The 113911-nt window shown below is 67.1% G+C and carries 98 protein-coding genes and 1 pseudogene (2 of these 99 only partly in view); 49 read left to right on the top strand and 50 right to left on the bottom strand.

Features of this window, described 5'->3' with window-relative positions:
- From FFI97_RS01435 to FFI97_RS01395, 9 genes are all read left to right on the top strand, one after another.
- Positions 1-456, top strand: the 3' portion of a protein-coding gene (locus FFI97_RS01435) for a hypothetical protein (protein WP_139702286.1). Its footprint begins 135 nt before the window's first position; 456 of the gene's 591 nt are visible here — the last part of the coding sequence; its start codon lies off the left edge, out of view; the stop codon is at positions 454-456.
- On the top strand, positions 453-1037 hold the full coding sequence (locus FFI97_RS01430; protein WP_139702287.1) for a hypothetical protein: 585 nt from the start codon (positions 453-455) through the stop codon (positions 1035-1037). The genes FFI97_RS01435 and FFI97_RS01430 overlap by 4 nt, the downstream gene beginning before the upstream one ends.
- Positions 1010-1429 (top strand): DUF6950 family protein, encoded by a 420-nt coding sequence (locus FFI97_RS01425; protein WP_144004334.1) that lies wholly within the window; start codon positions 1010-1012, stop codon positions 1427-1429. The genes FFI97_RS01430 and FFI97_RS01425 overlap by 28 nt, the downstream gene beginning before the upstream one ends.
- Positions 1429-5232, top strand: a complete 3804-nt coding sequence (locus FFI97_RS01420) for a phage tail protein (RefSeq protein WP_139702289.1) — start codon at positions 1429-1431, stop codon at positions 5230-5232. The genes FFI97_RS01425 and FFI97_RS01420 overlap by 1 nt, the downstream gene beginning before the upstream one ends.
- 67 nt (positions 5233-5299) lie before the next feature.
- Positions 5300-6208, top strand: a complete 909-nt coding sequence (locus FFI97_RS01415; RefSeq protein WP_139702290.1) for a hypothetical protein — start codon at positions 5300-5302, stop codon at positions 6206-6208.
- Positions 6209-6212: 4 nt separating this feature from the next.
- Positions 6213-6557, top strand: a complete 345-nt coding sequence (locus tag FFI97_RS01410) for a hypothetical protein (RefSeq protein WP_139702291.1) — start codon at positions 6213-6215, stop codon at positions 6555-6557.
- Positions 6557-6859 (top strand): hypothetical protein, encoded by a 303-nt coding sequence (locus tag FFI97_RS01405; RefSeq protein ID WP_144004333.1) that lies wholly within the window; start codon positions 6557-6559, stop codon positions 6857-6859. Before FFI97_RS01410 ends, FFI97_RS01405 begins: the two co-directional genes overlap by 1 nt.
- Positions 6859-7392, top strand: coding sequence for a glycoside hydrolase family 19 protein (locus tag FFI97_RS01400; RefSeq protein WP_221937656.1), 534 nt, complete (start codon positions 6859-6861; stop codon positions 7390-7392). The genes FFI97_RS01405 and FFI97_RS01400 overlap by 1 nt, the downstream gene beginning before the upstream one ends.
- Positions 7389-7943 (top strand): hypothetical protein, encoded by a 555-nt coding sequence (locus FFI97_RS01395; RefSeq protein ID WP_139702294.1) that lies wholly within the window; start codon positions 7389-7391, stop codon positions 7941-7943. Before FFI97_RS01400 ends, FFI97_RS01395 begins: the two co-directional genes overlap by 4 nt.
- A gap of 416 nt (positions 7944-8359) precedes the next feature.
- Here FFI97_RS01395 and FFI97_RS01390 read toward each other — a convergent pair whose 3' ends face one another.
- Together FFI97_RS01390 and FFI97_RS01385 are read right to left on the bottom strand one after the other, a co-directional pair.
- Positions 8360-9334 carry a hypothetical protein gene (locus FFI97_RS01390; protein WP_139702295.1) on the bottom strand — a complete coding sequence of 325 codons (975 nt, stop codon included), beginning with the start codon at positions 9332-9334 and terminating at the stop codon, positions 8360-8362.
- Between the two features lie 600 nt (positions 9335-9934).
- Positions 9935-10972: a PQQ-binding-like beta-propeller repeat protein gene (locus FFI97_RS01385; RefSeq protein WP_139702296.1), complete on the bottom strand. Its 1038-nt coding sequence runs from the start codon at positions 10970-10972 to the stop codon at positions 9935-9937.
- A gap of 235 nt (positions 10973-11207) precedes the next feature.
- Between FFI97_RS01385 and FFI97_RS01380 the strand changes: the two genes are divergently transcribed.
- Entirely contained in the window at positions 11208-11477 is a 270-nt protein-coding gene (locus FFI97_RS01380; protein WP_139702297.1) for a hypothetical protein, read from the top strand.
- A gap of 759 nt (positions 11478-12236) precedes the next feature.
- Here FFI97_RS01380 and FFI97_RS01370 read toward each other — a convergent pair.
- The 5 genes from FFI97_RS01370 to FFI97_RS01350 all read right to left on the bottom strand — a co-directional run bounded on the left by FFI97_RS01370 (position 12237) and on the right by FFI97_RS01350 (position 17477).
- A complete protein-coding gene (locus tag FFI97_RS01370; protein ID WP_139702298.1) occupies positions 12237-13703 on the bottom strand; it encodes an amidohydrolase family protein in 1467 nt (488 codons plus the stop codon).
- Positions 13704-13755: 52 nt separating this feature from the next.
- Entirely contained in the window at positions 13756-14514 is a 759-nt protein-coding gene (locus FFI97_RS01365; RefSeq protein WP_185993627.1) for a sulfite exporter TauE/SafE family protein, read from the bottom strand.
- 2 nt (positions 14515-14516) lie between these two features.
- Positions 14517-15770 (bottom strand): MFS transporter, encoded by a 1254-nt coding sequence (locus tag FFI97_RS01360; RefSeq protein WP_139702300.1) that lies wholly within the window; start codon positions 15768-15770, stop codon positions 14517-14519.
- Positions 15771-15853: 83 nt separating this feature from the next.
- A complete protein-coding gene (locus tag FFI97_RS01355) occupies positions 15854-16732 on the bottom strand; it encodes a polysaccharide deacetylase family protein (RefSeq protein WP_139702301.1) in 879 nt (292 codons plus the stop codon).
- Positions 16733-16757: 25 nt separating this feature from the next.
- Positions 16758-17477 carry a fumarylacetoacetate hydrolase family protein gene (locus FFI97_RS01350; protein WP_139702302.1) on the bottom strand — a complete coding sequence of 240 codons (720 nt, stop codon included), beginning with the start codon at positions 17475-17477 and terminating at the stop codon, positions 16758-16760.
- A 122-nt stretch (positions 17478-17599) separates the two neighbouring features.
- Here FFI97_RS01350 and FFI97_RS01345 point away from each other — a divergent pair, with 122 nt between their 5' ends.
- A complete protein-coding gene (locus FFI97_RS01345) occupies positions 17600-18577 on the top strand; it encodes an AraC family transcriptional regulator (RefSeq protein WP_260684879.1) in 978 nt (325 codons plus the stop codon).
- 194 nt (positions 18578-18771) lie between these two features.
- Here FFI97_RS01345 and FFI97_RS01340 read toward each other — a convergent pair.
- A pseudogene (locus FFI97_RS01340) lies at positions 18772-18942 on the bottom strand (integrase); the annotation flags it as partial.
- A 134-nt stretch (positions 18943-19076) separates the two neighbouring features.
- Between FFI97_RS01340 and FFI97_RS01335 the strand changes: the two are divergent.
- A complete protein-coding gene (locus FFI97_RS01335; RefSeq protein ID WP_139702303.1) occupies positions 19077-20312 on the top strand; it encodes an iron-containing alcohol dehydrogenase in 1236 nt (411 codons plus the stop codon).
- 3 nt (positions 20313-20315) lie between these two features.
- On the opposite strand, the gene gcvA is transcribed toward FFI97_RS01335, so the two are convergent.
- Positions 20316-21212, bottom strand: a complete 897-nt coding sequence (gcvA, locus tag FFI97_RS01330) for a transcriptional regulator GcvA (protein WP_139702304.1) — start codon at positions 21210-21212, stop codon at positions 20316-20318.
- A 104-nt stretch (positions 21213-21316) separates the two neighbouring features.
- Here gcvA and FFI97_RS01325 point away from each other — a divergent pair, with 104 nt between their 5' ends.
- The 7 genes from FFI97_RS01325 to FFI97_RS01295 are packed head-to-tail and all read left to right on the top strand — an operon-like array spanning position 21317 to position 27723.
- On the top strand, positions 21317-21694 hold the full coding sequence (locus FFI97_RS01325) for a Zn-ribbon domain-containing OB-fold protein (protein WP_139702305.1): 378 nt from the start codon (positions 21317-21319) through the stop codon (positions 21692-21694).
- On the top strand, positions 21691-22827 hold the full coding sequence (locus FFI97_RS01320; protein ID WP_139702306.1) for a thiolase family protein: 1137 nt from the start codon (positions 21691-21693) through the stop codon (positions 22825-22827). Before FFI97_RS01325 ends, FFI97_RS01320 begins: the two co-directional genes overlap by 4 nt.
- Before the next feature lie 14 nt (positions 22828-22841).
- A complete protein-coding gene (locus FFI97_RS01315) occupies positions 22842-23615 on the top strand; it encodes an SDR family NAD(P)-dependent oxidoreductase (RefSeq protein WP_139702307.1) in 774 nt (257 codons plus the stop codon).
- A 28-nt stretch (positions 23616-23643) separates the two neighbouring features.
- On the top strand, positions 23644-24615 hold the full coding sequence (locus FFI97_RS01310; RefSeq protein WP_139702308.1) for a Bug family tripartite tricarboxylate transporter substrate binding protein: 972 nt from the start codon (positions 23644-23646) through the stop codon (positions 24613-24615).
- Between the two features lie 18 nt (positions 24616-24633).
- On the top strand, positions 24634-25821 hold the full coding sequence (locus tag FFI97_RS01305) for a CaiB/BaiF CoA transferase family protein (protein ID WP_139702309.1): 1188 nt from the start codon (positions 24634-24636) through the stop codon (positions 25819-25821).
- Positions 25812-26588, top strand: a complete 777-nt coding sequence (locus FFI97_RS01300; RefSeq protein ID WP_139702310.1) for an enoyl-CoA hydratase/isomerase family protein — start codon at positions 25812-25814, stop codon at positions 26586-26588. The genes FFI97_RS01305 and FFI97_RS01300 overlap by 10 nt, the downstream gene beginning before the upstream one ends.
- Positions 26589-26640: 52 nt before the next feature.
- Positions 26641-27723 carry a phosphotransferase gene (locus tag FFI97_RS01295; protein ID WP_139702311.1) on the top strand — a complete coding sequence of 361 codons (1083 nt, stop codon included), beginning with the start codon at positions 26641-26643 and terminating at the stop codon, positions 27721-27723.
- Positions 27724-27762: 39 nt separating this feature from the next.
- Here the strand turns inward: FFI97_RS01295 and FFI97_RS01290 are convergent, their stop codons facing one another.
- The 3 genes from FFI97_RS01290 to FFI97_RS01280 are packed head-to-tail and all read right to left on the bottom strand — an operon-like array spanning position 27763 to position 29446.
- Positions 27763-28242, bottom strand: coding sequence for a hypothetical protein (locus FFI97_RS01290; protein ID WP_139702312.1), 480 nt, complete (start codon positions 28240-28242; stop codon positions 27763-27765).
- Between the two features lie 36 nt (positions 28243-28278).
- Positions 28279-28677: a GlcG/HbpS family heme-binding protein gene (locus tag FFI97_RS01285; protein ID WP_139702313.1), complete on the bottom strand. Its 399-nt coding sequence runs from the start codon at positions 28675-28677 to the stop codon at positions 28279-28281.
- The gene (locus FFI97_RS01280) at positions 28670-29446 is read right to left on the bottom strand and encodes an SDR family oxidoreductase (protein WP_062482489.1); all 777 of its coding nucleotides are present in this window, start codon (positions 29444-29446) and stop codon (positions 28670-28672) included. The genes FFI97_RS01285 and FFI97_RS01280 overlap by 8 nt, the downstream gene beginning before the upstream one ends.
- A gap of 83 nt (positions 29447-29529) precedes the next feature.
- On the opposite strand from FFI97_RS01280, the gene FFI97_RS01275 reads away from it, so the two are divergent.
- The 8 genes from FFI97_RS01275 (at position 29530) to FFI97_RS01240 (ending at position 38639) form a co-directional block, all read left to right on the top strand.
- Positions 29530-30465 carry a LysR family transcriptional regulator gene (locus FFI97_RS01275; RefSeq protein WP_062482492.1) on the top strand — a complete coding sequence of 312 codons (936 nt, stop codon included), beginning with the start codon at positions 29530-29532 and terminating at the stop codon, positions 30463-30465.
- Between the two features lie 385 nt (positions 30466-30850).
- A complete protein-coding gene (locus tag FFI97_RS01270) occupies positions 30851-31657 on the top strand; it encodes an ABC transporter ATP-binding protein (RefSeq protein WP_139702365.1) in 807 nt (268 codons plus the stop codon).
- Positions 31654-32367 (top strand): ABC transporter ATP-binding protein, encoded by a 714-nt coding sequence (locus FFI97_RS01265; RefSeq protein ID WP_139702314.1) that lies wholly within the window; start codon positions 31654-31656, stop codon positions 32365-32367. The genes FFI97_RS01270 and FFI97_RS01265 overlap by 4 nt, the downstream gene beginning before the upstream one ends.
- 2 nt (positions 32368-32369) lie before the next feature.
- Complete coding sequence (locus FFI97_RS01260; protein WP_062471874.1) at positions 32370-33248, top strand: branched-chain amino acid ABC transporter permease; 879 nt, start codon at positions 32370-32372, stop codon at positions 33246-33248.
- Complete coding sequence (locus tag FFI97_RS01255) at positions 33245-34264, top strand: branched-chain amino acid ABC transporter permease (RefSeq protein WP_082817999.1); 1020 nt, start codon at positions 33245-33247, stop codon at positions 34262-34264. Before FFI97_RS01260 ends, FFI97_RS01255 begins: the two co-directional genes overlap by 4 nt.
- Entirely contained in the window at positions 34261-35490 is a 1230-nt protein-coding gene (locus tag FFI97_RS01250) for an ABC transporter substrate-binding protein (protein WP_221937655.1), read from the top strand. The genes FFI97_RS01255 and FFI97_RS01250 overlap by 4 nt, the downstream gene beginning before the upstream one ends.
- A gap of 23 nt (positions 35491-35513) precedes the next feature.
- A complete protein-coding gene (locus FFI97_RS01245; protein ID WP_139702315.1) occupies positions 35514-36986 on the top strand; it encodes an aldehyde dehydrogenase in 1473 nt (490 codons plus the stop codon).
- Between the two features lie 39 nt (positions 36987-37025).
- Positions 37026-38639: a GMC family oxidoreductase gene (locus FFI97_RS01240; RefSeq protein ID WP_139702316.1), complete on the top strand. Its 1614-nt coding sequence runs from the start codon at positions 37026-37028 to the stop codon at positions 38637-38639.
- A gap of 263 nt (positions 38640-38902) precedes the next feature.
- Here the strand turns inward: FFI97_RS01240 and ggt are convergent, their stop codons facing one another.
- Positions 38903-40534, bottom strand: coding sequence for a gamma-glutamyltransferase (gene ggt / locus FFI97_RS01235; RefSeq protein WP_139702317.1), 1632 nt, complete (start codon positions 40532-40534; stop codon positions 38903-38905).
- A gap of 91 nt (positions 40535-40625) precedes the next feature.
- A complete protein-coding gene (locus tag FFI97_RS01230) occupies positions 40626-41612 on the bottom strand; it encodes a Bug family tripartite tricarboxylate transporter substrate binding protein (protein WP_139702318.1) in 987 nt (328 codons plus the stop codon).
- 103 nt (positions 41613-41715) lie between these two features.
- On the opposite strand from FFI97_RS01230, the gene FFI97_RS01225 reads away from it, so the two are divergent.
- The gene (locus FFI97_RS01225; RefSeq protein WP_139702319.1) at positions 41716-42684 is read left to right on the top strand and encodes a LysR family transcriptional regulator; all 969 of its coding nucleotides are present in this window, start codon (positions 41716-41718) and stop codon (positions 42682-42684) included.
- A 21-nt stretch (positions 42685-42705) separates the two neighbouring features.
- Here FFI97_RS01225 and FFI97_RS01220 read toward each other — a convergent pair whose 3' ends face one another.
- From FFI97_RS01220 to FFI97_RS01210, 3 genes are read right to left on the bottom strand one after another with little or no spacing between them, the layout of a single operon-like run.
- Complete coding sequence (locus tag FFI97_RS01220) at positions 42706-43650, bottom strand: ornithine cyclodeaminase family protein (RefSeq protein ID WP_139702320.1); 945 nt, start codon at positions 43648-43650, stop codon at positions 42706-42708.
- A 40-nt stretch (positions 43651-43690) separates the two neighbouring features.
- Complete coding sequence (locus tag FFI97_RS01215) at positions 43691-47158, bottom strand: molybdopterin-dependent oxidoreductase (RefSeq protein WP_139702321.1); 3468 nt, start codon at positions 47156-47158, stop codon at positions 43691-43693.
- Between the two features lie 16 nt (positions 47159-47174).
- Positions 47175-48653, bottom strand: a complete 1479-nt coding sequence (locus tag FFI97_RS01210) for a short-chain fatty acid transporter (protein WP_260684878.1) — start codon at positions 48651-48653, stop codon at positions 47175-47177.
- A 136-nt stretch (positions 48654-48789) separates the two neighbouring features.
- On the opposite strand from FFI97_RS01210, the gene FFI97_RS01205 reads away from it, so the two are divergent.
- Positions 48790-49731, top strand: a complete 942-nt coding sequence (locus FFI97_RS01205; protein WP_062471895.1) for a LysR family transcriptional regulator — start codon at positions 48790-48792, stop codon at positions 49729-49731.
- A 278-nt stretch (positions 49732-50009) separates the two neighbouring features.
- Here the strand turns inward: FFI97_RS01205 and FFI97_RS01200 are convergent, their stop codons facing one another.
- From FFI97_RS01200 to FFI97_RS01190, 3 genes are read right to left on the bottom strand one after another with little or no spacing between them, the layout of a single operon-like run.
- The gene (locus FFI97_RS01200) at positions 50010-51236 is read right to left on the bottom strand and encodes an SAM-dependent methyltransferase (RefSeq protein WP_139702322.1); all 1227 of its coding nucleotides are present in this window, start codon (positions 51234-51236) and stop codon (positions 50010-50012) included.
- Positions 51233-52021 (bottom strand): DUF1365 domain-containing protein, encoded by a 789-nt coding sequence (locus tag FFI97_RS01195; RefSeq protein ID WP_139702323.1) that lies wholly within the window; start codon positions 52019-52021, stop codon positions 51233-51235. Before FFI97_RS01195 ends, FFI97_RS01200 begins: the two co-directional genes overlap by 4 nt.
- Positions 52018-53403, bottom strand: a complete 1386-nt coding sequence (locus FFI97_RS01190) for an NAD(P)/FAD-dependent oxidoreductase (protein WP_260684877.1) — start codon at positions 53401-53403, stop codon at positions 52018-52020. Before FFI97_RS01190 ends, FFI97_RS01195 begins: the two co-directional genes overlap by 4 nt.
- A 216-nt stretch (positions 53404-53619) precedes the next feature.
- On the opposite strand from FFI97_RS01190, the gene FFI97_RS01185 reads away from it, so the two are divergent.
- Complete coding sequence (locus FFI97_RS01185) at positions 53620-54168, top strand: sigma-70 family RNA polymerase sigma factor (RefSeq protein WP_260684876.1); 549 nt, start codon at positions 53620-53622, stop codon at positions 54166-54168.
- 2 nt (positions 54169-54170) lie between these two features.
- The gene (locus FFI97_RS01180; protein ID WP_139702325.1) at positions 54171-54827 is read left to right on the top strand and encodes a ChrR family anti-sigma-E factor; all 657 of its coding nucleotides are present in this window, start codon (positions 54171-54173) and stop codon (positions 54825-54827) included.
- Here the strand turns inward: FFI97_RS01180 and FFI97_RS01175 are convergent.
- The 6 genes from FFI97_RS01175 to FFI97_RS01150 all read right to left on the bottom strand — a co-directional run bounded on the left by FFI97_RS01175 (position 54790) and on the right by FFI97_RS01150 (position 59914).
- On the bottom strand, positions 54790-55221 hold the full coding sequence (locus tag FFI97_RS01175; protein WP_139702326.1) for a DUF2177 family protein: 432 nt from the start codon (positions 55219-55221) through the stop codon (positions 54790-54792). The genes FFI97_RS01180 and FFI97_RS01175 overlap by 38 nt on opposite strands.
- Complete coding sequence (locus FFI97_RS01170) at positions 55218-55838, bottom strand: DUF6134 family protein (protein WP_185993534.1); 621 nt, start codon at positions 55836-55838, stop codon at positions 55218-55220. Before FFI97_RS01170 ends, FFI97_RS01175 begins: the two co-directional genes overlap by 4 nt.
- Positions 55835-56626 (bottom strand): DUF1295 domain-containing protein, encoded by a 792-nt coding sequence (locus tag FFI97_RS01165; RefSeq protein ID WP_139702327.1) that lies wholly within the window; start codon positions 56624-56626, stop codon positions 55835-55837. Before FFI97_RS01165 ends, FFI97_RS01170 begins: the two co-directional genes overlap by 4 nt.
- Positions 56626-57675 (bottom strand): SAM-dependent methyltransferase, encoded by a 1050-nt coding sequence (locus tag FFI97_RS01160; protein WP_139702328.1) that lies wholly within the window; start codon positions 57673-57675, stop codon positions 56626-56628. Before FFI97_RS01160 ends, FFI97_RS01165 begins: the two co-directional genes overlap by 1 nt.
- A 324-nt stretch (positions 57676-57999) precedes the next feature.
- On the bottom strand, positions 58000-59415 hold the full coding sequence (locus tag FFI97_RS01155; RefSeq protein WP_139701439.1) for an IS1182 family transposase: 1416 nt from the start codon (positions 59413-59415) through the stop codon (positions 58000-58002).
- 208 nt (positions 59416-59623) lie between these two features.
- Positions 59624-59914, bottom strand: a complete 291-nt coding sequence (locus FFI97_RS01150; RefSeq protein WP_139702329.1) for a hypothetical protein — start codon at positions 59912-59914, stop codon at positions 59624-59626.
- 311 nt (positions 59915-60225) lie between these two features.
- Here FFI97_RS01150 and FFI97_RS01145 point away from each other — a divergent pair, with 311 nt between their 5' ends.
- Complete coding sequence (locus tag FFI97_RS01145) at positions 60226-60486, top strand: DUF1488 family protein (protein ID WP_139702369.1); 261 nt, start codon at positions 60226-60228, stop codon at positions 60484-60486.
- Between the two features lie 19 nt (positions 60487-60505).
- Here the strand turns inward: FFI97_RS01145 and FFI97_RS01140 are convergent, their stop codons facing one another.
- Positions 60506-61213: a Crp/Fnr family transcriptional regulator gene (locus tag FFI97_RS01140; protein WP_139702330.1), complete on the bottom strand. Its 708-nt coding sequence runs from the start codon at positions 61211-61213 to the stop codon at positions 60506-60508.
- Positions 61214-61327: 114 nt separating this feature from the next.
- Entirely contained in the window at positions 61328-62068 is a 741-nt protein-coding gene (locus FFI97_RS01135) for a Crp/Fnr family transcriptional regulator (RefSeq protein ID WP_185993533.1), read from the bottom strand.
- A 510-nt stretch (positions 62069-62578) separates the two neighbouring features.
- Between FFI97_RS01135 and FFI97_RS01130 the strand changes: the two genes are divergently transcribed.
- Positions 62579-62791 carry a hypothetical protein gene (locus FFI97_RS01130; protein WP_062472154.1) on the top strand — a complete coding sequence of 71 codons (213 nt, stop codon included), beginning with the start codon at positions 62579-62581 and terminating at the stop codon, positions 62789-62791.
- A gap of 391 nt (positions 62792-63182) precedes the next feature.
- On the opposite strand, the gene FFI97_RS01125 is transcribed toward FFI97_RS01130, so the two are convergent.
- Both FFI97_RS01125 and FFI97_RS01120 read right to left on the bottom strand, forming a co-directional pair.
- Complete coding sequence (locus tag FFI97_RS01125; RefSeq protein WP_139702331.1) at positions 63183-64145, bottom strand: homocysteine S-methyltransferase family protein; 963 nt, start codon at positions 64143-64145, stop codon at positions 63183-63185.
- A 295-nt stretch (positions 64146-64440) separates the two neighbouring features.
- Positions 64441-65037 (bottom strand): TetR/AcrR family transcriptional regulator, encoded by a 597-nt coding sequence (locus tag FFI97_RS01120; RefSeq protein WP_139702332.1) that lies wholly within the window; start codon positions 65035-65037, stop codon positions 64441-64443.
- 136 nt (positions 65038-65173) lie between these two features.
- Here FFI97_RS01120 and FFI97_RS01115 point away from each other — a divergent pair, with 136 nt between their 5' ends.
- On the top strand, positions 65174-66115 hold the full coding sequence (locus FFI97_RS01115; protein WP_139702333.1) for a DMT family transporter: 942 nt from the start codon (positions 65174-65176) through the stop codon (positions 66113-66115).
- Positions 66116-66184: 69 nt separating this feature from the next.
- Here the strand turns inward: FFI97_RS01115 and FFI97_RS01110 are convergent, their stop codons facing one another.
- The 4 genes from FFI97_RS01110 to FFI97_RS01095 are packed head-to-tail and all read right to left on the bottom strand — an operon-like array spanning position 66185 to position 70104.
- The gene (locus tag FFI97_RS01110; protein ID WP_139702334.1) at positions 66185-67318 is read right to left on the bottom strand and encodes a glycosyltransferase family 1 protein; all 1134 of its coding nucleotides are present in this window, start codon (positions 67316-67318) and stop codon (positions 66185-66187) included.
- Positions 67319-67326: 8 nt separating this feature from the next.
- On the bottom strand, positions 67327-68088 hold the full coding sequence (locus FFI97_RS01105) for a hypothetical protein (RefSeq protein WP_139702335.1): 762 nt from the start codon (positions 68086-68088) through the stop codon (positions 67327-67329).
- Positions 68078-69076: a hypothetical protein gene (locus tag FFI97_RS01100; RefSeq protein WP_139702336.1), complete on the bottom strand. Its 999-nt coding sequence runs from the start codon at positions 69074-69076 to the stop codon at positions 68078-68080. Before FFI97_RS01100 ends, FFI97_RS01105 begins: the two co-directional genes overlap by 11 nt.
- Positions 69073-70104, bottom strand: coding sequence for a glycosyltransferase (locus tag FFI97_RS01095; protein ID WP_139702337.1), 1032 nt, complete (start codon positions 70102-70104; stop codon positions 69073-69075). Before FFI97_RS01095 ends, FFI97_RS01100 begins: the two co-directional genes overlap by 4 nt.
- Before the next feature lie 96 nt (positions 70105-70200).
- Here FFI97_RS01095 and FFI97_RS01090 point away from each other — a divergent pair, with 96 nt between their 5' ends.
- Both FFI97_RS01090 and FFI97_RS01085 read left to right on the top strand, forming a co-directional pair.
- Positions 70201-71541, top strand: coding sequence for a UDP-glucose dehydrogenase family protein (locus FFI97_RS01090; protein WP_139702338.1), 1341 nt, complete (start codon positions 70201-70203; stop codon positions 71539-71541).
- Positions 71542-71603: 62 nt separating this feature from the next.
- The gene (locus FFI97_RS01085) at positions 71604-72626 is read left to right on the top strand and encodes a hypothetical protein (protein ID WP_139702339.1); all 1023 of its coding nucleotides are present in this window, start codon (positions 71604-71606) and stop codon (positions 72624-72626) included.
- Between the two features lie 134 nt (positions 72627-72760).
- Here the strand turns inward: FFI97_RS01085 and FFI97_RS01080 are convergent, their stop codons facing one another.
- Positions 72761-73360 (bottom strand): TetR/AcrR family transcriptional regulator, encoded by a 600-nt coding sequence (locus tag FFI97_RS01080; RefSeq protein WP_185993532.1) that lies wholly within the window; start codon positions 73358-73360, stop codon positions 72761-72763.
- A 257-nt stretch (positions 73361-73617) separates the two neighbouring features.
- Between FFI97_RS01080 and FFI97_RS01075 the strand changes: the two genes are divergently transcribed.
- From FFI97_RS01075 to FFI97_RS01045, 7 genes are all read left to right on the top strand, one after another.
- On the top strand, positions 73618-75411 hold the full coding sequence (locus tag FFI97_RS01075; RefSeq protein WP_139702341.1) for an acyl-CoA dehydrogenase: 1794 nt from the start codon (positions 73618-73620) through the stop codon (positions 75409-75411).
- Between the two features lie 98 nt (positions 75412-75509).
- Complete coding sequence (locus tag FFI97_RS01070; protein ID WP_139702342.1) at positions 75510-77075, top strand: class I adenylate-forming enzyme family protein; 1566 nt, start codon at positions 75510-75512, stop codon at positions 77073-77075.
- A complete protein-coding gene (locus tag FFI97_RS01065) occupies positions 77072-77833 on the top strand; it encodes an SDR family NAD(P)-dependent oxidoreductase (protein WP_062471949.1) in 762 nt (253 codons plus the stop codon). The genes FFI97_RS01070 and FFI97_RS01065 overlap by 4 nt, the downstream gene beginning before the upstream one ends.
- A 67-nt stretch (positions 77834-77900) precedes the next feature.
- A complete protein-coding gene (locus FFI97_RS01060; RefSeq protein WP_139702371.1) occupies positions 77901-79109 on the top strand; it encodes a branched-chain amino acid ABC transporter substrate-binding protein in 1209 nt (402 codons plus the stop codon).
- Between the two features lie 34 nt (positions 79110-79143).
- Positions 79144-80259 (top strand): DUF3800 domain-containing protein, encoded by a 1116-nt coding sequence (locus tag FFI97_RS01055; RefSeq protein WP_139702343.1) that lies wholly within the window; start codon positions 79144-79146, stop codon positions 80257-80259.
- 96 nt (positions 80260-80355) lie between these two features.
- Positions 80356-82332, top strand: coding sequence for a penicillin-binding protein 2 (gene mrdA / locus FFI97_RS01050; RefSeq protein WP_139702344.1), 1977 nt, complete (start codon positions 80356-80358; stop codon positions 82330-82332).
- Positions 82333-82459: 127 nt separating this feature from the next.
- The gene (locus FFI97_RS01045; RefSeq protein WP_139702345.1) at positions 82460-84847 is read left to right on the top strand and encodes a DNA polymerase II; all 2388 of its coding nucleotides are present in this window, start codon (positions 82460-82462) and stop codon (positions 84845-84847) included.
- A gap of 13 nt (positions 84848-84860) precedes the next feature.
- Here FFI97_RS01045 and FFI97_RS01040 read toward each other — a convergent pair whose 3' ends face one another.
- The 6 genes from FFI97_RS01040 to FFI97_RS01015 all read right to left on the bottom strand — a co-directional run bounded on the left by FFI97_RS01040 (position 84861) and on the right by FFI97_RS01015 (position 91769).
- Positions 84861-85424, bottom strand: coding sequence for a hypothetical protein (locus FFI97_RS01040; RefSeq protein ID WP_260684874.1), 564 nt, complete (start codon positions 85422-85424; stop codon positions 84861-84863).
- Positions 85425-85497: 73 nt separating this feature from the next.
- Positions 85498-87558 (bottom strand): elongation factor G, encoded by a 2061-nt coding sequence (gene fusA, locus FFI97_RS01035; protein ID WP_139702347.1) that lies wholly within the window; start codon positions 87556-87558, stop codon positions 85498-85500.
- A gap of 134 nt (positions 87559-87692) precedes the next feature.
- A complete protein-coding gene (locus tag FFI97_RS01030; protein ID WP_062471967.1) occupies positions 87693-88157 on the bottom strand; it encodes a hypothetical protein in 465 nt (154 codons plus the stop codon).
- Positions 88158-88450: 293 nt separating this feature from the next.
- Complete coding sequence (locus FFI97_RS01025; RefSeq protein ID WP_139702348.1) at positions 88451-88660, bottom strand: hypothetical protein; 210 nt, start codon at positions 88658-88660, stop codon at positions 88451-88453.
- 168 nt (positions 88661-88828) lie between these two features.
- Positions 88829-90034 carry a porin gene (locus tag FFI97_RS01020; protein WP_139702349.1) on the bottom strand — a complete coding sequence of 402 codons (1206 nt, stop codon included), beginning with the start codon at positions 90032-90034 and terminating at the stop codon, positions 88829-88831.
- A gap of 157 nt (positions 90035-90191) precedes the next feature.
- Positions 90192-91769 (bottom strand): amidohydrolase family protein, encoded by a 1578-nt coding sequence (locus FFI97_RS01015; protein WP_260684873.1) that lies wholly within the window; start codon positions 91767-91769, stop codon positions 90192-90194.
- 100 nt (positions 91770-91869) lie between these two features.
- On the opposite strand from FFI97_RS01015, the gene FFI97_RS01010 reads away from it, so the two are divergent.
- From FFI97_RS01010 to FFI97_RS01000, 3 genes are all read left to right on the top strand, one after another.
- Positions 91870-92802, top strand: coding sequence for a LysR family transcriptional regulator (locus FFI97_RS01010; RefSeq protein WP_139702350.1), 933 nt, complete (start codon positions 91870-91872; stop codon positions 92800-92802).
- Between the two features lie 100 nt (positions 92803-92902).
- Positions 92903-94321: an amidohydrolase family protein gene (locus tag FFI97_RS01005; protein ID WP_139702351.1), complete on the top strand. Its 1419-nt coding sequence runs from the start codon at positions 92903-92905 to the stop codon at positions 94319-94321.
- A gap of 35 nt (positions 94322-94356) precedes the next feature.
- Positions 94357-95334, top strand: a complete 978-nt coding sequence (locus FFI97_RS01000) for a Bug family tripartite tricarboxylate transporter substrate binding protein (RefSeq protein ID WP_139702352.1) — start codon at positions 94357-94359, stop codon at positions 95332-95334.
- A 34-nt stretch (positions 95335-95368) separates the two neighbouring features.
- Here the strand turns inward: FFI97_RS01000 and FFI97_RS00995 are convergent, their stop codons facing one another.
- From FFI97_RS00995 to FFI97_RS00965, 7 genes are all read right to left on the bottom strand, one after another.
- A complete protein-coding gene (locus tag FFI97_RS00995) occupies positions 95369-97144 on the bottom strand; it encodes an amidohydrolase (protein WP_139702353.1) in 1776 nt (591 codons plus the stop codon).
- Positions 97145-97153: 9 nt separating this feature from the next.
- Positions 97154-98176 carry a porin gene (locus FFI97_RS00990; protein WP_139702354.1) on the bottom strand — a complete coding sequence of 341 codons (1023 nt, stop codon included), beginning with the start codon at positions 98174-98176 and terminating at the stop codon, positions 97154-97156.
- Between the two features lie 34 nt (positions 98177-98210).
- Entirely contained in the window at positions 98211-99197 is a 987-nt protein-coding gene (locus tag FFI97_RS00985) for a Bug family tripartite tricarboxylate transporter substrate binding protein (RefSeq protein ID WP_260684872.1), read from the bottom strand.
- 69 nt (positions 99198-99266) lie between these two features.
- On the bottom strand, positions 99267-100256 hold the full coding sequence (locus FFI97_RS00980; RefSeq protein ID WP_139702355.1) for a zinc-binding alcohol dehydrogenase family protein: 990 nt from the start codon (positions 100254-100256) through the stop codon (positions 99267-99269).
- A gap of 55 nt (positions 100257-100311) precedes the next feature.
- Positions 100312-101232 (bottom strand): dioxygenase, encoded by a 921-nt coding sequence (locus FFI97_RS00975; protein ID WP_139702356.1) that lies wholly within the window; start codon positions 101230-101232, stop codon positions 100312-100314.
- A gap of 92 nt (positions 101233-101324) precedes the next feature.
- The gene (locus FFI97_RS00970; protein WP_139702357.1) at positions 101325-102359 is read right to left on the bottom strand and encodes a tripartite tricarboxylate transporter substrate binding protein; all 1035 of its coding nucleotides are present in this window, start codon (positions 102357-102359) and stop codon (positions 101325-101327) included.
- Positions 102360-102419: 60 nt separating this feature from the next.
- A complete protein-coding gene (locus FFI97_RS00965; RefSeq protein ID WP_070061211.1) occupies positions 102420-102956 on the bottom strand; it encodes a cupin in 537 nt (178 codons plus the stop codon).
- Positions 102957-103142: 186 nt separating this feature from the next.
- On the opposite strand from FFI97_RS00965, the gene FFI97_RS00960 reads away from it, so the two are divergent.
- Positions 103143-104072: a LysR family transcriptional regulator gene (locus tag FFI97_RS00960; RefSeq protein WP_062472012.1), complete on the top strand. Its 930-nt coding sequence runs from the start codon at positions 103143-103145 to the stop codon at positions 104070-104072.
- Between the two features lie 38 nt (positions 104073-104110).
- The gene (locus FFI97_RS00955; RefSeq protein ID WP_139702358.1) at positions 104111-104515 is read left to right on the top strand and encodes an OsmC family protein; all 405 of its coding nucleotides are present in this window, start codon (positions 104111-104113) and stop codon (positions 104513-104515) included.
- Between the two features lie 24 nt (positions 104516-104539).
- Here FFI97_RS00955 and FFI97_RS00950 read toward each other — a convergent pair whose 3' ends face one another.
- Both FFI97_RS00950 and FFI97_RS00945 read right to left on the bottom strand, forming a co-directional pair.
- Positions 104540-105220 (bottom strand): GNAT family N-acetyltransferase, encoded by a 681-nt coding sequence (locus FFI97_RS00950; protein ID WP_139702359.1) that lies wholly within the window; start codon positions 105218-105220, stop codon positions 104540-104542.
- A gap of 138 nt (positions 105221-105358) precedes the next feature.
- Complete coding sequence (locus FFI97_RS00945; RefSeq protein WP_139702360.1) at positions 105359-105757, bottom strand: hypothetical protein; 399 nt, start codon at positions 105755-105757, stop codon at positions 105359-105361.
- Positions 105758-106839: 1082 nt separating this feature from the next.
- Here FFI97_RS00945 and FFI97_RS00940 point away from each other — a divergent pair.
- A protein-coding gene (locus tag FFI97_RS00940; protein ID WP_144004331.1) for a VCBS domain-containing protein crosses the window boundary here: on the top strand, positions 106840-113911 show its 5' portion. The gene runs 5180 nt beyond the window's last position; only the first 7072 of its 12252 coding nucleotides appear in the window; it begins with the start codon at positions 106840-106842; the stop codon falls past the right edge of the window.

The raw sequence follows: 113911 nt of genomic DNA, 5'->3' as shown, positions 1-113911 counted from the left end.
GCGAATGCGGTTCTACCGCGGGGCTCGCAGGGCGACGTGGCGGCCCGGGAGGCGTTCGCCGGCGCAATGCGCGGCATGGCGAACACCTGCCTGCTCTGGCACATGGCACGCAGCCAGCCGCGCGGCACGATGCGGGGTGCTCCCACGGCACAGGCCGCCGCGGCCGGCGCCGGGTCTCTGACCGTCAACACCGTGGCCGGCGCAACGCTGCTTGCGGGCGACATGATCGGTGTGAGCGGATTGCTTCTGCAGGTCGCGACGGATGTCACGGCGAATGGCTCGGGCGTCATCGTCGTGCCTTTGGTGAATCGGCTGCGCCGGGCCGTCACGGCCGGCACGGCTGTTTCCTGGAACAAGCCTTCCGTCGAGTTTCGCCTGGTGTCTTCCCCGTCATTCCAGTTCTTCTATGGGTACGGCGAGGGCGCCTCTCTCGACTTCGTGGAAGCCGTTCCATGAGGACGCTAACGCCTGCCGCCGTCGCCGCGTTGAGCGCTCCCGAGCTGCGCATTGCGCGACTCGTGCTCATGGAGTTCCCCGGCTTTGCTGTCGCGCTGAATTCGTCGAATCAGAACATGGTCTACGCAGGGGTGACATACCTCGGCGCCGCGGGCCTGGGCACCATCAGCCAGATCGATGACTCGCCCGGCGAGATCAAGGGGCTGCAGCTCGAAATGTCGGGCGTACCGACCGACTATCTGTCGCTCGCTCTCGCCGACGCAACCGTGGTTCAGGGAACGCCGCTGACGACGCGGCTCGCGATCCTTGATGAGGATTGGCAAGTGATCGAGGCTCCGATCGATTGGGTCGGGACTCTCGACACGATGCCCATTCAGGAAGACGGTGAAACCTGCACCATCGCGGCCACTGCGGAGAGCGCGGCCGTCGATCTTCTGCGCGGCACGCCCATGACGTACAGCAACGTCGACCAAAAAGCGCTCTACCCCGACGACCGGGCGTTCGAGTACCTGAATTCTCTGATCGGGAAGCCCATCATCTGGGCTGGCAAGCAATGGCTGATCGCACTGAACGGCAAATGAGGCGCGCGGACTGGCAAGAGCGGTTTGCCGCCTACGTTCGGGCCCGCTTGGGCATGCCCTTTTGCTGGGGCTCGAACGACTGCTGCACCTTCGCCGCCGGCGCGGTGGCGGTGATCACCGATAGCGATCCGATGGCAGATGTGCTGGCCTACGACACGGCGCTGGCTGCAGGCCGCCTGATCGAAGAGGGCGGCGGGCTTCACGCGCTTGCGACCTCGCTGCTCGGTCAGCCGGTTCCGCCATTGATGGCGGCTGTGGGCGACGTGGTGCTGCTTGCCAATGACGGCCGAGACCTGCTCGGCATCTGCAACGGCGTCAATGCCATCGCGCCCGGGCCCGATGGCCTAGTGGCGCTTGAAATGACTGCGGTCTTTGCCGCCTGGAAGATCTGATGCCGCAAGTCCTTGTTCCAGTCATTCAGGCCATCGGCAGTGCTGTTGTCGCCGGCGGCATCACCGTCGCTACTGCACAGGCTATTGCGACCGGGATCACGCTGCTCGGGGGGCTGGCGCTCAGCAGCTCGCAGCAGCGAAAAGCCGAACGCGCTGCGCGGTCCCAGTACGAAGCATCTGTGGTCGACCGCATGGTGAACGCGCAGAACGCTCTTGCGCCTCGCGAACTGGTACTCGGGCGGACCCGAAAGGGTGGGGCTGCGTTCTTCCAGACGAGCATAGCGCCGCACAACTCCGTGTTCATCTCCGTGCTGGCGCTTGCCGGCCATGAGATCGACGGCGTCGAGCAGATCTACTTCAACGAAACGCCGATCAGCCTCGATGTGGACGGCAATGTCACGACTGCGCCGTGGGGTCGAACGACCACCGAAAGCGCGTCAGAGACGACCGTCTACCCCGTCACCAATCTCGCTCATACGCCGGTCGCAAATACGCTCACCGTGACGGCGCGGCGCCAGGTGAACAACTCCGAGGGCGGCGAGTACGAGATGAAGTCGGTGGACTTTTCCCTGAGCGGAAACGTCCTGACCATCAACTCGATTGACCCCGCTTACACCTACTACGTCAACTACCAGTGGGTGCAGTTCATCTCCTCGGCGCGGGTGTTCATTCATCTGGGGTCGCCAGACCAACCGGCAGACGCTCGCATGCAGCTGCTGTTGCCCGGCACATGGACGGCAAACCATCGTGCCCGGGGCGTCGCCTACATCGAGTGCGAGTTCGTCTACAACGAGACCGCCTTTCCGACGGGCCTGCCGAACGTCACCGCGCAGATCCGCGGGGCCAGGTGCTACGACGCCCGGAGCGGTGCAACCGTCTTCACCGAAAACCCGGCGCTGCACATGCGGCATGTCCTGATGCATCCGCAGTTCGGCAAGCGCAAGAGCCTCACCCTGGCCGAAGAGCTGCGTATCATCGCTGCAGCCAACAATTGCGAGCTGATGATCAGCTACACCGGGGCCGACTGGGTGCAGATGTACCGCTCGGCCCTCGTGACTCTGTTTGGGGCACCGGCGCGTGATGTGCTTGATGACCTGTCGCAGGCGATGGGGGGCGAGTGGGCTTTTGCGGCCGGCGAGTTCTACTGTCGCGCCGGGGTGTACCAGGCGCCGGTGATGAACTTGACGGATGCCGATCTGGCCGTGGTGCAGCGCTCAGGCGACAGCGGCGCGTCGCAGAGCCCGATTGGCATCAGCCCCCACAAGCCACGCGCGGAGAAGATCAATACGGTGGCCGCCCGGATCTGGGACCAGGCGGCGAACTACCTGGAAACCCCGCTGACGCCGTACCGGTCCGAAGCACTGGTGGAGGTCGACGGTGCGGAGCTGTCGCAGGAGGTCAAGATGCCTGCCGTCTTCTACGGCGGCCAGGCGTTCCACATCAGCGGGATCATGTTGCGCGACGGCCGCGATCCTCTGACGGTGACGCTGCCCTTCAAGATGCGCGCCTATCCGCTCGAGCTCTTCGACGGCGTGACCTTGACCCTGTCGCGCTACGGCTGGGCCAACAAGGAATTCCGAATCCTGAGCCGCACATTCATGCCGGACGGCTATGTGATGCTCACGCTCAAGGAGACGACGGCGGCGATCTTCCAGTACGGCGCAGCATTTCAGCCCGAGGGGTTGGCGCCAAACACGGGCCTGCCGAAGCCGTGGGAAATCTATCCGCCTGTGCTTGCCGAGATTTCGAGCGGCGAGGGCGAACTGATCGTGCAGACCGACGGCACGGTCGTGAACAGCATCCGCGTGACCTGGGCGCCGGTCCTGGAGGCGTCGGTCGCATCCAGTGGCACCGTGGAGATTCAGTTCCTCGTCCTGCCTGACGGTGATTGGCGCAGCGTGGTTGTCCCGGGAGATGCAACCGAGGCGCGGCTGACGGGCGTGGCAGATCTCGCCTTCGTGATCATCCGTGCGCGCACGCGCAGCACACTCGCCGCCAGCGATTGGAGTCCGCAGGTTATCCACCAGGTGGTGGGCAAGACCGAGCCACCGCCGAACCTCGAGAACCTGTCGATCTCGGGGAGCGTGTTGTCGTGGAGCCTGCCGCGGCGCGTGCCTGACCTGGCCGGCTTCATCTTTCGCTTTCACTACGGGAACAACCTCGATTGGGGGAGTGCAGCGCCGCTGCACACGGGGCTCATCACCGAGAGCCCCTACGACCTGGTGGCCCGCCCCGGCGGCGTCGTCACGATCATGGGCAAGGCCATCGACACCACGGGGAATCTGTCCTTGGCGACTGGAAACATCGTGATGGACCTGGGCGACTCGCCTATCGCCAACATCGTTGAACAGTGGGACTTCAGAGCGTTGGGCTGGCCGACTTCGCCGGATGGGGGCCTGTTGGCGGCAGGCCGCTATGCGCAATACACCATCGCCAACATCTTCTCTTCAGAGCGTGCAACCACCGCCACCTACGTGGCGGGCGGCGTGTTTCAGACAGCCGCGGTCGATGAGCCGCGCTTCGAGAACGGGCAGCTGCTCATTGAAGGTCAAGCGACGAACCTGCTTCGCTACTCCCAAGACCTCACGGGTGCAGGCTGGATCGGAGCCTGCGCGGTCAACGCCGCAGCCGAGTCATATCGGGGCGTTGCATTCGCCGAGGTCGCCAAGACGACGACCGGGAGTTCCGAGGTTAGAGGGCAAAACTTCGGTGCTGTCACGGCGGGCCAGACGTGTGTCGCGACTGTGGCGGTACTGGCCGGGACCAAGAACAGCGCAATGATCGGCCTCTACTCGACGGCCGAAACCTGGGGCGCGGCGGGTAGTGGCTCGGCGGAAATTCTTGAAGGGCCAGGCGCTATTTCTCTGTTTGCGGGAGGCTCGGCCTTCAACTTCACGGGGCTTTCTACGACGGTCCCGACGTTGATCCGCATCACCCGAACGTATGTCAGCGCGAGCACTGGTGCGCTGTACATCTATCCTGGGAGCGCCAACGCGGCGCCAGTCGGCGACTCCATGAAGGTCGCATATACGCAGGTTGAAGTGGGAGCGACGCCTACCAGCTACATCCCGACGACGACAACCCCAGTGACGCGGGCCGCCGACAACGTCTATGTCAGCGAGAGCCAATACGGGTACACGAAGTCGGGCGGCGACCTGGCGGCCAATGCACTCGATTCGCTCTATGGCACCGACGATCAGAGCTTCTTCGGCGCGGATCTCGATCCGTTCTACGAGGCGGGCTCCTACGGTCAGATGGTCTACGTGACCAATGAAGTCCCTGTGTCCAAGGCATTGGCGGGCTCGATCATGACGCTGGCCACCGTCATGCAAGGAGTCGACCTGCACATCGACTACCGGCTTTCTGGGCCGGGCTCGTTGTACGGGACCGGCAACGATCCGTTCTATGGCCCTGATGCGGCCCCCTTCTACGACGGTCCCGGCGCCTGGATGCCGTGGCCGGGTCAGCTGATCGTGCAGAACGAGGTCTACCAGTTCCGCGTGACCATCGGGGCCGGCGTGGACCGAGGCATCTTGCAGCAGATGGTGCTCACGGTGGATGCACCCGATATGGAAGAGCAGGTCGACGATCTGCTGGTGGGGGTGGGTGGCACGCTCATTCCGTACACCAAACCTTTCACGGTGATCAAGAACATCCAGATCACCCTGCAAGCCAATGCCAGCAACGCGACCAGCGCAGAAACGACCAAATCGCCAAACCTCGCGCCGAAAGTGACGGCCTACAACGCCGCGCACGCATCGGTCGGCGGGGCAACTGTCGACGCGACCCTCAAGGGCTATTAGCCCACTCTTTCCTTCGACCTTCGGGCCTCCTTCGGGAGGCCTTTTTCATTTCTGAAAGGGCAATTCCATGGCCACCCCTCCCGCGCGAATTGAACTCGCTGACACCTACCCCAATCCGTCGAACGCAGTGTTTCGCACGGGCATCGGGAAGCTCTGGGACACACTCTTTTCGGCCGGTGGGCTGCTGGGTGCAACAGGCAACCCTGTGGACGCGCGTGCAGCCCTTGGTGTCGGTCCGCTCGGTCAGTGCCAGCTCACGAAGTCGGGCGCGAACATCCTGCTGTCTCGCTTCAATGGCCGGTATCTCACGATCAACAACGAAGCATGCGTGATTCCCGCGGCCGGCGTGACCCTGGCGCCGACTGGGCTGGTCGCATCGACCCGCTACTACATCTACGCCTACATGGTCGGCACGGCGATGACGCTGGAAGCAGTGACGACCGCTCCGGTGCTCGACGCAACCACCGGCGTGAAGATCAAGACGGGCGCTGCGACGCGAACGCTGGTAGGGATGGTTTTCCCAGGCGCCGGGCCTGCATTCATCGATGCCCCTTCGCAGCGCTTCGTGATCTCGTGGTTCAACCAGCGCTCGCGGTCCATGTCGAACGCGGTCGTTGCCCCGACGAACAAGACCAACACGGTGTTTGCAGAGGTCGATGCTACGAAGCGCATCGAGTTCCTGACCTGGGGTGACTCGGTTGATTGCAAGGCCGTGTTCACGCTTCTCAACACGGGCGCGAACAACTGCGCGGCTGCAATCGGGTTCGACGGCGTCGCGGCAGAAGACGGCGGCGGGTTCGCCGATGGGGGCAGCAACGTCTCCTACACAACGATCACGGCGTCCGCAGCCAAGGAACTGACCGAGGGCTATCACTACGCCACGATGCTCCAGCGACAGCTTGCCGGCACGACGACGTGGCACGGCGGTGCGGTCGTCGGCGAGCGCTGCGCAATCACCGGCTCGGTGATGGGGTGAGCTGATGCCTGAACCAACCACTACAGCCGGCGTGATCGTCGGCGCCATCTCGATGATGACCCTCGCCCTGCTGGGCGTGGACTACTACTCCCTGCTGTGGGCGCTGGTGGGGGCGCTGCTCGCGCTCTACCAGTCCGAGTCCATGGGCAAGGTGCGAACGGTGATCTTCATCCTGCTGTCCACCCTGATCGGCGCTGCGTGCGGCACCGGCGCGCTCGCCTTCGTCAGCAGCGAATCGCGCCCGCTGCTGATCATCGCGAGCCTGGTGTCTGGCTACGGCGCGCAGATCGTCGTGACCGCGCTGCTCAACGCAGGGGTCAAGCGCATCGAGAAGCTGGGAGGTGAATGATGGAAACGATCCTTCGCGTCGTCGGCCTGTCTGGCTGTCTGCTGGTGCTGGCCGGCTGCATCTGCCGCATTGGCCTGATGAAGAGCAAGCGCAATCGCTTCATCTGGTGGCTGGTCTACGCCCTCATGGCGGTCTATGCGGGCGGCGTGCTGCTCGACCTGGTCATGGATCGGCGCGTCGACTGGTACGAGATCGCCGGCATCGGCGGGATCGTGCTGCACCTGGAAGTGACGCGGCGTGCGTGGCGCAACGGGGCGCCCCCTGAAACCCGCACAGACCATTCACCCCTCGGAGGCAAATGATGGACGCAAAAACCCTCGCGCGCTGCACGGGCGCGCGGATCGACCGTGCCCAGCGTTTCGCTGAACCGCTCTCGGCCGCAATGGCGGAGTTCGGCATCGACACGGCGGGGCGCCAAGCGGCATTCCTCGCGAATGTCGGCCACGAGTCGGGCGGCCTGCACTGGGTCGTGGAGCTGTGGGGCCCGACCATCGCCCAGCAGCGCTATGAGGGCCGGCGCGACATCGGCAATACGCAGCCGGGCGATGGCTTCCGATTCCGTGGCCGCGGCCTGCTGCAGACCACGGGTCGGGCGAACTACGCCGCGCTGAGCAAGGCGCTCGGCGTGGACTACGTCGCCGACCCAGACCGCCTGGCGCTGCCCATCGACGCAGCGCGCAGCGCGGGGTACTTCTGGCAGTCGAAGGGCCTGAGCGCATTCGCCGATGCGGGCGACTTCCTGACGGTGGTGAAGCGCATCAACGGCGGCTTCAACGGCCTGAGCGAGAGGCAGATGCTCTGGGCTGATGCCAAGGCAGCACTGGGGCTCAAATGATCGGGCTTCCCGACCTCAAGACCCCGCTGCTCTGGGTGCTCGGCCTGGGGCTCGTGGCCGCGCTGGCCACGGCCGGCATCGAGCGCACGCGCGCGGCCGTCGCTCGTGCTGACCTTGCAAGTGAAAAGCGTGACCGCGCGGAGGAAGTCTCTGCACGCAACCGGGTGGCGCTGGCCGATGCGCTACGCTACTCCGAAAAGATGGCTGTGCACGCAGCCGCACAACAGGGACTCACCCATGCACTTGCTCAAGAAACTGCTGCTCGTCTCGCTGCTGAGCGCAGCAATGGCCAGCTCGCTGCAGGGCTGCGCGACGCCTTCGCAGCCTTCGCCGCCCGTGATCGCGAAGAGGCCCCAGCCCACGCCGCTGGCCCGAGAGATCGAGGAGATCGACCCGGCGCCGTCGACGGCCTTTTTGGCGAAGCAGGAGAGCTACTTGCTCGATCTGCAGACCTTCAGGAGGAAGCTCGCAGCATCGTCGCACGGCGAGACAGCGAAGTGAAGGCATTGAAGGCGCAGGTGGAGGCCGACCGGGCGCTTTGCGCGCCGTAGGAGTCGAGCGCGGGCCGTCTCCAACCGCCTTGGCGACCTGCGGCACGCTGAGTCGCCGCCCGATGTATGAACTATCTTCGGATTGACGAATGGGCGGGCCTCGCGCAATCTCCGACGAGGGGAGCTTCCGAGGAGATGGGGGTTGAGATGATGATTCGCATTCGTTTGCGGCGCGCGCGCGTTGTTCTTCAAGGCGAAACAATGGTCATGCTCGTCACGTATGGCTCCGTCGGTTTATGGGTGCTCCTCTGGTTTGGTGACTAGCGAGACAACGAAGTGCAGCTTCTGCTCGGCACCGTGAAAAATGACAGGGCGCTGTTGGCTCAATAGCCGCCAACAACGACTTGACTTCCGTCAGCGCGTACTCGAGGCCGGCTCTGTTTTCAGGGTGCTGACAGTTCAATGCTCGCGGTGTGTCATTGAATCTTGTTGCGTATCGAGCCCGTCAGGCCATTGGGCGTCAGATTACGGTCCAGGCATTTCATGCTTTCCCCCGGATCAAAGCTGTTCACACAACGCATGTTCGATGAGGTCTTGTAGCAAGGCCGCCTATCGTCACACGCCTTATCGAAACCGGTGAGTGCCTGCTGCATGCTTTTAACTGGGCGGGTCGTGTACTGGGACATATAGGTCTCTGCAGCGTAGGAGCCAAATCGTCCGAACTCGGAATTGCCCATCTGATAGATTGCTGGATTCCAGGAGGTGCTGCCGCTCAGCACCAGCACGATGTCAACTTGAGATTGCCCACAGTCCTGGCCTTGGGGGGATCGCTGCCGACAAGCGATGTAAGCCCCTTCGATGGCTGCAGCCGGGGTGTTGGCGCAGGCGCCGCCCCACCAAGCGCTGTGTATTTGGACCACGGCGCCCCATGCCGGACCGATGCACTCGCGGCCGGCGAGGAGTTTGTAGCTACCAGCGGTCATAGAGCGGTCCTTCGCCCGAGCAGCTTGTACCCGCGCCACCGCCTCTTGTCCGCTAAGGGCAGAAACCATGATTGGCGCATACTCTTCTTGTCCGGTTCCGGTTTCAACAACGAAATAGACGTTGCCGGGTTCCATGTCGGACGGCCAGATAGGGCGCGCGCCGCTACTGGCATTTGTCGCAGGGCTCCCGGCCTTGAGGCGGTTTCTGCTGTTATCCGGGGGCACGGAATTGGCCCCGCTCGCCTGAACCGTTGGGCGTTCAAGAGCATTCAAAGGGTCGCAGTTTCTGCCTCTGGCTCGCTTGCACTCTGCTGAAAGTTGGCGATACGAGTCTAGAAATTCTTTCTTGTGGGCCTCGGTGGCTTTTCCGCAGCCTCGGTTGGCGTATGCGTACAACTTCGCCGCACGCTCGGTGTTTACCTCCAGGGTATTCGGAAGGCTGTTCATTCCTTCCAAATCTTTCGCCATGACTTCGCAGCCGTGAGGCGACGCAATGGAAGTGTCACTTGAGGGGGATGCGTGACCCGGTGAGCCGACCCAAAGCAAGACTGCGAGCGCAAAGAGGTGATTGACCCTCATCCTTATCTCCTCCAACTAGGAATGGCCAAATCTAGTGGAAGGTCTTGTAGACCCAATACCCCATTTGTGGGAGCCCACGGAACCCGGTTGCCACAGTGCCTGAGTCAAGAAAAAGCCCGCACGAAGGCGGGCAAGGCGATCCCCGGAGGAGGGAGGATAGAGATGGGAATCGCGATGTAAGTCTAACGCCTTAATCTACACGCTACGTCAAGCCGGGGTCTGGCGTTCGCGATGCGGTGCTGGGAGGCGTCACGGCGGCCACGCGCAAACGCTCGCCGGGCGCGAGCCACGGGGACGGCCGTGGGCGCAGGCGTCAAGAACCTGGCACCCGAGTACCTGCAGCGCGCCCGGGTCGATGGTGCGGCGAGCGCTGATACCTGGTACATCGTGCAGGTCAGGAGCCTGGCGATGCTGCAACTTCAAAGCTCGCGTTAGCGCCCCCGACCCGGGCCGAATGCGACGCGGGCAGCCTGGGCGGGCGCATCAGCCTCACCCGGGACCAAAAGCTCGGACTTCCGCCCCCAACGATCCGTAAAGCCAATCGCGGTGGTACAGCAGACCACCACCGTTGCCCTTGCTCATCTTGAGTGCGGAGAGCCGATTCCCTGCGGCCGGATCGAGAAGGACAATGCCCTCTTCCTGCGAGAGCACAGCCACGGCGTTCCCGGTCATGGTCGGCCGTCCACGAATGCTGCCTTCGAAAGCAGCGGACCACACGCTCTGGAGCGAGTGCTTGGCCTTGAAGAAAGATCGTTCGCTCTGCAACGAAGCGCAACCAGCGCGTCCGGAATCTGTGCCGAAGTAGATGCGATTGCCCACGCTCAGCATCTGACCATCGATCGCCTCCTGATCCTCAAGGTCCAACCGTGCCAGCAGATCGCCCGACTGCAATGAATAGGTTCGCAGAGATCCCCTCGCACCGATGAGGACGGCCTGGTCTTGCACAATCGGCTGAAACAGCCACTCTGCGCTGTCGGCGGCCCAGAGCGAACGGCCGCTTGACGTCTCCACGCAATGCAGGCGAACCCCTGCGCCCTCTGCGAGCACCGTGGCATGGACGAGGCGGCCGTTGTTCGTGGAAAGGCCATAGCTGTGCCCATGGTTCTCGAAAGCCCAGGCGATCGAGCCCGTGCGCAGATCGAGGCACCACGTCTTCGACGCACCGCCACCCGTTTCCGCGACTGCGAGGCGATCGCCTGCGACGAGGCAGGGCTTGCCCATGTTGCGATCACCGCATCGGCAGTCCCAAAGTTTCTTTCCGTTGCTGTCGAAGGCGTGGACCGTTCCGGAGAAGCTGCTGACGTACACGGAGCCATCTTGTGCCAGCACAGGCTCATTGATCACATGGGGGATGGTGGTGCGCCAGCGCTCCTCACCGGTCATGCGCTCGAATGCAACGAGCGTGCTCTCGAAAAAATCCGCCTTGTCGTAGTGAAAGGCGACGAGCACCGTATCGGCAGAGGCGACAGGGGCTCTGGTGCCGATCTGGCGCTCTTTCGGCAACCGATATGACCAACTCAATTTCATGCGCACGTTCTCGCGAGTGCATTCAAGATGTCGCCTGCACGCTTGGCAGCGTCGCTCTGGGCGGTGCTCCAGTATGCCCGAGGTCCAAGTCTGCTGAGGAGTGAAGATGGCTCACGACGAGCGACTTCTATCGTCGAGGCCGAGAGGCGCCCCTGCACTGGTTCGACCGTGGTCGGCGCATATGTGCTCTGTGCGCTGCACCGCCGAGTTTTGGCCTCTGGAGCCTAAAGACAGCATGCGCCAGTCTCGCGATGTGGCGGGGGTCATCGTTGAAGGCGATGGGGTAGACAACGCGGCAGACCATGGCGAGCCAGTCGCCGTCGAGCTTGCCATTGCACTGATCGCGAAGCTCTTCTCGAAATTCGTGCCACCATGCCTCCTGATCGGTCAGGGTGCGGCCGGCGATCACGATGGGGCTGGCGGGCTTCCACATGGGCGCATGCTACTGCCCTTGCCGTCGAAATGGGGTGTTCGGTGCGCGGCGATCCAGGGGGAAAACGCCTGACAAACGCGCGAGTCTCAGAGGGCGGCGGCTGCGTATTCCCTCGATTTTCGGGCCGTGAGTTTGTCAGGCGTTTGCCGGAAATCTGGTGCTGTGACAGTCGCTTGGCTGATTTCCAACACCCTCATGGGGTGCAAGGGGTCGAAGGTTCGAATCCTTTCACACCGACCAAAATTGACAGGGGTTAGCAGCGTAGTAGTTGCTAACCCCTTCGTCATTTCTGCTGCCCATGTACCTAGAGGTCCCCTCAATCGTGACGCTTCGACCTCGCCGAGAGGTCCGCACGACCGCCAGAGCGCGAAGACATTGCCCAAGGAAATGGACCGGCTACTGGGGCCAGGCTAAGGGCCCGGCGCTCGCTCGGCGAATCGGAGTGGCGCCAACTGAAACACACGTCAAGCCGCTGCTCACTTGAGCGGCGGCTTTTTCTTCATGCGTCCGGTGGTGGCGCGTTTCCGGATGCGCAAATCCTTCCGCGGCCGCCGAATGGGGCGCGCACGGGCTGCGCATCAATGCGCTGGAGCTGTCGCACGGCCTGGCGCCACAAGCCTGCCTGCCGCTGCTCGACTACGTGGCCGGCCCGCGCGCGCAGTTTCTGACCGGGCAGGTGCTGAGGCTCGGCGCCGGGCATTGAGTTCCTGCGGCGGGCGCGTCGCCGTCTGCTGCAGGCCTTTGTGACCCTGTGACTCGGCTTTCCCGGTGTCGGCCCGCCAACCGCTCGACCGCCGGTGTGTACGCCGCGTGCGAATGGCCGCAAGAGCTTCAGGCCTTCAGGGCTTCGCTCGCCGCAGCGCGAATCCGGTCCGCCGATTGCCGCGCGCGCCGCATGATGCCGCGCGTGTCGTAGGCCAGCAGCCGGCCGTTGCGCTTCACAATCCGCCCGTCGACCATCACGGTGTCGACGTTGGCGGCGCTGCCACTTTGCACGATGGCGGTCTCGACGTTGCCGACCGGGCCCATGTTCAGGTCTTGGGTGCGCACCAGGATGATGTCGGCGCGCTTGCCTTCGGTGATCGAGCCGGTGACGTCGCCCAGCCCCATCGCGATGGCGCCGTTGAGGGTCGCCATCTCGATCGCCTCGGGCACGCCGATCGCCTTCGACTGCGCGCTGGGCGTGCCGGCCCACGGCACGCCCAGGTTCCAGGTGAAGCGCATCGCCTCGAACATGTCGGGCGGGGCGATGGAGGTCGCATCGCTCGACAACGAAATGGTCAAGCCCGCGCTGCGCATCGCGAAGAGCGCGGCGCGCGCATCGCCGGTGCTGCTGAGCCGCAACTCGGAGTGCGTGGCAAAGGACAGCGGCGTTTTCGTGCGTGCCATGGCCGTCAGGTCGGCCGTGCTGGCGGGCACGTAGTGCGCGAGCATGAAATCCGGGCCCAGGTAGCCGCGTCGTTCGTAGTCGACAGCGTCGACGTTGTTCGGTGCCTCCTGCGGTGCGTGAATCGCAACGGGCAAGCCGCTGGCCTTGGCGGCCTTCATCTCTTCGTGGAACACGGCGTCGGTGCTCTGCTGCGGCCCGCGCAGGTTCAGCCCCAGGTGCACCAGCCCGTCGAAAGGCGAACGCTCGCCGAACCATTCGCGCCGCACGCGCGCCAGGTCCTCGTAGCGGTTGAGTTCGTCGGCGGGCATCTTGTCGACGTGGCCGTAGGCGTAGCGGGCGCGCAGCAGCGCGTGCTGGTGCGCACGCAGCTCGGCATCGGCATGGGCCGGGGAGCGGGTGTTGTGCGACCAGTTGTGCACGGTGGTGGTGCCGCCGTTCGCCAGCTCGGCGCAGCCCAGCATCACGCTGTTGTAGAAATCGTCGGGCGTGTAGAGGGTCGAGGTCGCGTTCTTGGCGGGGTAGTACGAGAAGCCGCCGTCGCGCGCGGTGAAGCTGCGGCCGATGGCGCTCCACATGTGATAGTGCGAGTTGACGAAGCCCGGCATGACGATCATGTCGGTCGCATCGATGATCTCCGCGCCAGCCGGTGCGCTCAGGCCGCGCCCGATCTTCTCGATCACCCCGTTGCGGACCCATACGTCGGCGCGCGGCAGCACGCCTTTGGCGCGGTCGACCGTGATGACCGCACCGTTGCGGATCAGGTAATTGCCGCGTCGAAGGCCGGGCGATGCGGGCGCACGCGCTGTGCGGGCCGACACCGACGCCGAGCCGACGAGCGCCGGCGCACCGGTGGCGGCGACCATCAGGGCGCCGACAAAACGGGTGAAGTCTCTCTTGGTTGTTTTCATGGGTCGACCGAGTGATTGAAGTGACGGAAAGAAGAAAGAAACGAAAGCTCGTTCAATACGCCTTGAGAAGAAAGGCCGCCGTCATCGCCAGCCCCGTCAGCACGACGAAGCCGCGCACCACCTCGGGCTTCAGCCGCCGTGCCGCCATGCCGCCGGCATAGCCACCCACCGTGGCACCGAGGGCCATCCACAGCGCGTGCGTCCAGACGATCGCGCCGCTGGCCGCGTAGATGGCAACGGCGATCAGCGTCAGGATCGCGGAGACGAAGTTCTTGATGCCGTTCATGCGTCCCATGTCCGTGTGCCCCAGCGCACCGAGCACGGCGAGCAGCAGGATGCCGAGGCCGCCGTTGAAGTAGCCGCCATAGACGGCGACCGCGACGATGCCCAGGTCGGCGAGCCACCGGCCTCGTGGCTTGTGGTTGTCGGCCGTGGCGAGCCTGCGGCGCACCAGACCGGGCCCGATCGCGAAGAGCAGCGTCGCGGCCAGCAGAAGCCACGGCACGATGCGGGCAAAGGCATGGTTCGACGTCGACAGCAGCAGCGCCGCACCGGCCGCGCCGCCGAGTACCGACAGCACGCCCAACCGCAGGAGCGAAGGCGACATCGGCCCAGACAGTTCCTTGCGCAATGCCCAGGCGCCGGCCAGGTAGCCCGGCAGCAGTGCGGCGGTCCCGGTGGCGTTGGCCGACACCAGCGGCACGCCGACCATCGCCAGTGCCGGCAGCGTCAGGAAGCTGCCGCCGCCCGCCACGGCATTGAGCGCACCGGCCAGGGCCGCGGCGCCGCCGAGCAGCGCCCAGTCGAGCAGCATCACGGCTTGCGTGCCGGCAGCGACATGCGGTCGGTGTGCAGCAGCAGCGTGAGCCCCACGCCGACAGCCGCCAGCAGCGTGATCTGAACCAGCCCGGCCGTGCTCCAGCCGAAGCGCGAGGCGATGCCGCCGATGATGAAGCCCGCGACTGCACCCGCGCCGTACAGCGTGGTGACGAACACGCCCGTGGCGCGGCTCGTGAGCGAGGCATGCACCGCCTTGATGTGATACCCCGCCAGGTTCACGTACAGCACGCCGCTCACCACGAAGCCCCACGCGAAGGACAGCGCCGACTGCGCCACCATGTCGGTGGGGCCCGAGAACATCAGGAAGCCCAGCAGGCCGGTGCCCATGAAGCTCGCCGAGAGCACGAGCTTGGGATGGAAGCGGTCGCCGAGCCAGCCGCCGAAGATCGATGCGAACACACCGAAACCGAAGATGCTCATCACGCGGCCGGTGTCCGATGGCGTGTAGTGCAGGTGCTCGCGCAGGAAGGTCGGGTACATGCCCAGGTAGCCGTAGATGCAGAGCCCACCGATGACGCTCATGCCAATCAGCAGGGCTGTGTTGCGGTTCCACAGGGTGGTGGCGCCGCGCTGGTCGGTGCGCCCGCCGGTGGCCGCCACGTTCTCGGTCATGCGCTTGCTCACGGTGAGCGCGATGATCGCCATGGCCGCGAAGCCCGCGACGCCGAACACGATGAGCGGCAGGCGCCAATCGCGCTCGACGCCGATCAGGTGGCCGCCGAGCAGCGGCCCCAGGATCGCGCCGATGCCGAAAGAGAAGTTGATGGCGCCTACGGCGGTGGCCCGGTAGCGCGCGAAGTAGCTCGCGGCAATGGCGATCACCACCGTCAGTTGCATCGCTTCGCCGATGCCGGTGACGGCCCGGTAGACGATCATGTCGGCGAAGCCGTACGAGTAGGCCGCCAGCAGCGTGCCCAGCGAGAAGATCGCAATGCCGATCTGCAGCACCGTCTTGCGCGACAGCCGCGCCAGCAGGTAGCCCGTCGGGACGCCGGCCACGGCCATGCCCAGCGTGAAGATGGTGGACAGCAAACCGGTGTCTGCCAGGCTGAAGCCGAACTCCTTGCGCACGTCCGCGGCGATGAGTGGAAAGATCTGTCGGTCCATCGCGTTGAGCGCGTACGAGGCGAGCAGCACCAGGAACATGCCGATCTCCAGCGCGGTGATGGGCGCCTCGCGGCGCGCGCCACCGACCGCCGGTGAAATGACGGAGGTTGAGGAATGCACGTGTTGTCTCCTTCTCGCCGAGCGAGAAATCTGTTTGTTGTTCGTTCGTTGCACGGGATCGCCGGCGCTGTGCCGGCGAGGGTTCACGCAGCGGGGCTTGCCGCGCCGTACCAGTCGAGGATCTGCTCGCCGGTCAGGAAGGCCACGTCCTCATGCTGCTGGATGTGCGCCAGCGCTTCGCGAAAGTAGCGCAGGCGGTGCGGCGCGCCCATGATGTAGGGGTGCACCACCAGCGCCATGACGCGGGCCGAGTCTTTCGCGTCTGCGTAGAGCTGTTCGAACTGGTCGATGGCGCGGTCGCGGTACTCGCTGGCCTTGTGGTGCTGGATGAGCATCATTGCCACGTCGTTGCATTCCTGCGTGTAGGGCACGTTCACGATCGTGCCGCCGTCGCGTGTCTTCAGGCGTACCGGCTGATCGTCGAGCACCCAGTCGCACACGTACTCGTAGCCCTGCTCGGCCAGGATGTCGGGCGTGTGCCAGGTCTCGGTGAGCCCCGGGCCGAGCCAGCCGCGCGGGCGCTTGCCGGTGTAGGCGCGAATGGCCTCGGTGGTCTTGGCGATGTCCTCGACCTCGTCGGGGACCTTTTGCATGTTGCGCTGCCCGAAGCCGTGGCCGATGAACTCCCACTGGCGTTCCTTCGCCGCCTTGGCGATGGGCTCGTAGGCGCCGATGGCCGAACCGTTGATGGCGAGCGTGGCGTCGATGCCGAGTGCGTCGATCACTTCGAGCATGCGCCAGAAGCCGACGCGGTTGCCGTACTCGTGCCAGGCCCAGTTCGGGATGTCGGGCATCGGCGAACCGCCGGCCGGTGGTGTCAGCACGGTGCGGGGCATGGTCTCGTCGATGTTCCATTCCTCGACGTTGACGATCACCCAGACAGCCAGTCGTTTGCCGCCGGGCAACTTCAGTGCGGGGCGATCCGCGATGGACGAGTACGAGATGCGTTCGAGTGGTTTCATGGTGTCTCCGTGTGCTGTTGCGGGCTCAGACGATCTCGACCTGCAGGGGCGCGAGCCCGTCGATGCGGCCGGTGAGCTTGTCGCCGCGTTGTACCGGGCCGACCCCTTCAGGCGTCCCGGTGAAGATCAGGTCGCCGGGCAGCAGGCGGTATTGCTTGGACAACTCGCTGACGATCTCGTGGACGTTCCAGATCATCTTTTCGAGCACCGAGTCTTGCCGCACCGCGCCGTTGACCGAGAGGTGGAGTGTTCCCGAGCGGATGTGCCCGACCTTCGCCACCGGATGGATCGGGCCGCAGGGCGCCGAGTGGTCGAAAGACTTGCCCTGTTCCCACGGCAGGCCGCGCTTGTTGCATTCGCGCTGGCGGTCACGCCGGGTCATGTCCAGGCCCGCAGCGTAGCCAAAGACGTGATCCAGCGCGTCCTCGGGCGTCACGTTCGACGCATGAGTGCCGATGGCCACGACGAGTTCGAACTCGAACTGGAAGTCGTCCGTCAGCGTGGGGTAGGGCACGCGCCCGTCGGTCACCACCGAGTCGGACGGCTTCTGGAAGAAGAACGGCGGATCGCGCTCGTCGCCTTCCTTCATCTCCCGGATGTGGGCCAGGTAGTTGCGGCCCACGCAGTAGACGCGGCGGACGGGAAAACGCTGGTCGCTGTCCACGATGTCGATGGAGATGGGCTGGACTTGAAGGGCGTCGGTACGGGTATCGGTCGCGCGCTCGGCCGTCGGGTGGGGGGACATGGGTTTGTCTCTCTGGAAGGTTTGGAAAGGAGTGGCTAGAGTCTAGGAACGAGGCCTCCTCACCTCAACGCGCAGGCTTGCGCAAAGATATGCAATCCTTGCGATCTTGAGATCAGCTCTTCATGCCACCCACGCCTTCCCCCGACGAATTCGTGCCGCCGCCCCGCGCCGGTGCCGCGCGTGCCGCCATCAGCAACTACACGATGGCGGCGCGGGCACAGCGCGCCTATTTCGGCATTCATGACCAGAGCAACTGCCTGCCGAATCCGGTGCCTCATCGGCACGAGTACTTCCAGATCTACGTCAACACGCGGGGCGAGACCACGCACTACATCGGCGGCAACCAGCGCGCCATCGGCGCCGGCACGGTGAGCTTCGTGCTGCCCTTCCTGGTTCACTACATCCCGAACGCGGCCGACGGCGTGTTCCATGTGATCAATATCAGCAAGGACTACCTGCTGCCGTCGCTGGACCTCGACGTGTTCGAGTTGTCGGAGGTGCCGTTGTCACGCGCGCCCGAGCTCGCGCCTTTCCGGTTCCAGCATTGCCTGGATTTCCGCTTCGACGAAACCGAGACCCACCAGCTCCAAGCGCTGTGCGAACACATGGCACAGGAAGCGCAGCGGCCGCCGGGCGAAGACACCGCCAGCCATCTGCTGATTCGCAGCCATCTGCTTCACCTGATCGGCATGGTGTGGCGGCGCTACGGCGAGGAGTTTCGCAACTGCGAGGAGCAGGGGATGGCCCTGCAGTCGTACCGGCCGGCGGTGCTGCGCTGCATCCGCTACATCAGCCGCAACCTCGCGCAGGAGCTGACGTTGGGCGACGCGGCGCATGCGAGCCATGTGTCGCCCACGCATCTGGCCCACCTGCTGAAGAGCGAAACGGGCAAGACCTTCCTGGAGCTGGTGACCGAACGCCGGATCGAGCGCGCCAAGACGCTGCTGGTCTTTACCGGCGCCTCTGCGGCGGAGATCGGCGAAAGCACCGGTTTCGGAGAGCCGACGCAGTTCGCGCGCCGTTTCGGGCAGATCGTTGGGGCGACGCCTTCCGCGTACCGGCGGCAATTTCAGCGAGGAGGGAATCGGACGTGGGACTGACGGCGCGATGCTCCCAGTAAGCAATCAGGCTCTCGAGCTTGACGTCGGTGGCTGCAAGTCCGACGTTGGCATTCGTTGCATGGCAGTCCTTCGCGTACGGTCGCTCCAGACTGGTTGCAGCCGCTCAGATCTTGAGCCCAAATGACTGCCTGCCTCGGAAGCAGTCATTCGTTGACTGCCAGCGACCGTGCGCTTCAGACTTTGGTCTGCTCTGAAATTTCCAATGCGTCGTCGACCTCAAGGCCGAGATATCGCACGGCGGACTCGAGCGCCGCGCGCAGATTCTTCGTGCACCGATAGATCCGCGCGGCCTTGGTGCGTCGCATCGGATGGGTCCCGTGGTCGACACGATGAAGCCCCGGTTCAATTCGCTTCTACGGCAGTCGTCCGACAGGCAATCCTTAGGCGAACTTAATGATCAAGCGATGGAATATGCATTGTGGACCGGCATGACCATCTCTAACCTTGGGCGACATCCTCCACCGCCCAAAGCTTCGACATGTCTTTTGACGAACCGGCCATTCACGACTTTCACGCCCGAACCTATCCGCTGAGAATTTACTCGGGGACGGATGCGCTGATCGAACTCCCCCGGGAACTCCAGCGCGCCGGCGCCTCCCGTGCGCTGATCCTGTGCGGGCGCAGCGTCCGTGAGCGCACCGGGCTCACGCAAGTGATCGAGACCTTGGCGGGTGGCCGCATCGTCGGCATCTTCTCGGGCATCTCTGAAGGCGCGCCTGCGGAGTGCCTCGAGGAGGCTGCTGCGAAGGCGCGCGAGGTGCGGGCCGACGCGCTCATTGCTGTCGGTGCAGGCAGCGTGATCAAGGGCGTGCGCATCGTTGCCATGTTGCTCGGGGAGAACCGTTCCCTGCTGGAAATGGCAACGGTCCATCGCGATGACGAGCCGCCGGTGAGCCAGCGTCTGAATGCGCCGAAGATGCCGATCTTCAATGTGCTGACTTCGCCAACCTCGGCACAAAATCGTGGCGGTTCGGCTGCGCGCTATCGCGGTTCCGCGCATCACCTGGAATTTTTCGATCCCAAGACCCGGCCACGCGCGGTGTTCTGGGACACGAGGGCGCTGGCCACTGCGCCGGCGGCGCTCGCGCGCTCCACGAGCTTCGAGGTCTACTGGTGGGCCTTGATGTGCATGGGGGCCGTGCGCACAGCCAACCCGCTGGTCCAGGCCAGTCGACGGCACGCGTGGGAACTGGCACGACACGCCTATCCGAAGCTGGGCGAAGCGGACGATGCGGCTGCCCGGATCGACCTGTGCGCCGCTGCGTTGCTGCAAAACCGCGACGAGGAAGATGGCGGGCGGCCCTGGTCATGCCAGCTGCTGGCGCGCGCGGCCTACGCGTGCGCCGTCGGCGTCTTCAACCACTACGAAGGGGTGACGCAATCGCGCGGCTATGCGGCCTTTGCACCGGCCATGATCCGTGAACTGGGCGCGGCAGTGCCCGAGGTGGCGCACGCGATGGGCGAGGCACTGGGCATGGAACTGCCATCGAGCGGCAACGGCACCGAGACGGCCGCGCAGGTCGCGGCGCAAGTGGCACGCAACTTCCAGGCGCAAGGGTGGCGGACTGACTTGCACGATTGTGGAATCCCCGCCGCCGATGCGCCCCGGCTGCTCGCGCTCGCACTGCGCAACTTCAACGCCAATCACGACCGGCTGCTGGATCGCCATCGCGAGGCGATGCTCGCCGCCATCACCAGGACGATCGCTCCCTAGCGCTCAGGTGGTGCTGTTTCGCACCTCCTGCCGGATCCATTGAAGAAAGGATCCGAAGGCCGGTGTTGCCGCGCGCGCGGTGGACCACACGAGGTAGTAGCCGTTGTCGCTGCGCGCGACCAGGTCGAAGGGGGCGACGAGTGTGCCGACCTTGAGCAACTCCACAGCGTAGGCGCGCTGGACGATGGCGACGCCTAGCCCATCGACAGCCCCCTGGATCGCGAGCGAGGAGTTCTCGAACGACAAGCGGCGCTTGGGCTTGAGCTTCGCCAACCCGGCGTGGTCGAGCCAGCGTGGCCAGTCGTCCATGCGACGCACGGAATGCAGGAGCGTCGCCTTCGACAGGTCGGCGGGTGTCGCGAGCGGGCATGTGTCGCGCAGGAATGCGGGGCTGCACACGGGTTGGAAGGCGTCGTCGAACAACCTCAGACCGTTGAGGCCTGGAGGTATATCGGTTCCCATGAAAGAGGCCATGTCCACGTCTTCGGCTTCGAAGCGGATTTCGCGGAAGCTCGTCATGAGCTGGATGTCCAGCTCGGGATGCGCCCCGTGGAAACGGGACAGGCGGGGCACCAGCCACTTCTCTGCGAGTGTGGGCAGCAGGCACAGCTTGAGCGTGTCGTGACGCGGTCCGCGTGCGATGGCGTTCAGCGTCAGTTCGATCGTCTGAAATGCCTGCGTGAGCGCGGGCCGCAGCACCTGGCCCGCGTCCGTCAGTTCGACCGAGCGGCCCTTGCGCCGCAGCAGCGGCACGCCCACGACTTCCTCGAGCAGTTTGACTTGCTGGCTCACCGCGCCAGGTGTGACGCACAACTCCGCCGCAGCATTCGAGACGCTTTGATGGCGCGCCGTGGCTTCGAAGGCGCGCAGGCCGAGCAGAGGCAGGCGGCTACGGTTCATTTAATTTAGTACTTCTAAAAGGTGCCGAGGAAAAAACTGCCTTGTTTGAGGATGGGCAGCTACATAAACTGAAATCTAGCCAATCTAAAACGACGAGGCAAGACATGGAAATCACCAAGTACCCTGAACCGCACTTCCGCAATGATGCGGACGGCATGACGCTGCTGGGGGTGCGCTACCGCGACACCGGCGAGTTGCGCTTCCCACCACCCGAGTTTCTCCAGGCCGGAGAGGCCGCGGAGCCGGTTTCCATGGGCGCCAGCGGGCGTCTGTACACCTTCACCACAGTTCATCCCGCCAAGGCGGCCGCGTACGCGCTGGGCATGGTCGACTTCGACAACGGCCTGCGGGTGTTTGGCCGCCTGGCCTGGCCGGAGGGCAGCGAGCCCGCCATCGGTGACGTGGTGCATGCGGTTGCGTTCGCGCTCCCGGATGGCACGCCGGATTACGCCTTTGCGCCGCTGAAGGGAGCCGCAGCATGAACGAGCCGTTGATCACCGGTGTCGGCATCTCCGACTTCGGCCGCTTTGCGCATCTCAACGAAGAGGCGCTCGCGCAGGCCGCCATCCTGTCCGCGTTGAAGGACGCGGGTGTGGGCATGCGCGATGTGCAGGCCTTTTACTGCGGCAACGCCCTCGGCGGCCACCTGCCCGGCCAGCGCGCGCTGCGCGAGCTGGGTACCGGCGGCGAAGCCGTCTACAACATCGACAACGCCTGCTCGAGCGGGGCCACCGCGTTTCACCTGGCGTTGCAGGCGCTTCGCGCGGGGCAGTACGAGACGGTGCTGGTCTTCGGCATGGACCACTTGAGCGGTCTCGGCGGCGGCGCGCTGCCCATGAACGAACGCGACTGGAACAACCGGCGCGGCATGATCATGCCCGCGCTCTACGCGATGCGCGCGAAGCGCTACATGCACGAGCGCGGCGTTCCGGCCGAGGTGCTGGCGGATGTGGCGGTGAAGAACCGACGCCACGGCATGCTCAACCCCATCGCGACCTTCTGTCGCCCCGTGACGCGCGAAGAGGTGCTGGCTTCGCGCATGGTGGCCGATCCGCTGACGCTGCTGCAGTGCTGCCCGGGTGTGGTGGACGGCGCTGCCGCACTGGTGCTCAGCACACGTCCTTCCCGGGGCACGGCGAAGCCGGTGCGTGTGCTGGCCTCGGTGGTGCAGTCGGGCCTGTTCGAGATCCACCAGGTGGACATGACCGAGGCGGAAATCACGCGGCGCGCGGCGCGACTGGCGTACGAGCAGGCCGGTGTCGGCGCTGGCGATCTCAGCCTGATCGAGCTGCACGATGCCTTCACGATTTCCGAGCTGCTGTACTACGAGGCACTCGGCCTGTGTGAGGCCGGGGAAGGGCCGGCATTGCTGGCCAGCGGCGCCACGACGCTCGGCGGGCGCATTCCCGTGAACGCGAGCGGCGGTTTGCTGGCCAAGGGGCATCCGCCGGGCGCCACCGGCGTCGCACAGATCGTCGAGCTGTGCGAGCAGCTGCAGCAGCGCGCCGGCAAGCGGCAGGTGCAAGGCGCCCGCTTGGGCCTGAGCCAGGTGACGGGCGGCGGCATCTGGGGCGTGGACCACGCCGCGTGCTCCATTCACATCCTCGCCGCCTGAAGAAGGAGCCTGCCATGACAGACCACATCATCCCCAGCGGACTCACCGGCCTGACCGCCATCGTCACGGGTGGCGCCCGGGGCATCGGCCTGGGCATCGCCCGAAGCCTGGCCGAGGCCGGATGCCGCATTGCCCTCTGGGACATCGACGCGGACGCGCTCCATGCCGCGACTGCAGCGCTCAGAGCGGACGGTGCCGAGGTGTCTGCGCGCCGCGTGAGCGTGACGTCGCCGGAAGATGTCCAGGCCGCCACCGCCGAGCTCCTGGAGCGCAACGGGCGCATCGACGTGCTCGTCAACAACGCGGGCATCGGCGGCGACAAGCTCGTCACGAAGATGGAGCTCGACTTCTGGCAGCGTGTCATCGAGACCAACCTGACCTCGCAATTCATCTGCTGCAAGGCGGTGCTTCCGACGATGGTCGCGCAGAAGTTCGGCCGAATCATCAACCTGTCTTCGCGCGCCTGGCTGGGCAACCGCGGCCAAGCCAGCTACTCGGCGTCCAAGGGCGGCGTCGTCAGCCTGACCCGCAGCCTGGCGCTGGAGTTCGCGCGCAGCGGCGTCACGGCCAATGCCATTGCGCCAGGCATTGTGGAAACCCCGCTGTTCGGCACGCTCGCGGCCCAGGCCCAGGAAGACCTGAAGCGTACCGTTCCCATGCAGCGCATCGGCCAGGCCGAAGATGTCGCCAACGCGGTGCGCTTCTTCGCTTCGCCCGCGTCCAGCTATGTGACGGGGCAGGTGTTGTACGTGTGCGGCGGGCGCAGCCTGAGCAGCGCATCGGTCTGACACCGGCCTCACAAGGAAAGGAGACAACATGAAAAGAAGAGAGTTCACGCTGGCAGCCGCCGCCGCGCTGCTGGCACCGGCAGCGCCCGTGCGGGCAGACAACTACCCGTCGAAACCCGTGCGCCTGATCGTGCCGTATCCGCCCGGTGGTGGCACCGACACCGTGGCTCGCGCCGTGTTCGAGCGTGTCGCCACGCTCATGGGACAGCCCTTCGTGGTGGACAACAAGGCCGGCGCGGGCACCACCATCGGCCTGGGCGAGCTGGCGCGGTCCCGCCCCGATGGCTACACCGTCGGCGTCGGCGGCACCAGCGACCCGCTGCTGCCCCTGCTGTACGACAGGCTGGCGTTCAATCCCTCGGCCGACCTGGCCTTCGTGGCCACGCTGGCGACCGTGCCCATCGTGCTGGCTGCCGGCCCGAGCATTCCTGCCAAGACCCTGCAGGAACTGCTCGGCGTCGGGCGCGCAAAGGGGGCGCAACCGCTGGCCTATGCCTCGCCCGGGACCGCCTCGCCGCACCATCTGGCAGGCATCTACCTGGGCGAGATGGCGGGCCTTCCGCTGGTGCATGTGCCATACAAGGGCACCTCGCAGGCGCTGACCGATCTGGTCGGAGGTCACGTGCCGCTCGCCATGCTGGGCCTGCCTTCGGCCTTGCCGTTCGCACGCCAGGGCAAGCTGAAGATCCTCGGCGTCGCGACCGCGCAGCGCTCCGCCCTGGCGCCCGAGATCCCCACCATCAGCGAGAGCGGGGTGCCGGGCTTCAATGCCGGCTACTGGTGGCATGTGACCGTGCCGACCGGCACGCCGCAAGCAGTCATCGCGCAGCTGCGCGATGCCGTGGACAAGACACTGCGCACCCCGGCGCTGACCGAGTCCCTGCTCAAGAGCGGCTTCGAGCCGATGCTGCTGTCGCCCGCCGAGGCGGAGAAGGCACTCAGGGAGGACACTGCCAAGTGGACGAAGGTGATCCGCGCGAACAACCTTCGCGGCGGCTGACCGAGGAGACGAACCGACATGCTTGGAGACTCCCTCAACGGCATCCGCGTCATCGACTTCACCCAGGTCGCCGCGGGACCGGTGTGCACGCAGACACTCGCCGACCTCGGCGCGGATGTCGTCAAGATCGAGGCGCCCACGGGCGAGCTGTGCCGCGCGCTGGCGCCCTTCGTCCAGGGGCAGAGCCTCGGATTCATGGCGCTCAACGGCAACAAGCGCAGCGTGGCGCTCGACCTCAAGAATCCGCAGCAGCGCGAAGCGGCGCTTCAGCTCGCCGCCGACGCGGACGTGGTGGTCGAGAGCTTCCGTCCCGGCGTGATGCAGCGGCTCGGGCTGGGCTACGAGGACGTGCGGCAACGCAATCCGGGCGTCATCTATTGCTCCGTCTCTGCGTACGGGCAGGAAGGGACGTGGCAGCACAAGCCAGGCGTTGATGGCGTGCTGCAAGCGGTCTCCGGCCTGATGAGCGTGACGGGCTTGCCGGAGGCGCCGCCATGCAAGGTGCAGGTGCCGGTCGTCGACATGGTGACCGGCTACGTCGCCGCCATCGGCGTGCTGGGAGCGCTGGCGCGGCGTCGACGTGATGGAGAGGGCGATCGCGAAGGCCAATGGATCGACGCCAGCATGTTCGCGTCCGCCATCGCGTTGCAGCAGATGAGTTTCGCCAGCTACTTCGCCGACGGGGTTCCCCCGGCGCGCATCGGCAGCGCCGCGCCCTATGCCGCGCCCAACGAGGCGCTGCGTTGTGCGGATGGCTGGATCATGCTCGCCGCCTACCACCCGTCGCGCTGGGAGGCGCTGTGCGGTGTCCTCGAATGCCCCGGGCTGCTGACCGACCCACGCTTTCGCGAACTGTCGGGCCGCATTGCGCACCGTCGCGAGCTGGTGCAGTTGCTGGAAGAGCGCATGACGCGCCGCCCGCGCGCCGAATGGCTGAAGCGCTTCGAGGCGGTGGACATCATCTGCGCGCCGATCAACGACTACTCGGAAGTCATCGCCTCGCCGGCATTCGCGGATGCGAGGTTGTCCGAGACGGTGCGCCATCCGATTGCCGGCGAACTGACCCTGCCCGGGACGCCGTTGCGCGCGGTGGGCGAGGTGCCGCGCGCCCGACGTCCCGCGCCGCTCGTGGGGGAGCACACCTGCGAGGTGTTGCGTGCCGCCGGAATCGCTCACGACAACGAAGGAGACACGACATGCCTGTGACGCTCGAGGTGCGCGATTTCATTGCCACCGTGACCCTGAATCGCCCGGAGGCGATGAACGCGATCGACCCGGAGTCCGCCGCGCAGTTGCACGAAGCCTGGAACGAGATATCGATTCGCAAGGACGTGCGGGTCGGCATTCTCACGGGAGCGGGCGAACGGGCCTTCTGTACCGGCGCCGATCTGAAGAAGACCATGCCGCCCGCAGAGAGCTTTGCTGAACTGCATTTCGGTTCGCGGGCCAGCCTTCCGCCGGTCTCGACCCTGCAAACCCCCAAGCCGATGATCGCCGCGATCAACGGCTTCGCGTTGGGAGGCGGGCTCGAGATGGCGATGCTCTGCGACATCCGGATCGCCGCGAGCACTGCGGTATTCGGCCTGCCGGAGGTCTGCATCGGGAGCATCCCGGCTGGCGGTGGTACGCAGCGCATCGTGCGCGCGGTGGGCCAGTCGGACGCGATGCTGCTGCTGTTGACCGGCGAGCGTATCGACGCCCAGGAGGCGTTACGCATCGGCCTGGTCAGCCGGGTGGTGGCGCCACCGGATCTCGCGGCGGCCGCGCGGTCGATCGCCCAGCGCATCGCCTCGAATGCACCCCTGGCCGTGGTCACTGCCAAGAGGCTCGCCCAGGTCGGCCGCGAGCTGCCGTTGACGGCCGGCCTCGAATTGGAGCAGCAGAGCTTCGGCAACCTGCGCGATTCCGACGATCGGATCGAAGGGCGCCGTGCCTTCGCCGAGAAGCGCACGCCGAGTTTCCAGGGGCGTTGAGCCGCGCGAGCTGCGCCGGGCGCTTCACGCCGATCAAGACCATTGGAGAGACATGACCCAGGACGCCAAGAATTTCGCCGGCACACGTGCCATTTCCCCGCAGCACCGGTTCGATGTGAACGCGCTCGCTGCCTGGCTCGAAAGCAACCTCGAAGGTTTCGCCGGCCCGCTCACGGTGGAGATGTTCAAGGGAGGGCAATCCAACCCGACCTACAAGCTTGTGACACCTGTCCGAAGCTACGTGATGCGCGCCAAGCCGGGGCCCGTCGCGAAGCTGCTGCCTTCTGCGCATGCCGTGGAGCGTGAGTTCAAGGTCATGAGCGGCCTTGCCGGTACCGCCGTGCCGGTGCCGCGCGTGTACTGCCTGTGCGAAGACGAGTCGGTCATCGGCCGTGCGTTCTGCATCATGGAGTTCGTCCAGGGCCGCGTGCTGTGGGACCAGTCCCTGCCCGGAATGAGCAATCTTGAGCGCGCGGCGATCTACGACGAGATGAACCGCGTGATCGCCGCCCTGCATGCGGTGAAGTTCGCGGAGCACGGCCTCGCCGATTTCGGAAGGCCCGGCAACTATGTCGAGCGCCAGATCGGTCGCTGGAGCAAGCAGTACGTTGCATCTGCCACTCAGGAGATTCCCGAGATGGAGCGGTTGATGGTGTGGTTGCCGGCGCACGTGCCCGAAAGCGCGCGCGATGAACGGATGGTCTCGATCGCGCATGGCGACTTCCGCCTCGACAACCTGATCTTCCACCCCACCGAGCCACGCGCGATCGCCGTGCTCGACTGGGAGTTGTCCACGCTCGGCCATCCGCTCGCGGACTTCAGCTACCACTGCATGTCGTGGCACATCACGCCCCGGATGTTTCGCGGCATCGGCGGACTCGACCTGGAGCGCCTGGGCATTCCGACCGAGAGCGACTACATCCGCAGGTACTGCGATCGCACCGGCATCACGACGCCCGAGGCGCTGGCGCCCGATTGGAATTTCTACCTGGCCTATAACCTGTTCCGCATGGCGGCGATCCTGCAGGGCATCGCCAAGCGGGTCGAGGCGGGCACGGCGTCGAGCGCGCAGGCCGAGGCCGGGGGTGTGCGGCCGATGGCTGAACTGGCGTGGCATTTCGCGCAGCGGGCCTGAGCACGATGGCGGCCGGCTGGACTCCTTGCCCGTACGGGTTCAGAGCGACTGCAGCCAGGAGAGGTAGCCGGCAGCTCGCCGTTCCGCGCTGCCGTCGAGAAGGAAGATCATGGCCGCCTGCACCGCAAGACCAGCTCCGGCGCCTTGCCAGACGGAGCTCTGCGGCGCCAGGATGACGAGCAGGATTCCGGCTGCGGCGAGCGCGAACTCGATCCAGCGATTCCTCGCAAATTCGTTCATGACGACCTGCATGCGAGGAATTTCCTCGATGCCCAGGCGCACCCGCTCGTTCGCGACGATGTGCTGGACGCGCGCGAGGTCTTGCGGGCTGCGCCACCAGACGGAGCCGCCGACACCCAGCTGGACCAGCGCCGCCAAGACAAGCGGGCCCGCCGCACCGCGCCAGAACGCGCTGTGGCGCCAGGTCCATGCGGCCACGGCGATCGCGGTCACCGCGACGGCGACGAACATCAGGCCACCCCATCGCTCCGCATGGAAGTAGGTCTCGGCCGTGTTCATCCGAAGGTCCGGCGCGGGGAGCCGCTGCATCACGCCTCAGGCCACGGCCGCTCTGGCGAGGGCGGCGTCCTGTTCCGGCGTTCCACCGGACACCCCGAGCGCTCCGGTCAGTGCCCCCTCCGCGTCGAAGATCGGCACGCCGCCACCCATCAACAGCAGGCCCCCTGCATGGACGTGATCGAAGTGCGGGGTCGGCGCCCCCAACTGCAGCGGTGCGTTCAGCGATTCGCTGGGCATGCGGAACATCACCGAAGCGCGCGCCTTGGCCAGCGCCAGTTCATTGGACGCCAGCCATGCATCATCCATGCGCGAGAAGGTCACGAGGTTGGCGCCGCGATCCAGGATCGCAAACACCGCGTTGAGGCCTGCATCCTTGGCCGCCTGACGGCCGCGGGCCACGATGCGATGCGCCTCGTCGATGGCGATGTCAGGCATTCTGGGTCCACTCCGTCTCCTGCCATTGCTTGGCCACGTCGACCGTCGCGAACGGGCGCATCGTGCGATACAGGTGTTCCTTGGCAGGGATGATCTCGACCATCGCATCGATCATTTCCTGCGGGTCTTCCTGGTTGGCCAGGCCTTCGGTGAAGTCGGGCATCGGAACGACCGCGGTCTTGGGGTCGTACCACTGGACATGGCTTTCCACGCCCGTGTCGTTGAACCCGGTGAGGAAGGCGCCCGGATTGACGGTGGCCACCTTGACGCCGAAGGGCGCGAGCTCGACCTTCATCGAGCCCGCGATGGCCTCGATCGCGTGCTTGGTCGCGCAGTAGATGCCAAGGAAAGGCACCACCAGGATGCCGCCCATGGACGAGGTCCACACCACCTTGCCGGCGCGGCGGGCCACCATCTTGGGCACGATGGCCTGGACCAGTTCGAGGTGCCCGAACACGTTGATGTCGAACGACTCGCGCGCCCGCTGCATCGGGATGTCGGTGATGGGCCCGGCCTCCATGACGCCGGCATTGAGCACCAGCACGTCAGGATCGAAGGAGCCCGCGTGGGCGATATCGATCTTGTCGAGCAGATTGAGCTTGATCACCTCCAGCTCGACGCCTGCTTCGGCCGCATCGGCACGCAGTTCGCGAACCTGTGGCCATGTTTCGGCGCCGGCCACCACCTTGTGGCCAAGCCGTGCCAATGCAATGGCCGTGCCGCGGCCGAAACCCGAGCTTGCGCCCGTCATCAAGATCTTCTGGGACATGAATGAGTACCTGCGAGTGAATCGTGCATTCAGTCTAGGAAGACCGTACGATCAAAGCAATCCCATCAATTCTTGTTGTGCCGGTGAATCCCATTCATCAATTCAAGGGCTGTGACCTGCTCTCCCTGAATGTGTTCCTTGCCGTCGCGGCGCATGCCAGCTTTCGCGAGGCAGGAAAGGAACTCGGCATCACCGCATCGGCGGTGAGCCATTCCATCAAGGCGCTGGAGCAGCGCCTGTCGGTCAGGCTGCTCAACCGGACCACGCGCAGCGTGTCGCTGACCGATGCAGGGGAGCGATTGGCGGCAACGCTGCGGCCCGCACTCTCGTCAGTGGCCGGCGCCCTGCAGGAGATCGACAGCTTCGGCGGCATCCCGAGCGGCACCCTGCGGATCAATTCCAGCGAAGGTGCGGTCCGCCTGGTGCTGCAGCCGGTGCTGGCGCGCTTTCTGCGCGAGAACCCGCAGGTTCACCTCGACATCGTGTGCGACGGAAAGCTCAGCGACATCGTGGCCCACGGTTTCGATGCGGGCATCCGGCTGGCGGAGGCCGTCCCGCAGGACATGGTGTCGATCCGCGTGGGTGCGCCGGTGCGTTTCGCCGCGGTGGCTTCGCCGGGCTATCTGGCGGCACGTGGACGACCTGCCGTGCCGCAGGATCTGCATGGCCATGACTGCATCCGCTTCCGCTTCGACAGCGGCGCGATCTATCGCTGGGAGTTCGAGCGCCACGGGAATGCCGAGACCGTCAACGTCAACGGTCCGCTCACCCTGACTGACCAGCCCTTGATGGTCGATGCAGCCATCGACGGCATCGGCATCGCCTTCGTGCCCGATCACCTCGCAGCCAGCGCGCTGAGCGACGGGCGACTCGAGCGTGTGCTGGATGCGTGGTGCCCGGCATATCCAGGCCTGTGCCTCTACTACTCCGGTCACCGGCATGTTTCCAGCGCGTTGCGCGCGCTGATCGCGATGCTGCGCGAGGCGCTCCAGAACGACGTTCAGCACGAGCGCGCCTGAATTCGTGCGCGTGAGCGCAGGGCGCGCAGTCATCTGCGCAGCCACGATTTTTCTCAGCTGAATCCGCGGGCGAAAGGAACGCTCTCGGCATCTCCCTGGGGCGGAAGTCCCTCGTCATTTCAACGCACCGAAGCCTTGCGTATCGCTGCACGAACGACACCCATGAACCCCGCGGCGTCGAGGGCGAAAAGGGCAGGGTCGTTTCAATAGAACTAAAGACAAGGCAGATTATTTGTGCATTGTTCCGGCAGTGCGCGCGGCCTAAAGTTCCCGCACCAAACAACGAAGAGACAAGCTTTCTCTGCAAGGAGGAAGTCAGCGCGAATGCAACCGGTGCATGTGGGCCTCCGCCTGCGAAGCCGAGCGCTGCGCGTGCGCGAATGCCATGAACCCTTCCCTGGAATCGATCACCCGGCCCGACCCGAACGCACCGCTGCTGCGTGTGCGCGACGTGGTCGTCAGGTTTGGCGGCATCGTCGCGCTCGACCAAGTGAGCTTCGATGTGCCCAAGCAGAAGATCGTTGGACTCATCGGGCCCAACGGCGCGGGAAAGACCACGCTGTTCAACTGCCTGAGCAGACTGTACGAGACCACTTCCGGCGGCATCGAACTCGACGGCCTTTCCATCCTGGACCTGCCGGCCCATGCGATGGCGGCACGCGGCATCGGACGCACGTTCCAGAACCTCGCGCTGTTCCCGAGTGCGACCGTGTTCGAGAACATCCTCATCGGCTGCCATACGCGCAAACACGGCAATCTCCTGGCCGACATGCTCAGCCTGCGGCGCAGCCGGCAGGTCAACCGCGCGGCGGCTGCCATGGCGAACGAACTGATCGCCTATCTGCGACTGGGCGACGTCGCGCACCGCAAGGTCGCGCAGCTGCCCTTCGGCACGCAGAAGCGCGTGGAGTTCGCGCGAGCGCTGGCGATGAAGCCCCGGCTGCTGCTGCTCGACGAGCCGGCTTGCGGCCTGAATCATGAAGAAGTCGAAGGGCTGGCCGAGCTCATCCGCGGGACGCAGCGTGATTTCGACCTGACGGTGTTGCTGGTGGAGCACCACATGGGCCTGGTGATGGGCATCTCGGACTGGATCGTTGCACTCAACTTCGGCCGCAGGATCGCCGCCGGGACGCCTGCCCAGGTGCAGGCGAGCCCGGAGGTCATCGCTGCATATCTGGGGGAATCCAAATGACGCCGCTGCTGCAGGTGAAGAAGCTGTCCGCCTCCTACGGGGCCATCACGGTGCTGCACGGCATTGACCTCGACGTGAAGCGCGGCAGCGTCACGGCGCTGCTTGGCGCCAACGGAGCGGGCAAGACGAGCGCGCTGAGAGCCATCTGCGGTCTGTTGACGCGCAAGGGTTCCATGGAGCTGGACGGCAGGCCGCTCATAGGCATGGGCACGGAGGACATCGCCCGCCTGGGCATCAGCCACGTGCCCGATGGGCGCGGCACCTTCACCCATCTGAGCGTCGAGGACAACCTGCGCCTGGGCGGGATCTTCCAGAAAGACAAGAAGCAACTGGCGTCCGACATCGAGCGGATGTACGAGTACTTCCCGATCCTCAAGGCGCGCCGCCTGCAGCAAGCCGGCCTGCTTTCGGGAGGGGAGCAACAGATGCTTGCCGTGGGCAGGGCCTTGATGTCGCACCCTCGCTTGCTGCTGCTCGACGAGCCGTCGTTTGGCCTGGCGCCCAAGGTTGTCGCGGAGATCTTCGCGATCTTCCGCCAGCTCAACGAGAAGGAGGGGCTGAGCATTCTGCTGGTCGAACAGAACGCAGCCCTGGCCCTCGACATCGCGCAGGAGGCCTACCTGATCGAGACAGGCCGCATCGTCTTCTCGGGTTGCGCCGCCAGCGTGCGGAACAACGAAGACATCCGTCGCGCATACCTGGGAGGCTGAACATGGAACTGCTCGTTCAACAGGTCACCGCCGGTCTTGCGACCGGTGCCATCTACGCCTGCGTCGCGCTGGCGATCGTCATGATCTACCGGGCCATCGGGCACGTGAATTTCGCGCAGGGCGAGATGGCCATGGTCTCGACCTACCTGGCCTGGCAGCTCATCGAGTTCGGACTGCCGTACTGGCTGGCCTTCGTGCTGACGCTGGTGCTGTCCTTCGTGCTGGGCGCCATGGTCCAGCACCTGCTCATCCGCCGGATCCGCAACGCATCGGACATCAACCAGATCATCGTCTTCATCGGCGTGCTGCTGGTGCTCAACAGTGTGGCCGGGTTCATCTGGAGCTACACCGTCAAGCCGTTCCCTTCGCCCTTCGGGACGGCACCTTTCATGGGCAGCCCCCTGGCCAGCGCGCACCAGGTGGGAATGATCGGCGTGATCCTCGTCGTGCTGCTGCTGCTGTTCCTTTTCTTCCGCTTCACCCGCACCGGTCTGGCGATGCGCGCGGCGGTGAGCAATCCGAACTCCGCCCGGCTGCTGGGCATCCGGGTCAAGGCGCTCGAAGCACTGGGGTGGGGCATGGCCGCCAGCATCGGGGCCATCGCCGGCATCCTGGTGGCGCCCATCGTTTTTCTCGAACCGAACATGATGGCCGGCATCGTCATCTACGGCTTTGCAGGTGCCGTGCTCGGCGGCTTGAACAGCCTGCTCGGCGCGCTGATCGGCGGGCTGCTTCTGGGCGTGCTGGAAAACCTCATCAGCACCTTCGTTCCGGTCGTCGGCGGGGAGCTGAAGTCCACCATCGCACTGATCGCGATCGTGGTCGTGCTTCTGGTCCGTCCGCAGGGCCTCATCGGCAAGCCAACAACGCACAGGGTATGACCGCTTCATCCAATTCCCGCTCCCCAGCCGGCCGGTACGGCCCTGTGATCGCGATCCTCATTGCTGTTCTGGTGCCCGTGCTGGCGAAGGACTTCCTCGTCTTCCAGGCCACGCAACTGATGGTCTATGCCATTGCCATCATGGGCTTGAACATTCTGGTCGGCATCAACGGGCAGCTCTCGCTGGGGCATGGCGCTTTCTATGCATTGGGCGCCTACACCGTCGCCATCCTCATGGACGGCTACGGAATGCCCTATGGGTGGGCGCTGCCCGTCGCGGCGTTGGTCACCTTCGCCGCGGGCTTTGCCTTCGGACTGCCGGCGCTTCGCCTGGAAGGCATCTACCTCGCGCTGGCCACTTTCACGCTCGCCATTGCGCTGCCTCAGATCCTGAAGCTGTCGGTGCTCGACCCGTGGACCGGCGGCGTGCAGGGCATCTCCATCGCGAAGCCGGAGGCGCCGGCTTTCCTGCCGCTCAATGCGGACCAGTGGCTGTATGTGCTGACCCTGGCCATCACGTGTCTCGTCTACTGGCTGGCCAGGAACCTGATCGGCAGCAGGACGGGCCGGGCGCTCACGGCCGTGAAGGACAACGCGCTGGCCGCGCGCACGATGGGCATCAACGTCGCGCTCTACAAGACGTTGGCGTTTTCCGTCAGCGCCTGCTTCACCGGCATCGCGGGGGCTCTCAGCGCGATCGTCGTCCAGTACGTCTCGCCGGACAGCTTCAGCTTCTATCTGTCGGTGGCCATCCTGGTCGGGCTGGTGGTCGGCGGCGTCGGCTGGCTGCCGGGCGCTTTTCTCGGTGCCGCCTTCATCCTCTTCGTGCCTAACATCGCCGAGGGCGTGTCCAAGGGCCTGTCGGGCGCCGTCTACGGCGTGCTGCTCATCGCACTCATCGTGCTGCGCCCCGGCGGCTCGGCAGGGTTCGGCGCCGCCTGGCGCGGACTGCTTTCACGCACCGGGCGCACGACGCGCCAGATATCGCTTTCACAAGAAAAGGAGACAGGATCTTGAACACGCACACGCGCTTCACCAGAAGAACCGGCCTCACGGCCCTGGCCGCACTGCTGATAGGGGGGCCGCTGACCGGACAGGCTCAGAAACGATACGGCCCCGGCGTCACCGACACCGAGATCAAGATCGGCAACACCAGCCCTTACAGCGGCCCGGGGTCGGCCTACGGCGCGATCGCGAAGATGCATGCGGCGTACTTCAGGATGATCAACGAGAAGGGCGGGGTCAACGGCCGCCGGATCAACTACCTTTCCTACGACGATGCATTGAGCCCACCCAAGACCGTCGAGCAGACGCGCAAGCTGGTCGAACAGGACCAGGTGCTCGCCGTGTTCAATTCGGTCGGCACCGCGGCCAACCTGGCGGTCCAGAAGTACCTGAACAACAAGAAGGTGCCGCAGCTCATGGTCGGCGCCGGATCGACGCGGCTGATCGATCCGAAGACCTTCCCCTGGACCATCGGCTGGCAGCCGACGTACCACAGCGAAGGCGCGATCTACGCGAAGTACATCCTGGCCAACATTCCCGATGCGCGGGTCGCCATCCTGTCGCAGAACGACGATTTCGGTCGCGACTACCTCGGCGGCCTCAAGGCGGGATTCGGCGACAAGGCCAAGAGCCTGATCGTCTCGGAGACCACCTACGAACCCACGGACGCCACCGTCGACTCTCAGATTCTCAAGATGAAGGCTTCGGGCGCCAACGTGCTGGTGAACATCACCACGCCGAAGTTCGCCGCCCAGACCATCAAGAAGGTGGCCGAGATCGGCTGGAAGCCGACGCACTTCCTGACCAGCATCTCGATCTCGATGGGCGCCGTGATGCGGCCCGCGGGCCTGGAGAACGGGCAGGGGATCATCAGCGCGGCCTACCTGATGGAGGCGACCGACGACCGCTGGAAGGACTACCCCGAGATGCGGGAGTGGAACGCCTTCATGGACAAGTACCTGCCCGACGCCAACAAGGCCGACTGGATGAACGTCTTCGGCTATGTGGCTGCGCAGGCATTGGTACATGTGCTGCAGCAGTGCGGCGACGACCTCTCGCGCGAGAACCTGATGAAGCAGGCCGCCAGCATGAAGAACGTGCGCTTCAAGCTGATGCTGCCGGGCATCTTCGCCAACAGCAGCGACAAGAACTTTTTCCCGGTGCGGCAGCTGCAGATGGTGCGGCTGAATGGCCAGAAATGGGAGCCGTTCGGCTCCGTCATGGGCAGCGACGAATAGACCACGGAATCCAGGAAAGAACCATGCACGACTACAAGATGCTCATCGACGGCCAATGGCTGGACGCCCGTTCCGGCCAGACGCTCGACACGGAGAATCCCTACACCGGCAAGCCCTGGGCCCGCATTCCCAAGGCGGCGCCCGACGATGCGGATGCCGCCGTGCGCGCGGCCCACCGGGCCTTGAAGCAGGGCCCGTGGGGGGCGCTCACCGCCAGCGCACGCGGCGCGCTCCTGCGCCGGCTGGGCGACCTGATCGCCGGTGAGGCCGAGGCACTGGCGCGCACCGAGGTCCGCGACAACGGCAAGCTCTTCGCCGAGATGCGCGCGCAGCTCAATGCCGTGGCGCACATGGCGCACTACTACGCGGGTCTGGCGGACAAGGTGGAAGGCAGCGTGCCGCCGCCCGATCGCAGCGGCATGTTCACCTACACGCGCCGCGAGCCCGTGGGGGTCGTCGTCTGCATCGCGCCGTGGAATTCGCCACTGGCTCTGCTCGCGTCGAAGGCCTTTCCCGCGCTGGCCGCCGGCTGCACGGTCGTTGTCAAGCCGTCCGAGTACACCTCAGCCTCTTCGCTGGAGTTCGGTCGATTGTTCGAGCAGGCCGGCTTTCCGCCGGGTGTCGTGAACATCGTGACCGGCCTGGGTGCCGACCTGGGCGAAGCGCTGGTAACGCATGCACTGACGGCCAAGATCGCCTTCACCGGCGGCGAGGCGGCCGGTCAGCGCGTCAACGAATTGGCCGCGCGCGATTTCAAGAGCGTGACGATGGAGCTGGGTGGAAAGTCGCCCAACATCGTCTTCGACGATGCCAACCTGGATGATGCGGTGAACGGCGCAGTCGCGGGCATCTTCGGGGCCGCGGGCCAGACCTGCATCGCGGGCTCGCGCCTGCTCGTGCAGGAGAGCATCCACGACGCATTCGTCGAGCGGCTGGTGGCGGTCGCCAAGGTCGCGCGCCTGGGCGATCCGAACCTGCCTGACACCCAGATCGGTCCGATCGCGACCCGGCCTCAGTACGACAAGATCCTGAAGTACATCGAGATCGCGAAGAACGAAGGCGGCCACTGCGTGCTGGGCGGACGCCCGAGCGCAGAGCTCGGCGGCCTGTTCGTCGAGCCGACGATCTTCACCCGCATCCACAACGGCATGCGCATCGCGCGCGAGGAGGTCTTCGGGCCCGTGCTGTCGATCCTCACCTTCAAGGACGATCGCGAGGCGCTGGAGATCGCCAACGACACCTTCTACGGCCTGGCTTCGGGTGTCTGGACCCAGAACATGGGCCGGGCGTTCCGGATGGCCAACGCACTGGAGGCTGGGACGGTCTGGATCAACACCTACCGTGCGCTGGGCGTGCACATGCCGTTTGGCGGCTTCAAGCGCAGCGGGCTGGGGCGCGAGAACGGCCTGGAGGCCATCGAAGGCTACCTGCAGACGAAGAGCGTGTGGCTCAACTACGACGCGCCGACCGCGAATCCGTTCGTGATGCGCATCTAGTGCCAGCCCAGCCCCAAGCCATCAGGAACAACGCCTCTCATGACACAGACAGAACAGTACGACTACATCATCGTCGGCGCGGGATCGGCGGGCTGCGTGCTCGCCAACCGGCTTTCCGAAGACGCTTCGAAAACGGTGCTGCTGCTCGAAGCCGGCCCCGAAGACCGCAGCATGTGGATGAAGATCCCCGCCGGGACGACCAAGGTCTTCCGGCCCAGCGCCGTCAACTGGGGCTACTTCACCGAGCCCGAACCGAACCTGCGCGGCCGGAAGATCTACTGGCCGCGCGGCAGGACGCTAGGCGGATCGAGCTCGATCAACGGCATGGTCTATCTGCGCGGCCATCCGGAAGACTACGACCAGTGGGCGCGCCTGGGCAATCCCGGCTGGGGGTGGAATGACGTGGTGCCGTACTTTCGCAAGAGCGAAGATCAGCAGCACGGCGCCAGTGCACTGCATGGTGCCGGCGGCCCGCTGGCCGTGACCGACCCGGTCATCGACGACCCCGCTGGGCGGCTCTTCATCGAGTCGGCGATCAACACCGGCTCGCCCTTGCGCAAGGATTTCAACGACGGCGTGCAGGAAGGCGTTGGGCGGGCGCAGGTCACCGTGCGCGATGGCCGCAGAAGCTCGACCTCCGTCGCCTTCCTGCATCCGGTGCGCGGGCGTGCCAACTTGCACGTCGCCGTCGAAGCGCTCGCCGAAAAAGTGGTGCTCGAAGGCAAGCGCGCCACAGGCGTGAGCTATTCACAGCGCGGCGTCAGCAAGCTTGCCACCGCCCGGTGCGAGGTCATCCTGTGCGGCGGCGTGATCAATTCACCGCAGCTTCTCATGCTCTCGGGCATCGGCCCGGCGGCACATCTGCGCGAGCACGGCATCGACGTCGCCCTGGACTTGCCGGGCGTGGGCGAGAACCTCCAGGACCACCTGTACGTGTACTACGTGGCGAAGTGCGAGAAGTCCATCTCCCTGAACCACAAGCTCTCGGGACCGAACCTGTACGTCGAGGCGATGAAGTACTTCGCGAACCGCAGCGGCTACCTGAACATCGGCGCGGTCCAGGCGACCGCGTTTGCCCGCGTCGGGCCGCAGGCCACCCGACCCGACGTGGAGGTCAGTTTCCGGCCGATGAGCCTGAACATCAGCAAGAAGGGCGACATCGCGCTGGACAGCTTCCCGGGCATCAACGCCTCGTGCAGTTTGCTGCGCCCCCGGGCCCGCGGGCGCATTCGCCTGGCCAGCGCCAATCCGTGCGATTACCCGCGGATCCACGCCAACTACCTGGACAACGCAGAGGATCTGCAGGTGATGCGCGAGGGACTTCGATGGATACGCAAGACCTTCGAGACCGAGCCGCTCTCGCGTTTCATCCAGACCGAGCACGCGCCGGGAAATGCAGTCCAGTCGGACAGCGAGTGGGAGGATTTCATCCGCGACTCGGCTCAGTCCGTCTACCACCCGGTGGGCACCTGTGCGATGGGCAACGACGGCATGGCTGTACTGGATCACGAACTGCGAGTGCGCGGCATCGACGGCCTGCGCGTCGTGGATGCCTCCGTCATGCCTCGAATCACCTCTTCCAACACGAACGCGCCTGCGATCATGATCGGGGAAAAAGGCGCCGACATGATCCGCGCGACAGAGGGGCGTTGACGCCAGATCCCCAACTGCCGAGAACTGGGTTCTTTCTGGTCCGTCGGTGTCGTCGGTTGGCCGCCTGCACATCGGCGGCGCTGATGTGATCTTCGTCAGGGGGCGTTTGGACAAAGCAGGTGGTTGTACCTCCGAAACCGGCCACTGGATCGGCGAACGAGCCGCTGCAAAGCAGACAAGCGCGGCTGGCTACATGCAAAGAAGGCGGGATGGGAATGAGTTCCTCATAAGCCACACAGTCGATAGCTGAAAACGGTGGCCGATCAGTGCGCAGGATCCATGCGCAGCCGGTACGCAACGCCATCGCGTCCAGGGTCGGCGCCGCCATGCAGGCCGTCGGCCTGTACCTGCACGCCGTGCACCCAGCCGATGGTGTAGTTGTACGGGTTGCGGCCAATGGCGTAGCCCTGTGCTTCCAGCGCGCGTGTGGTGGAACGCGGAATGCGGTTGCACACGTCGATGGAGTTGCTGGTGGACGAGAAGCGAGGTGCCGACACGGCTGCCTGCATCTCCATACCGTGGTCGATCACGTTGAGCAGCACCTGCAGCACGCCCATGGCGATCTGCGTGCCACCGGGCGCGCCGAGCACCACGTCGAGCTCGCCGTCCTTGAAGGTCATGGTGGGGCAGGACGAGGTGAAGCGGCTCTTGCCCGGCTGGATGCTGCCGGCGCGACCCGGACGCGGGTCGAACACGCCCATGCAGCCGTTGTACAGAAAACCCATGCCCGGGGTGATGATGCCCGAGGGCATGGCCAGCGAGTGGGTCAGGGACACGGCGTTGCCGTCGGCGTCCACCACGCTCAGGTGGGTGGTGTCGCGCGGCACGGGTGCGCCAGGGTTCACGCGCTCCACGTTGAAGCGATGGCCCGCCCGGATCTGCTCGGCCACTTCTCGGGCCATGTCCTTGGACAGCAGCTGATCCAGCGGCACATCGAAGAACTTCGGGTCGCCGATGCAGTGGTCCTTGTCGATCGTCGCCTTCTTCATGGCCTCGCACACCCGCTGCAGGTAGGCGGGGCTGTTGTGCTCCAGACTCGCCAGATCGAAGTGCTCGAGGATGTTGAGCATCTCCAGCAGCATAGCGCCGCCGCCCGGGGGCTGGTTGGTCGTGATGGTGCGGTCGCGGTAGTGGCCCACCAGCGGCGGGTTGCGCTGCACCTGGTACCGGGCCAGGTCGTCGAGCGTGATCAGCGCCCCCAGCGACTGCAGGTGCGTCACCATTTTTAACGCCAGGTCACCCTGGTAGAACGGGCGCGCACCTTCTTCAGCAATTTGGCGCAGCACGGCAGCCATGCCTTCGTTGCGCAGCGGCGCACCGATGGGCTTGGGGCGCCCGTCAGGGCGGCAGTACAGCTGGCGGCTTTCCTCGCAGTACTGCAGCCGCTCCAGGTTGCCGACGCGGCCCATGGTGGGCTCGTCGATCCAGAAGGCGTGCATGCCGGGGCGCACAAAGTAGCCGTCCGCGGCCCAGCGGATGGCGGGCTCCACCACCTGCTGCCACGGCAGGCGGCCGTGCGCCTGATGCATGGCCTCCAGGCCCTTGAGCGTGGCCGGTGTACCGATGGACTGGGGGCCGATGTCGTTGACGCGGCCTTTGAGGATGAAACCGAAGCCGTCCTTGGTCTCGCCCTCGAGCAGGTGCTCCCACATGTTTTCCCTGGCCGCCAGCGGCGCGGGCGAGTGGAAGTCGAAATATTCATGCACCTGGGCGCCCGGCAGGTACACGGCGGCGGTGCCGAAACCTGCGATGCCGCACATCAGCGGATCGACCACGGTCTGGGCCAGCGCGGTGGCCACGGCGGCATCCACCGCGTTACCGCCTGCGCGCAGGATGTCGATGCCGGATTCGGCGGCCTCCGGCTGCGGACAGGCCACCATTGCTTCTTTTTTCATGAGGTGTGATGACGAACCCCTTGCTGCATCGGCGATACGGCAAGGGGTGAAGATGGGAGAAAAAGGGGGCGGTGCTTGTGCGGTCGCCGGCTTACTTGGCGCTGAGGTTCAGTGCCCCGAGCGTGGGCCCCCAGGCCTTGGCGTCACGCGCCGCCGTTTCCATGACCAGCGCGGAAGGGCCGGACATGGGGATCACGCCCATGCTTTTGAGCTTGGCCTGCACGTCGGGACTCTGGTGGAAGGCCGCCGTCGCCTTGTTGAGCTTTTCCACAATGTCGGCCGGCGTGCCGGCGCGCGCCACCACGGCACTCCAGCCCATGTTGTCAAAGCCCTTCACGCCCAGCTCACCCAGGGTGGGCACATCGGGCAGCTCAGGGGTGCGTTGCGGCGACAACACGGCCAGTGGATTGAGCTTGCGGTTCTTGATGTGGGGCAGGGCGGTGCCATACACCGGGGCCATCACCTCGGTTTGCCCGCCAATGGTGGCCAGGATGCCGTCGGCCTCGCCCTTGTAAGGGATGTGGGTCATCGAAATGCCCAGGGCATTGGACACGAGCTCGACAGCCAGGTGGGTGGAGTTGCCCAGGCCGGCGGACGCGAAGTTCAGCTTGCCGGGTGCCGCCTTGGCTTTTTCCGTCAGATCCTTGAGCGTCTTGATGCCTGTGGCCGGGTTGGCCGACAGCACGAACGGCACCGTCGTCAGCATGGTCACGCCAACGAAATCCTTCTCGGGGTTGTAGGGCAGTGGCTTGTAGGTGAACTGATTGAGCACCATCAGCGACACGCTGCCCAGCAGCAGGGTGTAGCCATCGGCGGGCGCATTCAGCGCGTTCTGTGCGGCAATGAGGCCGCCCGCGCCGGGCTTGTTCTCCACCACGATGGTGGCGCCAATGGCCTTGCCTGCGTGTTCAGCCCACATGCGCGCGATCGTGTCGCTGCTGCCGCCCGGGGCCTGCGACACGATCAGGCGCACGGGACGACTGGGGTAGGAGGCTTGCGCGAACACGGTGGTGGCCGTGGCGGCTGCGACCGCGACACCCATCAGGATCTTGTAGACGTTCGTGATTGCTTTGGGCACAGGGATTCCTCAGAAGGTCTGTCATGGAAGATGAAGTAATTTTCATGACAACCCCTACCATTTGCCTAGTGAAAATGCAAAATGGATGCATGAAGGTTTACTCATGATCGAGCGTTCGGAAGGCCTGTCCTGGGCACGAGGCATCAAGGTCCGGCATCTGGAATCCTTTCTGGTGCTGGACGAGGCGGGCACGCTGACCGAAGCGGCTGCGCGGCTGCACATGACGCAATCTGCCATGTCGCATTGGCTGGCAGAGCTCGAACGCGTGGCGGGCACGCCGCTGGTGGTGCGCGGGCGCAAGGTGCAGCTGACGCCTGCCGGGCATCTGCTCAAACGCCTGGCCATCACGGTGCTCGGCGATATCGCCCGCACCGGCCTCGAAATGCATGCGGTGGCTGCGGGACGCGTGCCGCGACTGAACGTGGGCAGCGTCTGGGCAGGCATCGCCGGCGGCCTGCCCGAAGCCGTGACCGCGTTCCAGCAGCGCCATGCCGATGTGGCCGTGTCCATCCACGACGGCCTGTTCGACGACCTGCTCAAAGGCCTGGACACGCGTGCCATGGATGCCGTGATCGGCGTTCTGGATGCGCGGGCGCACCAGCCGCAACTGGCGCACCACGTGCTCTTTGACGACCGGGTGAGCATCGTCATCGGCCAGGGCAGCAAGCACTGGGACAGCAACCAGCCGCTGGGCTTTGCCGACGTGCTGCGCGAGCATTGGGTGATGCCGCCCCTTGGCACGCTCACTCGCATCCAGATGGATGCCTATCTCATCGAGCAACAGGCATCGTGGCTGGTGCCCAAGGCAGAAACCGCCTCGTTGGCCATGATGCAGGCGCTGCTGCAAAAGGGCGACTATGTCGGCGTGTGCGCGGAATCCATGGCGGACTACATGGCCTCGCTGGGGCTGTTCCGCAAGGTCGCCATCGATTCGAACATCCGCTTCGGCCCCATCACCGTGGTGTGGAACCGCGAGCACGTCTCGGCCACGCTCATGGACTTCGTTGCCTGCCTGAAGGCGCACGCGCGGGGCTTGCCTGCTGCACACGTGCAGGAGGCGCCCAGCGCTTAGCAGCCGGCCAAGGCACGTGTCTCAGGTCGAATCGGAAGCTTCGTAGACCACCACTGCCGCGGCCAGGTCCTCCAAGGCGGTGCCCACGGCTTTGAAGACGGTCCGCCCGTCACCATCGGCGCGTCCCTGGATCCGGCCCGCGGCCAGGTCGGCCAACTCCCCTGCTACATCGTCCGCGGCGAACACGCCGCGCGACAGGGGCCCGAGCAATTCGCCACTCTTTTGCAACGCCTCTTGTGTATCGACGAACAGACGTGCACCCGCAAAGCAGCCATCGTCGGCTTCGCGCATCTGCGGCGTGAAACTGCCGATCAGGTCGAGGTGGCTGCGAGGCCGCAGCCACGCGCCCTGCACCACCGGCTGCGTGGCGAGCGTGGCACAGCTCACGATGTCGACGTCGTTCACCGCCTTGGCGAGATCTGGCGCAACGGCCGCTTCGATGTTCTGCGCGCACAGCCGCGCAGCGAGCGCCTTCGCCGCAGCTTCGTCACGGTCCCACACCACCACGCGTTCGATGGGACGCACGGCGCGGTAGGCCTCGGGAATCAGACTGCCGACACGTCCGCAGCCGACGACCAGCAGGCTGCGCGCATCGGCAGGCGCGAGATAGGACGCGGCCAGGGCCGAGGCGGCAGCGGTGCGGCGCGACGTGATCTCGTTGCCGTCGATCTGCGCCAGCGGCTCGCCCGTGCGTGCGTCGTACAGCACATAGGTCGAGAACAGTCCGGGCAGGCCGCGCTGCGCGTTGTCCGGGAAGATGGTCACGGTCTTGATGCCCAGGTAGCGGTCGTGCTGCCAGGCCGGCATGACCAGCACGGTGCGGGGCGAGGTGTGCGTCCCGGCCTGCAGCGAATGCGTGTGTCGCAAGGGCACCTCGCAGCCAGCGATGAACATCTCCCTAAGCGCCGGGATCAGGCAGTCGAAGGGCAATGCACGGCGGGTGCTTTCGGTATCGATGATTTTCATGGGGTCACGGATGGAGTCAGTTGAGTGAAAGTGCCGGCCGTCATGCCTCGAGCACCACGTCTTCGAGCGGGATGGCCTGGCAGGCCAGGCACACGGCCGGGTCTTCCGGTTCGCTGCCGTGCAGATGGCGCACCTTGCCGCTCAGCACGCGCACCGCACAGCTCTCGCACTGGCCCACACGGCAGCCGCTGGCCATCTGCACGCCGAGCGATTCGCCAAAGGTCAGCAACGTGCCCTGCCGGGGCGTCCACGTCGCGGGGGCGCGGCCTGAGCGCGCAAAGCTGACGGTGAAGCGCTGGTCGCCGTCGGTGGGCGGCGTGGTGGGCGAGCGGAAGACCTCGCTGAAGATGTCGAAGCGCGGAACGCCCCGCGCCACGAGGCCGGCGGTCACCGCGTCCATCATGGCCGGCGGTCCGCACAGGTAGAAGCGGGCGCGCTGCGCGATCAACGCGTCGTCCACCACGCTCGCGTCGATGAAGCGATCCGACTGGTAGTCGATGCCCTGACGCTCCTGCGGCTGTGGTGCGTTGTAGTGGTCGACAACCTGCAACTGCGGCAGCCGCGCGCGGTGCTGCGCAATGCGCTCGCGAAACGCGTGGGTCGTGCCGTTCTGGTTGGCGTAGTAGAGCCAGATGGCCGGCCCCTGCGCGCCGTCGGGCAGCGATTCGAGCAGGCTGATGAAGGGCGTGATGCCGATGCCGCCCGCGAAAAAGACCAGCGCCTGCGGCGAGTGGCGCGGCAGCACGAAGCCGCCGGACGGCGCCCGCAGCGCGAGGGTGTCGCCGACTTTCAACGCGCGGTGCAGATGGCTCGACACGCGCCCCTCGTGCGGCGTGCCGTCGGCCGAGCGGCCGCGCTGGTGGCGCACGGCCACGCTGTAGCTGCGCCGGCCCGGCACCTCGGCCGCACCCGTGAGCGAGTAGGCGCGCGTGACCTGCGTGCCATCGTCCAGATGCAATTGCATCTCGATGTGCTGACCGGGTCGGTAATCGGGCAGTTCGCTGTCGTCGACCGGCTCGAAGTGGATGCCCAGTACACCGTCGGCCTCAGGCCGCAGCGCGCTGATGCGGAAGGGGCGGTAGCCGGACCACTTTCGCTGCCGCATCTCTGTGGCCGGGTCGCGTTCGATGTCGCAGAGAAACGAGCGATGCGGCACCGAACCGCTCACGGGGTCGCAGCTGTCGGCGGATATCAGCGCGTTGAAGTTGCTGCCCAACGCGCCTTCAATCGGCAGGCCTTCGCGGTCGAGCTCGGGGCAGCTCTGCCACCAGCCGAACTCGGCCACGATGACGTCGTCCGCCAGTTGGGGCGTGACGCGTGCGACGAAGCGGGCCTCACCCACGCGCGTGCGGACGCGCATCCAGTCGCCGTCCACGATGCCCTTGGCGGCGGCGAGCGCGGGGCTCAATTCGGCCACCGGATCGGGCGCGCGCTTGCGCAGCGAGGCCAGACTGCGGTGCTGGCTGTGGCAATAGAAGCCGTTCTTGGCCGAACTCAGCACATAGGGAAAGCGGCCCTGGCGCGTGGCCTTCGCATCGCGCGGCGTGTCTGCCGGTTCGACGAAGGTGGCGACCGGCGGCTGGCCGTGGCGCAGCAGGGTTTCGGAATAGAGCTCGACGCGGCGCGTCGGGGTGTCGAAGCCGCGCACGCCGGTGGGCGTGGCGCGGGCGTACTTCTGCTCGCTCGCGTCGATGGCGCAGGCCATGCCTTCGGGCCGGGCACGCAACTGGTCGACCGTGAGGCCGAGCGGCTCGAGCATGTGGTTCCAGCCCGCGTCGAGGCTGCCGCCGAAGAAGTCGTCGCCCATGCCCAGGCGAACGGCCAGGTCGAACAGCACGTCGTTGTCGGCGCGCGATTCACCGCGTGGCGTCACCATGCGCTGGCGCAACTGCACCCAGCCGGCCGCACGGTCGTTGATCTCGAAGCCGATGCGCAGGCCCTCGCGTTCCCAGGGTGTATTGACCGGCAGCAGGATGTCGGCGTACCGGGCGGCGGGTGTTTCGAACAAGTCGCAGTGCACGTGGAATTCGAGCTGCGACAGCGCCTGGTGCGCGAGCGCGCTGTCAGCCTGCGACACGGGAAGGTTGGTGCCGAAGGCCATCATCGCGCGCACCCTGTAAGGCTCGCCTTCGAGAATCGCGCGGTAGGTGTCGCGCGCCGTCACCCAGCCGTGCGCAGGGGGACCGATCGGGCGCTGCGCCAGACCGAGCGCCTTGGCGCGCTGCGTATCGGGCAGCAATGAGAGCGAGTTGACGGCGTTGACGCGCGGACCGACGCGAACGCGGTTCGCACCGATGCGGTCGAAGCTGCCGCACAGCGCATACAGCGTGGCGACTGCGCGCTCGGCTTGCGTCGCGTTGGTGTGCTGGCCGATGCCGGTCCAGGCGTGATAGGCCACGCGACGGCAAGTGCCGAAGAGGTCGGCGACCGCGCGCAAAGACGCTTCAGCAACGCCGGTGATGCGTTCAACATTCGGCGGCGTGTAGGCGGCGCAGCCCTGGGCCAGCAGTTCGAAAGCTGGCGCACACGACAAGCGATGTGCGCCCACGTCGATCTCGACCGCGCCGCGCAGGCGGAAGTGGGCGGCGTCTTGGGTTTGCGCCGCCTGCTCGGTGTCATAAGGCACCGCGCGGTCCAGTGCGTCGTTCCACGCCATGAAGCGGTTGCCCTGGGCATCGGGCCACAGGTCCTGCTCGCGCAGGAAGTGCCCGTTGTCGCCGCGCACCAGCAACGGGGCATTGGTCCACGCGCGCACGAAACCTTCGTCGAAGCGCGCATCCGCGATCAGCAGGTGGATCAGCCCCAGCGCCAGTGCCGCATCGGTGCCGGGCCGCACGGGCAGCCAGGTGTCAGCCTGCCGCGAGAGCGCCGTGGGGCGCGGATCGATCACCACCATCTTCGCCCCGTTCGCGCGGCCTCGGCCGATCGCGTTGGCCTGTGCCAGCCAGGTGTTCGCGGGGTTGTGACCCCACAGCACGATCAGGTCGGCCTGCGCGTAGTCGGCCGCGGGCATGCCGCAGCCGAAGGTGAAGGCGTGCGCGAAGTCCTTGTGCCAGTTGCAGACCTCGGTCGCGTAGCAGATGTTGGGACTGCCAAAGAGGCGCACGAAGCGCTCGATCCAATCGATGCTGTCCGTCAATGGCGTGCCGCTGGGCGTGGTCACAGCGAACACCACCGACTCGGCACCGCTCTCGGCCTTGATGGCACTCAGGCGCTTGGCGGTCTCGGCCAGTGCCTCGTCCCAGCCGATGCGCACCCAGCCCGGATCCGCTTCGGTCTTGGGCCTCGTGCGACGCATCGGGTAGCGCAGCCGGTGCGGACTGTGCACCAGTTCGGGCGCGGCCTTGCCCTTCATGCACATCGCCTGGCCGGTGGGGTGCGAAGCGTCGGGCCGTACCGACACCAGCATGTCGTCACGCACCTCGTTGAGCGTGCCGCAGCGCGAACGGCAGAGCGTGCAGTAGCCCTGCTTGGTTTGCGTGGGCGCCGTCGTCGTCATCACTTGCATCCGGTATCTGCGTGACTCAAGGCATCACCGGCGCGACATAGCTCAGCGTGCGCCCGAAGGCCCAGAGCATGAAGAGCACCAGCGGCGCATGCACCAGCAATTGCAGGAAGGTAAAGCCCACGATGTCGCGTGCCTTCAGCGACAGCACGCCCAGCAGCGGCAGCATCCAGAACGGGTTGATCAGGTTGGGCAGCGCCTCGGCCGCGTTGTAGACCTGCACGGCCCAGCCCAGGTGGACCTTCAGGTCGTTGGCCGCTTGCATGACGTAGGGCGCTTCGATGATCCACTTGCCGCCACCCGAGGGAATGAAGAAGCCCAGCACGGCGGAATACGCGCCCATCACCACGGCGAAACTGTCGACGCTGGAGATGCTCACGAACAGATGCGCGATGCGGTCCGACAGCGTGATGCCTGCGTCGCCCTTGGCACCGGTCAGCATGGCCGCGATGGCGCCGTACAGCGGGAACTGGATGATCACGCCCGCCGTCGACGGCACCGAGCGCGACACCGCGTCGAGAAAGCTGCGCGGGCGCCAGTGCAGCAGCAGCCCGATCATGAGGAACAGCAGGTTGTAGGTGTTGAGGCCCGAGATCGCGATCAGCGGGCTCTTGGCCATGAACTCCTGCGCCAGCCAGCCGAAGCCCAGCGCGCACAGGAGCAGCGTGAGCAGCGGACTGCGCTCGAACCACTCGCCGGGGCGGCGCTCGGCGGACTCGGGGGAAGCGGGCTTGGCTTCCGTGAGGTCCACGCCCAGGTCCTGCGCCGTGACCGCGTGCTTCGCGTCAGGCGCCGACCACAGCGCGATGGCCACCGACACGACCATCAACACCAGCGCCATGGCGACCGACTGCCACAGGAAGATGGTCTGGCTGAACGGGATCACGCCGGTGATGTCCAGAATGCTCTTGGGCAGGCTGCTGGCGTTGGCCTGCAACTGCGCCGCCGACGAACTGAGCCCCAACGCCCAGGTCGCTCCCATGCCGAGGTAGGCCGCCGCGCCGCCCGCGCGGTAGTCCATGCGCAGGTCGAGGCGGCCGGCCAGCGCGCGCACATAGAGCGCGCTGAAGATCAGCGAGATACCCCAGTTGAAGAGCGACAGGATCATGCTGATCGCCGCCACGTACGCGATGGCCTGGCGCCCCGACACGGGCAGTGCGGCCAGCTTGCGGATGAGTCGCGCAGCCGGCGGTGAGGTCGCCACCACGTAGCCGCCGACGGCCACCAGCGCCATCTGCATCGTGAAAACAATGAGGCTCCAGAAGCCGTCGCCGAAAGACTTGGCCACCGCTTGCGGGCTCGATCCGTTCAGCAGCGCGGCGCCCGCGACCACCACCACGGCGATGGCCGCGAACGCGAAGGCGTCGGGAAACCAGCGCTCGGCCCAGGCGGTGAAGCGCAGGCCCAGGCGGCTCAACAGCCCGGCATCGGCCGAGGCCTCCTGGGGTACAGGAGGGTGGGCGCCGTGTCCGGCGGAAGTGTGTGATGTCGATGGCATGGGGGTCTCCTGCTACTGCTGCTGGAACGGTGGGCGTCCTCGTCACACGCCTGACATGGCGTGCCGCCCGGATGTTAGGAATTGCCATCGACAATTCATAATCTCTATTTTCAATAGAGCGATATAGGATCAATCTATGTCGATAACGATCAAGCAGCTGCAGCACTTCGTGGCCGCAGCGCACACGGGGCAGGTGTCCCGCGCAGCCCAGCGCTGCTATGTGAGCCAGCCGTCGCTGACCACCTCGCTCAAGAACCTGGAGTCGACGCTGAAGGTGCAACTCTTTACGCGGCACTCCGACGGGCTGCGGCTCACGGTGCAGGGCGAGGGCTTTCTTCGGCACGCGGAGCACATGCTGCACACGCTCGATGCGGCGGTGGAGGAGACGCGCAACTCGGTGTCCTCGGTCGAGGGGCGGGTGCAGATCGCCATCACCGACACCGTGTCCGAATACATGCTGCCCAAGATCATCGGCGCGATGCGCAGGCAACTGCCGCTGGTCGAGTTCGAGCCCGTGGAGCGCAACCGACTGGAGATCGAGAACGGCCTGCGCAGCGGCGAGTTCGACCTGGCCGTGGTCTTGGTGTCGAACCTGTCTCGTGCCCCGGACATCCGGCGCGAGAACCTGCTGAAGTCGGAGCGCCGTCTGTGGACTTCGTTCGACCATCCGCTGGTGGCGCAGAAGTCGGTGTCGCTGCGCGAGATCGCGCAGATGCCCTTCGTGCTGCTGGACATGGACGAGCACGTGGACACCGTGGGCCGCTACTGGAGCGCGATGAAGCTCAAGCCCAAGGTCGTGTTCCGCACCAAATCGATCGAGGCCGTGCGCAGCCTCGTCGCACAGAACGTGGGTGTGACCATCCTGTCGGACCTGGTGTTTCGCCCCTGGTCACACGATGGCGGGCGCATCCGCAGGACGGTGGTGTCGAGCGCGGTGCCCTCGATGGACCTGGGGCTGGCCTACCGGCGCGGGGCTGTTCTTTCCGAAGCTACGGCAGCCTCTGCAAGCACCTTGCGGTTGCTGGCCAAGACGCTGACGAGAGAGTCACAGCCGCGGATGGATGACGAGCCGCTGTAGCTTTCGAGTGGGCCGCTTCCTGCGACACGCATGGCAGGCGTGGGGTGAGCGACAGCGACCGGCAGTTGTCGCCCAGTCATCGAAGGCGGGCTTATCGCAAGCCAGAAGAATCGCGTCCAGGACCGCGTCTCTGGCAGCCTCATCGGCATTGTCCCGGCAGGCCGCGCAATACGGGCAGCAGTTGCTGCGTTCGCACAGGATATTTCAGAACAGCCGGAATTGCGGTGCGTCACCCTGTTAAGAAGACGGAAGGGGGCGGTTCGCACTGCGCCGACCGATCAGGCAGTTCCGGCTTCAGCCACGCGCAACCGGTAGAGGCCGACGTCGACAAGCCCTGCGCGGAAGCCGGCCTCGCAGTAGGAGAGGTAGTAGGTCCACAAGCGCTTGAACGCGGCGTCGAAACCCAGTGACTCGATCTGCGGCCAGGCGGCGAGGAACCGGCGACGCCACTCTGCCAGGGTTCGCGCGTAGTCCTTGCCGAAGCAGTGGGAAGCCTCGATCACCAACCCTGCGCACTGCGCCTGTTCCCGCAGCACGCGCGGACTGGGCAGCATGCCGCCGGGAAAGATGCAGTGCTGGATGAAATCAGTCCCCTGGCGGTAGCTGTCGAACTGCGCATCGGCGATCGTGATCGCCTGCAGCACCACGACGCCACCGGGCTTGAGGCGCTCGCGCAAGGTGGCGAAGTAGGTGGGCCAGTAGGCCTCGCCGACGGCCTCGATCATCTCGATGGACACGATGCGGTCGAACCGGCCCTGCACGTCGCGGTAGTCCTGCAGCCGCAGGTCGACTCGGTCGGCCACGCCCCAGTCCTGCGCGCGTTCGCGGGCGAAGGCCAGTTGCTCGCTCGACAGCGTGACGCCGGTGACGCGCGCTTCGTGCCGGCGGGCCAGGCTCGCGGCCAGCGTTCCCCAGCCGCAGCCGATCTCGAGCACGTCGCCCCCTTGCGGGGTGTCGAGCATGTCGGCGATGGCGGCGAGGCGACGCGCCTGGGCGGCTTCCAGCGTGTCGTCGTCGGCGTCGCTGAACATCGCGCTCGAATACAGCATGCTGTCGTCCAGCCAGTGCCGATAGAACGCGTTGCCCAGGTCGTAGTGGAACGCGATGTTGTGCCGGCTTCCGCGCCGGCTGTTGCTGCGGGTCAGGTGCCGCAGCCGCGCCGCCCAGCGCGCCAGCCCGCGCCCCTTGAGCAGCGATCCCCAGGCCGACTCGTTGGCCAGGCCGAATTCGAACAAGGCCAGCAGGTCCGGACTGTCCCACTCGCCATTGCGGAACGACAGGGCCAGGCCCAGATCGCCTTGCAGCGCCAGGCGCAGCAGCGGGCGCCAGCTCAGCAGGCGCAGGCTCGCGTGCGGCCCGGGTTCGCGGCCGGCCACCTCGATGCACCGGCCGCCCGGAAGGCTCAAGGACAGCCGGCCGAAACGCGTGCGGGCCAGCAGCCGGCGCAGCGGCGAGAAGACCGGCGCGGCATCGAGGGCGGGGGCGGAAGGTGTGGTCAGGCTCATGGGGTCTTGTTCGAAGGAACGATGGTGAGGTCGTGGTCGGGGGCAGCCGGTCGCGGATGCAGCGGCACGCGCTTGATCCACAGACGCAGGGCCTGCCAGTGGATGGCGGCCACCACCTTGAGGGTCAGCAACGGATGCGTGATGAACACGCGCAGCAGCGCCAGGTCGCTCAGGGGCGCACGTTGGCCGTCGAGCCGCGCGTTGAGCACGGCGCCGGCCGCGTCGTGCACGCTGATGCCGACCGAGACCGCCTCACCCGGCGGCGCGATGCGAAACCGGTAGTGCAGGTCCATGCCGTTGAAGGGGGAGACGTACATCTGCTTGTCGCAGTGCTGCTCGACGATGGGCGCGCCGTCGTCAGCGACGGGGATCAGGTAGCTGTGCCGCTGCCCGAAGGTGTTGTTGACCTCGTACAGCAGCGCCTGCAGCGCGCCGCCGGGTGCATGGCAGAACCAGACGCTGAGCGGGTTGAACACATGGCCGAGCAGCCGCGGCATGGCCAGCAGCCGGATCGCGCCGCCGGTTGGAAGGCCGGCCTCGCGCAGCCGCGCTTCCACCTGGGCCCGCAGATCGCGGCCCGAACCGTCGCCATGGTCGGCGGCATGGAAGCTGAACAGGTTGAACCGGTCCACCGAGAAGCAGCGCAACCGGGCGTGCAGTTGCGGCAGTTCGTCGATGTCGATCAGCAGGTTGTAGACCCGGTAGCTCAGCCGATGCCGCTTCGGCCGCAGCCGCTGGTGCATGACGCGCCCGATGTAGAGCGCCGAGCCTTCGTGCGCGTTCATGAGGCGACGGTCTGCGCGCCTTGCGGCAGATGGATGCGCCCGGACTCCTGCGCCACGCGCCAGGGCCGGCGCACGCCACCGAGCGCTTCGGCGACGGCCAGGCCGGCCTGCAATCCGTCCTCGTGGAAGCCGGCGCCGAAGTAGGCGCCGCAGAACCAGGTGCGGCGCTGGCCCTGCAGCTGCCACAGCTGGCGCTGCGCGGCCATGGCCGCGGCATCGAACAGCGGGTGGTCGTAGACCTCGGTGCGGATCAGGTGCTCGGGCCGCGGGTCGATCGCCGGGTTCAGGGTCAGGAACAGCGGCTCGGCCGCCGCGCCCTGCGGCAGGTGGGGCTGCAGCCGGTTCATCCAGTAGGTCACCGTCGGGGCCGCCCCGCTGCCGCGCGTGCCGAGGTAGTTCCAGCTCGACCACACGGCGCGCCGCGCCGGCATCAGGGCAGGATCGCGGTGCAGCACGGCCAGGTTGCGGCTGTAGGGCAGGGCACCGAGCAGGGCCCGCTCGGCACCGGTGGGCGCGTCAAGCAGCGCCAGCGAGCGGTCCGCATGAGTGGCCAGGACCACCTGGTCGAAGCGCTCGGGCCACCAGCCGGCGCTCGTGCGAAGCCGCACACCCGCCGGCTCGCGATGCAGTTCGAGCACGGCCCGGTCCAGCTGGATGCGGTCGGCGAAAGGCTGGCTGAGGCGCCGCACGTATTCGCGGCTGCCGCCCACCACGGTGCGCCAGACGGGGCGGCCGCTGATCTGCAGCAGCCCATGGTTCTCGCAGAATCGCACAAAGGCGGCGACCGGATGGCGACCCACCTGCGCCGCCGGCGTGGACCAGATGGCCGCAGCCATGGGGTAGAGGTGGTCGTCGCGAAACGCGCGGCCATAGCCGTGGGCATCCAGGTAGTCGTCGAGCGCCTGGTCGCCTGCGACCTGCGCAGCGCGCGGAGCCTCGCGGTAGAACCGCAGCAGGTCGCGCAGCATGGCCCAGAAGCGGGGGCGCGCCAGGTTGCGCTTTTGCGCGAACAAGCCGCCCAGGTCGGTGCCGGCGTATTCGAGCCCGCCGGCGTCCAGGCTCACTGCGAACGACATGTCCGAGGCCGCGGTCGGCACGGCCAGGTGCTGGAACAACGCGGTGAGGTTCGGGTACGCGGGCTCGTTGTAGACGATGAAGCCGGTGTCCACCGGCACCCGGCCTTCCCGGCCCGGCGCGTCCACGGTATGGCTGTGGCCGCCCAGCCGGGGCTCGCTCTCGAACACCGTGACCTCGTGGCGCTGGGACAGCAGCCAGGCGCAGGACAGGCCCGAGATGCCGGTGCCGACGACGGCGATGCGCTGGCCTCCGGGCACCGAGGCAGGCATCGGCACGGCGGCAGGCGGGACGAGAAGGGGCAGCATGGGGAGCCTTTGGCGAGTCTTGCTGTCCTGTACGCAGAAAACGGGCATTTGGATTGCCCGCGTGCCGCTGCGATGATCCGAACGCGGCTTCCTTGCGTATGACAGCACATGACCGCGGCTCCTGATCCGTCCAACCCCTCTGCGGGCACTCCGTTGCCCCGCAGTCGTCGAGCGTCCCTCTTGACCGTTGTCTCCCCCGATTCCGAGCCATCTACCTTGCCCGACGACCTCTGGGCCGAGGCGATGGCCGCCGTGGCGCAGCGACAGGACCGGGACGCGTTCGCGCAGCTGTTCTCGCATTTCGCGCCGCGCATCAAGCACTACCTGATGCACAGCGGCAGCCCGGCCATTCAGGCCGAGGAACTGGCCCAGGAAGCCCTGGTCACCGTCTGGCGCAAGGCCGCGCTGTTCGATCCGGCCCGGGCGGCCGCCACGACCTGGATCTTCGCCATCGCGCGCAACCTGCGTGTGGACGCGCTGCGGCGGCGCCAGGGCGTGCAGTCGTCTGAAGACGCGTTCGACTTCGACCTGCTCCAGTCGGATGACCCGACCGTCGAAGACCAGCTGCACGACGCGCGCCTAAACGAGCGCCTGCGCGGTGCGCTGCGCCTGCTCCCGCCCGAGCAGCAGCAGGTGCTGCACCTTTCCTATTTTGAAGACGCGCCGCATGCCCGCATCGCGGCCCAGCTGTGCATTCCGCTGGGCACGGTGAAGTCGCGCGTGCGCCTGGCGGTCGCCCAACTGCGCCGCCTGCTGGAACATTGACGATGGACATCCGACACCACCCCGACGACGACCTGCTGCTGGCCGGGTCCTCCGGCCACTTGCCGGCTGGCATGCGACTGGTCCTGGCCAGCCACCTGGAACTGTGCCCGCTGTGCCGCGAGCGCGCGCGCGCACTCGATGCCGTGGGCGGCATCCTGCTCGATGACCTGGAAGCGGTCCCGCTTGCCGATGATGCGCTGTCGCGCACCTGGGCCCGGATCGATGCGCACGAAGGCGCTGAACCCGCCCCCGTGCGGGTCAGCGCGCCCCCGCCGCTGCCGCCCGGCGCGCGCTGGCCGCGCGCGCTCGCTCATTGCAGTGCCACGCCCTGGCGCTGGATCGGCCCCGGCATGCGCTGGAGCCGTGTGACCGTGCCCGAGGCCCCGGAGGCCAACGTCTTTCTTCTGCGCATCGCGGCCGGCAAGTACCTGCCGCAGCACACGCACCAGGGGCAGGAGTTCACCCAGGTGCTGCACGGCCGCTTCCACGATGGCCGGGCCTTGTTCGGTGCCGGCGATTTCGATGCGGCCGATGCCGAGATCAACCATCAGCCGGTGGTCCAGGACGGCAGCGAGTGCATCTGCCTCGCCTCGCTGGACGGCCGGCTGCGCTTCGACGGGGCTATCGCGCGTTTCTTCGGCGCGCTGGTCGGGATGTGAGGCGCGCCGCGACCCACGCCGACACGCCGCTCACGGCCGTGCCCCATGCCAGGTCGGCGGCCGTGACGGCCCAGGGCCAGTCGCGCAGCGTGGCCTGGTTCGTCAGGTCATAGGTCGCGTAGGCCACAAGCCCGAGCAGCGCGCCGCGACGCAACGCGACGGCGGGCTCGCCAGCCTCCAGTGCCGGCGCGATCGCCAAGACGACCAGGCCGACCAGGTAGAGCGCATAAAACAGCGCCGCCGCCGTCCAGTCGACCTGCGGCGCCATCAGCGCACCGAGCGCAGGCTGGTACAGGCGCGGCCCCATGACCGACAGCCAGACGGCATCCAGCACAAGAAAACACACGAGCGCCCACAGGTAGGCAGCGAGCAAGGTACGCGGGGAGGGCTTCATGGGGTGGTCCGTGCAGGAGAGGTCAGTCGGTAGCTCAATTGGCGATCGCCCTTGGTGTCAGCGTCGAGCCCGATCCAGCGTCCGCTGTCGGCGGCATACCAGATGCGGATGCGCTGCTGCGCCGCCTGCAGTCGCCAGCCGCGCGCCCGCACGGGCTGACCGCGGACCTCGAGGGTCGCATCGGGCAGCGGCTCGAAGCGGACCGGCTCGACCTTGCCCGTCTGGGGATCGATCAGGCGCTGTTGTTTCACCAGCCGGGGATTCCAGTAGGCAAAGCTCATCGGGCAGTCGCCGTCGAAGCGCTGCGCGATCTGCTGGCGGGTGCCGTCGTCGTCGGTCTCGGCGCGCAGTTCACGCAGGCAGTCTCCGGCCCAGCGCTCCTCGGCCTGGTGCCGGTAGCGGTAGACCGGGATGCCGAGCATGCGCACGGTGAACAGGGCACGACTGTCGACGCTGCGCGTCGCCGCAGTGCCGCCGACGACAAAGCGATGGGTCCCGATCGGCTTGCCATCGAGCATGGCGGTGAAGTGCCATTCGCCCGCTTCCTCGTCACCTTCCTGTGCCACGGCCAGGCAGGTCGCCAGTGCCAGCATCAGCCCCAAGGCCCGGTGCTTCATGGACGGGCGCCACGCCGCGGCGGCCAGGGGATGAAGGCACTGGTGCGTGCCGCGTAGCTGCGGTAGGCGGGCCGGCGCTCGGCAATGTCGTGCTCCAGCAGCGCGACGCCCGACACCTTGAGCAGCAGGACGGTCATCAGCAGCGGAGACACCAGGCACCACGCCATCGCCCATCCGCCCGCCGACAACGCTGCCAACCCGAGGCCCCACCAGACGCAGGCCTCGCCGAAGTAGTTGGGGTGGCGCGACCAGGCCCAGAGGCCGCGGTCCATCACCGCATCCTCGCGGCGCGGGTTGCGCAGGAAGCGGGCGAGCTGGGCGTCGGCTACGGCCTCGAAGACCACACCGCCGCCGGCCAGCAGCAGGGCCAGCACATCCAGCCAGGACAGGGGCGACGGGTGCGCGAACGCGGCCAGCAGCGGCCAACCGACGATCCATGCCAACACCGCCTGGAGCCCGAACACGAGGTAAAGGCTTTTCAGGCCGAAGTGTGGTTCGTTGCGCGCACGCATGGCCTGGTAGCGGCGGTCTTCGCCGTGGCCCCAGTTGCGACGCCCGATGTGCAGCGCCAGCCGGCAAGCCCATATCAGCAGCAGCCCGAGCATCCAGACGCTGCGGGCGTCGAGCGCGCGGGCATGGGCGCCGGCGTAGGCCAGGGCCGGCGCCGCGATCATCAGGGGCCAGATCCGGTCCGCCAGGCTGGCGTCGCGCACCACGACGCTGAACACCCAGACCGGCAACGCCAGGCCGAGGGCGATCGCCAGACCCAGGCATGCGAGCGACAGCATCACCGTTTCTCGAACAGGTAGTGACCGACCCACCACTGGCCGCCCTCGGCGTAGCCGAAGAGTTCTTCCACCGAAATGAAGAAGAGCCGCCAGCGGGTCCACCACACCGGCGCGTCGCGCTCTCCGTAGACGGCGGCCAGCAGGGGCATGAGGGTGACCCGCCGGGCGTCCATGCGCGCCAGCCAGGCGGCCGAGGTCCGCGCGTAGTGGCGGCCATCCCAGCGCCAGCGGTGCAGCAGGCGCAAGTCGTCCTGGCAGCGCAGGGCGAGATCGTCGCTCGGCATCATGCCGCCGGAGAAAAAGTGGCGGCTCATCCAGTCGCTGGCATCGCGCTCCTCGAACGGGTAGGGCGCTTCGCGGTGAACGAAGACGTGCATGAAGAACCGCCCCTGCGGTTTCAACCAGCGGGCCACATGCGAAAAGGCGCGGGGCCAGTTGCGCAGGTGCTCGAACATCTCCACCGACACCACCCGGTCGAAGCGCTCGCCGGTCTCGAAATCATTGAAGTCGCAGGTGATCACCTCGAGGTTGCCCAGGCCGCGTGCGGCGGCCTCGGCCGTAATGAACAGCCGCTGCGAGTGCGAATTGGAGACCGCCGTGATGCGGGCGCGTGGGAAGTGTTCGGCCATCCACAGGCTCAGCGAGCCCCAGCCGCAGCCCAGCTCCAGGATGCGCAGCCCATCCGCCAGGCCGGCACGTGCGCAGGTCTCGGCCAAGGCTGCCGCCTCCGCCTGCTCGAGCGTCTGCACCCCCTCAGGCCACCAGCAGCAGCTGTACTTCCGGTGGGGCCCCAGCACGCCTGTGAAGAACTCGGCGGGCAGCTCGTAGTGTTGCTCGTTGGCTTTCTCGGGCAGCAGGGCCAGCGGTGCCTCGCGCAGTTCATCGAAAAATGCCTCCGAACGCAGGGCGACGGCTTCCGGGTCGCCGCTGTCCAGCTCGACCAGGCGCTGGCGCAGCAGCCGCCGCACGCCCAGCCGAACGGCGCCGTCGGGCACCAGGCCTTGTTCAACCCAATGGATGGCAGTGGAGGTGCTCGAGGCTTGGGGCATGGCGGTGGGTGCAGGAGGAGAGTCTCTTCTTCCTACGCCAGGCCGGCCGCAATGGATCACCGAGAGTTTGATTCCGGTGCTCGTGGTTGTCGTCGGTTGGGCAGAGGGCTCATCGTTGGCGCGGAAGCGGGTTGCATCAGCGACGCTTCGATGGGGCAGGGCATGGTCCACAAGCCGACATACGGGACGTCGCGCGTGTTGGGCGGCTGCTTCAGGCCGATTGTGTTGAAAAACTCGCCTCGAATCTTGCCTGCGTTGGCGATCGCACAGGATTCGCAATCGAGTTAACGAAGCGAGAGCGCGCAGCACGCCGCTGCGTTCACCTCACACGCTTTTCACGGCTGCATGTCCTTCAATTGGCATCAACCACTTGGCCATCCGCCGCAGATTCTGGGCTGTAGCCGCCAGCAGGAACTCGTCCTGCGCACCACTGAGCCCGCGAAGCCGGAGCCGATCCAGCTTCATGATGCGCTTGAGGTGCGCGAACAGCATCTCCACTTTCTTGCGATCCCTGCGTGACTGGCTGTACTCCGGTGTCCTTGCAATGGATCGTGCCGTCTCGCGTGCACCTTCATGGACGCTTCTCGCGATCTTGCGGAATGGCGTGTTCGGGCAGCACCGATCTTTCATCGCACAGCCGACGCAGTCTGACTGACTCGCTCGGTAGATCACCGTGTCGGCCTTCGTGACGTGGCTGCGCGGGATCGTGAATCGGCGTCGTTCATTACGCAGCGCATGGCCTTCGGGGCATACGTACTCATTGCGCTCTGGTTCCCACTCGAACTCGCCGATCGACAGGCTGCCGTCCTTGCGGGCCGTCTTGTCCCACACGGGCACATGAGGTTCGATCTGCTTGTCTTCAACCATCCAACCAAGCAGCGGTGCAGTGCCGTACGCCGTATCACCCACAAGCCGTCGCGGCTTGATGTCGAAGCGCTCTTCGACCCGATCGATCATGGTTCGGGTGGAGTCGACCTCCGGTGTGCGATGCGCAGGCGTGGCCTCCACGTCCATGATGATGCCGGCCGACAGATCGATCAGATAGTTGGTCGAGTACGCGTAGAAGGCCGGACCACCCGGTGCTGCGGTCCATTGCGCAGCCGGGTCGGTCGGAGAGATGTTCCTGGATGGTGCCTGCGTGTCGTGCGGCACCTCGGGCGCACCGTCGGCAACCGGATTAGTGGCGTCCAGCGCTTCGAGGTACTCGCGCACCGCACGGCTGCACTGGGTGCCTTGGCGCCACTGCGCAACCTCGGAGGCAGGAACATTGCGCGCGCGGTTAGCGTCGGCCTTGATGACGCTGGCATCGATGGCAAATCCCTCCCCTTGCACCAGCCCTTCGGTCATGCAGCGGTGCAGCACCGCCTCGAAGACGAATCGAAATGCATTGCTCTGGCGGAAGCGGCCATGCCGGTTCTTGGAGAAAGTGGAATGGTCGGGCACCTTGTCCTCCAGGCCCAGGCGACAGAACCATCGGTAGGCCAAGTGGAGATGGACTTCCTCGCACAACCGGCGCTCGGATCGGATGCCCAGGCAGTAGCCGATGACCAGCATGCGGATCATGAGTTCGGGATCAATCGATGGCCGGCCGGTGTGGCTGTAGAACGGCGCAAGATGTTGGCGTAGCTCGCTCAGATCGAGGAAGCGATCAACGCCTCGAAGCAGGTGATCACGCGGGACGTGATCGTCGAGGTTGAATGCGTAGAACAACTGATCTTGAGCGGTGCCTTGACCCATCATGATGCATACCTCCATCGATCACGAAGCGCATGCAAACTGCAAGCCAGCTACGGGGATTCGGGAGAGTTTTTCAACACAATCGGCCGGTTGCTGCCGCTCGGGGCGATATGCATCGAGGGCGGCTGTGCGACCCGGCCAGGACTTTCGCCTCGCAAATCTGCCCGGGCCGTCTAACTGAAGTGGACACGAACCAGCCGGTGCGCTCGTGTCAATAAACGGAGGTTCCAAACGCTCTGTGGCTTGGGCGACTGCGCGCATGCGTTGGGACTTCAGTCTCGCCAGAGGGCCGCAACAAGGTGCATACGGTCGGTCGCTCGGGAGGCTCGACAGCGTGGTTGTCGATGTCAGTTCTCAGCGTCTCATCGAGCGTCGGCGTGTCGCCTCCGGCCAGTCGAACTTCGATCGCCCACACAATGGCGTCACGAAGAATCTTCGGCATGGTGCGCCCACTGAGGTAGGTCCGCAGCAGCGACTCGGCGGTGAACTGGGAAGGTGTCATGCGCCCCTCCGTTGAAGAAGTTGAAGCCGCCACACTACCGCGCAGGAGATTTTTCGACCGTGCGCTGGCGCACAGACCGAAAACAAAAGGCGCGCCATGATCTGGTTGACGGCCATCCGGCGCTGGTAGAGGAAGCTCAAGCACCCGCCCATCAAGAGCGGCGCCTCGATGCCGGCGGGCCGTCACCTCGCTGGATCTCATGGCAAAGGCCAAGCACTTGGGCCTGCGGAGCGATCAACTCCCGTTGTCTTACGGCCGCGAAGCGCCAAGCGTGTGATAGTGCACAGCCGCCCCCAAGAAAGATTCTCGCAATGTCCGATGCTCCCTACTTTCATGATGCCTCTGGCTCCGTCCGCTTCTGGGTGGACCTGGAAGGCAACCGGTTCGTGAGTGCCAGCGTCGGGAGCCAGGCGCTGCGCTATCACTTTCACACATCCGAGAGCGCCGATCCGCTTGAAACCTTCGGCAACCATGTCGAAGAGATTGAAGCTGCGGTGCGGCGGCGTCTCTCGCAGGGGGCCATGGAGCCGGTGATGCTGAGGGAGAACGATCTTCATGCTCCTGCCGTGTGAATGGCAGGAAGGCCGCCCGTCATGAGATCAACCGCGCGTAGTTGCGCTGGTTGGCCCGATAGCAATCGCACGCCGCATTTTCCAGTCCCTGGCGATCCGTGATCGTGATGGCGCCACGGCGGTATTCGATCAGCCGACGCTCGTGCAGTGCCGTCGCTGCATTGGTGATGCCGACCCTGCGCACCCCCAGCATGCGACCCAGTACTTCATGAGTCAGTGCCAGGTGTGCGGAGTGCGCGCAATCCTGCGTGGTCAGTAGCCAGCGCGCCAGGCGCTCCTCGATCAGATGGAAGCGGTTGCACAGGCCCGAGCGGCCCAGCTCCATCAGCAACACACAGACGTAGCGGTTGAGAACACGCCTGAGCATCGTGTTGTGCTCCAGTTCCTGAGCGAAGGACTGCGCTGTCAGGCGCCAGGCCAGACCGCCGCCTTGAACGAACGCTCGCAACGGTGCGCTCTGAACACCCAGCGACAGTTCGTAGCCCAAGGCGCCTTCGTTGCCCACCAAGCCTGTTTGCAGGCCGTCGTGGCCGTCCGCCGTGGAAACCAGCGAAACAAAGGCGCTCGTGGGGAAGTGGATGTGGTGGATGGCATCGCCCGGCTCGTAGAGCGTCTGGGCGGCGGCCAATGGCACGCTCTCGCATTTTTCGAGCAGACGCGCCCTGACCGTCGGCGGCAGCACTTCGAGCAGACGGTTGTGAATGGGGCGGGTCGGATGGGATGTCACAGAGCCCCTGTTGAGAGGGGCCAGCGCGAAAATGCGTGACCCGCCGCATTGTTGCCGATGCGATGGCTCACGTCTGTGCGGCGGCGCACCGAGCGTGACCATCGACGCGGCGAATCAGCTTGCCACTTGGCGAGGCAGCAGCCGATCCGTTTCGCGCTTCACGACTTCATAGCATTCACACACCTGCTGTTCCAGGCCCGGGCGGTCGAGCACCGTGATGTGACCTCGCGCGTACTTGATCAGGTTCAGACGCTGCAATTTGCCTGCCGCCTCCGTGACGCCTTCGCGTCGCACGCCGAGCATGTTGGCGATCAGTTCCTGGGTCATGACCAGTTCATTGCCCGGCAATCTGTCCAGGCTCAACAACAGCCAGCGGCACAGCTGCTGCTCGAGCGAATGATGCCGGTTGCACACCGCCGTTTGCGACATCTGGGTGATGAGCGATTGGGTGTAGCGCAGCAAGAGGTGAAGCAACGGCCCTCCCTTTTCCGTCAGCTCCTGAACGTGGGTGGCACTCAGCCTGAAGGCCTTGCCTGCACTTTGCACCACGGCACGATTGGGGGTGCTACCTCCGCCCATCAGGAGCGACACGCCCACCATGCCTTCGAAGCCGACGACCGCGATCTCCGCCGACTGCCCGTTCTCCAGCACGTACAGCAGGGAGACGATGCAATCGACGGGGAAGAAAACGTGTCGCTGCACCACCCCCGACTCGTAGAGCACCTCCCCGAGACGCAGCGGCACCAGTTCGAGGAACGGCTCCATTCGGGCCATCACCTCGAGAGGGATGGCATCCATCAGTTCGTTGTGTGCAGCGGCCCGGTGCAACGAAGAAGAGCGAGGAGGCAATGCCATGGGCGGGATCTGCTTCCAAATTTTCATGATTCTGCGACTGAAATCCGGCGTCTGTGCGCTGGCGCACCAACTGCCGAGGCATTTTTTACGGGGCTTGGTGCGCCAGCGAACAGTCAGGGACTCACTTTCTGGCTAGCGTGGGCTCCCAGCCCCTCGCTTTGGAGAGCAACCCCATGTACGCCGTGAGCCCCGCGGAAATCGACACCGAGAACCTGGCGCGCACTGGCTTGTACGGCCGTCAATTGCCGCTGCCGCCCAACACAGACCCAGGAAATCCAATGCGCATACATCTGCTCCGCCGCCTTTGCTGCGCGCGACCGCCTGTGCCGACCGATGATCTGGAGGAGACTCGAATGCGCGGAGTGCTGCGCAGCGCGGGGTTGAACGAGGCTGAATCTCCGCTCTCGGTTGTACCCACGTGGGCGAGTCGTCTGTTCAGGCCGGGCCACCGTGATGCGCGTGACGCCCAAAAGGCATGCTGCATCGGAACAAGCGCATTGAGCCCGTAGCATGGCCAAGCTTCTCGTGCACACAGCGACGGTGACTCTCAGCTTGCCCTTCGACATTGACGCGGACGCCGAAGTCGCAGCCCTTCGCGGCGCAGGAATCCCCGTTGATGCGCTCGGCAACGCAGAGTCTGGCTACCTGTTCGTGAGGCTCGCCAACAACCGCTGCGACAACATCTTCCGGTGGTTTCCCAACAAGAAGTTCTCCAAACCCTGAGAGGCCGCATTGATCTCTACGTCGGCGGCGAATGGCAGCGGGGATTTTCGGGGGTAGATTTCTCTGACGCGGGAGGCTTACGGCCGGCGATCTTGATTGGGGGGCCACATGGGCTCCTGCGAGTGCGATGCGCCATTGAACTCAAAGCAGACGTCCGTCGCTTCGCAGTCGATTTCTGCAATCGCTCTACATGCTGCGGCATGTACTCGACATCTGAGCGCCACGTTCACACGGCTCCCGGCGTCAAGAGGGGGCTGAGCCCGCGCCTGCGTTGATTTCACGAGGCTTGATGCATCGGCGCGTGGCGCGACCGGCCGACGATCCGGATCGCAGACGCAGGGGCCGTCTGAATCGCCGGATGGGCGGGCAGGTGCAAACCTTGGGTGAACGGCTAGACCACGCTCCGGAACAAGGGCAGGCAGGCCATTGCAAGCTGTTTGACGTGGCGGTCGTCGGTGCCGCAGCAGCCGCCCATGACATTGAGGCGCTTCAACCGGTGCATCTTGAGCGCGGCATAGGCCTGCCCCAACTCCACCGGGTCGCCCGCATCCAGTTCGGGCGCCTCGTTCAACTCGGCATGGCTCATCCTGGAGGCGTTCGCGCGCAGACCGCGAATCCGCCCAGCCCACGGCGCGTCGCCATGCACCGCCTGCTGGAAGTGGCTGGGGTGGGCGCAGTTGATCATGAAGTAGGCCGGATAACCCGCGGTGGCGCCGTCCACCTGCTGGATGGCGTCCGCCAGGGACTGCCTCGTCGGCAGCCTGCCATCGGTCTCCACCGTGAAGGAAATGACGACGGGCATGTTCGCCTGCTTCGCTGCCAGCGCGATCCCCGACGCCTCTTCGACGTAGTTCATGGTGATGGCGGTCACCAGGTCGGCTGCGGTGCCGGCGAAGGTCTCGATCTGCGCACGATGGTAGTCCTGCGCTTCGCGCACCGACATGGCACGGTCCGGAACATAGCCGTCGCCGCGAGGTCCAAGGCATCCGCTGATGACGATCGGCGTCCGGCGGGTCTGGTAGGCATCGCGGATATCCTCCAGCAGACCCACCAGCTGCCGGTCGACCGCCGCGAGCTCCTCGGGGCCGTAGCCCAGCCTGTTCCCCCAGTCTGGATTGGACCGCCAGGTTGCCGTTTCCAGAATCAGCCCGACGTCGAAGCTTGTGGCCAGCGCCGCGTAGGTCCGGAAATACTTCCGCAGCACTCTTTCGCCTTCCGGCGTTCGGAGCAGGTGAAAGGCGGCAAAGTCGGGAAGTTCCTGCCCCTCCAGAAAGATCAGGGTGGTCTCGATGCCGCCGTCGGTCATGAAGAAATCATCGCCGAGCTGCGGCAATGCGCTCCTGTAGGTTGCCATCGCTGACTCCTCTCATTCGGGTGTCCGAATGGCCGCCGCCGCCAAGGCGCCGGGCCCGCGAAGCGGATGATGACAGTGAGCGCCTCGCGGGCCAAGTGCCTGGCCGGCGGCGCGCCTTTCTCCCCCTTCAGGCTTCGGCTGTCGAGCAACTGCCGGTGGCGGTCACTCGAAGCCTGACGGAGGGGCTGGAGTTCACGGAGTGATCTTTCCGGATCGGATGGCCATGCCAAATAGCGTGGTGAACCGCTGAGCCTTTCCGGTCGACGCCTGAACCCGGCGGCTCCGTGCAACGGCGTCAGCTCGTTCGGCGCTTCACATTCGGAACCAAGGCCTTGATCACCGCGTCGGCCATCCGATGCAGAGACGGCGCGTTCTGATAAACCCGCTCCATCACTGCCAGGCCTCGGGTGAATGTGATGACAACCTGCGCGGTTTCCTTGGGGGACAGCGAAAGCTGTGCCGACATATCCCCCTTCGACATGGCGGCTGAGACGACGCCCTGGAGCTCGTCGAGCAACTGACGCAGCCGCTCCTGGATGCGCGGGCCTGCACCGTCGACCTCCGTTGCCGTCTTCGTGGTGAGACAGCCCCGAGGCGGTACGCCTTGCGTCATGTTGGCGATCGCGACCTTGAAGAAGGCGCGCAACGCCGCCTCCGCACGGGGTTTGTCGAGGGCTGTGCGCGCGTTGTCGAGAAACCTGGTGGCGTACGCCTCGAAGGCCAGCAAGAACAGTTCCTCCTTGCCGCCATAGGCGTGATAGAGCGAACCGCGCTGCACATCGGCGGCCTCTGCCAGATCGGCCATGGACGTGGCCCGCCAGCCTTTTTGCCAGAACACGTCCAGCACGGCGTCCAGCACCTTGGCCTCATCGAACTGCCTGACTCCTGCCATGAGAAATCCTCGCGCTTTCTATTTTTGACAACAGCGTCAAACTTGACAATACTGTCAATGATAGTCCGTCCGCCACGCAGGCGATGCCCGCGGCGCCAGGCAAGACACTGGCATCGTTCTGAAGGAGCCCCACTCGATGACTCGGCTTTCTGCCTCACCGCCTGTTTCCCAAATCGGCATCGATCGTCGATGGGTGGGCGTGCTGTTCGGACTCGCTTCGGCCCTGATCTGGGGCGCCTTTCCGGTCGTGACTCGCTTCGGGCTGACTCACACGGCCTTGGACGTCTACGACATCACCTGCATCCGGTACACGGTCTCGGGCGTGATGCTGCTGCCGTTTCTCGTACGACGAGGTCTCATGGGGCTGCGTTGGACATCCATCGCACTCATGACTGCCGGCATCGGCGCGCCCTACATGCTGGTGGTCGCCTTCGGCCTGGGCATGGCGCCGGTGGAACAGTTCGCCGTGGTCACGCCTGGCAGCATGATCCTGTTCTCGGCGCTCATCAGTGCCTGGGGACTCGGCGCCAGGCTCTCGCGCAGGGAGACGGCGGGCATTGCGCTGATCATCCTCGGGGTCGCGTTGGTCGGTTTCCACAATTTCAGCGCCGTCCGCTCCTCGCCGTGGGCCTACCTGATCTTTCTTCTGGGCGGGCTGCTGTGGGCCATCTACACGGTCTCGTTCAAGCAGTTCTCTGCATCGGCGCTGCACGCCACCGCCATCGTTTCGGTGTTTTCGATGATCATCTACCTGCCCGCCTACCTCGCGACGCGCGGGCTGCACCTGTTGCAAGCGCCGCTGGGTGACATCGGCGTGCAGGCGTTCTATCAGGGGGTGATGGTCTCCACGGTGGCCTTGTTCTTTTTCAGCAAGTCGGTGCAGATTCTGGGCGCAGCCGTCGGTGCCACGTTCGCTGCACTCGTTCCCGGCGCAGCGACGCTGCTGGCCTTGCTGGTTCTTGACGAACGGCCCAGCGCCACAGCCATTGCCGGGCTTGTCATCGTCACAGGCGGCATGGCGGCGATGCTGATACAGCAACGTCGATCCTCGTCCCCCGTTGAATCCAGGGGACATTGAGTCCCTGAACCCGGCAATTTCCGTCGAGGCGTTTCTGCATCGAAGGGTGCAGCTTCCTCGGCGGTTCATTCATCGAACAGGCGGCGCAGCCGCGAGGTCGTAGAGCAGCACCGTCCAGTGCTGCAGTCGGGCCAAGGCGGCCTCGCGGCCTTTCTGCGCCGCTTGTGGACCGCTGCCGTCGTCGGCCAGCGCGATCAGTTCGTGGGCCGCCGTCGTCACAGCCCGCGCGAAATCCTCGGTGCGGCCCTGCCACACCACGATGCGATGGTGTAGGCCCATGTGCGCGGCGCGCTGCGCATTGATCGCCTGCTCGGGCTGGTCGGTCAGGAGCAGCAGGATCGGCTTGCGGTACACCGCCGCGACCGACAGCGCCGCCATGCCGGGTGCGGAGACGATGAAGGCGCTGCGTGCGGCCCGCTCGATCCAGTGCTCGTCCTGCGCGTGCCAGCCCGCGCGCTGCGCATAGCCTTCGCCGACGAGGTGCGCCGGCGTGCGCGCCCCGGCCAGCCCGCGCTCCAGGCCGTCGGCCAGTGCGGCTTCCTTGAAATGCGGGTTGAGGTACACGGCGGCCTGCGGTGCGAGGTCGTCGTGCGCTTCCGTGTCGGCACCCACGACGGCCACCGGCGTAGCGAGCCGGTGGCCGCCGCGTCCGTCGGCCTGCGGCTCGCCGTAGGCGAAATCGTGCGCGATGCGCGCGCGGCTGCGGTCGATCTGCCACGCGACGATGCGGCCGAAGATGTTCGCCATCCACGCCGGCATGCGCCCGCTGAAGTTGGTCTGCAGCGCATGCCGCAGGCTCGCGCCGTACACATGCACCACCTTGCGCCGCCAGACCGGCATCCAGCCCATGAACAGCAGCGCGGGGTGGAAGGAATCGTTCACCACCAGGTCCGCATCGCGGAACCACGCGCGCAGCCGAAGGATGTCGCGCAGCATGCGCTCCGGACGGAACACGTAGTGCGCCACGTTGCGGTCGGTTTCGCGGCGCAGCATGTTCTGCTCGCGGTCGAACTGCACCGCGTAGTGGTGCGAGAGCACCGGCGCTTCGATGCCGAAGCCGGCAAGAAAGCGCGCGCCTTCATCGGAGGTGGTGAGCACCTGCACGTTGGCGCCCGCGGCGCGCAGCGAATGCGTGAGCAGCTGCGCGCGCATCAGGTGGCCGCGCGCGTCCGCAGTCGCGAGGTAGACGATGCGCGGCGGCATCGACGGACTCAGGCCGCCACCGGCCGCGCACGGCCGGGGCGCAGGCGCAAGGCCACGCCCGCGAGGTACATGCCCAGCGCGCCGGTGATGCCGAAGCCGCGCTCGGTGTCGCGCACCTCGCGCATCAGCTGCGCGAGCCGTGCTTCTTCATGCGGCGCCACGCAGCGCTGCAGTGTGTGGCTGCACAGGCGGATGTGGCGGTCTTCGTCGGCCAGCACGCGCGTGAGCAACGGGTGCAGCGCGTGCCGTGCGCCGATCAGCGCGCAGTGGCGCTGCAGGATGCGCGAGGCCATCTGCTCGGCGGCGAGGCCGATCGCATAGGCCGGCACGAGGCCACCGTGCGCGAAGTGCGGCGCATGGCGCTGGATGAGGCGCTGCCAGCGCGCAAGCTTGCGCTGGCTCAGCCAGTCGGGCTTCGGCGCCTCTTCCGGTGATGCGGCCGCCTGCGCGACGCCGCCGCGCGCGACGATGGCATCGGCAAAAAGCCGCGCATGCAGTTGCTCGTCGGCCAGGTGCTGGTCGAGCTGGCGTGTGAGCCACTCGGGCGCGCTGGTGCGCAGCTCGCGCTGCAGCGCCTGCTCGGACGATTCCTCGCCGACCAGATACAGGCGCAGCAGCATCACTTCGCCGGCGCGGCTCGCATGCATCTGCCGCAATGCGGCGCGCTTGATGTGATGCACCAGCCGGGCCTGCAGCGCCGGCCAGCCACGCAGTTGCGGCGGCGAGAGGCAGTCGAATGCCGCGTTCGCCGGGGCGGTGTCAGTGTCCATCGGTTTTTTTTGCCACCGAGGTCTGTGGCTGCTGTTGCTGCCAACCGAGCACGAGGCCGATGAAGCTGCCTTGAAGAAAGGCGCGCGCCGATGCATCGGCACCGGCGAACTCGCGCTGCTGGCCATCGTAGCGCACGTAGCCCTTGCCGCCCGCGGCGCCGAGCACCAGCTTCTCGTTCTTGTGGAAGCCGCGCTGCATCAGCGGCAGCAGCAGCGACTGGGACTCGAGGCCATAGAGGAACAGGTCGCGCTGCACCACCTGGCGCGGAATCTGCCCGCTCAACGCCTGCAGCTCGAGCGACCAATCGCCTTGCCGCATCGCCTCGGACAGCTCGCTGCCCTTGGCCCCTGACGCGTGGAAATGCGCGCGCGCCACCGACTTGGAGGCGCGGCTCAAGCCCAGTCCGACGGTGATGTCCGCATCGGTGGCGCCGCCTTTGCGGTTGTCCCGCACCTGCACGAATTCGTTGGCGAGCCGCGCGGCGATCGAGGGCCTGGAGAGCGTCTCGGCGATCTGCGTCGGCGTGAGCACCACGCGCTCGGCGCCGCCTTCGACCACCACGACCTGGTACGGGTCGATGCGGATGTCGCTGAACTCGCCGCCGACGGGCGAGTGCGCATGGCTGCTCACCGACCAGTCGTTGCCCGAGCGGCTCAGCAGCGCATGGAAGGTCAGCGGCACGCGCTGGCCACTGTGACGCGACTGGCCCGAGCCTTGCAGCAGCACATCGCCCACGATGGTCTTCTGGCCGTAGCTGCGTGGATTCGCAAAGCGCAGGGTGTGCGCCGCGCTGTCGAGTGCGACGCGCGTGTCGGCATCGTCGAGCGCGAGGCGGTTGCACTCGTTCGCAGGGCCCGCGAGCGCGGAGAAGGGGCAGCCGCTGTCGGACTTGAAGTTGAAGACGCCGCGTCCGGTGAAGTCGGCGGCGCCCGCCGCGGCGCATGCACCGGCCAGCACGAGAAGGCCGAGGATGTTTTTCTTGTTCATGTGGGGCGATGGTACGAAAGCGCCTGCGCATCCGCGTTCGTGCGGCCCGTCGTGTGCAGGCCGATGCCGCGCGCGAAGGCGCCCAGCATGTCGATGGCCGAGAAGCCCACGATCAGCGCCACGCCCGCGAGCCAGCGCAGGCCGCGCAGGGGCGGCAGGTCCTGGTGGTTGAGCGCGCGCACGCTGAAACCCAGCCGCGTGAACAGCACGCACAGCGGCCCGATCGGCCCGCTCTTCGCAAGCCACTGCCAGCGCGCCGACACGTAGCTGCGCAAGAGGTGCGGCGTGAGCGAATACGTGTCCTGCCCGCGCATCCAGCGCAGCTTGAGCGCTTCGGCGCGCGTGTCGGGCAGGCGGTGCTCGGTGTGGGCCGCGGCCGCGTAGTGGATGGGAACGTTCGCCGCCTTCAGCCGCATGCCCAGCACCTGGCAGTGCGCGCGGTACACGCCGTCGAGCGCCTGGTAGCTGTGCTGCTCGAACACGTCGCGGCGAAAGGCCACGTTGTTCGCGTAGAAGTTGCTCGTGGCGCCCGCGTGGTCGGCGTTGGGGAAGTACATGAAGTCGATGGTCGTGAGCGCGGTGCCCACGATGCTGGCCGCGTAGCTCGTGCGGCCGGCCACCACCGCGGGCGCGTCGGCGCCGCGCGTGAAGGGCGTGAGCATCTGCAGCAGCCAGTCGTCGTCGGGCAGGCAATCGGCATCGGCGAACACCACATGGCCGCAGCGCGCCGCATCGGTGGCCGCAAAGCCGACGTTCTTGGCGTCGTAGTAGCCGGTGGTGGCGTCGATGCGCACGAAGTCGATGGGGCGGCCCGCCAGCGCCGTGACGGCCTCGCACGCCGCGGCGCTCAGTCCGTCGTGCGTGATGACCACCTGGGCCAGGGCCGTGAGCGGCAACTGCTGCTTCGCCAACAGGGCGACCAGGCGCTGCAGGCTGGTGCTTGCGGCGGCTTCGGCATCCGCTCCGCCGCGCAGGTTGTTGGTCTCCAGGACCAGCGCGCAACGCGCGGCAACGTGATCGGGCATCATCGAATTTTCCTGTCGGGACATTGTTTTGAAGGCTTGCATCTTGCTTTTATCTCACAACCGCCGCCGCTGCCAGTGCCTGAAGGGAGGGGCTTGCGCATGAAGCTCGCCATCTTCGGCGCCGGTTACGTGGGCCTCAGCTTCGCCGCCTGCATGGCCGAAGCGGGGCACGAGGTGCTGTGCGCGGATGCCGATGCCGGCCGTATCGAGGGGCTGCAGCAGGGCCGGATGCCGCTGCACGAGCCGGGGCTGGAGGCGCTGGTGGCACAAGGCCTTGCCGTGGGACGGCTTCGGTTCACCACCGACGAGCGCGCGGCGAGCCTGCATGGCGACGTGCTCTTCATCGTGGTCAACACGCCGGCCGATGCGCAAGGCGATGTCGACCTGCGGCATGTGATGGCCGTGGCCCGCAGCATCGGGCAGCACCGGGACCGCGATGCCGTGGTCGTCTGCAAGTCCACCGCACCGGTCGGTACCGCGGAGCAGGTCGAGGCCGTGCTGCACGCGGCGCTTTCGCAGCGCGGTGCGGCCCATCGCGTCGCGGTGGCCGTGAACCCCGAGTTCCTGCGCGAGGGCTCGGCCGTGCGCGACTGCCGCCAGCCCGACCGCGTGGTGATCGGCGCCACCGACCCCGCGGCCATCGATCTGCTGACACGGCTCTACGAACCCTTCGTGCGCGACCCGGCGAAGCAGCTGCTGGTGATGGACCGGCGCTCCGCCGAGCTCACCAAGTACGCCGCCAACGCGATGCTCGCGACCCGCATCAGCTTCATGAACGAGATGGCGCGCGTGGCCGAGCAGGCGGGCGCCGACATCGAGATGGTGCGCCGCGGCATCGGCTCGGACCGGCGCATCGGCCCCGACTTCCTGCAGGCCGGCGCGGGCTATGGCGGCTCGTGCCTGGCGAAGGACGTGCGGGCGCTGCGGCATGCGGCCGATCGCGAAGGGCAGCCGCTGCGCCTCCTCGCGGCCGTCGAGACCGCGAACCACGAGCAGAAGGGGCGCCTCTTCGAGCTGATGACGCATCACTTCGAAGGCCGCATCGCGAACAAGACCATCGCGCTCTGGGGCCTGGCCTTCAAGCCCGACACCGACGACATGCGCGATGCGCCGAGCCTCGTGCTGCTGGAGCGCCTGTGGGCGGCGGGCGCCCACGTGCAGGTGCACGACCCGGCGGCGATGCCGAATGCGCGCGCCATCGTTGGCGAGCGCGCCGATGTGCGCTGGTGCGACACGCCCGAGGATGCCTTGCAGGGCGCCGACGTGCTGGCGCTCGTGACCGAATGGCCCCTGTTCCGCCGCCCCGATCTGGCGCGCATCGCCAGCACATTGAAGGCGCCCGCGATCTTCGACGGCCGCAATTTCTACGACGCCGCCGAAGTCGAAGCCGCCGGCATCGCGTACTACGGCATCGGGCGCGGGCGGTCAGTGCGGCGCTGAATCGTCGTCAGCAGCATTGCCGGTCATTCGCCGGCTTTTGATCCATTGAAAACGTCAACCCCATGTCGGAACGAATCGAACTGAAGCTTGATTGGACAAGAAAACAGGTCCGGCAACTGGCCGCAAACGGCGAGGTGTCCATCCTGCAATTTGCCGCCGCACAGGAGGTACCGCCTTCGCTGCTGGAAATCCTGAACGAAGATCTCTTCAGGGATCGGCCGGACATCACATGGCGGATGTATGGAAGCTACGCGCGTGTGTGCGATCTTTCTTGCCTGAGGCTCATGCCCCATGTCGAAAGGTTGAGCCTTGACTGCCTCACCCGGGTCAGCAATGCGCATGCCGTAGAGGCCTTGCCGAAGCTGAAGGAGTTCGTCTTTGATGTGTACGAAGCAGATTCGCTGGATGTGTTGAACGCAGTGCCCACAGACCTGCAAAGACTCAGAATCGGCAAGACGAAAACGAAGAAGACCGATCTTTTCGGGCTGAAGCGCTTTTCCCATCTGAGACAGCTCGTTGTTGCCGGCCACACGCGAGGCCTCGAGGTGATTGGAAAGCTGTCGACCTTGAATGAGGTGTCCCTCATGGGGATGCCTCTGTCGAACCTGGCCTTTCTAGGGCATCTGCCCCACCTGCATATGCTTCAACTGGGATTCGGAAGCGCGCAGAACCTGGACACGCTTGCGGGCCTGAGCGCTTTGAGACACCTGGCACTGTTGCGGATCAAGGATTTGTCGGACCTGTCGGTCGTCAGCCAACTGGAGACGCTGCAAAGGTTGACCGCGCAAGATCAACCACACCTTGCCAGCTTGCCCTCGTTGGCTGCGCTCAAGGGTCTGGCGCTGATCGTCCTCAACAACGTGGGGCTGAAGGACCTGAGGTGGGTGGCCTCTGCACCGGCGCTCGAAAGCCTGGCCATGTTTCAGATGCCAACGCTGGTGCACGGTGACATCCAGAGTCTCCTGCGTCAGCCCGGCCCCCTGAGGCGCCTGATGGTGGGATTGAAAAGCGCCCGCGAGCACAAGCTCGCGCGACAGGCGATCGAGGAATCAGGCCTGTGGGACGATCGCGGATGGTGGCGGTGATATCACGACCCTTGGTGTGGTCGTCGCATTGAACTGCGAGGTGACGTCTGTACTCGTCAATTCGGAGACGGCCTGCATGAGCAGGGCCGCACTGACCGGCTTGGGCAGCCCCACTCGCATATTCGGGCCAGCGCTCATTCCTGGCGCGCGTGGCTTTGGCGCACGGCTTGCAGATACCCGTCCAATGCCAGCAGGACCTCCTGAACCATGATGTCCGCGCTCGGCAACACGGCGCTCACCAGCAGCGTCTGCTTCACCAGCGCATCGACGACGGTGTAGGCGCCGAAGGCCACGCGCGCATCGTGCAGCCCTTCGGGCCAGTCCACCGCGCACGTCAGTGCCTTGCCGAAGAGGTTGACGTTGTGCTGGTACAGGCGGTTGTAGACGAGCTGCGGCGAGACGCGGCGCTCGATGGAGCTCAGCACCCGCCAACGCCCGCCGCCCTCCAGCATCGTGTGCACCTGGGTCTGCGCCAGCAGACGCGTGATCTCGCGCAGCGTGCGTTGGCCTTCTGCCTGGACGACCTCGTCCACCGCGCTGGACAGCGCGGTCGAGAGCTTGCGCACCCAGGTGCGCACGGTCACGGCCGCGACCGCTTCCTTGCCGGGGAAGTACTGGTAGACGCTGCCGACGCTGACGCCGGCGACGTTGGCGATGTCGCGCATCGACGTCTTTTCGTAGCCCTTTTCCAGCAGCAGGAGCACGAAGGCGTCCTGGATGGCGATGGACGTCATCCATGCGCGTGACTGGGAGGGTTTGCGTCGGGGCTTGAGAGCGGTCGTCATGGCTGAAAAGCGAACACCGGGACGGCGCACGCAAGGAGGAGGGCCTCGTTGCAGAGGGAAATCAACGCTTCGGCGCGTGTCCCGAAAACTGAACATGCCTGCCCGGTCGATTTCCTAGACTTCTTCCAACCCAAGGCAGCCGGTGGCCGCGAGCCCCGAACCTCACTTCAACCCAAGGCCAACGCGCGCGCACTCGTCATTCTTGCATGTCACCTCCTGCGACCTACAAAGCCCCCTTGCGCGAACTGCGCTTCGTCCTGAACGATCTGCTCGGCATCGATGAAGAAATGAAGGCGCTTCGCCTGCCCGAGCCCCTCGTCCGTGAAGACATCGACGCGCTGATGGAGGACATGGCGGCCTTCGCCGAAGAGGTGCTCGCACCGCTCAATCAGAGCGCGGACCGCGAAGGCTGCACCTGGCGCGATGGCGAAGTCGCCACCCCCGGCGGCTTCAAGGCCGCCTACGACATGTTCCGGGGCAAGGGCTGGGCCGGCCTGGGCGCGGCGATTGAACACGGCGGCCGCGCGTGGCCGACGGTGCTGACCCATCTGGTGACGGAGCTGATCGGCTCGGCCAACCATTCCTGGCTGATGTACCACAGCATCTCGCGCGGCGGCTACGAATGCATCCGGGCCAACGGCACGCCCGCGCAGCAGGCGGCGTACGTTCCGCACCTGGCCAGCGGCGCGTGGACCAGCAGCATGTGCATCACCGAGCGCGAGGCCGGCACCGACGTGGGCCTGCTGCGCACGGTGGCCGTTCCGCAGCCGGACGGCAGCTATCGCCTCACCGGCCTCAAGCGCATGGTCACGGCCGCCGAGCACGACCTGGCGGACAACATCGTCCACCTCGTGCTGGCCCGGATCGAGGACGCGCCCGAGGGCGCGCGGGGGCTTTCGCTGTTCATCGTGCCCCGGCACCTGCCCGGCGCGGCCGAGCGCAACGGCGTGCGCTGCGAGGGGCTCGAGGACAAGATGGGCATCCGCGGCACGCCGACCTGCTGGCTGCGGCTCGACGGTGCGCGCGGCGAACTGCTGAACACCGCCGGCAACGGCCTGGTGGCCATGTTCGTGATGATGAACATCGCCCGCCTGGCAACGGGCATGCAGGGCGTGAACCAGGCCGAGGCGGCCTACCAACTGGCGCGCGACCACGCCCGCACGCGCCTGCAGGGACGCGGCTTCGGCGGGGCGCGCGTGCCCGAGCCGCGGCCTGCCGCCGATCCGTTGATCGTGCATGCCGACGTGCGCCGCATGCTGCTGGTGCAGAAGGCCTGGACGGAAGGTTCGCGCGCGCTGGCCTATTGGCTCGCGTTGCAGGTCGATCGCTCGAAGCTCCACCCCGAGCCCTCGGTGCGCCGCGAGGCCGACGAGCTGGTCTCGCTGCTCACGCCGGTGCTCAAGGCCTTCGCGACGGACAACGGCTACGCCAGCACGACCCTGGCACAGCAGGTCATGGGCGGCTGGGGATACCTGGACGACAGCGGCGTTCACCAGTACCTGCGCGACGTGCGCGTGGGGCAGATCTACGAAGGGGCCAACGGCATCCAGGGCCAGGACCTGCTCGGTCGCAAGATCCTCGGCGACGGAGGCGCGAGGCTGCGCAGGTTCCTGGACGTGGTGCACCAGGTGCTCGAGAAGAACGAGGCGCATCCGGTGCTGCAGCCGTGGGTGGCGCAGACGCGCACGCTGTGCGTGCGCCTCGATGCGCTGGCCCGGCAGCTGATCGCGCGGGCGCCGTCGCACCCCAACCAGGTCGGCGCGTCCGGCCACAGCTGCCTGCGCATCGTCGGTGTGCTGGCCCTCGCGTGGCAGTGGATCGGCATGGCCTCGATCGCGCAGCGCAGGATCGACGTGCAGCAGTCCGATGCCTTCGACGTCGCCAAGGTGGCCACGGCCCGCTTCTATTTCGCGCACCTGTTTCCCGAGGTCGAGCAGCACTTGCTGGTGGCCGCGCAGGACGACGACGCCGTGATGGCGCTGGACGCCGACTTCTTCTGATCCCGCCGCGCAGCCGCTCCCGGCTGCGCCCACAAAACACCGGATGCGGAACCCGGCGGCACCGCGCTGCCCGGCCCTGCATCCCATTGGAGAAATCCATGAACCTGATCTCGATGTTCGACGAGAGCACGTCGCGCTGGCCCACGAAGACGCTGCTGAACTACGGCGACGAAGCCTTCAGCTACGCGCAGATCCAGGCGCTCAGCCGCCGCGCCGCGCAGGTGCTGCGCGACCGGGGCGTGGGGCAGGGCGACCGCGTGGCCCTCATGTGCTTCAACACGCCGTACTTCCTCATCGGCGTGCTGGGCGCGCTGCGCCTGGGCGCGGTCGTCGTGCCGGTCAACCACAAGCTGCAAAAGCCCGAGGTCGAGTTCATCCTGCGCCACAGCGCCGCCAGGCTGTGCATCATCGACGTCGCCCTGGGCGCGCTCGCGCAACGCATCGAGACCGAGGCCTGCCTGCTGGGCACCGGCGACATGGCTGGCGCGGCAGACGTCGGCTTCGATCACTTCGACACGCTGGTGCAGCGCACGGAAGCGGGCGAGCTGCCTGCGCCCGTGGGCGACGATGCACTGGCGCAGGTGCTCTACACCTCGGGCACCACCGGCCAGCCCAAGGGATGCCTGCACAGCCACCGCGCGGTCTTCACCACGGCGCTGGTCTGCGCGGCGGCCCTGTCGATGACGCACAACGACCGGATGCTCATCGCGATGCCGATCTGGCACGCGGCGCCGCTCAACAACTGGACCTTCGGGACGCTGCTGATGGGCGGCACGCTGGTCTTCCTGCGCGAGTACGCACCGCGCGGATTCCTGGAAGCGATTGCGCGGCACCGCGTCACGCTGACCTTCGGCGCGCCCATCGCCTTGCTCGCGCCGCTCGAACTCGCCGACTTCGACCGCCACGACCTGGGCTCGATGCGGCTGTGGATCTACGGCGGCGGCCCGCTGGGCGAGGACATGGCGAAGCGGCTCATGCAGCGCTATCGCACGACGCAGTTCATGCAGGTCTACGGCATGACCGAGATGGGCCCGCTGGGCACCGCGCTGTTCCCGGAGGACGCGCTGCGCAAGGCAGGGTCGATCGGCCGCTCCAGCCTGCCGGGCGTGCAGGTGCGCGTGGTCGCCGAAGACGGCAGCGCGACGCCCGCGGGCCAGGTCGGCGAGATCCAGTTGCGCAGCGAAGCCGCCATGCGCGGCTACCTGAACGACCCGGAGGCCACGCGCGCAGCCTACACGCCCGACGGCTGGTACCGAAGCGGCGACCTGGCCCGGGTCGACGAGGACGGCTACTACTACGTGGTGGACCGGCTCAAGGACCTGATCACCACCGGCGGCGAGAACGTGTACTCCAAGGAGGTGGAAGACGCGCTGTCGCCGCATCCCGATCTCGCCGACGTGGCCGTCATCGGCCGTCCGCACCCGGACTGGGGCGAAACCGTGGTGGCGGTCATCGTGCCCCGGCCCGGCCGGCAGCCGGACGCGGAGGCGCTCAAGGCCTTCCTGGCCGACAAGCTGGCCCGCTACAAGATTCCGCGCGACTACGTCTGCGCCGACACGCTGCCGCGCACGCCGTCGGGCAAGTTGCAGAAACACCTGCTGCGACAGGACATCGGCGCACCGGCTTCCTCTCTTCTTTCCACTTTCAAGGATATCCACGCATGAACCTGTTCGACCTGAACGGAAAAGTCGCCGTCGTGACCGGTGCCAGCCGCGGCATCGGCCGCGCCACCGCCGAGCACCTGGCGCTGCTCGGGGCCAAGGTCTGTGTCTCCAGCCGGCGGCTCGAGGCCTGCGAGGAAGTGGCGGAGGGCATTCGCGCGCAAGGCGGGCAGGCCTTCGCCTGCCAGGCCAGCATCTCGCAGCCCGAGGAGCTGCGCGCGATGGTGGCGCAGGTGCGCGAGCGCTTCGGCGCCATCGACATCCTGGTCTGCAATGCGGCCACCAACCCGCACTACGGGCCGCTGGCCGAGATCGCGGACGAGATGTTCATGAAGATCGTGCGCAACAACGTGCTGAGCAATCTCTGGCTGGCCAATCTCGTTCGTCCCGACATGCAGGCCAGGGGCAGCGGCGCCATCGTGATCGTCTCGTCCATCGCGGGCCTGCAGGGCTCTTCGACGATCGGTGCCTACGGGTTGTCCAAGGCCGGCGACATGCAGCTGGCCCGCGACCTGGCGGTCGAGTGGGGCCCGCAGGGCATTCGCGTCAACTGCATCGCGCCGGGCCTGATCGATACCAAGATGGCCGGCATGCTGCTCGCGGACCCCGAGATCCAGTCGTTCACGCAGAAGAAATTGCCGTTGCGGCGCGTCGGGCAGCCGCAGGAGATCGCCGGCGCCATCGCCTTCCTGGCATCGCCCGCGGCCGCGTTCGTGACCGGCCAGACGCTCGTCGCCGACGGCGGCGCCGTCATCGTCTGAACACCCATCGATCGACATCCACACGAGGAGACTTACCGTGAGCCTGACAAAGACCATCGCCGCGCCGATGCTGTGCATCGCCCTGGCCGCCAGCGCCCAACCCGTGCAGACCGTGAAGATCGCCACGCTCGACATGCTGTCGGGCCCGATGGCCGGATTGGGACAGAACGTGTTGAAGAGCTTCCAGTACGCGGCGCGGGTCGCGAACGAGGAGAAGTGGGCGGGGCCCTACCAGTTCGAGATCGTTCCCTTCGACAACAAGCTGTCGCCCCAGGAGGCCGTGGCGCTGCTCGGCACGGTCGTGGCCAAGGACATCCGCTATGTGGTCCAGGGCGCGAGTTCGTCCAGCGTGGGCATCGCGCTGGGCGAGGCCATCGACAAGCACAACGCCCGCAATCCGGGCAAGGAGATCGTGTTCCTGAACTACGCGTCGCAGGCGCCGGTGCTGACGAACGAGAAGTGCAGCTACTGGCACTTCCGCACCGACGCGCACTCGGACATGAAGGTCGATGCGCTCACCACTTACCTGGCCGGCCGCAAGGACATCCGCAAGATTCACCTGCTCAACCCCAACTACGCCTACGGGCAGGACACGGCGCGTGCGTCGCGCGAGTCGCTCGCGCGCAAGCGCGCCGACATCGAGATCGTGGGCGACGACCTGCACCCGACCGCGCAGGTGAAGGACTTCGCGCCCTACATGGCCAAGATCCGCCAGTCCGGCGCCGACGCGGTGATCACGGCCAGCTCGGGTTCCGACCTGGCGCTCATCGTGCGCGCAGCCAATGACTTCGGGCTGAAGGTCGACTTCTACACCTTCAACGGCAGCAACTACGGCGTGCCCGGCACCATCGGCGCGACGGGCGAGGGCCGCGTCAAGCTGGTCTCGACCTTCAACCCCAACGACCCCGGTGCGAAGAGCTCGGCCGTGCTCGGCAACTTCAAGAAGCAGTTCGGCGAGGACTTCATCAACGGCATGGGCTACAACGCCGTCGTCGCGCTGTCCGGCGCCATCCGCAGCGCGAAGTCCGCCGAACCGGCGAAGGTGGCCGCCCAGCTCGAGGGCTTGCGCTTCGACGGCATCAACGGCCCCGTGGTGCTGCGCAAGTCCGACCACCAGGCCCAGCAGGCGATGTTCGTCCAGAGCTGGGAGAAGGTCGACGGCTCGGCCGTCCGCTACGACCAGGAAGGCACCGGATTCGGCTGGAAGCAGATCGCGAGCGTGGACGCCAAGGCGGCCGAGCAGCCCACGACCTGCCGCATGAAGAGGCCCCTGTGACCGCACGACGGCGCGAGGCGTTGGCCCCGGCACCATGACGACCATCTACATCGACGAAAGCGGCCACAGCGGCGACATGGTCGACAGCGGCGCGGGCTACGACTTCAAGCGGCAGCCTTACTTTGCGTTGGCGGGCGTCGGGCTGCAGGACGAAGAGGAGTGGGACGAACGCCTCCAGGCGTTGCGCGATCGCCATCGCATTCCTTCGGGCGAACCCGGTGCCCGATCGCTGGCATCCAGGCCGGAGTTCTCCGCGGCCGTGATCCACGCCTTGCTCGACCGGCGGGCCCCGCTGTTCGTCGAGCTGGTCGACAAGCGCTACTTCATCTGCAGCTGCATCACGTCGTTCCAGCTGCTGCCGTCCTGCCTGGGCTACCCCGAGTCGATGCGGCTCAACTTTCTCAGGAACGCCGTCGCGGATTTCCTGCACGCCCATGCCGATGCGCATGTGCTGGACCGCTTCATCGCGTCCTGCCTGACGCCGGAGGCCGGAACACTTCACGCATCGTTTGCCAGCCTGCGCGAGCTGGCCACGCACACCGCCGAGGAGGAGGAGGAAGAGGCCGCGGCGCAGGTCGCCAAAGGGTTCGGCCGCATCGTCGAAGCGGCGAACACCGAGTACCACGCGCTGAGCGGTGCCCAGCATCAGCCCTGGCTGGAGTTTCTTCCGCCGCCCGAGCTCAACACGTCGTCGACGCAGGCCTGGACGCTGCCGAACCTGACGTCGTTCATGCGCATCTACGCCCGGATCCATCTCTACTACCGGCACTGTCTGGCCGATGTCCGGTTGGTGCACGACCAGAATTTCGAGGTGCAGCGCATCCTGGGGCAGGGGAAGGCCGCCGCCGAAGAACCGGACCGTGCGACGGAACTGCTGTGCACGCCCCCGTCCGACCACCGCTTCGAGGACGTGGCCGCCCTCGATTTCAGGCAATCGCACGAAGCGGCCGGCGTGCAGATGGCCGAGGTGGTGGCGGGCGCCACCATGCGCTTCTTTCGCGACCTGCACGCAGGCGCAGGCGTGTGCCCCGCGTTGCGCGAGGCCATGGTGCGGCTGATCTCCGAAGGGGACGAGCGCACGGGGTACGGCCTCAAGCAGGTGGTGCCGACCCGCCAGGTTCGCATCGGTGCCGAAGAGGCGTGGGCCTGAGCGGGCGATCGCGTTTCGTCGACCGCCGACGCGGAACCTTCGGGCGGGCAGGGCCTCCTATCTGGCTTCTCCGCTTCTTTCCCCCCGTTTCGCCCGATGAATGAAATCCGCAATGCCGCCGCCGAGCTCGCTCTTTTTCGCCGCCGTGTGGTGGTGGTCGGCTGTGCGGTGCTGTTCGGATTCGGACTGATCGGCGCGCGGCTGGTCTACCTGCAGGTGGTGCGCCATGAAACGCTGGCGGACCGGGCCGAGAGCAATCGCACCGCGATCGTCCCCGTGGTTCCCAACCGCGGGCAGATCCTGGACCGCAACGGCGTGGTGCTGGCGTCCAACTATGCCGCCTACACGCTGGAGATCACGCCGTCGAAGGTGAGCGACATCGCCACCGTCATCGACGAGCTGGGTGAGCTGCTCGAAGTGACGCCCAGGGACCGCCGTCGCTTTCAGCGCTTGCGCGAGGATTCGCGCAGCTTCGACTCCCTGCCCATCCGCACCCGCCTGAGCGATGAAGAGGTGGCGCGCTTCGCGGCGCAGCGCTACCGCTTTCCCGGCGTGGAAATCCGGGCGCGGCTGTTTCGCACCTACCCGCACGGCGAGGTGGGCGCGCACGTGATCGGCTACATCGGCCGCATCAACCAGCGCGAGAAGACCGCGATGGACGACTGGGAGGAAGACGAGCGCGCCAACTACCGGGGCACCGACTACATCGGCAAGGTCGGCATCGAGCAGAGCTACGAAAAGGCGCTGCACGGCCAGACCGGCGTGGAGCAGATGGAAACCTCGGCCGGCGGGCACGCGGTGCGCCGCCTGTCGCGCCACCCCGCCAGGCCGGGGCAGACGGTGATGCTGTCGCTCGACATCAAGCTGCAAAAGCTCGTGGAAGACATGTTCGGCGAGCGCCGGGGCGCGCTCGTGGCCATCGACCCGAAGACCGGCGAAGTGCTGGCCTTCGTGAGCAAGCCCACCTTCGATCCCAACCTGTTCGTCGAGGGCATCGACACCGAGAACTGGAAGGCGCTGACCGAGTCGCCCGACAACCCGCTGCTGAACCGCGCGCTGCGCGGCACCTACCCGCCGGGTTCCACCTACAAGCCCTTCATGGCGATGGCGGCACTGCAGACCGGCAAGCGCAGCGCCGACAAGGTGGAGAACGACCCGGGCTTCTACAACTTCGGCGGGCGCACCTTCCGCAGCCACCGGGGCGGGCTGGGCGGCGTCGACATGCACCGCGCCATCCAGTTCTCGAGCAATACGTACTTCTATTCGCTGGCCGCCGAGATGGGCGTGGACCTGATCCACGACTTCATGGCGCCCCTGGGCTTCGGGCAGTTCACCGGCATCGACCTGCAGGGCGAGTCGCGCGGCGTGCTGCCCAGCAGGGCGTGGAAGCGCGCGGCCTACCGGCGCGCCGACATGAAGACCTGGCACCCGGGCGAGACGATTTCGCTGGGCATCGGCCAGGGCTACAACAGCTTCACGATGCTGCAGCTGGCCTCGGCCAATGCCACGCTGGCCAACGGCGGCGTGCGCTACCAGCCGCACCTGGTGCGGGCCATCCGCGACACGTCGACCGGCGAGGTGGTGCGGCAGGTCCAGCCACCGGCCCAGGACCTGGGCTATGCGCGCAAGCACGTCGAGGTGGTGCGCGACGCGATGGTGGCGGTCACCAAGGGCGGCACCGGCACACGCGTGTTCGCGGGCGCGGCATACACCTCGGCCGGCAAGACCGGCACCTCGCAGGCCGTGGGCCTGAGCCCGAAGGCGCGCGCGAGCGGCAAGGCCCTGGAAGCGCGTCAGCGCGACCACGCGCTGTACATGGCGTTCGCCCCGGCCGAAGACCCGACCATCGCGGTGGCCGCGATCGTCGAGAACGCGGGCTTCGGCGCGGCGCACGCGGCGCCGATCGTCCGGCGCGTGTTCGACTACTGGATTGCGGGGCAGTACCCGAACGACGCCGACATGGCGGCGGTCCAGGTGGGGAAGGCCGGCGCGCCCATCGGCAAGCCGCTGGTGGCCAGCGAGGTGCCGGTGCTGGACGACGGTGCGCGGGGGGATGAGGCTGCGGTGCTTTGAGGGGGCGGGGCGGATGCGCCCCCTTGCGGATGGCAAGCCACCACGCCGGCTGCAGCTCGCACGCGGCCGGGCGAGAATCTCCTGATCCCAAGTCCGCCTTCTCCCTCGACCCGATCTTCGAACGCCCGTGACCTCCACCGACCTCCAGGGCTTCATCCTCACGCGCCACTGGCGTGATGCACCCACCGGTACGGAGATCGAGTACTGGCTGGCCACCGAGGCCGGGCCGAGGAAAGTGGTCCTGACCTCCCGCAGCAGCGTCGCGTTCGTCGCCGCCCGGCACAGGGCGGCGGTGGAGGCTCACCTCGCGGCCGTGCCGGGCGTGCAGCTGCGTGAGCTCGAGCTCCAGAGTTTCCAGCAGGAAGCCGTGCTCGGTGTCTATGCGACGCACTTTCGCCAGATCGGCCGGTTGGCGCGCGCCCTGCAGGCGCAGGGCATTCCCTTGCTCGAAGCCGACGTGCGCCCGCACGACCGCTACCTGATGGAGCGCTTCATCACCGCCGGTGTGCGGGTGGAAGGCGGTCGCGCCGAGCGCGCCACGCTCGTCGACTGCAAGCTCAGCCCCGCGCCTGAATTCCGGCCGGTACTCAAGGTCGTGTCGCTGGACATCGAGACGAGCCAGCATGAAGGGCTCTACTCCATTGCGCTGGACGGCACGCCGGAGCGCGTCGTCTTCATGCTCGGCGAGCCGCCGCCCGAGCCGGGCGACCCCATGGACTTCTCGCTCATCTACTGCCCGACCCGCAAGGCGATGATCGAGCAGCTCAACGACTGGTTCGAGCGCAACGACCCCGACGTCCTCATCGGCTGGAACGTGGTCCAGTTCGACCTGCGCGTGCTGCAGAAGGCCGCCAACGACTGCGGCGTGCCGCTGCTGCTGGGGCGGGAGCGCCGGCCCATCGAGTGGCGCACGCACCCGGGCAAGCAGGGCTACCTGTTCGCGCCCACACCGGGGCGGATCGTCCTCGATGGCATCGAGGCGCTCCGGGCCGCGGTGTGGAGCTTTCCGTCCTTCAGCCTCGAGAACGTCTCGCAGACGCTGCTGGGCGAAGGCAAGGCCATCGGCGACGAGTACGACAAGATGGCGGAGATCGAGCGGCGCTACCAGCACGACAAGCCCGCGCTCGCGCTGTACAACATCCGCGACTGCGAGCTGGTCCTGCGCATCTTCGAGAAGGCGAAGCTGCTGCAGTTCATGATGGAGCGCGCCCAGGTCACCGGCCTGCAGGCCGACCACTTCGGCGGCTCCATTGCCGCGTTCAGCCACCACTACCTGCCGCGCATGCACCGCCTGGGCTACGTGGCGCCGAACGTGGGCGAGATTGCGAGCAAGGCCTATCCGGGCGGCTACGTGATGGACTCGAAGCCGGGCTTCTACGACTCCGTCGTGGTGCTGGACTACAAGAGCCTCTACCCCTCGATCATTCGCACCTTCCTGGTCGATCCGGTGGGCCTCGTCGAGGGCTCGAACGCCGTCGATCCGACCGGGCTCATCCACGGACCGCAGGAGACCGTCTTCTCGCGCGACAGGCACTGCCTGCCGCAGATCGTGACCACGCTGTGGCACGCGCGGGACGAGGCCAAGCGGGCGAAGAACGAGCCGCTGTCGCAGGCGCTGAAGCTGCTCATGAATTCCTTCGCCGGCGTGCTGGGCGCGTCCGAGTGCCGGTTCTTCAACCCCAAGCTGGTGTCCGCCGTGACCCTGCGCGGGCACGAGATGATGAAGCTCACGCGCGAGTTCGTGGAGCAGCGGGGCTACGAGGCCATCTATGGCGACACCGACTCGATCTTCATCTGGCTCCGGCGCACCCATGCCAACGACGAGGCGCACGCCGTCGCGGCCCGCCTGGCGGCCGACATCAACGAATGGTGGGCGCGCACGCTGCGCGAGGAGCAGGGCCTGGAGAGCTTTCTCGAGATCGAGGTCGACACGCACTACAAGAAGTTCTTCATGCCCACCATCCGCGGCTCGGAGGTCGGCAGCAAGAAGCGCTATGCCGGTCTCAGCGTGGATGCGGCGGGCAAGGAGGAGATGGTGTACCGCGGCCTCGAGATGGCGCGCAGCGACTGGACCCCGCTGGCGCGCCAGTTCCAGGAGGGCCTGCTGTCACGCATCTTCCAGGGCGAGCCCTACAAGGCGTTCGTGACCGACTATGCGAAGGCGACGCTGGCGGGCGCCAAGGACGACCTGCTCATCTACCGCAAGCGCCTGCGCCACCGGCTCGACGACTACCTGGTCAACGTGCCGCCGCAGGTGCGGGCCGCGCGCATCGCCGACGAGCACAACGCCCGGGTCGGGCGGACCCAGCAGTATCAGAAGGGCGGCTGGATCCAGTACGTCATGACCCGCAACGGGCCGGAGCCGCTGGAAACCCGCCATTCGCGCATCGACTACGAGCACTACCTCACCCGGCAACTGCAGCCGATCGCCGACGCCATTCTTCAGCCCATGGGAGACAGCTTCGCGGCCTTGACAACGTCGCAGCGCGAGCTCTTCGAGCCAGGATCGCCGTGAAGCGACCGCAGGATCAGGTGCCGGGCCGCGGGTCCTTGTCCGTGATGGACAGGTCGACCGGCACCCGCGTTTCGTGCCGGAGGTTCCCGGGCATCTCGAACACCACCGTGAGGTGCCCCTTGACGCGCTCGAAGGGCTTGTCCAGCTTCACGTAGAAGCCTCGCTGGCTGCTCAGGGCGTTGTCGTAGGTCCAGAGCGAAAAGTCCTGCAGCGACGACGCACCGCCGTCGTCCTTCAGGCGCAGCTTTTCGTTCTTCTCGTTGGTCAGCGCGTAGTCCTTGATCCGGTAGGTGCCAGCGTCGGCGATGTCGTCGTTCGTGTTGACGATGTGGCCGTTGCGCTTGTATTCGTCGACCTTGGCCTTGGGCAGTGGGTAGTAGGTCAGCACGTCGAACGCGCTCGCCGGCTTCTTCTTGATCAGCGTCTGGTCGGAATTGATGACCATCACGTGGGCACCGAGCTGCGTGAGCAGCGCCCGCGCCTGGTCCGGGGTGTACGGCTGGCGCGGTGCGGCGTGGGCCTGGGAGGCGGGCAGGGCGAACAGGGTGGACAGGACCAGTGGCAGCAGTTTCTTCATCGGGGAGCCCGTGCGGGACGAATGACGGATGCCGGCCATTAGGCCATGGCAGCGTCATGCCCCCGGTGCACTCCTAGTCGTCGTCGCGCACCCGGTACTGCCCCATCAGCGTGCGCTGCACGGTCGGCGGCACGGCCTCGTAGTGCGACAGCGCGATGGTGTAGCGGCCCTGGCCACTGGTCATCGCGTTGAGGCGCGACTGGTAGTTGGCCAGCTCGACCTCGGGCACCTGTCCGCCGATGGCCACCGTGCCGGCCCCCAGGCCCGACGTGCCGGTGACCAGGCCGCGCCGCGACGACAGGTCGCTCGTGACGTCGCCCACGGCATGCTCGGGCACGGCGATCTCGATTTGCACGATCGGTTCGAGCACGGCCGGTTGCGCCTCGCGGATCGCCGCCATGAAGGCCTTGCGGCCGGCGGTCGCGAAGGCGATGTCCTTGCTGTCCACGCTGTGGTGCTTGCCGTCGTAGACCACCACGCGCACGTCGACCACGGGGTAGCCGGCGATCGCGCCGTAGGCCAGTACCTCGCGCACGCCTTTTTCGACCGCGGGGATGAACTGGTTCGGAATGGCGCCGCCCCGGACCTCGTCCGCGAACTCGAAACCCGCGCCGCGCGCCAGCGGCTCGATGCGCAGGAAGACTTCGGCGAACTGGCCGGCGCCGCCGGTCTGCTTCTTGTGGCGATGGTGGCCCTCGGCCGGCGCGGTCACGGTCTCGCGGTAGGCGATGCGCGGCGGCCGCGTCTGGACTTCGAAGCGGTACACCTCGCGCAGGCGTTCGAGCACGAGGCGCAGGTGCAGCTCGCCGAGGCCGTAGAGCACCGTCTCGTTGGTCGCGGCCACATGCTCGATGCGCAGGCACGGGTCTTCGGCCGCGAGCTTGCCGAGGATTTCCCAGGCGCGCTGCTCGTCGCCGTGGCGCTTGGGCTCCACGGCCAGGCCGTACACCGGCACCGGGAACGGCAGCGGCGCGAGATGCACATGGCTGTCTTCGGCCGCATCGTGCAGCACGGCATCGAAATGGATCTCGTCGACCTTGGCCACCGCCACGATGTCGCCCGGCACCGCGTGCGACACCTCGACATGGTCCTTGCCCTGGAGCATGAACAGGTGCCCCACCTTGAAGGGCTTGCGGCCATCGCCGATGTAGAGCTGGCTGTCGCGCGTGACCGTGCCCTGGTGCACGCGGAAGATGCCCATCTTGCCGACATAGGGGTCGATCGTGACCTTGAACACGTGCGCCAGCACGTGCAGCGACGGGTCGGGCCGGGCCTGCATGGGCTCGGCCTGTGCGCCTTCGCCGACGAGGAACTCCGGCGGGTTGGCCTCGGTCGGGTCGGGCAGGAGCTTGACGATCACGTCCAGCAGCTCGGCCACGCCGGCGCCGCTGCGCGACGAGGTGAAGCACACCGGGATCAGGTGGCCTTCGCGCAGCGCCTGCTCGAGCGGCGCGTGCAGCTCGGACGGGTCGACGTCGCCTTCCTCGAGGTAGCGGTCGACAAAAGCCGCGTCGACCTCGACCACCTGTTCCACCAGCGCGCGGTGCGCCGCTTCGACGGGCCCGAAGTCGGAGCGTCCGAAGCGGTTGAAGAAGCAGTCGATCACCTGCCGGTTGACCCCGTCGGGCACGTTCAGCGGCAGGCATTCGCGGCCGAAGGTGGCCTGGATGTCGGCCAGCAGGCCCGACAGCGAGACGCCCTGCGAGTCGATCTTGTTGACGACGATCATGCGGGCCAGGTGGCGCGAGGCCGCGTAGTCCATCATGCGCACCGCCATCGGCTCGATGCCGGTGGCGGCATTGATGACCACCGCCACCGTCTCGACCGCCTCCAGCGCCGGCAGGCTCTGGCCGAGAAAGTCGGGGCCGCCGGGCGTGTCGATGAGGTGGATGCGCGTGGCGGCGTGCGTGAGGTGCATCACCGAGGCGTTGAGCGAATGCAGCATGCGGCGCTCGAGCGGGTCGTGGTCGCTGACGGTGCTGCCGCGCTCGACGCTGCCGCACGCGCCGACGGCGCCCGCCTTGAACAACAGGGCCTCGGCCAGGGAGGTTTTGCCGGCGGCCGCCGCGCCCACCAGCGCCAGCGTTCGCACTGCTTCCATTTCGGCCGCGAGGCCGTTCGATCGGCTTGGCATGGCGGGACTCCTTTGCGCGTCCGCAAGGCCGGCCCGGCGGCCCGCAAGGGCTCGGGTGCTGCGCATCGACGCCGGGCCAGCGTACGGGATTGACCGTGCCGATGCAAGCCGGGGAGAGCGCGCCGGTCGGCCGCTCAGGGCTCCTGTGGCGCGGTGCCTTCGGATGGCGGCCGGTCGGCGGGCAACCTGCCCAGCCGCGACGAGGTCGCGCGCTCCGTGCGGATCTTGCGCAGCGTGTTCGTCAACGCCTGCGGGCTCGTGTTGAGCTGCCTTGCCGCCTTGGCCGGACGCATGCCTTCGACCAGCACCAGCCGCGCGGCGGCGAGGGAGGGGGTGGCCTGCAGGTGCAGCAGCTCGGCCACTTGCCAGAACTCGGCCGAGGTGAAGGTGCCGAGGTCCGGCGGCAACGAGCGCGACGGGACGGCCTGGCGTTTCTCGAAAACGCAGTGAGGCGCCGGGTCCATCTGCCCGACCCGCGCGACCAAGGCCTCGAGGTAGGCCTGCGTGGCGGGGGTGTTGGAAACCCAGTTCGAATGGATGACCAGCTTCGTCCCGTCGTCGGGGAACGTGTGCTCCCAGCTGACCCTCAACTCCGTCATGGCTGGCTGCGGAACGGGCGCATCGTGGGGCGGCTCGTTTCCATGTGATTTTTTTGCATTCGTGCAGTATGTCGCGACAACTCGCGCATTCTTTTGTCGATGTCGCCAGTGTGACCGATGAAGGCGGGTTTTATCCCGGGCTTTTGGTGTAAGCGAATGGAAAGACGGGCTGCCTCGCGGCGATGTGGCACGCGAGGCCCGGCGGCCGCCGGAGGCGAGCCAAGAAGGGCGCACGAACACGCGCCGCGCGCGACCGGCGCGGCGAGGGCTGTCTTCCTTGCGGTCTGCCCGCCCTAGGCCGATGCGGCCGATGGCTGGGCGGATGCGGCCTGCGGTTGTTCCTGCGAGGTGCGAACCGGCGCGGGGGGGCCGCAGTCGTCCGGCATCTTGCGCGAGGTGCCTCTCACGAGGTGGCGGGGCACGTGGTGTGTCTTGATGAAAAGCGCCAGCGCCTCGCTGCGCGCGGGCTCGGAGACCGGTAGAAACATGTGCAAAGCGCTCATGGTGTCGTTCCGTCGATGCCAGGCAGGAAGGCGGCGCACCCGCTTGTGCCGGGTGGCTGGCGACCCCTGGCATGGCCGCCCGGCGAGCATTATGAGCGTCTGGATCAACCCCGTTGGCGCTGATGTTTTCGGGCGCCCGCGGTGCCGATGCCCAGACGCCCCGGCCTGCTAGAACGCGTGGCGGATGCCGAAGTCGTAGCCCGTGGAGGTCTTCGGCGTGAGCCCCGCGCTCTGCACGAAGGCCGGACCGCCCGTCGTGAGCGCCGCGCCGTTCTTGTTGCGCACGTGCCCCACGGTCGCGTACAGCGCGGTGCGCTTGGACAGGTTGTGCACGTAGCCCAGCGCCAGCTTGCCGGCCTTCGGGTTCTTTGCTGCGCCGAACGGTGCGCCGGTGTTGTCCTGGTCGTAGGTGACGTGCGAGTACGCGGCGCGGATCAGCCCGGCGCCGACGGGCACGGTGACGCCGACGACGTAGCCCTCGAGGTCCACCTTGCGCAGGCCGCCGCCGAGCGCGGGTTGCGCCAGGTCGCGCGCGTGCCGCGAGCGCGACCACTCGCCGAAGAGCTTGACGCTGCCGAAGTGGTACGAGGCGCCGAGGTTCATCGTCTTCACCGAATCGGTGCTGCCTGCGTAGTAGTTGTCGGCGACGGTGCTGTCACCGTAGGCCACGGCCAGCTGCAGCGGTCCGCTCGCGTAGCCCAGGCGCCCGCCGATGTAGCGGCCTGTACGAGAAGGCGCGACCGTACCGGGGTTGCGCGCGCCGGTGACGGGATGCACGCCCGGTGGCGTCGCGGTGCCGGGGTCGTAGCTGTCGCGCTCGTGCAGCGCGTACTGCAGTTGCCCGTGAAAGCCGCCGAGGTTCGGCGGCAGGAAGTAGCCGATGGAGTTGCTCGCCCGCACGTAGTTCGCGTTGCCCGCGAAGGCCGTGTTGGCCGCGAGGATCAGGTTGCCGCCGGCGCCGTTGGTGTTGATCGGGTCGAACAGCGTGTCGTTCCAGAAGGTCGGCGTGAAGTCGCGGCCCAGGCGGATCTCGCCGAAGCCGCCCGAGAGGCTCACGGTCGAGCGGCGCGAGAAGTTCGCGATGCCCATGGCACCGTCGTCGTTGGTGATCGGGGCTTCGAGCCAGAAGCTGGCGGCCAGGCCGCCGCCGAGGTCTTCGGTGCCGCGAAAGCCCAGGCGGCTGGTGCTGTAGCCGGAGTGGCCGAGGGCGGTGCGGCGCACGGTCACGGCAGGCGTGAGGCCGCGCGGGTCTTCGGATCGGTTCGAATAGCTGCTGACCATCGCATCGATCACGCCGAAGACGGTGACCGAGGATTGGGCGGATGCGACACCGGCCAGGGAGACGGTGGCCAGGGCGATCAGGGATTTGTTCATCGCGTGGATTCCAGAAAGTGGGAAGGCGCAGGACGAGCGGCGCCACGACAGCCCGGGAACGGGCTGCACGGAGGTGTTCAGTGAGCAGGGGTGGAGAGGGCGTGCGCGACGAGAACGTTGCGCAGCGCCTGCAGGCCGGGGCGGCCCGCGCGACGCGCTAGGTCGTGAAGGTGATGCTGGCCTGCTGCGGCCCGATGCGCTGCTGCGCGGCCACCTGCTGGGCCTTGAGCTTCGCCCAGTCGACGCCGAGCATCTTCCCGTGCCGCTTGCGCGCGGTGCCAGCGACCCACACGCTGTCGATGTCGGCCTGCGATGCGAAGTTCATCACCCGGTCGGCCAGGCTGCCCAGCATGGCGAAGCCGATGCGGTCGGTGCGCAGCAGCACCAGGTCGGCGCGCTTGCCGACCGTGAGGCTGCCCGTGACGTCGCCCAGCCGCACGGCTTTGGCGCCGAGCGCGGTGGCGAAGTCGAGCGTGTCTTCCGATTTGTAGTCGCGCACGATCTCGCGGCCTTCGGGCTCGAGGAAGAGGCTGAGGAACGCGCAGCGCACGTGCTCGAAGTAGTCCTGCTGCAGCACCGAGTTCACGTCGATGCCGATGCCGGTGGCCACGCCGGCGTGGCGCGCGCGGCCGTGCGCGGAGGCCATGAGGTGCGGCGTCATCATGTAGGGGAACTCGCCGACCACCGTGGCGCAGAGCATGCCGCCGGTGTCGCGCAGCATCTTGAGCTCATCGTCGGTGAGACGGTTGCCGTGCGAGGCGTGGTAGTCGGGCCCGAGCAGGCCCGCCTCGTGCAGGTCGACGACGCCGGAGCCGCGGTGGCCGATGGTGCCGGCGGGCTGCGGCTGCGCCGTCTTGTGCACGTGCGCGGCAAGCATCTTCACGCCGGTGGCGCGGGCGCGCTCCCATTCCTTGCGCACTTCGGCCACGGGGCGGCCGGTGGCGTTCGAGGGCGCCAGGCCCAGCTGCAGCAGGCCGTTGCTGTCGGAGAACAGCTCCTTCTGCAGCCGCTCGACGGTCTTCCAGTTGGTTTCGGTGGTCGTGTTGAGGTCGGCATGCACGCGCGCCGTCGAGATCGTCGAGCCCGGCCCGAAGGCGGTTGCGCGCCCGAGCTGGAAGGTGAACCAGCCAGCCACGCCCGAGTCCTTGACGCCGCGCGCGGCGGCCAGCGCTTTTTCTTCGGTGGGCTGGCCGTGCGCGTAGTCGAGCACGGTGGTCACGCCCGCGTCGATGGCCTGCAGGCCGCCGATCAGTTCCGCGAGGTAGTTGTCCTCGGGTGTCATGCAGGCCATGGTGCGCCGCTGCCAGCCGATGTAGCCCTTGGCGTAGGCATTCGGTTCGGCCTTGACGATGCGCCCTGCATCCAGGCCGTGCCACATGTGGCGATGGCCGTCGATCATGCCGGGCATCAGGATCATGCCGCGCGCCTCGATCACCTCGGCATCGCCGGCGGGCAGGCGCTTGCCGATGGCGGCGATCCTGCCGTTCTCGACCAGCACGTCGGTCGCCTGCAGTTCCTTGTTCTGCGGGTCCATCGTGAGCAGGTCGGCGCCGCGGATCAGCGTGCGCCTGGCGGGGCCGCGCGGGGTCGCCGCAGGCTTCGGCGCCTGGGCCATCGCCTGCGGCGCAAAGGCCGCTGCGGCGGCAGCGCCGGCCGACAGTCCGAGGAAAGCCTTGCGGGTCAATCCGGCCGGTGGCGCCGAGCCCGAGGGCGGGGCGATCTTGGGTGGGGTCATGTCTCGTTCCGTGGTTGTAAGAGTCCGAGGATGTTGACATTTTCATTTTTGACAATAAACATCGCCCGAAGAAAAAACTGTTTTCCTGAGAGGAAAGAATATGGACCGCCTCACGGCCATGTGTGTGTTCCGCAAGGTGGTCGAGCGCGGCAGTTTCACGGTCGCCGCCGAGCAGATGCGCATGTCCAACGCCTCGGTGAGCAAGTACGTGGCGGCGCTCGAGAACCACATCGGCACGCCGCTGCTGGCGCGCACCACGCGGCGCATCAACCTCACCGACGCCGGGCGCAGCTACTACGACAAGTGCGTGCGCATCCTCGATGACGTGGAGGAGGCCGAGAAGTCCGCCGGCCAGCTGCAGACCACGCCGCGCGGCCTGCTGAAAGTGCGCGCGCCGGTGTCGCTCGGCACGGCGCACCTGGGCCGCACGGTGGCGGATTTCCTGGCCGGCTTTCCCGAGGTGACGATCGACATGACGCTCAACGACCGCTTCGTCGATCCGGCGGAGGAGGGCGTCGATGTGGCGCTGTTCATCGCCGACCACGTGAAGGACGCGACTGGCGCCACCCGCGCCATCGCGAAGATGCCGCGCATGCTGGTCGCTGCGCCGGCCTACCTTGCAGCGCGCGGTGCGCCCGACGTGCCGGCGGACCTCGTGCGCCACAACTGCCTGGTCTACACGCGCGGCCAGACGCCCGACGAGTGGCGCTTCACCGAAGCCGGCAGCGAACGCATGGTGCGCGTCGGCGGCAACTGCCGCTGCAACAACAGCCTGGTGCTGCGCGAGGCGCTGCTGGCCGGCGCGGGCATCGGCTTGCTGCCCGCGTTCCTGGTGACGGGGCATCTTGCCGACGGCAACCTGCACACCGTGCTGCCCGGCGTGGTGCCCGAACCGCGCACGCTGTTCGCCGTGTTCCCGCAGCCGCGCCGGCCCTCGCCGAAGGTGCGCGAGTTCGTGAACTTCGTGGCGCGCAGCTTTGCGGCCGACAGCCAGTGGCAGCTCGAAGCCGAAGACGCGGCGGCAGCGGCCTAGATTTTTTCCTTTCAAGAAATCATTTCTTTCTTTGGACGCCGTTTATTGATCGAAACGAAATCGTCAACATCCTCGGACCCTTTGAAACACCGAGTGAGACATGACGCACACCCTGATCAAGAACGCCAGCATCCTGACGCGAGACCCCAAGCTCGGAGACCTGCACGGCAGTGACCTGCTGATCGACGGCGACCGCATTGCCGCCGTCGGCCCGAACCTGCAGGCGCCACCCGACGCCGAGGTCATCGATGCGAAAGGCATGGTGCTCATGCCGGGCCTGATCGACGGCCACCGCCACGTCTGGGAAATCATCGACATGGGCCGCCTGGTCAAGACGCGCCCGGCCGAGTACGCGCCCTACTACCAGCAGTGGAAGATGCGCACGATCGTGTCGATGACGCCCGAGGACAACTACCTCGCGGAACTGATCGGCGGCCTGCAGGCCATCGACTCCGGCGTGACCACCGTGCTCGACTATGCGCACGGCCAGCCCAGTGAAGACCGCGCCATGGCCGCCGCGCAGGGCCTGCGCGACTCCGGCATTGCCGGCTGGTTCGCGTTCCAGCTCGGCGTGTCGTCCTCGTACAAGCCGGGCGATACCGTCTCGCTGGCCAAGGCCGACGGCGAGCGCATCGCGATGACCAACGAATCGCACTGGAAGACCGCCGAGCGGCTGCAGAATGAACTGTTCTCCGACAGCACGGCGCTGCTGCAGCTCGGCCTGGCACCCAGTGGCAACAACGGCAGCCGTATCGAGGACATCCGCAAGGAATGGACGCGTGCGCGCGGCATGGGCGTGAAGATGCTCGCGGCCCACATCCACAAGCCCGAGCAACCGCACGCCCCGGGCGTGATGGGCCACCGCGATTCGGGCATGCCCGATCTGCACGAAGCCGGCCTGCTCGGCCCCGACTACCAGGCCACCCACGCCAACCGGCTCACGTCGGACGAGCTAAAGATGCTGCGCGATACCGGCGGCATGATCTGCGCGACCGCGATGGGTGAGTTCCCGTACGTGATGTCGCCGAGCAAAGGCCCGTCGGTGCACGGGCGCGCACGCGCAGCCGGCGTGCCCACGGGCATGGGCATCGACATCTCGCTGGCGCTCACGGGCGATTACTTCGAGCACATCCGCGCCACGTTCTGGAGCCTGTACCTCGACCCCGAATGCCGCGGGTACGTCGGCCGGTACACGTCGGAAGACATCCTGGACTTCGCCACCTCGATGGGCGCGCAGGCGGTGCGCCTGGGCGGCGTGACGGGCACCCTCACCGTCGGCAAGCGCGCCGACCTCGTGCTGCTGAGCACCGACCGCATCGGCTTCGGCATGGCCGGCAGCCTGGCGGACCGCGTCGTCACCTTCGCGGGCACGCCCGATGTCGACAGCGTGTGGATCGCCGGCAAGGCACGCAAGCGGCACGGCAAGATGCTCGGTGTCGATTGGGCGAACCTCAAGGCCCGGCTGGTGCAAGCCCAAGAGCGCGTGGGGGCCCAGGCCGCCAGCATCAGGTTCGTCTGAGGCATTGCCGCACGCCCGCCTTCGCAGACCCCATCATGAAAAAAATACTGAGACTCTTCGCGTTCGCCGCGCTGCAACTTGGCGCCGTGGCTTCGCATGCGCAGGCCACCGACACCTGGCCAACCCGGCCGGTGCGCATCGTGCACGGCTTCGCGCCCGGCGGCCCCATCGACCACCTGGCGCGGCTGCTGGCCGCGCAGTTCCACGAGCACTTCAAGCAGTCGGCCATCGTCGAGGCGAAGCCGGGCGCGGGCGGCACGATGGCCGCGCGCTACGTGGCGCGCAGCGCACCCGACGGCTACACGCTCTTTCTCATGGCCTCCGGCCATGCGGCGGCGCCCAGCCTGTACGGCGCGTTGCCCTACGACGCGGTGAACGACTTCACCATGATCTCGATGGTGGCGCAGAGCCCGTTCGCGATCATCGCGAACCCCAACGCCAAGTTCGCGACGGTGCAGGAACTGATGAAGAAGGCCAAGGCCGCGCCCGGCACCATCGACTACGGCTCGGGTGGCAACGGCAGCGGCATGCACCTGGCCGCGGCGCTGCTGCAGTCGCGGGCTGGCGTTCGCTTCAACCACGTGCCCTACCGCGGCGGCAGCGCCACCGCGTTGGCGGTGGTGAGCGGCGAGGTGCCGATCATCGTCACGTCGATGGCCGGCATGAGCGCCTACATCGACAGCGGCAAGGTCAAGCCGCTGGCCGTGACCTCGCGCCAGCGCTTCGCGCTGTACCCCGACGTGCCGACGATCGCCGAGACCGTGCTGCCCGACTTCGACGTGACCGCCTGGTACGCACTGGGCGCGCCGAAGAACCTGCCACCGGCCATCGTCGCGAAGCTCGCCGAGATGGTGCGCGTCACGCTCAAGCGCCCCGAGGTGGCTGAAGGCCTGCGGCTGCAGGCGGCCGATGCGTGGTCCACCACGCCGGCCGAGGCGCAAGCCTTCGTCGCGAAGGAAGTGACGCGCTGGACCCAGGTGGTCCGCGACGAGAAGATCTCGGCGCAGAACTGAGACGCAGCCGGCCATGCGCTCCGACGGCAACCGGTCAATGGCGAGGCGGCGCGCTTTCGGCTTCGTCGCCATGGTCGTGCATGTGGCCGATGGCCTTCAGCACGCGCGCATCGGTGCGCGGTGGCAATGCGGCGCCGTGGCGTGGCGTCGCGTGCACGGGCTTGCCGTCGACGAAGGTCAGCACGGATCGGATCGTGTGGATCGCGTTGGGCGCCACCGTGAGGAAGGGCGCATCGAGCACTGCGAAGTCCGCGAGCTTGCCCACCGTCAACGAACCGCGGTGCGGCTCGCTGAAGGTGAGCCAGGCGGCGTTGGCGGTGTACAGGCGCAAGGCTTCCTCGCGCGTAAGCAGGTGGTCGGCACGGCGCTGCACGGCACCGCCGACGGCGCGGCCCGTCACGTGGTACTCGATGGCGCGCCACACGTTGATCACGCCGACGCGCGTGGAGTCGGTGCCGCCGGCCACCATCAGGCCCTTTTGCAGCGCCAGGCGCGTGGGCGGCGATGCCTGCGCAGCCTCGGCGCCGTGGGCTTCCTGGATTGCCGGCGCCTCGAAGTACGGGCCCATCTGCACCGTGTACGCCATGCCCAGCTTGCGCATGCGTTCGAAGGTTTGTTCGGAGCCCGTGTTGATGTGCGTGATCGCCCACCGCAGGTCCTTGAAGGGCCGCGTCTGCGCGACCTTCTCGAGCACATCGAGGATGGCCTTCGCGCCGTCTTCGGTGTAGGCGTGGATCTCCAGCGGATAGCGGCGCTCGGCTGCGAACAGCGCGGCCCGGGCCAGCTCGTCGCGCGCCGACTGCGGCGGGTTGAAGCCCGCGCTCATGCGCACGCCGTCGTTCATGCCGAAGGCCAGCACTTCGCCCACGCCGAGAAAGCGCAGCATGTCGTCGCCGAACAGCGGCGGCAGGTAGGCCAGGCTGGTCTGGAACCAGGCGGTCTCGTTGCCGGGCGCGAGGGCCGATGCGCGGTAGGCGACGCGCACGGTCAGTGCCTTGTCGCGCCACAGCGTGAACAGCGGGCTGTAGATCGCGTGGTCGCCCGCGGCCGGATCGACGACGCCGGTCACGCCCAGGCGGTTGAGCTCGCGGAAGAAGGCCTGCAGGCTGGCGCGGTTCTCGGCTTCGGGGCGCGCACTGATGCGTGCGAACAGCGCAGAGAAAGGCCCGATGCCGCCGAACAGCTTGCCGGTGGCCCGGCCCTGCGCATCGCGTTCCACCGTGATGCCGGGCGGCAGCGCGGCGCCGGTGTCCAGCCCCAGCACATCGATCGCCGTGTTGTTGACGACGGCGTAGTCGTACAGGTACTGCACGTAGGCCGGGTTGTGCGGCAGGACGGCGCTCAAGTCCTGCGGCGTCGGCGCGCGCTGTTCGGCGAACTGCGCCGGATGCCAGGCGCCCATCACCGCGACCCATCGGCCGGGCCCGCGCTTTGCGGCGTCTTGGGTGAGCTGGTCGAGTGCGCCGGACAGCGTGGTCTGTTCGTACCAGTAGCTCTCGAAGGTGAACCCCTGGCCGCCGCGGATGGCATGGATGTGCGCATCGATGAGCCCAGGCACCACCGTCTTGCCACCCAGGTCGATGACGCGGGTGTGCGCGGTGCGCAGCTTGCGGATCGTGGCGTTCGAGCCCACCGCGACGATGCGGTTGCCGCGCACCGCGAGCGCTTGCGCGCGGGGCTTCGCCGGGTCCATCGTGAGGAGCTCGCCGTTGAGCAACAGCGTGTCGGCCGCCAGCGCCGTGGGCAGCCACAGCAGCGCGAGCGCCGCCGCGGCGGCCGCGACGAGCCGTTGTCGTATCGGTCGTTTCATGGGCTGCGTTCAGAAGGCGTGGTTCACGCCGAGCTGAATGCCCGACGAGCGCTGGCCCGGCACACCGGCCGGCGACGAATCGGCCACCACATAGGCAGCATTGCCGCGGTTGCTGATGCGCGAGTAGGCGCTGTACAGCGTGGTGCGCTTGCTCAGGTGGTGCGCGTAGCCGATGGCGAACTGGCGCGCGGTGCCGTCGGTCTCGAGGCCGGGGCCGGAGCGCTCGGAGCGCGCGAACGACACGCGGATCTGCCCCGCGCCGACGGGAACCGACGCGCCGATCAGCGCGTTCGTCTGCCGCTCGCGTCCCAGCCGATGGCGCAGGTAGTTGGCATAGGCCTTGACCACCCCGAAGTCGTAACTGCCGCCGACGGTCACCGTGCGGTAGTCGTCGGGGCCGATGGCGGTCTGGCCGTAGGCGGCCGCCACGTTGAGCGGCCCCGACTCGTAGCCCAGCCGGCCACCGCGGTAGCCGGCGCCCTGCGTGCCTTCGGCCGCTGCGAACATGAACTGCCCGTACAGGCCGCCGAGGCCGCGCGGCAGGAAGTAGCCGGCCGAGTTGCTGGCACGGGCCTGCGTGCGCGCACGGCCCAGGCCGAGCGGCCAGCCTTCGACGATGTTGCTGCTGCCTCCCACGCCGACCGTGCCGAAGGGCGAGAAGCTCGACACGTTCCAGAACGTGGGCGTGTAGTCGCGGCCCAGGCGCAGCTCGCCGAGGTCCTTGCTCATCAGGCTCACGGTGGAGCGCCGGCCGAAGCCGCCCTGCGTCTCGCCGGTGTCGGGCAGCACGGCGGTCTCGAGCCAGAAGCCGGCCGCGAGTCCGCCGCCCAGGTCTTCCACGCCGCGAAAGCCCAGGCGGCTGGGCAGCAGGTAGCCGCCCTGGTCCATGGCCTTCGTCGAGGCGTTGCCTGCCTTCGAGTAGGTGAAGTTCAGGTCGATGCTGCCGAACACCGTCACGGACGATTGGCCGTGCGCGGCGCCGAGCGCCCCCGCGGCCGCGAGGGCAAGCAGAAGTTTGTGTTGTTGTCTCATGTTTTTCTTTCGGAGCGGAGCGGTCGAGGGGTGATCAGCTGTCGATGCGGATGCCGGCGCGGCGGATGAGCGCGGTGGTCGACACGATCTCTTCGCGCACCTGCTGCGCGAAGGCCTGCTGCGGCATCGGTGCGGCGTCGGCGCCGAGCTTGTCCAGGCGTGCGCGCACCTCGCTGGTCTTCAGGGCGCGCACGGTCTCGGCATGCAGGTGCGCCACGGTGCGCTCCGGTGTCCTGGCGGCCACGAACATGCCGACCCAGAACAGGTGGTCCGCGTCGCCGAAGCCGCTTTCGGCGGTGGTCGGCACCTGCGGCAGCAGCGGTGAACGCTTCGGTGCGCCGATGGCCAGCGCGGCGAGCTTGCCGCCTTGCACCAGCGGGGCGGCCAGCGCCAGCGGCGCCAGGAACCAGTCGAGCCGCCCGCCCATAAGGTCGGTGAGCGCCTGCGGCGTGCCTCGGTATGGGATGTGTGCGACCTCGATGCCCGTCGCGATGCGGAATTTCTCGCCCGCGATGTGCGAGGCGCTGCCGCTGCCCGACGAGCCGTACACGAACTTCTGCGGGCCGGCCTTCACCTTGCGCACGAGGTCCTGCAGCGAAGTGAAGCCGCGGTCCGGCGGAACGACCAGCACGTTGGGCATCGATGCCAGCATGGTGACCGGTGTGAAGTCGTTCAGCGTGTCGTACTTGAGTCCGGGGTAGAGCGCGGCGTTGGCCACATGGCCGGTCGAGTGGATCAGCACCGTGTGGCCGTCGGCCGCGGCATTGACCACCGCGCTGGCGCCGAGCGTGCCGCCCGCACCGGGGCGGTTGTCGACCACGCAGGGCTGCCCGAGGGACTGCTGCAGCCGCTCGCCGACGATGCGGCCTACCACGTCGGTGGTCGATCCGGCGGTGAAGGGAATGACCAGCTTCACGGGCTGGCTCGGGTAGGCGGACTGCGCGAAGAGCGTGGCGGGAAGGCTGGCGATGCCGCCTGCGGCTGCCGTGAGGCGAAGCAATGTCCTGCGATGGATGTCCATCGTTGTCTCCTTGTTGTTCGTGGGGAAGGGCCTGCCTGCGGGCAGGCCCCGAAGTGATGCGCGGGGCGCTCAGGGCGCCAGCACCAGACGCTCCATCGAGCCTTCGAGCACCTGCAGGTAGGCTTGGCGCGCGCGGTCCAGCGGCAGCACCGAGCCGTCGTTCACGTCGAAGCCCTGCAGGCTGCCGTCCTCGAAGCCGGGCAGCAGCGTGCGAAACACATCCGCGCACTGGCTGGCCGTGAGCTTCAGGCTGTCCACGCCGAGCATGTGCAGATCGCGGCGGTAGAACGCCATGATGTCGAAGGGCACGTTGCGGTCGGGCGTGGAGATCAGGATCTGCGTGCCACCCACCTTGAGTGCGCCGAGCGCCGCAGCGAAGTAGGGCGAGCCGACGGTGTTGTAAGCAATGTCCACGCCCCGGCCGTCGGTCATCGACAGCACGGCCTGCGCGATGTCGTCGCGCAGGCCGTCGATCACTTCGACCTGTCCGCTCGCATGGCCTGAGTACCGGGTGGTGCCGCGTTCGACGCCGATCACGCGCGCACCGGCACGCGTGGCCAGCTGCACGGTGGCTTGGCCGACCTTGCCGTTCGATCCCAGCACCAGCACGGTCTGGCCAGGGCCTGCAAGGTGGGCCCGGCGTAGGCCTTCGTAGGCCGTGACGAAGGGCACGCCCACCGTGGCCGCCGAAGCCATGGCGATGCGCTCGGGTTTGGCGACGAGTGCTGCCACGGGCAGCACGAGATAACGCGCATGCGTGCCGTCGCGCGTGATACCGAGGTCACCGCCGGTGCCCCAGACGGCGCGGCCGATCCATTCCGACGGGCCGGCGACCACGCGCCCGGCGTAGTCGCGGCCCGGCGTGCGGGGCCAGATGGCGTACGGCATCATGCCCAGCGCCGCCTTGACGTCGCTCGGGTTGATCGCCGCGGCAAGGACTTCGACGATGGCGCAGCCGGCCGGTGTCTCGGGTTGTGCGATGTCGACCAGGTCGGGGTTCAGTGCCTCGGGGCTCGGGGCCTTGGCGCTGAGGCGAAGGGCGCGCGGTGGTGTGCTCATGGTGCGATGTCTCGTGGTGCGAAGTGAAGGGAAGGAAATGCGTGTGTGTGCGCGTTCAGGGCAGCGGCGGCGTGGGCAGGCGCGTTTCGCCGGGCTCCAGCCGCAGTTCGAAGTCGAGGTGGAAGTGGCCCGCGCTGTCGGGCTCGAAGTCGCGCAGCAGCGAGCCGACCGCGCCGAAGGCCGCGTCGCTGTAGGCGTACGGATCGCGTGCATCGAAGATCTGCGTCGTCAGCACCTTGTGCCCGGGCGCGATGGCGATGAAGTGCAAGTGCGCCGGTCGCATGTGGCTGCGGTTCTGCAGTGCGAGCAGTTCGCCGCACGGGCCGTCGGTGGGCACGCCGTAGCCCGAGGGCTGCACGCTCTCGAACCAGAAGCGGCCGTCGGCATCGGTCTCGAAGACGGCGCGCAGGTTCATGTCTTCCTGCTCGGGGTCCTGGTTTTCGTACAGCCCGCTCGGCGCCGCCTGCCAGGTCTCGATGCGGGCACCGGCGATAGGCGTGCCGTCCAGCGACAGCACGCGGCCTTTCACGTGCAGCGTCGCGCCGGCCGTGTCGTCGGTCGCAATGCGCACGCCGTTGGGCCGCACCGGCTGGTTCGCGCGCCAGAAGGGACCGATGAGCGCCGGCTCGGTGCCGCCCGCGGCGAGCACGGCCTTGGCGTCCATCAGCAGCACCAGCGTGGCCAGGCCGAGGATGTCGGCGAGCAGGATGCCTTCGTGCTTGCGCGGGCCCGTGGCCTGGCCGATGCGCACCATGAAGTCCAGGCCTTTGAAGAGCTCTTCATAGGTCAGCGTCACTTCCGAGGCGAAGGCGTGCAGGTGACGGATCATCGCGTCGAGCACGGTGCGGGTGCGTGCGTCGTGCGTCCCCCGGTTGGCGTCCAGCACGGCCTGCAGCAGCGCCTGGGCATTGGCGGGAATCGAGCGCTGGGCGGGCGGTGCCTCGGTGTCCGTGGGGGTCTCGGCGACAGAAATCATGGGAAGTCCTGGAGAGTGAAGAAAACGAAATCGGCACAGCGCCGCCCGGCACGCATCGGCGCACCGCTGGGGCTGAAGGGGCGTGGGGCCGGCTAGTCGGCGCGGATGCGCGCGCGGGTGGCGACGGCGGTCCAGCGCGGCACGTCTTCGGCGACGCGCGCGGCGAGGTCGGCGGGCAGGCTCGCGACCGTCTCGAAACCGAGCTCGCGCGTCTGGCGCTGCACCTCATCGAGCGCCAGGATGCGCCGCACCTCGGTGTGCAGTCGCTCGATGGCGGCTGTGGGCGTGCCCGCCGGCGCGAACAGCGCCTGCATGGTCTCGGAGCGGTAGCCGGCAAAGCCGGACTCCGCCACCGTCGGTACCTGCGGCAGTTCGGCCCAACGTGCGCGGCTGCCGACAGCCAGCACGCGCAACGTGCCCGCCGCGATGTGGGCCTTGGCCGCCGGCAGTGCGGTCAATGCGCAATCGACCTGTCCGCCGAGCACGGCCTGCACGGCGGGGGCCGCGCCGTTGTAGGGCACGTGCAGCAGTTCGATACCGGCGCGCTGCCACAGCAGCTCGCCGCCCAGGTGCACGCTGTTGCCCTTGCCCGGCGTCGAGTAGGTGAGCGCGCCCGGCCGGCGCTTGGCGGCGTCGATCAGGGCCGACAGGCTGGTGAGCGGGCTCGCGGCCGGCACCACGATCACGTCGGGTGAACTGACGGCGAGCGACACCGGTGCGAACTGGCGCAGCGGGTCATACGGGGGCTTGTCGGCGAACAGGGCCGGGTTGGTCACGAAGGCGGACGACACCAGCAGCAGCGTCTGGCCGTCGGGTGCGGCGCGCGCCACCGAGGCGATGCCGATGTTGCCGCCGGCGCCCACGCGGTTGTCGACGAGCACCGGTTGGCCCAGTGCTTGCGCGAGCCGCACGGCCACGATGCGCGCGATGATGTCCGAGGTGCCGCCGGCGGCAAACGGAACGACGATGCGCACGGGGCCCTTGGGGCTCCAGGCCGGCTGGGCGCGGACAAGGCCGGCGCCCAGCGCCGCGAGCGTCGCGACGAGGGCGTGTCGCCGGCTCATGCCGTGGGCCACGCCGCATGTCGGCATGCGGCGTGCGGCCTGGAAGTCGTGGGGGATCGTCATTTTTTGTCTCCTCGGGTGGTGCCTATGAGCCTTGCGCAGTTCGGGCGGTCGGCGCGGCGACTACTTTGTTTCTGGCACCGTCTCCTTGATGTAGCCGTCGGTTCCGTAGACCAGGCCGGTGGCCTCTGCAGCCCTGACGACATCCTCGTGCCAGGCGATGCGTCCGCATTCTTCGTCGGTTCCACCGACGACCGAATACACCACCAGCGCGTGATCGTTCGGATTGCGGAAACCGCGCATCACGCCGATGGGGCACGAGATCACGTCCCACTGGTTGAGCATCACGGAGTACTGGCCCTTCTCGCCCCAGATGACCTCCATCTGCCCGTTCAGCGGACAGAAGACTTCCTCGGTCTTGTGTGCGTGAAGGCTGGCACCCTGGCCAACCGGGATTTCGATGAAGGTCACGCCGAAGCGGTGGTTGCCTGGAATTGCCGGCTGGACGCCTTTGTTCTCCAGGACGCCGCGGTTCATGATCTTGTAGATGTTCTTCTTCATCCCCGGCAGCCGGCTCTCGATGAAGGTCTCGCCGTAGGGCGCGACCTTGCCCCAGCGGGCGATGCGGGTGGATTCCATTTCCTGGAGGGTGGGGTCCATGTCTATTCCTTGATGCGATGAGGTTCGGATTCGTCGAAAAAGCAGCGGTCTACGTTCTGCGAGGCCCACTGTAGGCAACGGTCTTTCATGCGTCCATTACCATTTTTCGAGCGATTCGATAACATTTCGGTATGAGGCGTCCGGTGACCCTCGGCCGCGCTTGCGGCAACGACCTGGAACCCCCGCATGGACCTGCGACAGCTTCGGTATTTCGTGGTGCTCGCCACGCAGCAGCACTACGGCCGCGCCTCCGCCGTGCTGCATGTGGCGCAGCCGGCGTTGAGCCGGCAGATCCGCCTGCTCGAGGAAGAACTGGGCGTGCGCCTGTTCGAGCGGCACGCGCGCGGCGCGACACCGACCGAGGAGGCCGTGTTCCTCATGGAGCGCGCGTCGTTCCTGCTGCGCTATGCCGAGCAGATGAAGCAGGACATGACGGCCCGCCAGCGCGACCCGCGCGGGCCGGTGGCCATCGGCCTGTCGCCCGCGCTCGCGTTGCTGCTCGCGGTGCCGCTGGCGCGCGCGGTGCGCGAGCAGTTTCCCGATGTGCGGCTGCGCATCGTCGAGGGCTTCTCGCAGTCGCTGCTGGGCATGCTGGAGCAGGGGGCCGTCGACGTCGCGATCCTCAACGGCCCGATGCAGCTGGCCAACGTGCTGGCCACGCCGCTCATGACCGAGTCGCTGTGCCTCATCGGCCGCACCGACGACACGCGGCTGATGCGCATGACGAAGATCAAGCTGCCCCGGCTGGCGGGCCTGCCGCTGGTGATGACGGGCGTGTCCAAGTCGGGCGTGCGGCTCGAGTTGGAAGCGGCGGCGGCGCGCGCGGGCGTGGTGCTGAACCCTGTGGTCGAGGTCGAGACCTTGAGCGTGGCGGCCCGCCTGGTGGAAGAGGGCCTGGGCCTCACGGTGCACTTCGCGGCGGTCGTGCAGGACGAGATCGAGGCCGGCCGGCTGGTCGCGATTCCCATCGAGGGGCTGCGACTGCGCCGCGTGCTGGCCCGCGCCTCCGACCGGCCGCCGTCGCGCGCGACCGAAGTGCTCATCGACATCCTGCGCGCCGTGGTGCAGGAGCGCGTGGATGCGGGGCGCTGGCCTCACGCGGTGCTGGACCGCTGAGCGCGCCAGAATGCTCGCTTGTCAACAGGAGCACACCCATGAGCCACACCGCAACGATCGTCTCCACCGACGTCAATTTCAACCACCGCATCCAGGTCGGCAAGTTCCAGCTTGTGGCGGACGAGCCGGCGTCGCTGGGCGGGCAGGGCGCGGGGCCGGCGCCCTACGACTACTACCTGGCCGCGCTGTCCGCCTGCACCGCGATCACGCTGCGGATGTACGCCCAGCGCAAGGGCTGGGAGCTGGGCGAGTTCAAGGCCGAGTTGAGCTTCACGAAAGACGCGGACGGCAAGGCGCACATCCACCGTGTGCTGCATGCTAGCGGCCCGCTGACCGATGCGCAGTGGAGCCGGCTGCTCGAGGTGGTGGCCAACACGCCCGTCACGAAGACGATGCGCGAAGGCGCCGAGATCACGAGCGAGCGTGGGGTGGCGGCGGCCTGATCCAGGCCGCAGGCGCGGCGCTGTTCAGCGCCGCGAGATCACGCGAACGACCGGTTCGCTGTGCACGCGGAAGCCCATGCGTTCATAGATGCGCCGCGCACCCGCGTTGCCCTGCATCACATGCAGCACCGGCACTTCGCCGCGCTGCATCTGCTGCGCCACCAAGCGCGTGACGAGCCGCTTCGCATAGCCCTTGCCCTGCGCATCGGGGTGCGTGCAGACACCGCTGATCTCGCGCAGCGTGCTGGCGGCCATGCGTTCGCCGGCCATCGCCACGAGCCGGCCGTTGTCGTCGAAGCAGCCGAAGTACTCGCCGAGTTCGATGGTCCGCGTAGAGAAGGGCCCGGGGCGCGTCAGGTCGGCCAGGGCCAGCACTTGTTCTATATCTGCTGCGTCGAGCCGGACCACATCAGGAAGCGTGTCGGCCACGGGCGCAGGCGCGTCCCAGATCATCTTCACGATGACCGATTCCATGTCGACCTGCCAGGTGGTCGGCGCGGGGGCCGACCAGCCGATGGCATAGAAGTGCTCGTCCGGCGTGCAGAAAGGCAGCAGCGCGTCGAGGTCGGGATGCAATGCGTCGGCAAAGCCGACGATGGGGGAGAAGCCTGTGGCGTAGCGGCGTGCGGTCGATGTGCCGGCGGCAAAAGACGCATGCGGGCCCGAGAGGGCGTGCCAGGTGAGGTTGGTGAGGAGGTCTGTCATGGGAAGGATTCTTGCGGTCTGACAGGGACCGTTTTGCGCCGACCGTTGTTGTGGGGGCGGCGCCTCCTCGTCGGTGACGAGGAGGTGTGTCGCGTCGCACGGCGAGGGCAAGCTCGCCGGCGTCAGCGACTCAGTGCATCAGCACTTCATGGCCGTGGCTTGTGCGGCGAAGGCGTCGGAAGCAGCCTTGCATGCAGCGCCGAGTTGGGCGGCGTTGGCGCCGTAGCTGGCCCAGGTGGCCTTGGTCTGCTCGAGGCTGCCCTTGAGCGCGTCGGCGGCGGCACCGCTTTGCTTGCCCACGCAGGCGCTCACCTTGTCCAGGTACTCCTGGCATTCCTTGGGCACGTCGGCCGATGCCGTCGTGGTGGCTGCAGGCGCTGCAGCAGCCGGTGCGCTGGCGGCCGGTGCGGGTGCCGGCGTGGCCGGTGCGGTGGCAGCAGGTGCTGCGGGTGCGGCCGGCGCTGCGGGCGTGGACTCTTGCTTGGAGCAGGCGGTGATGGCAGCAGCCACGACGATGAGTGCGAGCAGTTTGTTCATTTTTTCTTACATGAGCGAGTTGGATGATGTGCCACGCCTCGTGTCCTCCGGCGCGCAGTGCGCACACCAGGAACGCAAGATTCGGGGCCGGAACAGTATCACCGCGCCCTGTGCAACAGACCCCTGTGAAGGCAGGAATCGGGGGGCTGCAGATGCTCCAAAAACGTAACAATTATCTTGAATCGTTAAATATTGCCGGGTTAAGCAGTCGAAGCTGCGCGGGCGTACACAGGGGGCGTGATGGCCCGCCGAACCGGGTGCTCGACCGGCCTCGCATCTGCAAGCGGATGTTGTTGATTCTTTCGAATTACATCGAGGCGACGAGGCCGCGCGAAGTTTCCTGAAGGCGCGCTGCGGTCCATTTCCGGAGTCGGCCGAGCGGCCTGTCGTGCCTCTTCAGCGGTCACGCACATGGTTACAACCCCGTGCCGCAGACCCGCTCCTCGCAGCGCGCGGCAGCCGGCAGGACATGGCCGGACGGGGCCAGGTTCCCGGTCGATCGAATTGCCGCCGAACCCGTGGCTTGTGCATTGCATCAATTAATTCTTATGGCAAAGGTTCTCATTGCAGGATGGCATGCACATGCTCTTTCAGTTGTGAATCGGTTGCGATGAATTGAGGCGTTGGCGCGCCATTCATGACGAGCGAGTTCTTTGCCATCAAGGAATAGGGAATTCCCGCCCCGATTTTCTACGGAATCCCGTAGTTGAAAATCGGAAATAAATCTGGTAATTAAATCGGGCGAAATTTGCAAAGGCTTCGATCGCCTTGCTGTCGAGAGAGGATCGCCTTGTGCGGAGAGGAATACGGCGATGGATATGCCTCACATATGAGCCGGCGAATGGCTCACTATGAGCGGGTAACAATTAATTTCAAATTGAGAGGAGAAGCAAAGGAAGCCGTTGTTTTTGCGATTTTTTGACGGTATTGGCTCGAAAAGATAGAACGTTAATGGTGGACACATTTGCATATTTGTCGTCACACTTTGAGCCATGCCAAGGTCTCAATCGCCCCAATTCCTTCGCCCACGCGCGCATCGATTTGCGCTGGAAAGCCGGCAGCTATTTGATGGCGCCGCTTTTGTGGAGGCCGCCGCGGCGGCACCGGCGGACGCGCCGCAGGGCCCGCACGGGGATGCGCCGCATGCCGCCGACGCGCCAGCGCCCGTTGCCGTGCCGCATGGGCGCGACAGCACGCCCGAAGCGGACGCGCGATCCGCGCCTGGCCCGGCCCCGGCCTCGTCCGGCGAGGTCTACGTGGTCGACAAGAACGTTGCCAATTGGCAGCAGCTCGCGGCCTCGGTGCCGCAGGGCGCCGGCCCGATCCTGCTGGACACCGGCTCGTCCGGCGTCGAGCAGCTGCGCCAGGCGCTCGAAGGGCGCAGCGGCCTCACGGCGCTGCACATCCTCAGCCACGGCAGCGCGGGCGAGATCACGCTGGGCAACGAGACGCTCGGTGTCGCCAGCCTGGCGCAGTCGGCCGGCGCCTGGCAGGCGATCGGTGCGAGCCTCGACGTGAACGGCGACATCCTGCTCTACGGGTGCGACGTGGGGGCCGACGGGCAGCAGTTCGCGCAGGCCCTGAGCCGTGCGACCGGCGCGGACGTTGCAGCGTCGAACGACGCCACCGGCGCGGCGTCGCGCCGGGGCGACTGGTCGCTCGAAGTCGCGACCGGCCTCATCGAGTCGCGCGCCTTCGCCGCCACCGACTACGACGGCCTGCTGGCCGCGCCGACCGTTTCGACGACCACGCCGCGCATCACGGTCAGCGAGCCCAGCACGCTCAACGCGCCGGGCGCCGACCGCGCCACGCTCAGCGGCTGGACGTTCACCGACGACGGCGCGGGCAACGTCACGGTCGACGTGACCGTCGAGAACCCCGCGCTGGGCGCGCTGTCCAGCGCCAGCATGAGCGGCGTCACCACCGTGCCCGGCGGCTACCGCTTCGTCGGCAGCGTGGCCGACGCCAACGCCTGGATCAACCAGCTGGTGTTCACCGCCGCCGACACCGAGCTGGGCAACGCCACGGCCACCACGCGCATCCTGGTGTCGATCACCGATTCGGAAACGCCGGCGCTCACCGCCAACCGCGCGCTCGACGTGACGATCACGCCGTCGAACGACCCGACCACGGTGGCCGACGCGGCGCAGACGGTCTCCGAGGGCGGCACCACGCTGCTGACCGGCACCACGCTCGACGCCGTCGACCCCGAGGTGACGATCGGTTCGCAGAACACCGGCCAGATCGTCTACGGCATCGCGACCAACACCACGCACGGCTACCTCACGCTCAACGGCGAACGCATCGGCGTGGGTTCGGTCTTCACGCAGGCCGACGTGCTCGCGGGCCGCGTCGCCTACGTGCACACGGCCACCGGCGCGGACCAGAACCTGGACGACAGCTTCGTCATCGTGGTCAACGACGGCGCCACGCCGCTGGCCGGCTCCGACCACGCCACCATCACGCTGAACGTCACGCCGCTGAACCAGCCGCCCGTGGTCTCGGGCGGGGGCAGCGTCTTCGAAGGGCAGCCGCCCAACGCCATCGATACCAGCGGCAACCCGGCCTCGGTGGTGGGCAACTTCATCGTCGCCGACGGCGGCGGCGACGACGCCAGCGGCGACCTCACGGTGCGGCTGACCAGCCTGCCCACCGACGGCACGCTGTACTTCACGGGCACGGTGCTGATCGGCGGCGTGCCCCAGAACGTCACCAACCGCGCGATCACGCAGGCCGACATCGACGCCGGCTTCGTGTTCGGCTACGACGACCGCGGCGGCCTCACCTACGGCAACAACGGCCAGCGCGACAACAACGGACAGAGCTACCCGTTCACCGACGGCTTCGGCGTCACGGTGAGCGACGCCGGCGGCGGCACGGGCACGCCGTCGTCCACCTCGGGCACCATCGCCATCAACGTGCGCCCGGCCAACGACGACCCGGTGCTCGACCCCGGCAGCACGCTCGAGGCGACCGTCGATCCGGCGGGCGGTGGCTACACCGTGACGCTCACGCCCGGCATGCTCGGCGCGACCGACGTCGATTCGAGCGACGACAACCTGACCTTCGCCGTCACCTCGATGAACGGCCTGAACCAGGGCTACCTGCTGCTGGACGGGAAGATCCTGCCGCCGGGCGGCACCTTCACCATGGAGGACGTGCGTTCGGGCCGCGTGCAGTACGTGCAGACGCAGGGCGCGGCGGCGGGCGACACCGACACCTTCAGCTTCCAGGTGGTCGACAACACGCTTGGCCCGACCTGGGACGCGAACGGCAACACCGTGATCCGCGAGGGCGCCGACCGCAACCCCGACGGCACGCTGAAGACCTACGAGTTCACGATCAACCTCGTCGAAACCCCGGCGGGCAACGGCGATCCGCTGCAGACCATCGACGGCACCGTCACCACCTCGGGCTCCAACCACGCGGGCACCGACCAGAACGGCGCCACGCGCGGCACGCTCAGCGAAGGCGGCTCGGTGGTGCTGGGCGGCACCGGCTCCGACTTCAACACCGTGCCGGGCCTGAGCTACGTGGTCGAAGGCGTGCCGCCGTCGCAGGTGATCTACACGGTCACCGACTACACCGGCACCACGGGGCCGGTGCGCAACGGCGTGCTGCAGCGCTTCGACGGCGCGGCCTGGGTCGACATCGACACCTACGAGACCTTCACGCAGGAAGACCTGAATGCCGGGCGCATCCGCTTCCAGCACGACGGCGACGTGGAAGACTTCGAGTCGGCCGTGTCGCTCTCGGTGACGGCCGGCGTCGCCGTCGGCGGCGTGCGCAACGTCTGGAACACCAGCTTCTCGTTCTTCATCACGCCGGTCAACGACGTGCCCGTGGCCACCGGTTCGTCGAACACGGTCATCCGCGAAGGCGAGACCGCCTACCTCACGACCGGCCAGATCCGCGTCGTCGATGCCGACGACGCCGCGAGCGAAAGCTACCTCGAAGGCTCGGCCACGCTGCTGAACGGCGACCCGAACTACGCCTTCAACAACGCCGGCAGCGGGCCGGGCGCGATGCAGTTCGAGTTCGACAGCCTGCCCACCGGCGGCCAGCTGCAGTACTGGAACGGCGCCGCCTGGGTGGCCGTGACCGTCGGGCAGCGCATCGATGCGTCGCTCATCACCGGCAGCGCCGGCACCACGGGCCTGCGCTTCGTGAGCGACGGCTCCGAGGTGCGCACCACCCAGTTCAACGTGCATGCCGTGGACCGCTGGGGTGCCGCGTCGAACCCCGTCACCGTCGGCATCCAGATCACCAACGTCAACGACGCGCCGGTGATCGCGCCCGACCCGACGCAGCCCGACCCGCCCGGCACCGCCAACCAGCCGCTGACCGTGGCCGAGGGCGGGCGCGGCCAGATCACGCCGGGCATGCTCAGGGCCTTCGACCCCGACAGCACGCTCACGCAGCTGCAGTACACGATCACCTCCGTCACCACGCACGGGCGCGTCATGTACTCGACCGACGGCGTCAACTTCGTGGCGCTGGGCGTGGGCTCCTCGTTCACGCAGGCCGACGTGAACGCCGGGCGCATCTACTATTTCAATTCGGGTGACGAATCCGACGGCCATACCGAAGCCAACGGCGATCCGCCGAGCGACCGCTTCACCTTCACGCTGAGCGACGGCGACAAGGAACAGGCCGGCGGCCAGTTCTGGATCTACGTCACGCCGCTGAACGACGCGCCCACGGTGACCGCGCCGGCCGGGCCGATCGACATCGACAGCAGCAACCCGGCGCACAACCCCGTGCCCGGCTTCCACGTGGGCGACACCGACCTGGACGCGGTGATCCAGGGCGAGACCGACTTCGTCCAGGTGACGGTGCGGCTGCTGGACGCCAACGGCAACCCGCTGAATGCCGCAGCCTACGCGGGCGCCACCATCGGCTCGAGCTCGATGGGCGGCGTGACCGTCGACGCCGACAAGAACGGCAACGGCGACTTCCTCACGCTGCGCGGCACGCGCGCCCAGGTGAACGCCGCGCTGGCCGGCCTGACGCTCACCTTCGACACCGACCGCGACCAGGCCTACCGGCTGCAGGTGATCGTGGACGACCGCCTGCGCGACACCGCCACCGGCGTGCTGCAGCCCGGCGCCAACGGCGGTCCGCAGAACGAGCCGAGCGTGCCGGGCGGGCCGAACATCGCGATCCCGACCACCGAGTACGACTGGTACGCCGACACGGTGCCCACCACCGGCGACATCACGGGCAACATCGCGGCGGCCTCGGTGCTGGTGCGCGCGTCGAGCGAGAACGACCCGGGCGTGCTGGTCGTGCCGCCCGCGCACACGGTCTACGAAGACCAGCCGACCTACATCGGCGCGGGCTTCGTGGTGTCCGACCCCGAGTCGGCCGCCTTCGGCACGCCCATCACGCTGCGACTGACCGTGCCCAACGGCACGCTGGGCATCGGCGGCACCGGCGGGCAGACGAGTTTCACGCTGCCCAGCGGGCGCGTCGTGACCATCGCCGGCGACAACACCGGCGCGCTCACGCTCACCGGGCGCGCCAGCGACATCCAGGAGCTGATCACCAGCGGCGCCGCCACGGGCCTGACCTACCGCAGCGCCACCCACGTCAACCACGACCTCAACGGCGCCGACGCCGGCGACGTGACGCTCACCGTCTCCTTCGACGACACCGGCTCGCAGATCGGCGGCGACACGGGCGGGGGCAGCGTGTCGAACAACCCGCCCGACATGACGATGGCGCTGACCATCGTGGCGGTCAACGACGCGCCGACGGCCGGGCTCACGCCGGGCACCAACCCGAACACGCCGCTGTACCTGACGGGCGGCAGCACGCCGTCGGCCGTGCCGGGCTTCGTCGTGCGCGACCTGGACATCGACGGCGACGGCGGCGGCATCGCGCCCGGCGAAGCCGATTTCCTGCAGGTCACCGTGCGCATCACCAACGGCACGGGCGCGCCGCTGGGCGCGGCGCAGTACACGGACGGCGGCGGCGACGCCATCACCATCACCTCGAGCAATGCAGCCGGCTCGGGCGTGACCATCGACAGCACCTTCGACGGCACCGGCAGCGCGCTCGTCATCCGCGGCACGCGCGCGCAGGTGCAGGCCTACCTCGACGGCCTGCAGGTGGCGCTGGGCGGCAGCCTGGCCAACACCGACCAGACCTACCGCGTGCAGGTCGTCGTGGACGACCGCCTGCGCGAGAACAGCAGCGGCGCGCTGGCGGGCGGCGCCAACGGCGGCGAGAACAACAACGCGAGCGGCGGCACGGTGGCGGTGCCCACCACCAACGTCAACCCCTACGCGCTGATCCCCGCGGGGCTGACGGCCAACGTGGCCTCGGCCTACCGCACGCTGTTCCCGTCGTCGATCAACGACCCGGCCCACATCGCGGCCGGCAACCCGACGGTGGACGAGGGCAACGGCAGCGTCACGCTGACCGGCCTCACGGTCACCGACCAGGACGCGGCCGCCACCGACGTGCTGACGGCCACGGTGTCGGTGCCCCCGGGCTTCGTCATCAACGGCGTGGGCGGCAGCGGCGGCTCGGTCGGCCCGTTGGGCGGCGCCAGCATCACCATCACCGGCACGCTGGCGCAGATCAACAGCCGCATCAACGCCATCTCGATCGCGCTGCCCGACGCCCCCGGTGCCGCGCTGCCGGCCGACTGGAACGGCGCCTTCACCGTGACCGTGGTGGTCAACGACGAGGGCCACACCGGCGGGCGTCCGGGCAGCCTGGCGCCTGGCGACAACAGCACGACCGGCACCTTCGCCTACGCGGACGGGGTCGGCAACCGCCTGGTCACCACGCGCACCTTCGTCTTCACGGTGGCGCCGGTCAACGACGCGCCGGTGGTGGTGGGCGGCACCACCCAGACGCTGCCGAACGTCACCGAGGACGTGGGCAACAACGCGGCCGGCTCCCCCGTGGGCACCCTGTTCGGCTCGCACTTCGACGACGCCGCCGACCTGATCGACAACAGCGGCAACGGTGGCACCGGCGGCAGTTCGTCCGACACCTTCTTCGGGGTCGCGATCACGGGCCACGTCCCGGACCCCGCGCAGGGGGCCTGGCAGTACTCGCTGGACAACGGCACCACCTGGCTTCCCGTCGGCGCGCGCACCGACGGCACGGCCCTGGTGCTGGCCGCCGACGCGCAGCTGCGCTTCGTGCCGGCCGCCAACTTCCACGGCACGCCCACCACGCTGACCGTGCGGCTGGTCGAGACCGACACCAACAACGACAGCGCCACGGCCGACCCCACCTCGGGCTCGACGGTCAACGTGGCGGGTGCCAACAACGGCGGCACCACCGTCTACAGCGCCGGCACCATCGTGCTCAGCACCACGGTGATCAACGTGAACGACCGGCCCACCGCTACCGACGCGACCGTGCCCGCCGGCGTCGAGGACGTGACGGGTGCCGGTGTGCGCGTCGACACGCTGCTGGGCGGCGGCTACGGCGACGCGACCGACAACCAGACGGCCATCAGCGGCGGCGGCGATGCATCGACCTCGTTCGGCGGCATCGCCATCGTGGGCAACAACGCCAATGCCGCGCAGGGTGTGTGGGAGTACAGCCTGAACGGCACCGACTGGCTCGCCGTGCCGACGGGCGCCTCCGACACCAGCGCCTTGCTGCTGCCCACCAGCGCGCAGCTGCGCTTCGTGCCGGCGGCCGACTTCAACGGCACGCCCGGCGGGCTGGTCGTGCGCGTGTCCGATGCGCCGGTGGCGGCGGGCAGTGGCGACATCAGCGCCACCGTCAACGACGCCACCAGCCAGTGGTCGGTGCTGCGCAACGTGTCGACCACCATCGCGCCGCGCAACGACGCACCCGTGATCGGCGGCACCACCGGCGCGACCGCGGTGGAGAACAACCAGACCGGCACCGGCGTCAGCATTCCGCCCGTGGCGCTGGTCAGCGGCGGCACCGTCGGCGACCTCGACCTGGCGACCACGCCCGGCCTGGCCGCCGGCGTGTTCGGCGCGGGCTCGCTCAGCGTGAGCCTGGACGGCTACCAGCCGGGCGACCAGCTGTTCGTCAACGGCGCGCTGCCTCCGGGCGTCAGCGTCTCGGGCGGCAACGGCGCGCCGCTGGTGGTGCAGTTCGACGCCGACACCACCGTGGCCGAGGTGCGGGCGGTGCTCGACCAGCTGTCCT

Origin of the sequence: Variovorax sp. KBS0712 (assembly GCF_006323185.2) — a bacterium.
GTDB lineage: Bacteria > Pseudomonadota > Gammaproteobacteria > Burkholderiales > Burkholderiaceae_C > Variovorax > Variovorax boronicumulans.
The sequence above is the reverse complement of the archived record's forward strand: the minus strand, read 5'-3'. Positions and strand labels throughout refer to the sequence as shown.

Bases quoted from the DNA above. Each gene is read 5' to 3' on its own strand.
- FFI97_RS01430 (WP_139702287.1), top strand. From the start codon at position 453: ATGAGGACGCTAACGCCTGCCGCCGTCGCCGCGTTGAGCGCTCCCGAG.
- FFI97_RS01425 (WP_144004334.1), top strand. From the start codon at position 1,010: ATGGCTGATCGCACTGAACGGCAAATGAGGCGCGCGGACTGGCAAGAG.
- FFI97_RS01420 (WP_139702289.1), top strand. From the start codon at position 1,429: ATGCCGCAAGTCCTTGTTCCAGTCATTCAGGCCATCGGCAGTGCTGTT.
- FFI97_RS01415 (WP_139702290.1), top strand. From the start codon at position 5,300: ATGGCCACCCCTCCCGCGCGAATTGAACTCGCTGACACCTACCCCAAT.
- FFI97_RS01410 (WP_139702291.1), top strand. From the start codon at position 6,213: ATGCCTGAACCAACCACTACAGCCGGCGTGATCGTCGGCGCCATCTCG.
- FFI97_RS01405 (WP_144004333.1), top strand. From the start codon at position 6,557: ATGGAAACGATCCTTCGCGTCGTCGGCCTGTCTGGCTGTCTGCTGGTG.
- FFI97_RS01400 (WP_221937656.1), top strand. From the start codon at position 6,859: ATGGACGCAAAAACCCTCGCGCGCTGCACGGGCGCGCGGATCGACCGT.
- FFI97_RS01395 (WP_139702294.1), top strand. From the start codon at position 7,389: ATGATCGGGCTTCCCGACCTCAAGACCCCGCTGCTCTGGGTGCTCGGC.
- FFI97_RS01390 (WP_139702295.1), bottom strand. From the start codon at position 9,334: ATGGCGAAAGATTTGGAAGGAATGAACAGCCTTCCGAATACCCTGGAG.
- FFI97_RS01385 (WP_139702296.1), bottom strand. From the start codon at position 10,972: ATGAAATTGAGTTGGTCATATCGGTTGCCGAAAGAGCGCCAGATCGGC.
- FFI97_RS01380 (WP_139702297.1), top strand. From the start codon at position 11,208: ATGCGCCAGTCTCGCGATGTGGCGGGGGTCATCGTTGAAGGCGATGGG.
- FFI97_RS01370 (WP_139702298.1), bottom strand. From the start codon at position 13,703: ATGAAAACAACCAAGAGAGACTTCACCCGTTTTGTCGGCGCCCTGATG.
- FFI97_RS01355 (WP_139702301.1), bottom strand. From the start codon at position 16,732: ATGAAACCACTCGAACGCATCTCGTACTCGTCCATCGCGGATCGCCCC.
- FFI97_RS01350 (WP_139702302.1), bottom strand. From the start codon at position 17,477: ATGTCCCCCCACCCGACGGCCGAGCGCGCGACCGATACCCGTACCGAC.
- FFI97_RS01345 (WP_260684879.1), top strand. From the start codon at position 17,600: ATGCCACCCACGCCTTCCCCCGACGAATTCGTGCCGCCGCCCCGCGCC.
- FFI97_RS01335 (WP_139702303.1), top strand. From the start codon at position 19,077: ATGTCTTTTGACGAACCGGCCATTCACGACTTTCACGCCCGAACCTAT.
- gcvA (WP_139702304.1), bottom strand. From the start codon at position 21,212: ATGAACCGTAGCCGCCTGCCTCTGCTCGGCCTGCGCGCCTTCGAAGCC.
- FFI97_RS01325 (WP_139702305.1), top strand. From the start codon at position 21,317: ATGGAAATCACCAAGTACCCTGAACCGCACTTCCGCAATGATGCGGAC.
- FFI97_RS01320 (WP_139702306.1), top strand. From the start codon at position 21,691: ATGAACGAGCCGTTGATCACCGGTGTCGGCATCTCCGACTTCGGCCGC.
- FFI97_RS01315 (WP_139702307.1), top strand. From the start codon at position 22,842: ATGACAGACCACATCATCCCCAGCGGACTCACCGGCCTGACCGCCATC.
- FFI97_RS01310 (WP_139702308.1), top strand. From the start codon at position 23,644: ATGAAAAGAAGAGAGTTCACGCTGGCAGCCGCCGCCGCGCTGCTGGCA.
- FFI97_RS01305 (WP_139702309.1), top strand. From the start codon at position 24,634: ATGCTTGGAGACTCCCTCAACGGCATCCGCGTCATCGACTTCACCCAG.
- FFI97_RS01300 (WP_139702310.1), top strand. From the start codon at position 25,812: ATGCCTGTGACGCTCGAGGTGCGCGATTTCATTGCCACCGTGACCCTG.
- FFI97_RS01295 (WP_139702311.1), top strand. From the start codon at position 26,641: ATGACCCAGGACGCCAAGAATTTCGCCGGCACACGTGCCATTTCCCCG.
- FFI97_RS01290 (WP_139702312.1), bottom strand. From the start codon at position 28,242: ATGAACACGGCCGAGACCTACTTCCATGCGGAGCGATGGGGTGGCCTG.
- FFI97_RS01285 (WP_139702313.1), bottom strand. From the start codon at position 28,677: ATGCCTGACATCGCCATCGACGAGGCGCATCGCATCGTGGCCCGCGGC.
- FFI97_RS01280 (WP_062482489.1), bottom strand. From the start codon at position 29,446: ATGTCCCAGAAGATCTTGATGACGGGCGCAAGCTCGGGTTTCGGCCGC.
- FFI97_RS01270 (WP_139702365.1), top strand. From the start codon at position 30,851: ATGAACCCTTCCCTGGAATCGATCACCCGGCCCGACCCGAACGCACCG.
- FFI97_RS01265 (WP_139702314.1), top strand. From the start codon at position 31,654: ATGACGCCGCTGCTGCAGGTGAAGAAGCTGTCCGCCTCCTACGGGGCC.
- FFI97_RS01260 (WP_062471874.1), top strand. From the start codon at position 32,370: ATGGAACTGCTCGTTCAACAGGTCACCGCCGGTCTTGCGACCGGTGCC.
- FFI97_RS01255 (WP_082817999.1), top strand. From the start codon at position 33,245: ATGACCGCTTCATCCAATTCCCGCTCCCCAGCCGGCCGGTACGGCCCT.
- FFI97_RS01245 (WP_139702315.1), top strand. From the start codon at position 35,514: ATGCACGACTACAAGATGCTCATCGACGGCCAATGGCTGGACGCCCGT.
- FFI97_RS01240 (WP_139702316.1), top strand. From the start codon at position 37,026: ATGACACAGACAGAACAGTACGACTACATCATCGTCGGCGCGGGATCG.
- ggt (WP_139702317.1), bottom strand. From the start codon at position 40,534: ATGAAAAAAGAAGCAATGGTGGCCTGTCCGCAGCCGGAGGCCGCCGAA.
- FFI97_RS01225 (WP_139702319.1), top strand. From the start codon at position 41,716: ATGATCGAGCGTTCGGAAGGCCTGTCCTGGGCACGAGGCATCAAGGTC.
- FFI97_RS01220 (WP_139702320.1), bottom strand. From the start codon at position 43,650: ATGAAAATCATCGATACCGAAAGCACCCGCCGTGCATTGCCCTTCGAC.
- FFI97_RS01215 (WP_139702321.1), bottom strand. From the start codon at position 47,158: ATGCAAGTGATGACGACGACGGCGCCCACGCAAACCAAGCAGGGCTAC.
- FFI97_RS01210 (WP_260684878.1), bottom strand. From the start codon at position 48,653: ATGCCATCGACATCACACACTTCCGCCGGACACGGCGCCCACCCTCCT.
- FFI97_RS01205 (WP_062471895.1), top strand. From the start codon at position 48,790: ATGTCGATAACGATCAAGCAGCTGCAGCACTTCGTGGCCGCAGCGCAC.
- FFI97_RS01200 (WP_139702322.1), bottom strand. From the start codon at position 51,236: ATGAGCCTGACCACACCTTCCGCCCCCGCCCTCGATGCCGCGCCGGTC.
- FFI97_RS01195 (WP_139702323.1), bottom strand. From the start codon at position 52,021: ATGAACGCGCACGAAGGCTCGGCGCTCTACATCGGGCGCGTCATGCAC.
- FFI97_RS01190 (WP_260684877.1), bottom strand. From the start codon at position 53,403: ATGCTGCCCCTTCTCGTCCCGCCTGCCGCCGTGCCGATGCCTGCCTCG.
- FFI97_RS01180 (WP_139702325.1), top strand. From the start codon at position 54,171: ATGGACATCCGACACCACCCCGACGACGACCTGCTGCTGGCCGGGTCC.
- FFI97_RS01175 (WP_139702326.1), bottom strand. From the start codon at position 55,221: ATGAAGCCCTCCCCGCGTACCTTGCTCGCTGCCTACCTGTGGGCGCTC.
- FFI97_RS01170 (WP_185993534.1), bottom strand. From the start codon at position 55,838: ATGAAGCACCGGGCCTTGGGGCTGATGCTGGCACTGGCGACCTGCCTG.
- FFI97_RS01165 (WP_139702327.1), bottom strand. From the start codon at position 56,626: ATGCTGTCGCTCGCATGCCTGGGTCTGGCGATCGCCCTCGGCCTGGCG.
- FFI97_RS01160 (WP_139702328.1), bottom strand. From the start codon at position 57,675: ATGCCCCAAGCCTCGAGCACCTCCACTGCCATCCATTGGGTTGAACAA.
- FFI97_RS01155 (WP_139701439.1), bottom strand. From the start codon at position 59,415: ATGATGGGTCAAGGCACCGCTCAAGATCAGTTGTTCTACGCATTCAAC.
- FFI97_RS01150 (WP_139702329.1), bottom strand. From the start codon at position 59,914: ATGACACCTTCCCAGTTCACCGCCGAGTCGCTGCTGCGGACCTACCTC.
- FFI97_RS01145 (WP_139702369.1), top strand. From the start codon at position 60,226: ATGTCCGATGCTCCCTACTTTCATGATGCCTCTGGCTCCGTCCGCTTC.
- FFI97_RS01135 (WP_185993533.1), bottom strand. From the start codon at position 62,068: ATGGCATTGCCTCCTCGCTCTTCTTCGTTGCACCGGGCCGCTGCACAC.
- FFI97_RS01130 (WP_062472154.1), top strand. From the start codon at position 62,579: ATGGCCAAGCTTCTCGTGCACACAGCGACGGTGACTCTCAGCTTGCCC.
- FFI97_RS01125 (WP_139702331.1), bottom strand. From the start codon at position 64,145: ATGGCAACCTACAGGAGCGCATTGCCGCAGCTCGGCGATGATTTCTTC.
- FFI97_RS01120 (WP_139702332.1), bottom strand. From the start codon at position 65,037: ATGGCAGGAGTCAGGCAGTTCGATGAGGCCAAGGTGCTGGACGCCGTG.
- FFI97_RS01115 (WP_139702333.1), top strand. From the start codon at position 65,174: ATGACTCGGCTTTCTGCCTCACCGCCTGTTTCCCAAATCGGCATCGAT.
- FFI97_RS01110 (WP_139702334.1), bottom strand. From the start codon at position 67,318: ATGCCGCCGCGCATCGTCTACCTCGCGACTGCGGACGCGCGCGGCCAC.
- FFI97_RS01105 (WP_139702335.1), bottom strand. From the start codon at position 68,088: ATGGACACTGACACCGCCCCGGCGAACGCGGCATTCGACTGCCTCTCG.
- FFI97_RS01100 (WP_139702336.1), bottom strand. From the start codon at position 69,076: ATGAACAAGAAAAACATCCTCGGCCTTCTCGTGCTGGCCGGTGCATGC.
- FFI97_RS01095 (WP_139702337.1), bottom strand. From the start codon at position 70,104: ATGATGCCCGATCACGTTGCCGCGCGTTGCGCGCTGGTCCTGGAGACC.
- FFI97_RS01090 (WP_139702338.1), top strand. From the start codon at position 70,201: ATGAAGCTCGCCATCTTCGGCGCCGGTTACGTGGGCCTCAGCTTCGCC.
- FFI97_RS01085 (WP_139702339.1), top strand. From the start codon at position 71,604: ATGTCGGAACGAATCGAACTGAAGCTTGATTGGACAAGAAAACAGGTC.
- FFI97_RS01080 (WP_185993532.1), bottom strand. From the start codon at position 73,360: ATGACGTCCATCGCCATCCAGGACGCCTTCGTGCTCCTGCTGCTGGAA.
- FFI97_RS01075 (WP_139702341.1), top strand. From the start codon at position 73,618: ATGTCACCTCCTGCGACCTACAAAGCCCCCTTGCGCGAACTGCGCTTC.
- FFI97_RS01070 (WP_139702342.1), top strand. From the start codon at position 75,510: ATGAACCTGATCTCGATGTTCGACGAGAGCACGTCGCGCTGGCCCACG.
- FFI97_RS01065 (WP_062471949.1), top strand. From the start codon at position 77,072: ATGAACCTGTTCGACCTGAACGGAAAAGTCGCCGTCGTGACCGGTGCC.
- FFI97_RS01060 (WP_139702371.1), top strand. From the start codon at position 77,901: ATGCTGTGCATCGCCCTGGCCGCCAGCGCCCAACCCGTGCAGACCGTG.
- FFI97_RS01055 (WP_139702343.1), top strand. From the start codon at position 79,144: ATGACGACCATCTACATCGACGAAAGCGGCCACAGCGGCGACATGGTC.
- mrdA (WP_139702344.1), top strand. From the start codon at position 80,356: ATGAATGAAATCCGCAATGCCGCCGCCGAGCTCGCTCTTTTTCGCCGC.
- FFI97_RS01040 (WP_260684874.1), bottom strand. From the start codon at position 85,424: ATGAAGAAACTGCTGCCACTGGTCCTGTCCACCCTGTTCGCCCTGCCC.
- fusA (WP_139702347.1), bottom strand. From the start codon at position 87,558: ATGCCAAGCCGATCGAACGGCCTCGCGGCCGAAATGGAAGCAGTGCGA.
- FFI97_RS01030 (WP_062471967.1), bottom strand. From the start codon at position 88,157: ATGACGGAGTTGAGGGTCAGCTGGGAGCACACGTTCCCCGACGACGGG.
- FFI97_RS01025 (WP_139702348.1), bottom strand. From the start codon at position 88,660: ATGAGCGCTTTGCACATGTTTCTACCGGTCTCCGAGCCCGCGCGCAGC.
- FFI97_RS01020 (WP_139702349.1), bottom strand. From the start codon at position 90,034: ATGAACAAATCCCTGATCGCCCTGGCCACCGTCTCCCTGGCCGGTGTC.
- FFI97_RS01015 (WP_260684873.1), bottom strand. From the start codon at position 91,769: ATGACCCCACCCAAGATCGCCCCGCCCTCGGGCTCGGCGCCACCGGCC.
- FFI97_RS01010 (WP_139702350.1), top strand. From the start codon at position 91,870: ATGGACCGCCTCACGGCCATGTGTGTGTTCCGCAAGGTGGTCGAGCGC.
- FFI97_RS01005 (WP_139702351.1), top strand. From the start codon at position 92,903: ATGACGCACACCCTGATCAAGAACGCCAGCATCCTGACGCGAGACCCC.
- FFI97_RS01000 (WP_139702352.1), top strand. From the start codon at position 94,357: ATGAAAAAAATACTGAGACTCTTCGCGTTCGCCGCGCTGCAACTTGGC.
- FFI97_RS00995 (WP_139702353.1), bottom strand. From the start codon at position 97,144: ATGAAACGACCGATACGACAACGGCTCGTCGCGGCCGCCGCGGCGGCG.
- FFI97_RS00990 (WP_139702354.1), bottom strand. From the start codon at position 98,176: ATGAGACAACAACACAAACTTCTGCTTGCCCTCGCGGCCGCGGGGGCG.
- FFI97_RS00985 (WP_260684872.1), bottom strand. From the start codon at position 99,197: ATGGACATCCATCGCAGGACATTGCTTCGCCTCACGGCAGCCGCAGGC.
- FFI97_RS00980 (WP_139702355.1), bottom strand. From the start codon at position 100,256: ATGAGCACACCACCGCGCGCCCTTCGCCTCAGCGCCAAGGCCCCGAGC.
- FFI97_RS00975 (WP_139702356.1), bottom strand. From the start codon at position 101,232: ATGATTTCTGTCGCCGAGACCCCCACGGACACCGAGGCACCGCCCGCC.
- FFI97_RS00970 (WP_139702357.1), bottom strand. From the start codon at position 102,359: ATGACGATCCCCCACGACTTCCAGGCCGCACGCCGCATGCCGACATGC.
- FFI97_RS00965 (WP_070061211.1), bottom strand. From the start codon at position 102,956: ATGGACCCCACCCTCCAGGAAATGGAATCCACCCGCATCGCCCGCTGG.
- FFI97_RS00960 (WP_062472012.1), top strand. From the start codon at position 103,143: ATGGACCTGCGACAGCTTCGGTATTTCGTGGTGCTCGCCACGCAGCAG.
- FFI97_RS00955 (WP_139702358.1), top strand. From the start codon at position 104,111: ATGAGCCACACCGCAACGATCGTCTCCACCGACGTCAATTTCAACCAC.
- FFI97_RS00950 (WP_139702359.1), bottom strand. From the start codon at position 105,220: ATGACAGACCTCCTCACCAACCTCACCTGGCACGCCCTCTCGGGCCCG.
- FFI97_RS00945 (WP_139702360.1), bottom strand. From the start codon at position 105,757: ATGAACAAACTGCTCGCACTCATCGTCGTGGCTGCTGCCATCACCGCC.